Here is a 113418-nt window from a genome sequence, read left to right on the forward strand (position 1 = left end):
CGGGAGTGCCCGTCTCACCACCATTCTCGAGTCCTCAGTCGATGGCCATCGTGTACCGGGCATGGGACCGAGCTCGCCGCAAGGCGCTCACCGAGGATGAGTACAACTCGCCACTCGCCAAGCGTCCCTACGACCTCCGCCACGCAGCAGTCTCGCTTTGGCTGAACGCCGGCGTGCCCGCAACTCAGGTCGCGGAGTGGGCAGGCCACAGCGTGAACGTGCTCCTCCGCGTCTACGCCACGTGCATCTCGGGACAAGACGAGGCGGCGCGTCGACGGATCCAGTCGGCCTTAGTGTCCGGGGAGACTCCGTGAACACCAAGGGCCAGAGACAGGGGCCAGGGCCCGAATTTCCCCACCAGTTCCCCACTGGCACCCGTAGAACACCGTTCAGGGCCGCTGACAGCCGGACACGAGACGGGACGAGAAAGAAGGCCCCAAACCTGCGTTTCCGCTGGTCAGGGGCCCTCTTGTGCACTGGGTGGCAGGTGAAGGATTCGAACCTTCGAAGCTTTCGCGATGGATTTACAGTCCACTCCCATTGGCCGCTCGGGCAACCTGCCGTGGTGCGCGTGGAAGGATAGCAAGGACACCCACGAATGCCGAAACCGGTAGGCGCCCCCACCCGGCGCCTGCCGCGTGACGCCCAGGAAGGACACGCCACCATGGCCGACAGCTCGTTCGACATCGTCAGCAAGATCGACCACCAGGAGGTCGCCAACGCCCTCAACAGCGCCTCGCGTGAGGTGGCGACGCGCTACGACTTCAAGAACGTCGGCGCCTCCATCGAGGCCAGCGGCGAGGACAAGGTGATCATCAAGGCGAACACCGAGGAGCGCGCCAACGCCGTGCTCGACGTCTTCCAGACGTGGCTGGTCAAGCGCAAGGTCTCGCTCAAGCACCTCGACGTCCCGGAGCGCGGCCCCCAGCTCTCCGGCAAGGAGTACCGACTCGAGCTCGGCCTGCAGGAGGGCATCTCCCAGGAGAACGCCAAGAAGGTCGGCAAGATCATCCGCGACGAGGGCCCCAAGTCGGTCAAGTCCCAGATCCAGGGCGACGAGCTGCGCGTCACCAGCAAGTCTCGCGACGACCTCCAGGCCGTGCAGGCACTGCTCAAGAGCAAGGACGACCTGGACTTCGCGATCCAGTTCACCAACTACCGCTGAGCCCGCGGCGACTCACTGCCCGCTGAGCTCGCGGCGGCTCACCCGCCGCCAGGCAGAGGTATGCCGCCGTCCCCGAGCCGGGGACGGCGGCATACCTGTCTGCTGTGGGCGCCTCGGCGCGGGAGCTAGGCGCTGCCGGGCTCGGCCTGCAGGGCCATCGTCGGACCACCGAGGTCGGGGAACCGGATCACCGAGCCGTCGGTGTCGGGCGAGTCGTCCTCCGTCCAGCTGTCGAGGGCGCTGGCCAGACCCAGCGCCAGCCCGGCCATCTCGTGGTCGCCGATGCCGACCCGGGAGGCGACCTCACGAGCGTTCGCGGGACGCTCCGCGGGATTCTTCGCCAGGCAGTCCCTCACGAGTGACGCGAGGTCCTCGGGGACACCATCGGGCAGCGGCGGGGGTGGTTCGTTGACGTGGCTGAGGGCCGTCGCGACGGGGGTTCCCCTGTCGAACGGCCTACTCCCCGAAAGCATCTCGTGCGCGACCACCCCGAGGGCATAGAGGTCGCTGGCCCCGGTCGCGGCCTCGCCCATTGCCTGCTCCGGGCTGAGGTAGTCCGGCGTGCCGAGCATCTCCCCAGCCCGGGTGTGGCCCGCGGCGTCGAGGGCTCGCGCGATGCCGAAGTCCGTCAGCTTCACGAGTCCGTCGGGACGCACGAGGATGTTGGCCGGCTTCACGTCACGGTGGATCACCCGGGCCTCGTGGGCCACGCCCAGGGCGAGGGCAGCCTGTCCGACCAGGGAGCGCACCTCTGCCGGGTCGAGGGGTGCGCGGCGCTTCAGGAGCAGGGACAGCGGCTCACCCTTGACGAGCTCCATGACGAGGAAGGCCAGGCCGTCGTCCTCGCCGTAGTCGAACAGGGTCGCGATGTTGGTGTGCAGCAAAGCCGCCGAGTGCACGGCCTCGTCACGGAACCGGAGGGCGAAGAGCTCCTCGTGACCGGTGTCCGGTCGCATGACCTTCACGGCCACGGTGCGCTGCAGCACCGTGTCGGTGCCGGCCCAGACGTCCGCCATGCCACCGGACGCGATCCGTGCACCGAGCACGTAGCGACCGCCGAGCGTGTCACCCTCTTCGAGTCGGTTCATCCTGGCGTGTCCATTCATACCTCCGCAGACGGAGGTGAACGTCAACTGACATCGCAAAAGCCCTCGCCACCTCTGATGGTAGCCCCGAAACAGCCGCGGTGCGCCCTTGCGCCTCGGGCAATCAACCCTCTGACCTGCACCGACGCCCCTGAATCCCTCATTTGCGCGGGGTCTGTGCGACGGAATCCGTGCGGCCGGCCCACCAACCCCCACGCAGAGGTATGCCGCCGTCCCCGAGCCGGGGACGGCGGCATACCTGCCACGGGTGGTGAACTCAGGGGAGGTGGATCGTGATCTCCCGCTGCTCGCCGCGGCCGAGCGACACCGTGGTGGCGTCGGCCTCGGAGGTGGCCGAGTCGTACCAGACCGTCTCGCCCTGGCCTTCCTCGGTGTACCGGGTCAACGCCAGGGTGAAGTCGCCCGGGGGCAGGGACGTCGAGCTGAACGTGTTCCCGTTGTAGACGTCGAAGTCACCGATGTAGTCGCCCGACGTGGTGCGGATGATGCCCACCCAGTAGTCGGTCGTGGGCTGGCCGTCGGCCGTGACGACACTTCCGGTGATGCGGGCGCCGGGCTGCAGGACGGCGTCGTAGGACGACGTCCTCGTCGCCTTGACCCGCAGCGGGACTGCGTCCTCGCGGCGGTCGGCGTTGCCGGACCACAGGGGCGCGAGCCCACCCCACTGGCTGGGCTCCACGAAGACCGTGTGGTCGCCCGCAGGGACGCCGTAGATCGTGTAGCGGCCGTCAGCACCGGTCTGGGCGTACGTCGGTCCGTTCGGCCCTCCGGCCCGACCGCTGTAGCCGCCGTCGATGCTGACGTAGGCACCCTCGACCGGCTGCCCCTGGTAGTCGGTGATCCGGCCCGAGATGCGCCCGCCCGGCTTGAGCTGGACGTTGCGGACCTTCTTGACCTGGCCCGCGCCGACCGTGATGAGGTCGGCTGTTGCCTGCGAGGTCGCCTTGAAGGCCCACGTGTCGCTGTAGGTGCGTGGCTGGGTGTACACGCTCAGGACCACGGCGAAGTCACCCGCCGGGAGACCCTTGATGGTCCAGCGGCCGTCGGCGCCACTGCACACCGGGACGGAGAACTGGACGTACCTTCCCGCATGGCCGGAGTACGCACCCGGGCAGGCGTCGCGGACCGGAGCGCCGGACTTGGCGTCGACGGCGAGGCCCGTCAGGACAGCGCCCTTCGCGAGCGAGGCGTTGACGGTCGCCGGGGCACCCCTGTCCACGGCAAAGGTCTGCGCGGAGCCGATGGCCTGGGTGTTGCCGCTGTACTCGCCCGCGTACCGCCCCTCGGGGTCGGAGACGGCGGCGATGTACTCGCCCGGCTCCGAGATGTCGATCGAGTACGTGCCATCGGGTCCCGTGCAGCCCTCGCCCGCCTGCATCGTGTTGTCCGGGTCCTGGGTCGGCGTGAGCACCGCGACACACGCGCCCTCCACGGGGCCACCCGTCGCGTCGCTGGTCACTGTGCCCTGGACCGTGGCCGCGGCGAGGAACTGGTCATCGACCCGCACGGAGTCGCCCGCCGCGACGGTGAAGCGCGCCGCGTCGTCGCGGGACGTCTTCCCGAAGGCGTACTGGTTCGCGGGCCACGCGTCGAAGTTGACGACGTACTCGCCGGGCCGCACCAGCGCGCTCCAGGCGCCGTCCTGGTCGGTCGAGGCGAACGCAGCGATGGTTCCGTCGTCGGTGGAGCTCGAGATGCCCACGCTCGCCCCCTCTGCGGGCTGCCCGTCCGCCCGGGTGAGCGTCCCCAGCAGGTGCCCGCCGGTGGCCAGGGCTGCATCCACGGTGGCTGGCGCGGTGATGAGGTCCGCGTCCGCGTAGGACGTGGCGTCGTTAGCCCACTCGCCCACGTGCACGTCGTCATAGGCCTCGAACTCGACCTTGTAGCCGGCGCCGGCGACCAGGCCGCCCACCGCCCAGGTGCCGTCCTCCCCCGCGCACGTGGAGGCGACGTAGCCGTCGGCCTCGTCGGCCAGCGTCACACACGCCTGGAGCGGGGCGCCGGTGTCCTCGGCGGTGATCGTCCCGGACAGGGTCGAGTCGCCGACCTCGCGGGAGTACTCGAGCGGGAAGTCGAGGTGGGTGGGAGCCTCGACGACGGCGGCGTCCTCGAACGTGCTCGCCCCGCCGCTCCACTGTCCCTTGTAGAGCGAGTCGAACGCGTAGGCCTCGACCTTGTAGCCGACCCCCGTCTCCACTCCCTCGGCGGTCCACTGACCGCTGTCGTCGGTGCAGCCCGAGGCGATGAAGGAGTAGCCGAGGTCGTAGACGCTCACGCACCCCTGCAGGTTCTCCCCCGTGGCTGCCGCGGTGATGGTCCCCGTGATGGTCGATGGTTCTGCTTGCGCGGGTGCGGCAAGGACCCCGGTGGCCAGCGCAGCCGCCAGCACGATCCCCCCGACCCGCCCGAGTGCTGCGCGCATGAGCCGCTTGCCTTCCGCCGGTCTGTGACTGCCAATCCGGCGGAACATAGCAGCGACCGAGATCATGGCGACGGGTTCTAGACCAACTCCTTACCTGCCCACCGCCCGGCCGGTCGGGGCCGGCGGCATACCTGCTCGTGGGTCGAGAGCGCACGACACGCTGGGCCGACGACGAGTCGGTCAGCGTGTCGTGCACTCTCGATGGCGCGCGGCCCAGCTCAGCCGAACGTGGCCCGCGAGCGCAACGCCTCGCGGAGCTCGGACTCCGCGTCCACCACGCTGCGCCGCACCCCGACGCTGAGGCCGCCGCTCGCCACCGCCGCAGCACTCAGCTCGGCCGTCGCCTCCTCCACGATCCGCGCGGGGTAGGCCAGCGTCGCGACCCGGGCGATCGCGTCCTCCCCCACCCACGCGGTCATGGCTGGGACCTCGGTGAAGTAGCGCTCCGCATAGGGCCGCACGAGGTCGAGGTCGTCGGCGAGCCAGAACCCCTGCGCCAGCGCGTTGAGCTCGTAGTTGGAGCGAGACCGGTTGGTCGTCAGCTCCTCCCAGGCCCAGGCCTTCGCGTCGGCCCACGGCATCGAGGCGCTGGCGAACAGCGCGTTGAGCCGGCCCTGGAGCGTGTCGTCGTCGGCGTGCCGGGCTTCGACGAAGGCGCGGTCGACCAGGCCACGGGAGGCGAGGTTGCGCACCGCGATCCAGCCGAAGTCCGAGTCCTCCTCCAGGCCCGCAGGTCGGTCCTTGCCCGCGGCCCAGGCACGCAGGAGGGACTCGTCGGCCGAGGACCGCGCCACCGTCCGGGCCGCCACCAGGGCATGGGTGGAGCCCGCCTCGGCCGACCGCAGCAGCTGCCCGGCCGCCTCGGCAACCACCTGCTCGGCCCAGGCGTGCTCCTCGGGCGGCAGGAAGGTCGGGATGAAGCGGGCCGACAGCGCGAGCGACGTCCGGCTCAGCACCGAGTCGTTGTCCTCGGCCGGCCAGGCGTTGCCGAAGGTCCGGACGAGCACCCGTGGGTCGACGGTGCCGAGGCAGACCCCGTCGAGGAGGGCGATCCAGACGACGGCCCGGGCCTGGGTGTCGGGCACCGACGCCAGGGCGGTCGGCACGGCGGCAACCGAAGCCGGGTCGAGGGTCACCGTGGCCCACGTGAGGTCGGAGGCATTCGGCACGACCAGGTCAGCGGCCGGCACCTCGCGCAGCGCCTCGACACTGGTGCGGTCCTGCGTCACCGTCACCGGGACCCGGAACACCTCGGCGCCCTCGGTGAACCCTGCGACGTCCAGCGTGTGCGGCCGGTCCGCCGGAAACCGTGGTGGCACGTCCCTGTCGACGACCCCGGTCACCGGGTCCACCGAGATCACGTCGAGGCCGGCCGTGAGCAGCCAGGCCTCGGTCCAGGCGGTGAGCGACTGACCGGACGCCCGCTCCATGAAGCCCAGGAAGTCGGCGAGCGTCCCGTTGCCGAACGAGTGCTCGCGCAGGTAGGCCGACACCCCGGCGATGAAGGCGTCGTCACCGATGTAGGCGATCAGCTGGCGCAGCGTGGCTGCTCCCTTGGCGTACGAGATCCCGTCGAAGTCCTGCAGTGCCGCCTGGGTGTCCAACGCGGCAGACCCGGCGACGGGGTGCGTCGAGGGGGTGCGCTCCGCGGCATACCCCCAGCCCTTGCGGGCCATCGTCGAGTCGATCCAGGCATCGGTGAACTCCGTGGCGTCCACGCAGGTGCGGTGCGACATGTACTCGGCGAATGACTCGTTGAGCCAGAGGTCGTCCCACCACCGCATGGTGACGAGGTCGCCGAACCACATGTGTGCCATCTCGTGCGTGATGGTGTTGGTGCGGGACAGCACCTCGTCGCGCGCGGCAGCCCCCCTGAAGATCATCGTGTCGCGGAACGTCACGCAGCCCGGGTTCTCCATGGCTCCGGCGTTGAACTCCGGCACGAACACCTGGTGGTACTCCCCGAAGGGATAGCGGATCCCGAACAACGAGTGGTAGTAGTCGAAGCTCGCCCTGGTCACCTCGAGCATCTGCGGCGCCTCTCGCTCCAGGTGCTCCTTGAGCGAGGCCCGCGCATGGACCCCGAGCGGTATGCCGTCGTGCTCGTCGCGCACGGAGGCGTAGGGACCGGCGCAGATCGTCACGAAATACGTTGCCAGTGGTTGGGTTTCGGCCAGCTCCCACCTCCCCGGCCCCACCCGCGTAGCCGCGCCGTTGCCCAGCACGATCCACGTCTCGGGGGCGCTGACCTTGACGACATAGGGCGCCTTCAGGTCGGGCTGGTCGAAGCAGGCAAACACCCGCGGACCTGCGTCGAGGAAGAGGTGGCCGTAGACGTAGTGCTCCCCGTCGGCGGGGTCGACCGCACGGTGCAGCCCCTGACCGTCACGGCTGTAGGCCATCAGCGTCTCTACCTCGAGGACGTTCTCGGCCGCGAGACCCGCGAGCTCGATGCGCCCGTCCCGGAGGCCTTCACCATCGACAGGGGTGCCGTTGAGCGTCAGCGACCGCAGCTCCAAGGGATGGACGTCGAGGAAGGTGGAGCGCCCGGGGGTGTTGCAGGAGAACGAGATCCGAACTCGCGACTCGAAGCTTTCCTCACCGCGGTCGAGGTCTAGATCGACCTCCATCCGCGTCACGTCGATGAGGGCAGAACGCTCTCGGGCATCGGCCCGGGTGAGGGAAGGCATGGGACCGATTCAACCAGCCGCACTGCTTGCCGGTTTGCGCGGCGTCGCCAGGGTCCTACCCAAAAGTAACCTACCAACAGTAACAACAAAGGAGTTGTCTCGATGCGTCCTACCTTGAGCCGGGGACTGGCAGGGGCTGCCGCTCTTGCCACCGCTCTCACCGTCGTCGCCACCGCCACACCAGCGAGCGCGGCCACCTCCAGCATCACCGACCCACTGCGCTACGTAGCTCTCGGGGACAGCTACTCCGCCGGGGCCGGCATCTTGCCCAAGGACCTCTCGGCGTCGCCGCTGTGCATCCGCACGACCAAGAACTATCCCCGCCTCATCGCGTCGGCGACGGGAGCATCCCTCAGGGACGTCACCTGCTCGGCTGCCGAGACCCGGCACTTCTACACCTCGCAGTACCTCGGCGTGCCGGCGCAGCTCAACGCCCTGAGGTCCGACACCGACCTGGTCACCCTCACCATCGGTGGCAACGACAGCCAGGTCTTCCTCGGCGCGATCGTGTCCTGCGGGACCAAGGGCATGTTGACCCTCGGCTTCGGCAGCCCGTGCAAGAACTGGTTCGGCAGCTACTACGACGACCTGATCGAGACCAGGACCTACCCGGCTGTGAAGAAGGCCCTGCGGGACATCCACGCCAAGTCCCCGAACGCCGAGGTCGCGATCCTGGGCTACCCCACGATCCTTCCGCCCACCCGGGGGTGCTTCGCCCAGATGCCGATCGCCTACGGCGACGTTCCCTACGTCTACAACATCCAGGCGCACGTGAACGCGGTGGTCAGGCGAGCCGCCGCCGAGACCGGCACCACCTTCGTCGACATGTCGGCGACCGGCCGCGACGCGTGCCAGCCGATCGGCACGCGGTGGGTCGAGCCGATCCTGTTCGGGACCAACACCGTGCCGGTGCACCCGAACGCCCTCGGCGAGGCGGCGATGGCCAAGCGCGCGATGGTGGCCCTCGGCCTCTGACCCTGCACAGACCAACACCGTTGGTATGCCGCGTGGCCGGCTCGGCCGCGCGGCATACCTCGCTGCGCTCCTGGGAGAACGCCGAAGCCCCCGGCCGAGATGGCCGGGGGCTTCGATCTTGTTCAGAGGGTGGGGCAGGTCAGATGACCGTGACCTTCTCCGCCTGGGGACCCTTCGGGCCCTGCGTGATGTCGAACTCCACGCGCTGCGCCTCGTCGAGCGAGCGGTAGCCGCCGGACTCGATCGCGCTGTAGTGCACGAAGACGTCGGCGCCGCCGCCGTCCTGCTCGATGAAGCCGAAGCCCTTCTCAGCGTTGAACCACTTCACTGTTCCCTGTGCCATGGGATAACTCTTTTCCTAATTGGCCGATGTGGCCGCGGATGCGGACCACCAGCTGCGACATCACCACGACACGGAATACACCGCTTACGGAAAAGGCCCGCGCTTGGCGGGCCCACTCACACGAGGAACTGCAACTGCTGACCATCGTAACGCCTATCGCGCCGACTTTCATTCCCAGCCCTCCGCGAGTCTCGGGAGGAGGTCGTCCAGACCCCGTTCCCGAGCACGCGGAGGGCCCGTCTCAGCGTTGGCGGAAGCCGTAGGCCTGGGCCTCGAGCCGGGCGATCCGCTCGGTCATCGGGGGGTGGGTCGAGAAGAAGCGCGACACGTCCTGGGGGCGGAACGGGTTGGCGATCATCATGTGGCTCGAGTTCTGGATGGCCGGGGTCGGCTGCAGCGGGGCTTTGGCCACCCCGGTCTCGAGCTTGCGCAGGGCGGACGCGAGCGCCAGTGGGTCGCCGGTGAGCTTGGCGCCGTCCTCGTCCGCGTCGTACTCGCGGGTGCGGCTGATCGCCATCTGGATCATCGCCGCGGCGAACGGCGCGAGCAGGGCCATGGCCAGCATGGCGATCGGGTTGGGACGGTCCTCGTCGTTGCCGCCACCCCCGAACATGCCCGCGAACATGAGCATCTGGGCCACAGACGTGATGACACCGGCGACCGCGGCAGCCACCGAGCCGGTGAGGATGTCGCGGTTGTACACGTGCATGAGCTCGTGTCCGAGGACCCCGCGCAGCTCACGCTCGTCGAGCAGCCCGAGGATGCCCTCGGTGCAGCACACGGCGGCGTTCTCGGGGTTGCGGCCGGTGGCGAAGGCGTTGGGCGCCGCGGTGGGGCTGATGTAGAGCTTGGGCATCGGCTTGCCGGCGGCGGTGGAGAGCTCGCGCACGATCCGGTACATCGCGGGCGCCTGGGCCTCACTGACCGGATAGGCGTGCATCGCCTTGATCGCGAGCTTGTCGGAGTTCCAGTAGCCGTAGGCGGTCATGCCGACGCCCAAGAGGGCGAACAGCCAGATGAAGGCGGGGCTGCCGGTGGAGCTGGCGATGACGCCGCCGATGGCCAGGAGGAGGGCGAAGATGCCGCCGAAGAGGGCTGCCGTCTTGAGCCCGTTGAAATGGTTGTGCATGCCTGCCTCAACGCTCCCTTCCGTGCTCGCGTTCCCGATCCAGCGCCGTCCGGCCCGTCCGGCAGCGCGTCATCCTGCCCCTCAGCCTGCCCGTCATCCAGCCGCTCAGCCGAGCAGGCCGAACAGCAGCTGGGGCATCACGCTGGTGGCCACGAGCGCGAGTCCGGCCAGCACCAGGGCGGCGAGCGCGGGACGCGGGATGGTGCGGATGACGGGCCGTGCGGGACCCTCCTCGGGGTCGCGCAGCAGCACGGCGAACCAGCGCAGGTAGACCGCGACGCCGATCACCGCGTTGAGCACGGCGACCACGGCCAGCGCCCACTGCCCCGCCCCGACCACGGGGCGCAGGGCGACCACCTTGGCGATGAGCCCGACCACGCCCGGCGGGAGCCCGGCGAGAGAGAGCAGGGCCAGTCCCAGCGCCCCGCCCAGCAGCGGGTGGGCCCGCAACAAGCCGGTGTATGCCGTGAGCGTGCGTCCGAGGTCCGCGGCGCCACGGAGGCGCGGGGTCGACGTCACGACGTGCACCACGACGAAGGCGACGAGGGTGGCGATGACGTAGGCCAGCAGATAGCCACCTGAGGCGGCCGTTGCCCTGCCGTTGAGGGCCGACAGTGGCAGCACCACCCACCCTGCCTGGGCGACCGTGGACCAGGCCAGCAGCCGCACCGGGTCGTCCTGCACGAGGGCGAGGACGTTGCCGAGCGTCATGGACACCGCTGCGAGGAGGCCGATGCCCACGATGACGGGCGCTCCGGCCCCCACCAGGGCCTGGACGACGACGAGCAGGGCGGCCAGCGCCGCCACCTTGGAGGTGGCCGCGAGGAAGGCCGCGACGGGTTCGGTGGCGCCGGCATAGGCCTGCGGTGTCCAGACGTGGAAGGGCACGAGGCTGAGCTTGAARCCCACCCCTGAGAGCAGCAGGAGGGCCGCGAGGAGCAGCACCACTCGCCGGTCCGGCTCGGACAGCGCATCGGCGGCGGCACCAGGGGCGAACACCGCCTCGCCGGTCGACACCAGCCACAGGGCGGCGCCGAGCACCACCATCGCGAACGACACCAGGGACGTGGTGAGCAGCGCGAGCGCGCCGCGGCCCGCGGGGGCGTCGCCACGAAGGGCGACCAGGGCGATGGGGGGCAAGGTGGCGAGCTCGAGGCAGACCAGCCAGGATCCGAGGTCGTGGGCCGCGGCGACCCCTGCGGCGCCCGCCGTGGCCGCCAGGACGAGGGACACGAGGACAGCCGGACCACCCCGCAGGTCCTCTCGAGGATCGGTGCCCGGCCAGCTCAGCAGCAGCACCACGAGCGCCGCCCCGAGGGCGCCGAGCTGCAGGGCGCTGGCGAGGGGACCGGCTTCGAAGAGGCAGGCACCGTCGGGCGCCGGCAGGCAGAGCGATCGGAGCGGGTCGTCGCCGGAGCGCAGGGCGCCCGGGACGGCCAGGGCGAAGCCGGCGGCGAGGGCGAACACGCCCATCGCGGCGTGCAACCGGACCAGGCGCGGGGCGATGACGTCCAGGACCAGCACGGCCACCGCACCGATGGCGGGGACGAGCACCGGCCCGAGGACCGCCCAGTCGAAGCTCACCAGGCCGGTCGTGGCCAGCACCGCCGCGGGCACCGCCGTGGGCAGAGCGGCCACCGCCGTAGGCGCGATCGCGGCGATCATGGTGCGGCCCCGATGATCGTGGAGACCGCACCGCTGGTCATGGCCAACAGGGGTCCGGGTGCGATGCCGAGCAGCAACACCCCGAGGACGAGGACGGCGATGACGTCCCACTCGCTGTCGCGGCTGTCCTCGATAGGGGGCGTCGTGCGCTCCCCCGCCCAGACGGCGCGGGCCACCCGCAGCGCGTAGGCGGCAGCCAGGACGGTGCCGACGGCGGCGACGACGGCCAGAGTGCGGAACAGCCCTTCGGGACGGTCGGCGGCCGGCGACCACGCGGCATACACACTGAGGAACTCGCCCCAAAAACCTGCCAGGCCAGGCAGGCCGAGGGATGCGGCGAGGCCCACGATGAGGGCGAACCCGAGCCGCGGGGTGACCTCGCGCAAGGCGGCCCGGGCGGTCTCGAGATCGGCGTTGCCCCACCGCTCCTTGAGGCCGCCGACGACGACGAACAGCAGGGCCGAGATGACACCGTGGGCGACGTTGGCGAACAACGCCGCCTGGAGTCCGGTGCGCGTGCCGCTGGACAGGCCGAGGACGACGAAACCCATGTGCGCGACCGAGGAGTAGGCGATCAGCCGTTTGAGGTCGCGCTCGACGAGGCAGGCCAAGCCTCCCCAGATGATGCCGACGGCACCGAGGACGGCCAGCACCGGCGCCACCCTCGCGAATCCGTCGGGGACCGAGGCGAGCGGCAGCCGCACCAGGCCGTAGGTGCCCATCTTCAGCAGCACCGCCGCCAGCAGGACCGACCCGGCCGTGGGAGCCGTGGTGTGTGCCGGTGGGAGCCACGTGTGCACCGGGAAGACCGGCACCTTCACCGCGAGCCCCGCCACGAGCAGCGCCGCGACCAGGGTCTGGGTGCCGACGGGTATGCCGTGGCCGCCACCCTGGGCGATGACGTCGAGGTCGGACGTGCCCGCCTTGGCGACGAGCGCCAGGATCCCGACGAGCATCAGCGTCGAGCCGAACGCGGTGTAGAGGACGAACCGGCCACCGGCGTCGGCGCGGGCGTCAGCATCGTGGGGGTCGCCGAACCTGGTGATCAGCACCCACATCGGCACGAGGACCAGTTCGAAGGCCACGAAGAACAGGACCGCGTCGCGGGCGTAGAACGTCGCCAGGGCTCCGAACTCGACGAGGAGCAGGCAGGCGTGGAAGGCGGCGGTGGTCCCGCCCAGCGGAGGTCGGTCGAGGGTGTGCAGCACCACGCCCACCCCCAGGACAGCGGTGAGCAGCAGCAGCGGCGCGCTGATCCCGTCGACAGCGAGCTGCCAGCGCAGTCCGAGTGAGGGCACCCACGCGCGGTCGACCGTCGGACGCGCGATCACGGCGACGATGACGGCGGCCAGCGTGACCACGCTCGCGGCGCTGGCGAGCAAGTTGGCTGAACGGTGGGAGACGGCGCGGCCACCGGTGAGCAGCCAGACGGCCACCGCCGCCGGGACCACGAGGCTCAACAGGATCACCACGGTCTCGCCTCCACCGCGGTCTCTCCTCCACCACGCCTTCCGGTCACCACAGCGCCACCCCCGCGAGGGCGACGGCGACGACACCGGCCACGACCCAGGCCAGCCCGGACGCCGCGCGTTCGGCCTGGTGGGCCCGCTGGCCACCCGCGCCACCGAACCGGGTCGCGGCTGCCGCACCGCGCACGTAGGCGTCGACGACCTCGCGGTCGAGGAAGACGACGAGGTGCGCAAGGGCGACGACTGGTCGCGCCACGTAGTCGACGTAGAGGCGATCGACCCCGAAACCGTCGTCGAACGACGGGATCCGTGCCCCGACGATCCGCACAGCGGGATCCGCACCGTGGGCCAGTGAACGCACGGCCAGGCCGGCGCCGACGATCAGCAGGATGCTCAGCAGCGCCACCAGCCACCCGATGTGGCCGCCGAGGTCGATCAGAGGGGTGAAGGCGACCAGCCCGCCGGCAACGGTCAGGATGGCCAGGACCGTCACCGCCGCAGTCACGGGGAAGCTGGCGGTGTCGGCCTCGTGACGTTCGATGTCCGCGGCGGCCAGGTCGTCGAGGACGATCCACGCGCGCATGCAGTAGGCAGCGGTGAGGACCACGGTCAGCAGGCCTGCGAGCAGGACGATCCAGGCCCGCGCCTGGCCGTCGGCCGCGCCTGCCTCGGCTGCCGCGAGCACGTGCTCCTTGGAGACGAAGCCGACGAGCGGAGGCACCCCGGCCAGCGCCATCAGCCCGACGAACATCGCCGGCCTGATGAACAGGTGTCCGCGCAGACCACCGCGCATCGTCGCGGCCGCGGTGCCGCCGACGGTCACGCTCAGCCAGCCGATCGCGAGGAAGAGCAGCGCCTTGAAGAACGCGTGCGAGTAGAGGTGAAGCACTCCGGCGCCCGGTCCCTCGTCGACGGGGGCGACCGCCAGCGCCGAGAGCATGAGGGCGACCTGGCTGAGGGTCGAGTAGGCGAGCAGCCGCTTGAGGTCGCTCTGCCCGAACGCCAGCCCCGCGGCATACACCATCGTCACGGCGGTGCTCAGCGCGAGGACCCAGCGTGCACCGTCACTGGCCGCGAGGACGTCGAACAGCTGCGCGAGGACGAACGTGCCGGCGGCAACCATGGTCGCCGCGTGGATCAGGGCGGACGCGGGGGTCGGGCCTTCCATGGCGTCGGGGAGCCAGTCGTGGAACGGGACCATGCCGGACTTGCCGAGGATGCCGATGACGAGCAGCACCATGGCCGCCGTGCGCAGGGTCGCGTTGGGCGCTGCACATGCGGCGGCGTCCGGGCAGTCCGTGGCGGCCCAGGCCTGGAGCACCTGCGGGTATGCCGTGGAGCCGGCCCCTGCGGCGAGGATCACCACCCCGAGCACGAAGCCGACATCTGCGAGGCGGGTGACGAGGAAGGCCTTGAGCGCGGCCCGGCGGGCGGACTCCTTGCGGCTCCAGTGCCCGATGAGCAGGTAGGAGCACCAACCCATCACCTCCCAGCCCACCAGGGTGAGCACGAGGTCGGCGGACTGCACGACGAGGAGCATGCCTGCTGTGAACAGCGAGACCGTGGCGGCGAAGATGCCGTAGCGGTCATCCTCGCGCAGGTACCAGCCGGCGAAGGCCTGCACCGCCCAGCCGACGATCGCGACGACCAGGGCGATGAGGGCAGTCGCGGTAGTCGCCTGCAGCTGCAAGGGAATTCGCAGCTCGCCCGCGTCGAGGGCGGGGATGGTGCGGGCGATGGTAACCCTCGACGAGCCGTGCACGGCGACGACCTGGAGGAGGGCCGCGAGGACCGCGAGCAGGGAGGTGCCGACGGCGACGAAGCGGGCCGGCCGTGGGTCGGTGTGACGGGCCAGCAGGAGCCCGAGGAATGCGGCGACGGCAGGGATGAGGACGACGAACCGGGCGGCAGCGGCGCTCATCGGGGAGCCTCGCTCACCGTGGGGTCGCTGACCGTGGCGTCGCTGAGGGTGGGGTCGCTCAGGTCGACGTCGCCCCGCAGCCGGTAGACCGCGAGGACCACCGCGAGCGCCACGACGACCTCTGCGGCAGCGATCGTGATGACGAACAGCGTGAGCACGTTGCCTGCGGCCCAGCGGTCAGCACCCGCGGCGGCGACCGAGACGAGCAGCACGTTGGCCGCGTTGAGGATGAGCTCGACCCCGATCAGGACGAGCACGGCGTTCCGTCGCGCCAGCACGCCGTAGGCCCCGATGCCGGCGAGCACGGCGCAGAGCAGGTACGGCCCGGCGAGATGGATCATGCCGACTCCCTGGCCGCGAGGTCGGAGCCGAGCGGGTCAGCGGCAGGGTCGGGGCGGGTCATCCGCGACACCGCCATGGCCGCGATGAGGGCGACGAGGAGCAGCAGTGAGAGGACTTCGAAGGGCCAGAGCCAGGTGCCGAAGAGCTGTTCTGCGACCCGGGTGGTCGAGGTTTCGTGCCGTTCCACGGCGGGGCCCGCGATGGGGAGGAGGGCGGCGGCCAGCAGGGCCGTGACGCCGGCACCCAGCGCCGCCGCGAGCACCCGGTGCAGGCGGCTGGTGCTGATCTCGCTGTTGGGCCCGATCGGCGCGCGGGTGAGCATGAGGGCGAACAGCACGAGCACGACGATCGCGCCGACATAGACCAGGAGCTGCACCAGTGCCACCAGCTCCGCCCCCAGGACGAGGTAGCAGCCGGCAAGGGCTCCGAGGCAGACCACCAGCCACAGGGCGGCATGGACGACGTGGCGCGTCGTCACGGCGAGCAAACCGCTGGCCGCCGTGATCAGCCCGACCGCGGCGAAGGCCACGTCCAGAGCCGTCATTCCCCGGTCTCCGGTGCCGTCTCGGGGGCTGGCTCCGGACTTGGCTTCGGGGCCGGCTCCGGGCTTGACTTCGGGGCTGGCTGCGCCTCCTGCCCGGTCGGCGTGACGCGCGCGGGAGCGGGACGCGCCGGCGCCGTGCGCACCAGCCGTCCGGGTCGGGTGGTGGCTCCGATCTCGGCCGGCTCGGCCGAGTGCTCGTCCAGGGCCGAGGGTGGGGGCACGGTGGGCATCCACTGGCCGAGGCGGTCCTTCTCGTGCAGCAGGTCGCGGATGTCCAGCTCGGCGTACTCGAACTCGGGACTCCAGTGCAGCGCGTCGAACGGGCAGACCTCGATGCAGATGCCGCAGTACATGCAGAGGCTGAAGTCGATGGCGAACCGGTCGAGGACGTTCCGCTGGCGCTCGCGCCCACCAGGCGTGGTGGCGGGGATCGTCTCCTTGTGCGAGTCGATGTAGATGCACCAGTCGGGGCACTCGCGGGCGCACAGCATGCAGGAGGTGCAGTTCTCCTCCAGCAGCGCGATGACGCCACGGCTCCGGGGCGGCAGGTGCGGCTGCGCGTCGGGGTACTCGGCGGTATGGGTCGGCCTCGACATGGTGCGGGCGGTGGTGGCCAACCCCTTGAGGATGCCCGGTATGCCGATGCCTCCCGGCTTCTTCTCCTGCTCGCTCATGCGGTGGCCACCACCCAGACACCGGTGAGGGCCAGCTGGGCCAGGGCGAGGGGCACCAGGACCAGCCACGCCAGTCGCTGGAGCTGGTCCTCGCGCAGCCGGGGCCACGCGACCCGGAGCCAGATGACGAGGACCGCGATGCAGAACCCCTTGAGCAGGGTCCACAGCCACCCGAGCTGGTCGCTGAACAGCCCCTGCCAGCCACCGAGGTAGAGCACGGCGAAGAGGAGCGACATGACGACGATCCCGGCGTACTCGCTCAGCAGGAAGAACGCGAACCGCAGCCCGGTGTACTCGGTGTAGGCGCCGAAGACGATCTCGGAGTCGGCCACCGGCATGTCGAACGGCGGTCGCTGGAGCTCCGCGACGGCCGACACGAGGAACACGATGGCTCCCGGCAGCTGGAAGACCAGCCACCAGGGAGACCAGGCCGCAGCGATCCCGGAGAGGGACAACGAGCCGGCCGCCAGGCAGACGCTGGCGACCGCCAGCACCATCGGCAGCTCGTAGGAGAGCAGCTGCGCCGCGGCACGCATCGCACCGAGCAGCGAGTACTTGTTGGCGCTGGCCCAGCCGGCCATGAGCGTGCCGAGGATGCCCACCGCGGTCACCGCCAGGACGAACACGGCCGACGCGGGGAGGTCCGCGGCGACCAAGTCGGGGCTGAGCGGAATCGCTGCCAGCGCAACGAGATAGGGCACCAGCGCCACCGCGGGAGCGAACCGGAAGATCCTCTTGTCGGCAGCCGCAGGGGTGATGTCCTCCTTCTGCACGAACTTGACCCCGTCGGCCACCAGCTGCGCCCACCCGTGGAACCCACCGGCATACATCGGGCCGAGCCGGCCCTGCATGTGCGCCATCACCTTGTGTTCGGTCTGGCCCACCAGGAGGGGCAGCACGAGGAAGGCAGCCAGCACCCCCACCGCCCGCAGGGTCACCTCGACGGCGTCGTTCATCGCGGCCCCCACTCGGGGTCCGGGACACCGGGCGCTGACACCCGGCGTCGCCCGGTCGGCCTGGCGTGCTCGGACTCGCCCGGCTCCTTGGCTCCGGGCCACGGCTTGGAGGCTCGAGCCGCGAGCACGAAGGACTTGCGCAGCGGCGTGCCCTCGAACCCGTCGGGGAGCAGGAGCGGGCGCAGCCCCAGACCGGTGCCGTCGTCGAACCCCTCGAAGTCGAGGCCGAACATCTCGTGCGTCTCGCGCTCGTGCCACGCGACCCCGCGGAACACTCCCGTCAGGCTGTCGAGGCTGGCACCGCTGGGGACGCGGGTGCGGAACAGCTTGCGCCGCAACGCCCTTGGCGTGGACCCGTCCATGAGGTGGCACACCACGTCGAGACCGGGTGCCGCCTCGTCGTCGCTCTGGTCGACCGCGGTGAGCCAGTCGAAGAAGGTGTAGCCAGCGTCGCGGGCCGCTGTGATCGTCGCCACCCAGTCAGGCGGGTCGACCTCGGCGCGCTCGAGGGCGCTCGGATCCACCACACCGGTCGGGTCGCTCACGGCGCGAGGGCCGCTCATGAGACGTCCTTGGTCGGTGGCTGCACCAACGGTCGCTTGACCTCGCCTGCGGACGCGAGGCGGTGCCCGGCATACTTCGCGCGAATTCCCTTGGTGGACAACGTCTCGGCTGCGATCTTCTCCTGCAGCTTGAGGATGCCCTGCAGGAGAGCCTCGGGCCGGGGCGGGCAGCCAGGGACGTAGACGTCGACGGGGATGATGGTGTCGACGCCCTTGGTGACCGAGTAGGAGTCCCAGTAGGGTCCGCCGGAGTTGGAGCAGGCTCCGAACGAGATGACGTACTTGGGTTCGGGCATCTGGTCGTAGAGCCGTCGCACGGCCGGAGCCATCTTGTCGGTCACGGTGCCCGACACGACCATCAGGTCGGCCTGTCGCGGGCCGGGGGCGAACGGGATCACCCCGAGCCGGATGAAGTCGTGCCGGGCCATCGAGGCGGCGATGAACTCGATCGCACAGCACGCGAGGCCGAAGTTGAAGACCCACAGCGAGTAGCGGCGGCCCCAGTTGAGGACCACGCGGATCGGCTGGGGTGCCAGGTCGGTGGCGGGACCGACCCGGGGCATCGGCAGGGGGACGGGCTGCGTCGTCGTCATCAGAGCCACCTCAGCAGACCGCGCCGCGCTGCGTGGACGAGTCCGACCAGCAGGACCCCGATGAACACCGCGATCTCGAGCAGCGACACCGCACCGAGGTTGCTGCGGGCGACGAGGGCCCAGGGGAACAGGTAGACGGCGTCGACGGCGAAGATGACGTAGAGGAACGCGTAGACGAAGTAGCGCACCTGCGTCTGGGCCCAGTCCCGACCCACCGGATCGACTCCGGACTCGTAGGTCGTCAGCTTGGCCCGGGTCGGCGCCTTCGGAGCCAGCAGCGCCCGGGCGCCCATCGCGGCCACGAACAGCAGCAGGCCGACAGCGACCACCGCGGCGATGACGACGTAGGGCGACACGGTTGGCAGCCTAGTGGCCCACCTCCATGAGGGGGTGTTGCGCCGGGTCGTGGGCACCTACCGTGACGACATGGCGCGGGTCCCGCTCTTTCCGCTCGGCACGGTCCTGGTGCCGGGCGCCGCGCTGCCGCTCCAGGTCTTCGAGCCGCGCTACCTCGAGCTGCTCAGCGACCTGGTGAACGTCATGGAGGCTCCCGAGTTCGGCGTCGTGGCGATCCGCCAGGGTCACGAGGTCGGGCCCGACTCGGTGCACGACCTGCACGAGGTGGGCTGCCTGGCCCGGCTGACGAACGCCGCCCCGGTCGGAGACGGTCGCTACCTCGTCCTCAGCACTGGCATCCAGCGCTTCCACCTGGAGGCGCTCGTGCCAGGTGCCGGCACGGCATACCTGATGGGCGAGGTGACCATGCTTGAGGAGAACACCGGCGACGCCGAGGAGGTCGCGGGGCTCGCCGCGCGGCTGCGGCAGGCGCTGCACGAGTACGCCCACACCGTGGGCGCCGACGAGCCCACGTGGCCCTCCGACGCCGCCGAACTCTCGTATGCCGTGGGTGGGGCGGTGGGGCTCGACCTCGGGGAACGGCAGCAGCTCCTCGCCGCCGACGACACCGAGACGCGGCTGCGACTCGGCCTCCAGCTGGTCCGGCGCGAACGGCAGCTGGCCGCGATGCTCGGGGTCGTGCCGCCGTCACCGGAGCACGGGTTCAACCTGAACTAAGCGGTGGCGCGCGGCCGGCCGGTGCGACAGGGTTCGGACCATGACGCGAACCGACACCCCCAACGCCTGGGACGAGCGCTCGACGCTGCTGGCGATGCTCCAGTACACCCGGGACACCGCAGCCGAGAAGTGCCACGGCCTCGCCGACGAGCACGTCGGGAGCGCGCCCCTGCCGACCTCACCGCTGATGACGCTGGGCGGGGTCGTCAACCACATGCGCTGGGTGGAGCACTCGTGGATCGAGAACAGGTTCGTCGGTGGACCGGACCTCGGGCCCTGGACCGACGAGGAGCCGGACCGGGAGTTCAGCCTCGGCGCCACCACCCCCCTCGCGCAGACGTTGGAGGAGTATGCCGCGCAGGCAGTCCGCACCGATGCGATCGTCGCCGGGCTCGACCTCGACGACCTCTCGGCCACACCGTTCAGGAGCGGGGAGCGCCCGACCCTGCGGTGGGTGCTGCTGCACCTCGTCGAGGAGAACGCCCGGCACAACGGACACCTGGACATCCTCCGCGAGCTCGCCGACGGCCGCACCGGAGACTGACCCGCCCCGGGTTCCGGCACCACGGCGGTGGAGGTCGGAGGGTGCGTCAGCGGGCGACGAGGTAGCCGTCGGCGTCGAGGGTGACCGGGATGGGGTCGCTGATCTCGAACCCGTCGAGCCCTTGCGGTTCGAGGTTGTGGAACCCGACGAGCACCCACGACCCGTCGCGCTGCTGCACCAGAGGCGCGGCGAACAGGTCGGGCTCCGCGGCGAACGGACGGGCGGCGTCGATGTCCCACGGGCCGAGCGGTCCGGGACCGGGCACCGACCAGGTGCAGTAGCTGCCGGTCCGCTCGATCCGCTCGGGTGTCATCTCCTGCGGGTGGCAGGTGAAGACGAGCACCCACCGGCCGTCGATCTGCTTGTTCTGCAGCACTTCCAGCTGTCCGAAGCCGGCTCCGGGCGCGCACAGCGGCTCGCCGAGGGCCCAGGTCTCGAGGTCGGTGCTGGTGGCGTGGGCGATGACCCCGTCGTCGTTGCGCGCCGCGTCCCTGGCCCGCGCGGTGACCAGCATGTGCCAGCCGTCGCCTGCGGGGTCGGCGAAGACGAGCGGGTCGCGCCAGGTCTCGCTCGCCCCCTCCAGATCGGGCCCTTCGGTGGGGGCCGGCGTGTTGGCCAGCGTCTTGTACCAGCGACCGTCCACGCGCACGACGGGGTCGGGGCCGCCCCGTTGCCAGTGCTGCAGGTCGTCGGACACGGCCGAGCCGATCCGCTGGTCGTAGACGTGGTGGCCGGTCGTCGACACCGCGGTGTAGAACATCCGCCACCGCTCCCCGTCGTGGAGCACGGAGCCGGTCCAGATGGCGAGGTCGTCGAACCGACCCGCGCCGCTCTGGTCAGGTCCGAAGCACTCCCCGAGGTCGGTCCAGCTCACGAGGTCCGCGGAGGTGGCGTGCCCCACCCGCGCCGAGGTATGCCGCTTGCCCGGGTCCCCCAGCGCGCGCGGCGCCTGGAGGAAGAACAGGTGGTAGAGGTCGCCGTCGTCAGCGATCCAGGAGTCCCAGACCCACAGGTCATCCAGCCTCAGCATGACCAGAGTGTGGCAGGGCGGAGGCGGTGGCACCCGGCGAAACCAGAGGGTGGTCACGGGGTGGACAGCGGCCACTGGACGGCCGGGGAGGATGGCCGCTGCTAGGTCCCGACGACTTCTCCGACCGTCCCACCGGCACGCCAGTAGAGACCGTCGCGGCGCTCGAGGAAGCCCTCCTCGACGAGGTAGCGACGCAGGGCGGCGACGTCGTCGTGCCAGCTGCGCAGGATGTTGTTGACCTGGGTTTCGTCATAGGTCTCACCGATATCGAATTGCTGGGCCAGCTCGTTGAGCACCACCAGCCGTTTGCGGATCTTCGTGGGGATCCTCGAGAGCCTCCCGTCCGCCGTGAGGAACGCTCGCAGAATGGCCTCTCGGTCCTTCAGCGCGTCGTCGAGCACGGGTCGATCCATCCACCGACCGTAACCCTCACAGCCTGAAACCCGCAGTCCTTCGAAACCCTCCCTGGCTTCCCGCGAATGGGGAACGCGCGCACGTCCAGCCGTTGTCAGTGGCTTCCCATAGGATCGAACACATGTTCGAAGATGCCCGCACCGTGGAGGCGACCGACCCGGCCGTCCTCGCGAGCGCGCTCTTCACCCTCACCGACGATGAGATCGAGGGCATGTCTCTGGTGCAGGCCGAGGCGTTGACGGTCGCCACCCAGCGCGTCGTGAGCGCCGCGACGGCGCGACAGCGTTCGGCCATGGAGACGGTCGCCCGACGGTGCGACGAGCAGTCCGAGCGCGACGTGGCCGATGGCGTGGCCGTGGGGATGCGCCCCCACCACCTGTCGGGCCACGCGGTCGCCGCTGGCTCGCTGGCCGCCCTCCTCCATGTCTCACCGCGCACCATGTCGACCCGCATCAGCCACGCCCGTCGCGTCGTCTGCTCCCTGCCCCAGATCCAGGCGCTGGCGTGGTCCGGCGACCTCGAGCCCTACCGCGTGGATGCGGTCGTGTCGGAGTCCCTGGCCGCACCGACCGACCGGTTGCACGAGTTCGAGGCCCGGGTGCTGGAGGGTGGCGCGACCCAGCTCTCCTGCGCCGCTCTCAGGCGTCGAGCGCGTCGCAGCGCCGAACGGTGCAACCGAGAGGAGGCGGCACAAGCAGCCGAGCGGGCCAGGGCTCGGCGTGCCGTCAGCATCCGTCCGGGTGACTGTGCCGGCATGACCCGACTGGTGGTCGACCTGCCGACCCCGACCGCGCTCCGGCTGTGGAGTGCTGTGGACGGGCTCGCCGCGGAGTACGCACGGGCTGAGCCGGGTCTGCGGATGGGCGCCGCTCGCGCCGACGCACTGTCCGACCTCATCGAGGCCAACGCGACGATCAGCACCACGATCGAGCTGGTCGCACCGATTGACTGCGAGCGGCCGGGCTTCGTCGCGCCTCCCGTATCGACGGCGTGCTTGGGCGTCCGCGAGGACGCCCCCGACTCAACCGGAATCCACGCCACAGACGTCCAGTCGCCGATCCCCGACGCTGCTGACCGCGCCGACGACGGTCGCGACCCGGCCGCGCTCGGCTCCGCGGGCACCGACACAGCAGTCGAGCTCACCCAGGTGTCCGGCTGGTACCACGACCTTGGCGGCTGCGAGCAGCTGGACGACGGCGTCCTGCACGACCACGAGGACCGCCTGTGGTTCGTGTCCTCGCACACCGAGGTACCAGTGCTCGGCTCGCTGCTCCCGTCCGACGTGGTCGCCGTGCTGAGCGACCCAGACGTCGTCCTGCGACTGGCCCGCAGCGACTCCGTCACCGGAGCCGTTCGATGGCAGGACCCGACCACCTCCCGACCCGGCGCGGCGACGGCGCGCGCTGTCCGCTCACGGGACGGCACCTGCCGCTTCCCTGGGTGCGCCACCGCGGCCAAGCGGTGCCAGCTCGACCACGTCATCCGTCACCCCGACGGCCCCACCTCCGYCCCCAACCTGCAGTCCCTCTGTGCCACCCATCACGGGTTCAAGCACCATGCCGGGTGGCGGGTAGAGATGGACCCGCTCGGCGTCTGCACGTGGACCGCCCCGGATGGCCGCACCCACACGACGTGGCCGCTTGACCGCCACGGATTCCGCGCGGCCTGACCGCCACACCCCTTTCTACTGGCACCCGGCTCAGGCGCCGACGTGCAGCGCGGCGCAGAGCTCGACGACGACGTCGGCGACGCGGTCGGGCTCGGCGAGGTGCGCCAGGTGGTGACCAACCTCCTGACGGACCACCCACCCCGCGCCGCGCGCGAAGGCCAGCTCGGCGGCATACGTGTCACCGAAGGCAAGGTATGCCGCCGGCCGCACCTCCCAGCCGCGTGGCACCTGGAGGGGCGTCGTGAAGTAGGCGGGCGACAGGCGTGGCGCCTCGCGGATCGCCAGGTCGAGCCAGTCGTCGTCGGGGAAGAGCGCAGCGACGTCGGCGCGGTCCCACCAGAGGGGCCACGGCGGCAGCAGTCCGTCGCGGAGCGGCAGGGAGCCGATGAACTCTGCAAAGGCTGGAGGCGCCAGGCGGGTCTCGGACTCACCCACGGCAGGCAGGGCAGCATCCATGAAGATGGTCGGCACGCCACGATCCAACGCCGCGGCCGGCGCGAAGTACCCGGCATTGCTGTGCGCGACGACCACCGTCGCGCCCTGGTCCGCGACCTGCGAGCGGAAGAACGACAGCACCTCTGACGGGGAGAAGTCGCGGTCCGGGAGCTCGGCGACGGTGGTCGCCATCGCGCGAGCCGTCAGTGCCGCAGCGAGGGGCGCATAGGTCGCCGGACCCAGCAGCGGGCTGGGCAGGACGACAAGGCCGGGCGACACCTTGGGCACGCTAGTCCAGCGAAAGTGCTCGACGCGACGGGTCGGTGTGAGCCCCGGGTGGCGCTGTTGAAACGCCCGCGAAACACTGCCTTGGTCTACTGGGCCAGCACCCGCCAAGGAGGCCGCATGCACCTGTCCCCCGCGGACACCGAGAAGCTCCTGCTTGCGGTGGCCGGGATGGTCGCCCGTGACCGGCTCTCGCGCGGCGTGAAGCTCAACCACCCCGAGGCCGTGGCGCTGCTGTCCACCTGGGTCATCGAGCGCGCTCGCGAAGGCTCGACCGTCGCCGACCTGATGGAGCAGGGTCGCGATGTCCTGCACCGCGACCAGGTCATGGAGGGAGTCGCCGAGATGGTCAGCGATGTGCAGGTCGAGGCGACCTTCCCCGATGGTCGCAAGCTCGTCACCCTCCACCACCCTATCGCCTGAGAGGACGGAACTCCGTTGAGCAGCAACAGTTCTGGACCCGGTGCAATCAGGGTCAAGCCGGGCACCGTGACCATCAATGCCGACCGCACCGACGGCGAGCGGCTCACCCTCGTCATCGTGAACACGGGCGACCGTCCCGTGCAGATCGGCTCGCACCTGCACCTGCCCGACAGCAACACCGCGCTGGACTTCGACCGGGCGGCGGCGCACGGCTTCCGTCTCGACATCCCGAGCGGGACGTCCGTCCGGTTCGAGCCGGGCGTCAGCCGAGAGGTCGCCGCGGTGGCGCTCCGTGGACGACGCCGGGTCCCGGGCCTGCAGGTGCCAGGACAGCGCGTCGGCGAGCGCGGGCCGGACGGTGAGCTCGATGGCTGACCTCGACCGGGATCGCTACGCGGCGATCTACGGCCCCACCACCGGCGACCAGGTGCGTCTCGGCGACACCGACCTGTGGGTCGAGATCGAGGACGACCTCACATTCGGGGGCGAGGAAGCAGTGTTCGGTGGCGGCAAGTCCATCCGGGAGTCGATGGCCCAGGGCACCCGCACGAGCGCCGGCGGGGCGCTGGACACCGTCATCACCAACGCGGTCGTGCTCGACCACTGGGGAGTCATCCGCGCCGACGTCGGCATCCGCCACGGCCGCATCGTCGCGCTCGGCCGCAGTGGCAACCCTGACATCGCGGACGGCGTGCACCCCGACCTGGAGATCGGGCCCGGCACCGACGTGATCTCCGGCGAGGGCCGGATCCTCACGGCCGGCGGGGTCGACCTGCACGTCCACTTCCTGTCGACCAGCCAGGTGCACGAGGCGCTCGCCGCAGGGATCACCACCCTCGGCGGCGGCGGCACGGGACCCTCCGAGGGTTCCAAGGCCACGACCGTCACGCCCGGACCGTGGCACCTCCAGTCAGTCCTTCGAGGGCTCGACCACCTCCCGGTCAACCTGCTACTCATGGGCAAGGGCAACACCGTCAGCGCCGAGGGGCTGCGCGAGCAGGCGCTGGGCGGAGCGGCGGCATACAAGGTGCACGAGGACTGGGGCAGCACCCCGGCCGCCATCGACGCGGCCCTGCGCGCGGCGGACGAGTACGGCCTTCAGGTGGCGCTGCACAGCGACAGCCTCAACGAGGCTGGCTTCGTCGAGTCGACCCTGCGAGCGATCGGTGGGCGGAGCATCCACGCGTTCCACACCGAGGGCGCCGGCGGTGGCCACGCCCCCGACATCATCACCATCGCCGGTCACGCCAACGTGCTGCCCGGCTCGACCAACCCGACGCTCCCCCACACCGTCAACACCGTCGCCGAGCACCTCGACATGTTGATGGTCTGCCACCACCTCAACCCGTCCGTGCCGGAGGACCTCGCCTTCGCAGAGAGCAGGATCCGGGCCAGCACCATTGCGGCAGAAGACATCCTGCACGACCTCGGCGCGCTGTCGATGACGAGCTCGGATGCCCAGGCGATGGGGAGGATCGGCGAGGTCGTCACCCGCACCTGGCAGGTGGCCCACGTCATGAAGGCACGCCTCGGCCCACTGGGCGGCACCATGCCCGCCGACAACGAGCGGGCCCGTCGCTACGTGGCCAAGTACACGATCAACCCGGCCATCGCCCACGGCATCGACCACGAGGTCGGCTCGATCGAAGCGGGCAAGCTCGCCGACCTCGTCCTCTGGGACCCGAAGTTCTTCGGGTGGCGCCCCGACGTCGTCCTCAAGGGAGGAGCGATCGTGTATGCCGCACTCGGCGACCCGAACGCGTCGATCCCCACGCCCCAGCCGGTCCTCATGCGCCCCGCGCTGGTCGGCGAGGGCGGAGCCGGTGCCGACCACTCCCTGGCGTTCGTCGCCCCCGCCGCGCTCCAGGACGGACTGGGCCAGCGGCTCGGCCTGCGACGCACCCTCACCCCGGTGCGTCCCACCCGGGAGGTCACCAAGGCGGACATGATCAACAACGACACGCTCCCGGTCATCGAGGTCGACCCCGAGTCATTCGCGATCCGCATCGACGGTGTCCTCGTCGAACCCGCCCCCGCGACGGAGCTCCCACTCGCCCAACGCTATTCACTCTTCTGAGACTCGACTGTCGATGCTCCCCCACCCCGAGTTCGCCGCGATGCTGCTGGCCGACGGACGCCTCCCTGTCGGCGCTCACACCCAGTCCTCCGGGCTCGAGCCCGCGCTCCTCGGCGGGCTCGAGCCGCGCGACGTCCCCGGACTCATCTCCACCAGGCTGCGCACCGTCGTGCTCGTCGACGCGGCGACGGCCGTCGTCGCGCGCCACCACACCCTGGCCGGCTTGCCCCTCGACGACGTCCAGCTCGCCTGGGCTGCCCGCAACCCCAGCGAGGTGATGCGTGCCGCCTCGGTCGCCGTCGGCCGGGGACAACGCCGCCTGGCGCAGCGGCTCTGGCCCGGCACCGCGACCGCCTCCGCCTTGGCGACGATGCCTGCCCCCGCGCGACCGGTGGCCGTGGGCTCGATGGCTGCCGCCGCGGGCCTGGACGGCGCCCGGACCGCCCGGCTGGTCGCCTATGACGACGTGCAGTCGCTGTGCGCGGCCGCCCTGAAGCTCTGCCCGCTCGACCCCGTCGAGACGACGGAGTGGCTGCTGCACGCCGGGCCCGAGATCGAGGAGGTCGTCGGCGCGGTCGCGCACCTCACCGAGCCGGACGGCATACCCGCGCCGTCGGCGCCGCTCCTGGAGCAGTGGCAGCACGCCCACCCCACCCACCCACGGAGGCTGTTCAGTGCCTGAGACCACCCGGGAGACGACCTCAGAGACCACCCGCGAGACCACGCGTGCCACCACGCGCGCGTTCCGACTCGGCGTCGCCGGGCCGGTCGGCACCGGCAAGTCCTCGCTCATCGCCATGGTCTGCCGCGAGCTCGGCTCAGAGCTCGAGCTGGGCGTCGTCACCAACGACATCTACACCGACGAGGACGCCCGCATGCTGCGGGCCGCCGGCGTCCTCGACCCCGACCGGATCCGCGCCGTCGAGACCGGCGCATGCCCCCACACCGCGATCCGGGACGACGTGACGGCCAACCTCCTCGCCGTGGAGGACCTCGAAGCCGACTTCGCTCCGCTGGACCTCGTCCTGGTCGAGTCCGGCGGGGACAACCTCACGGCGACCTTCTCGCCTGCCCTGGTCGACGCCCAGATCTTCGTGCTCGACGTTGCCGGCGGCGGCGACGTCGTCCGCAAGGGCGGTCCCGGCATCTCGCGGGCCGACCTGCTCGTGGTCAACAAGACCGACCTGGCGCCGCACGTCGGAGTCGACGCCGACCTGATGCAGCGCGAGGGCCGGGACGCCCGCGACGGACGCCCTGTCATCGGCCTGTCCCGCACGGACGCCGCATCGGTGGCCGAGCTGCGCCGGTGGGTGCTGGCCATGCTCGCCTCCCATCGCGGCGGCCGGCATGTCCCCGTCGACCCCGGCCCCATGGCGCCCCACAGCCACCTCGAACAGGTGCACGGCGACGACGCCCACGCCCACCCCCACGACGGCGGTGAGGGTGTCCACGCACACTGAGGTCAACACCGCCAGGGTCGAGCTCTGGCCCGGTCAGGAGCGCAGCCGGCTGGTGCTGGCCGCCGGCCTGCTGACCCCCCGCGTCGTCCGGCACGACGCATCCGGCGCCGAGGTCGCCCTCATCGCCACCACCGCCACCCTCCTCGGCGGCGACGCGCTGCGCCTCTGCGTCGATGTGGGCCCCGGCCTGCGGCTCGACCTGCGCGACGTCGCCGGCACCGTGGCCTACCACGGTCGTGGCCTGGGCTGCGTCATCGACGTTTCCCTGCGAGTCCACGCGGGAGCCACCCTCACCTGGGCCTGCCAACCGCTGGTCGTGGCGGATGGTGCCGAGGTCACGCGCAGCCTGCACGTGGACGTCGCCGAGGGAGGCCGACTCCTGCTGCACGACCAGGTCTCACTGGGACGCAGCGGCCAGGAGGGTGGTCGCCTCGACTGCCACACCACCATGACATATGCCGGCGGGCCGGCCCTCGTGGAGCACCTCGGGGTGCGAGCGGGGCTGGGACCCGGGGCGCTCGGCACCGCGCGGGTGGTCGACTCGGTGACCGCCGTCGGATGGCGACCCGAGACCCCTGCCGGCCACGCGGCATACCGGCTGCACGAACCGGGAGCGGTGAGCAGGCAGCTTGTCACCCAGGCGCACGACTCGACCCTGGCGGCCCTGTGGGCCGACTGGAACCGCCAGCTCTGACGCCCCGGCAGATGCCCGCCGCCAATAACGACATGCCCGGGTGTCCGAAATGCGGGTTGCCCGCATGCGGCGACGGCGGCAGTCATACCATGGAAGAACGTCCGCAGGAGGAGCGCGACGCGCAAGAAACAGCAGATGAACAGGTGGCGGAAACACGTAGTGACGCAGACACAGTCGAGCAGCAAGTCGGTCAAGCGCCTCGATCGGGTCGTGATCCGGTTTGCGGGTGACTCGGGCGACGGCATGCAGCTCACGGGGGACCGCTTCACATCGGAGACCGCCGCGCTGGGCAACGACCTGTCCACCCTCCCCAACTTCCCGGCGGAGATCAGGGCGCCCCAGGGCACCCTTCCCGGCGTCTCCAGCTTCCAGCTGCACTTCGCCGACCACGACGTGCTCACCCCCGGCGACGCCCCTGACGTGCTCGTCGCCATGAACCCCGCGGCGCTCAAGGCCAACCTGCGCGACCTGCCCCGCGGCGCGACGATCATCGCCAACACCGACGAGTTCTCCAAGCGCAACCTCGCCAAGGTGGGTTACGCGGCCAACCCCCTCGAGGACGGCAGCCTCGAGTCCTGGCACGTGCACCCCGTGGCCCTGACGTCGATCACCGTGGAGGCCCTCGCGGCGTTCGAGACCCTGTCCCGCAAGGACAAGGAGCGCGCCAAGAACATGTTCGCGCTCGGGCTGCTGTCGTGGATGTACCACCGCCCGACCACCGGCACCGAGTCGTTCCTGGAGAAGAAGTTCGGCTCCAAGCCCGACATCCTGGCCGCCAACCTCGCTGCCCTGAGGGCCGGTCTGAACTATGGCGAGACCACCGAGGACTTCGTGGTGTCCTACGAGATCGCGCCGGCCAAGATGGCTCCTGGCACCTACCGCAACATCACCGGCAACGCCGCCCTCGCGCTCGGGCTGGTGACCGCCGCTCACCGCGCCGGCATCCCGCTCGTGCTCGGGTCCTACCCCATCACCCCCGCCTCCGACATCCTGCACACCCTGTCGGGGCTCAAGCGCTACGGCGTGACGACCCTGCAGGCCGAGGACGAGATCGCCGGCATCGGAGCCGCCCTCGGCGCCTCGTTCGGCGGCGCCATCGGCGTCACCACGACCTCCGGACCCGGCGTCGCCCTCAAGTCCGAGACCATCGGCCTGGGCGTCTCGCTCGAGCTCCCCCTCGTCATCGTCGACGTGCAGCGCGGCGGCCCCTCGACGGGTCTGCCGACCAAGACCGAGCAGTCCGACCTGCTTCAGGCGATGTTCGGCCGCAACGGCGAGTCGCCGGTGCCGATCATCGCCCCGAAGTCGCCGGCGGACTGCTTCGACGCAGCCGTCGAGGCGGTGCGCATCGCGACGGCCTACCGCACCCCGGTCTTCCTGCTGTCCGACGGCTACCTCGCCAACGGTTCCGAGCCGTGGTCGATCCCCTCGGTGGCCGAGCTCCCCGACCTGACCGTCGAGTTCGCCACGGAGCCCAACGACACCGACGACTCGGGTCAGCCGGTCTTCCACCCGTTCCTGCGCGACGAGGCGACCCTCGCCCGGCCGTGGGCGGTCCCCGGCACTCCCGGTCTCGAGCACCGCATCGGGGGCATCGAGAAGGCCAACATCACCGGCAACATCTCCTACGACCCCGATAACCACGACCTGATGACCCGGCTGCGGGCCGCCAAGGTCGAACGCATCGCCGACACCATCGGCGACCTCGAGGTCGACGACCCGAGCGGCGAGGCACGGGTGCTCGTCCTCGGCTGGGGCTCGACCTACGGCCCGATCGCCGCTGCGGCCCGCAACGTCCGCAACTCCGGCACCGACGTCGCCACCGCCCACCTGCGGCACCTCAACCCGTTCCCGGCCAACACCGGCGAGGTGCTGCGGCGCTATGACAAGGTCCTTGTCCCCGAGATGAACATGGGCCAGCTCGCCCTGCTGCTGCGCGCCAAGTTCCTCGTCGACGTGCACTCCTTCACCCAGGTGCGCGGCCTGCCGTTCACCACTGTCGAGCTCGCCGACGCCATCGTGTCGCTCGCCTCCGGCGACGATCACCCAGCCCCCGACACGGTGGCTGTCAAGGGAGGACACGCATGACCACCGAACTCGGTATGCCGTCCATCGGCGTCCGCAGCGGCACCGCCGGTGTGCCGCGCCTCGCCGACGACGACCCCAAGCAGACGAAGAAGGAGTTCACCTCCGACCAGGAGGTGCGCTGGTGCCCGGGCTGCGGCGACTACGCGATCCTCGCCGCCGTGCAGGGCTTCCTGCCCGAGCTCGGCCTCAAGCGCGAGAACACCGTGTTCGTCTCCGGGATCGGCTGCTCGTCACGCTTCCCCTACTACCTCGACACCTACGGCCTGCACTCGATCCACGGCCGCGCCCCCGCGATCGCCACCGGGCTCGCGACGAGCCGTCCGGACCTGTCGGTGTGGGTCGTGACCGGCGACGGCGACGCCCTGTCGATCGGTGGCAACCACCTCATCCACGCGCTGCGCCGCAACGTCAACCTCACGATCCTGTTGTTCAACAACCAGATCTATGGACTGACCAAGGGGCAGTACTCGCCCACCTCCGAGGTCGGCAAGATCACCAAGTCCACCCCGATGGGTTCGGTCGACCACCCCTTCAACCCGGTGTCACTGGCACTGGGAGCCGAGGCCAGCTTCGTCGCTCGGACGACCGACACGGACCGCAAGCACCTCACCGGGATCCTGCGCGCGGCAGCCGAGCACCGCGGCACCTCCCTCGTCGAGATCTACCAGAACTGCCCGATCTTCAACGACGGCGCCTTCGACCTGATCAAGGACCGCTCCGAGCAGGAGGCCCGCATCGTCCACCTGGTCGACGGCGAGCCCGTGGCCGTCGGACCCGAGGACGACCGGCAGGTGCTGGTCCGCGGCGAGGGCGGCGCGATGGAGTTCGTGCCGCGGGCGGAGTCCTCGGGCCGTGACGTGGTCGTGCACGACGCCGGCGCGGCCGACCCCACCCAGGCCTTCGCGCTCTCGCGGCTCGACTCCCCCCAGATGACGCACGTCCCGATGGGCATCTTCCGCAGCGTCAACCGGCCGACCTACGACGACCTCGTCCGGGCCCAGGTGGACGCCGCGATCGACACCGCGGGCGGCCGCCCCACCGACGCCGACATCGACCAGCTCATCCACGGCCGAGACACCTGGACCGTGGCGTGACGACCCGGCCGGTTCAACCGGCAGTCGAGTGGGCGCGACACGCTGGCGAAGCGGCTGCGGCGCCAGCGTGTCGCGCTCTCTCGACTTCTCCCTGCCCTGCCACCGCCTGAGGTGCCGCGGGACGACGAACAGCGCGGCGCGGCATACGGCCTGCTCGCCTATGCCATCTGGGGGATCTTTCCCCTCTACTTCGCGGCGCTGAAACCCGCCGGCGCCTGGGAGATCCTGTCGCACCGCATCCTGTGGACGCTGCTTCTCTGCGCCCTGGTGCTGGTCGTGCGGCGCGACCTCGGCTGGACCCGGCAGCTGTGGCAGCGACCTCGGCTGGGTCTTGGCGTCACGGCGGCCGCGCTGCTCATCGCCGCGAACTGGGTGATCTACGTGGCGGCGGTGCTGGGCGGCAGGACGACCGAGGCCGCGCTGGGCTACTTCCTCAACCCGATCGTCACAGTGGCGCTGGGCGTCGTCGTCCTGCGCGAACGGCTGCGCCCCCTGCAGTGGGTGGCCGTCGCCATCGGGGCGATCGCCGGCATCTACCTGAGCATCGCCGCGGGCTCGGTTCCGGTCGTCGCCGTCAGCCTCGCGATGTCGTTCGGGCTCTATGGCTTGGTGAAGAAGAAGATCGGCGCGTCCCTGGAGGCCATGCACTCCCTCGCCGCCGAGACGGCGGTGCTCGGCCCGGTCGCCGCGGTGATGCTGGTGGTGCTCACTGCCCGGGGAGACACCACCTTCACGACCGACGGCGGCTGGCACACCACGCTGCTCGTCGCGGCCGGTGTCGCGACGGCCACGCCGCTGCTGCTCTTCGCCGCCGCCGCACGCCGGGTGCCGTTGGTCACGATCGGGCTGCTGCAGTTCATCACGCCGGTGCTCCAGCTCCTCTGCGGGGTGCTGCTCCTCGACGAGCACATGTCCGGCACCCGCTGGATCGGCTTCGGCATCGTCTGGATTGCGTTGGCAGTGCTGAGTTTTGACTCGCTGCGCAACCTCCCGGGCCGCGGCCGCCCGGACGTCGAGGCCGTACTTCCCTGAGCGCCCCCCCCGACGAGGAGTCGACCTCGCGAGCGAGGGGCCGTCAGTCGGTGAAGACGTCGGCAAGGCCACCGGCCCACGCCTGAGCCCGCGCATAGACGGGGACGACGTCGATCGGCACTGCTCGGTCGACGACCTGGCCGCCGCTGACCGCCCCACCCGTCCACACGTCGACCCAGTCACCCTCGGGGAGGTAGGTCGCCCAGGAGTCGTGCCCGGGCGCGGTCACGGGGTTGACCAACAGGTCGGCCCCGAGCATCCACTGGCGCGGGTGCTGCCAGACGTACGAGTCGTCAGGGTGGTCGAAGAACAGCGGGCGCATCAGCGGCCGGTCCCTCGCGACCGTCACTGCGGCCTGCGCCGCGAGGTAGGAGACCAGGCGTTCCCGGAGCTTGGCGAAACGGCGGAAGACCGGCACGACGCGCTCGTCACCGGTCACGTCGGCGACGTGCCAGGGAGTGCGGTCGCGCAGCGGGAGCTGGTGGTGGTTGAACTCGGAGTGGTACTGCATGATCGGCATGAACGTCGACGCGCCCGCTGCCCGCAGGTAGAGCTCGGCATCGGGCACCGGTCCGGAGAAGCCTGCGAGGTCCCAGCCCCAGTAGACGATCCCGCACGATGCGGCCGTGAGTCCTGCGGTGATGGAGTTGCCGAAGGCCTCCCACGTCGAGTCCTCGTCGCCCGCCCAGAACACGCCGTGCGCCTGCGCTCCGGTGAACCCGCTGCGCGAGAACGTCACCGGCGCCTTGCCGTGCTTGCGCAGGAGGTCGCCGAAAGCCTTGGCGTAGTGCACCGGATACAGGTTGTTGCCCTCGTCGCCCCGGCGCCCGTCGGCGTACTCGAGGTCGTGGCCCCAGGCGTGCTCGCCGCCATCGGTCTTGAACCCGTCGATCCCCAGTCCCTCGACGAGGTAGTCCCGCTTCGCGGTCCACCAGTCGCGGGTGCGCTGGGTCGACAGGTCCGGCATCAGCGACTGGGGGAACCACCAGCCCCGGTTGAGGTATGCCGTGCCGTCGGCTTCGCGCACCGCGTGCCCGCCGTCGACCATCGCGGCCCCCTCCGCGAGCACCTGCTCGTGCAGGCCCTCCTCGGAGCGCGCCGTCTTGAGCAGGGGGATCTGCCAGAGCAGCACCTTGACGTCCCGGCTGTGGAGCTCGTCCACCATCGCCTTGGGATCCGACCACGCACCACCCTCCGGGTAGGTGAAATCCGTTGCTGCGAAGGGTGTCCCGTCGGGACGAACGTCGTACGTCGCATCGCGGGGGATCATGATCCCCTCCTCGTCGCTCCACGCCTCGATCACCACGGCACCGACCGGGATGTCGAGCTCGCGATGCGTGTCCATCCGCGCCATGACGAGCTCCTGGGTGTTCCACTCGTTGCCGGAGGCCCAGAGCCGGAAGACCCAGTCGGGGAGCTCCTCGGCTCGACCCACCTCGTCCAGGAAGGCCGACAGCACCTCGGTCGGCGACCCGTCATAGGTGCCCAGGTCGACCTGGGCCACGGGGCCGCCCCCCGCCTCGACCTCGACGCGCAGCTCGTCCTGCGCACTCGCCCCGACGTCGTACCAGGAGCGACGGGTGGTGCGGAGGTGGAAGCCCCATCCCCCGCCATCCGTCCCGACCACGTGCGCGAAGGGCATGGGCAGGTAGGTGCGCCCATGAGCACCCTGCGACTTGTACTGCTCGAAGACGACGGCGTCGAGGCGACGGCCCTGCTGGTCGAGGTGGTCGAACCGCTCGCCGAACCCGACGACGTGGTCGCCTGGGGCCAGCGCCAGGGCGAACCTGGCCCGATGCACGCCGGTGGTGGTGACCAGCCACTCGACCGAGTCGGCGACCAGTCGCGTGCCGCCGCCGGAGAACCTCGCCTCGAACCCGTCGGGAAGCGTGCGGGTCCAGTGGGCCGGCCGCACCTCGAACCAGTCAGTGGCAACGGCTTCGTCACCCACCGCCGTGAAGCGGTAGGTGTAGCCCGCGTCGTCCTCGACGGGCGGGCTCTGCACTGCCCACCCGCCGTCGCCTCCCAGCGACGCGGCCTGGGCTTCGGCCAGGTGTCCCTCGCCGCCCGCAAGCGCCGCGGCCGAGGCTGCGTCAGCGCGGCGTGGGGTCAGCGGCAGGCTCGTGACGTGACCGGTCGCGTCCCGCCACTCACAGGTGACGCTGACGATGCGGGGATCGGCGACGACGCCGAGGAGAACGCTCTGGCCGGTCTCCGGAAGCACGGGGATGCGCTGGTCGAGTGAGGTCGCATAGGGGTGCTCGATCCCGTGGGGTCGGTGCGTGAGCAGCGGATCTGAGGTGGTCACGGGTGGAGCCCTTCGAGGAGGCCGAGCTCGTCGGCGAGGATCAGGTACATGCCGTGCGACCACAGCAGGGGGGTCGCGACCGGGCCCCAGCGGTCGAGCCACTCCTGGCGAGCGTCCGGGTGCCGCAGGTCGTCAGGGACCTGTTCGGGGAGGTCGCCCTCGGCGGTGGCGTGGTCGGCGATCCACCGCAGGTGCCGCCAGGCGCCGGCGAGGTCTCCGGCGCTGGCCTTGTTCCAGCCGAGCAGGGCACTGAGCAGGAGCCACTGCCCGCCGCCGTAGAACACGTCGGCGCGGAACCGGTGGACGCCGCCGTCGACGTCGAGGTCGGTCCCGACTGCCGCGATGGTCGCGACAGCGATCGGGTCGTCGACTGCGACGACCCCGAACGGCACTATGCAGGCCGGCAGCGACCCGTCGACCGCGGCCGAGCCGAGCCACTTCGACAGGTGGCCGTCGACGACGCCCTCGCCCAGGATGAGGGCCCGTGCCTGCGCGGCCGTTTCGCGCGCCGCCACGGCGCGGTCCGGGTCGAGGACGTCCGAGTCGGCGATCGCAACGAGGCCGCCGTGGATGGCTCCCAAGGTCGAGGTGTGTCGGTGCTCGACGTGCTCCTCCCACCAGTCGTAGCAGGGGAGGTCCCAGAACGCAGCGGTGAAGTCGAGGGCGACCTCGATGCCGGGGAGCCACCGACCCAGGTCGCGCCCGTGCCGCTGAGCGTGCGTGACCACCGACCAGAGCCACATGCCGTAGCCGTCGGTCTGGAAGTCCCACCAGGGGTCCGACCCGTCCTTGCCCGCGAAGGTGAACCGCGTGGGCAGCATCCGGTCCAGCGGGACTGCGGCGCCGGAGGCCTTGAGCACGAGCAGGTCGTCCACCTGGCCACGACGGCCGGCGAGCACCCGGCATACCCAGTCGTGGAACGCCTCGGCGGAGGCGACGTCGCCGAAGCGCGAGATTCCTTCGGCCGTAAAGGATCCGTCACGCAACCACGCATAGCCGCGATAGGCGGAGAAGGTCGGCGAAGCCGGATAGGCGCCGCCCCCGTCCTGGTGCGCCGTGATGACGGCGTGGCTGTGGCGTGCCAGGTCCTGCAGGCGAGTGCGCTCACCGGGCGCCGGGGGCGCAGCGGTGTCGTGGAGAAGAGTCATGGGTCTCTCGTGGTCGAGGAGCTGCCGGGACCTCGTAGGGGGCCGAGGCCCCGGCAGCGACGGACGGGCTACTTGAGCAGCGCGTCGACGGCTTTCTGGGCGTCGGCCAGCGCCGCAGACACGTCCTTGCGCCCGGCAGCGGCCGCGGTGAGCTCCTTGTTGACCGCGTCCTGCATCTCCTGCTGCCGCTCGATGACGGGCGGGAGCGCGGTGGCCTCGAGCGAGTCGAAGACCGCCTTGCGGTTGGCCGGCTTGCCTGCATCGAGGTAGCTCGACAGCTTGGCCTGGTCTGCGACCGGCGGCAGCTCCCAGCTGGTCGCGAGACGTGCCGAGACCATGTCGTCGGACGACGTCAGGAAGGTGACCCACTTCTGGGCCGCGGCCTGGTTCTTGCTCTTGGCCGAGACGACTGCCCCGTTGGTGAACATCGCGGAGGCCTTGGTGGTGTTGCCCGGCTCGACGGCGATGTCCCAGGCGAACTTGGCATCGGCCATGCCGGAGAACATCCAGATCCCCGAGTGCCACATCGCCAGCTTGCCGTCCTTGAACAGCTTCGAGTCGAAGTCGGGCGTGCCGGCGCCCTGGGCCTCGGTCGGCATCGTGGTGCCCGACTTGGCGACCAGGAAGGTCGCGGCCTGCTTGCCGGCGTCCGAGTTGAAGGTCGCGGACTTCTTGTCAGCAGAGAGGAACTCGCCACCGGACTGCGCCAGCGCCTTGTAGAACTCGAAGAAGGACACCGGCTGGTAGTCGCCCCAGACACCCTTGGCCTTGTTGGTCAGCTTCTTGGCCGCGGCCTGCTCGTCAGCCCAGGTCCACGACGACGTGGGCTCGGCAACCCCGGCCGCCTTGAAGAGGTCCTTGTTGTAGAACAGGACGACGTTGGAGAACGACTCCGGCAGCCCGTACTGCTTGCCGTCCGCGCTGAACGCGTCGAGCAGGGACTTCTTGTACGCCGCGCCCTTGACGCCCTTGAGCTCCGCGAGCGAGCCGTTGGAGGAGTACGTCACGAAGTTCTCGTAGTTGAGCTCGAAGGCGTCGCCCGCCGTCCCGCCCGCCACGGCGGTCTGAAGCTTGGTGAAGTAGGCGTCGTAGGGGGTGGTCTCGATCTGCACGGTGATGTCGGGGTTGGCCTTCTCGAAGGCTGCCTTGATCGCGTCGAGGTCCTTCTCGTGTCCGCCGTTGGCGGAGAAGTTCATGTAGCGGATGGTGGTCTTCCCACCGGACGCCGCGGCGTCGACCGACTTGGTGGCCGACCCCTGCGCGCAGGCGCCGAGCGCCAGCACCAGACCGGCAGCGATGACAGGCGCGACGCTGCGCCTGGCGATGTTCCTCATGGTGTTTCCTTTCGGGCCTGCCGCGTTCCGGTTGGCGCGCGGTCGGGACTGCTTGGGGGTGCGGGTGACTACTTGATGCCGGTGTGCGCGACGCCGGCGATGATGTGCCGCTGGGCCAGGAGGTAGACCACGGCGATGGGGAGGATGGAGAAGACCGAGCCAGCCATGACGACGTCCCACTGCGTCGTGAACTGGCCCTGCAGGGTCGCCAGCCCGAGCGGCAGGGTCATGAACTCGGGAGAGCGGATGACGACCAGGGGCCACAGGAAGCTGTTCCAGCTGCCCATGAAGGCGAACACGGCGACCGTCGCCAGCGCGGGTCGGATGAGCGGCAGGATGATCGTGACGAAGATGCGCAGGTGTCCGGCACCGTCGATCGTGGCTGCCTCGTCGAGCTCACGCGGCACGGACTCCACTGCCTGCCGCAGTAGGAAGACCCCGAACGCCGAGGCGATCGACGGCGCGAGCAGCGCCATGTAGGTGTCCTGCAGGTTGAGCGACTTCATCTCGATGAACAGCGGCACGACCAGGACCTGCATCGGCACCATCAGCGTGGCGAGGTACAGCGCGAAGACGACGCCCTTGCCGCGGAACTTGAGCCGCGCGAAGCCATAGGCCGCCATCGACCCGGTCACGAGCTGCAGGAGCGTCGACACCACCGCGACCCACAGCGAGTTGGCGACGATGCGCCACATCGGCAGGGCGTCCAGGAGCGTCCGGTATGCCGCCAGCGTCGGGTTCTCGACGAACAGCTTGGGCCCGCCGGCGAGACTTCCCTCCGGCGTGATCGAGGTGACGACGGTCCACAGGAACGGGAAGAGCATGACGACCGCGCCGGCCAGCACCGCGGCATACCGAAGGACGGTCCAGGCCGACAGCGGTCGGCGCGGTCGCGAAGGCGCGGTGACCTGGGTGGCAGGCGGGGCCAACGGCGTCAGCGTGTCAGGCATAGTTCACCCACCGTCGCTGGCCGCGGATCTGGACCACGGTGATGAGCAGGATGACCGCGAACAGGATCCACGAGAGCGCGCTCGCCTCGCCGGCCCGGCCATAGCGGAAGGTGAGGTCGTAGACCTGGCCGACGACGACCTGGCTCGACCCGGACGGGCCCCCGCCCGTCATGACGTAGACCTGGTCGAAGACCTGGAAACCGTTGATCAGCGAGATGACCACGACGAAGAACGTCGACGGGGACAGCAACGGCAGGGTGATCCGCCAGAAGCGCTGCCACGAGTTGGCGCCGTCCGCCCAGGCCGCCTCGAGGACGTCCTGGGGGATCGCCTGCAGCCCGGCCAGCATGATGACCATGACGAAGCCCAGGTCCTTCCACGCCGAGGAGAGGATGACGGCGGGCAGCGCCCAGTTCGGGTCGGTCCACCACCCGGGCTGCGGCGCGCCGACGGCTCCGAGCAGCGTGTTGACCAGGCCGTTGGTGGGGTTGAGCAGCCACTTCCAGACCAGCGCCACGACCACCCAGCTCGTCACGACGGGCAGGAAGTAGGCCGCGCGGAAGAACGACCGTCCCGCGAGCTTCTGGTTGAGCGCGAGGGCGAGCGCCAGTCCGCCGGTGAACACCAGCGGCAGGTAGCCGGCGCAGTAGATCAACGTGTGCAGGAAGACGCTGCGCGTGCCGGGGTCGGTCAGGAGGCCGCGGTAGTTGTCGAGGCCCACCCAGCGCATCGGGGAAATGAGGTTCCACTCGTGCAGGCTGACCCAGATCGACGAGGCCATCGGGGTCGCGGTGAACAGAACGAGGGGGATGGCGCTCGGCGCGAGGAAGAAGACGACCCAGCCCAGGTTGCGCCACCGGGCCCGGCCGGTCACGAGACACCGCCCACGGCAGCCGTCTGCATGCGCTCGCGCACCAGCTCGCCCTGCGCCCCGGCCGTCTCGGCGTCGAATGGTGCTGCGAGGACGAGCGATGCGGCGCCGACCGCCCACTGGTCCTCGGTCCAGGACTCGACGGCACAACGGATTCCGCGACGAGTCGGCATCAGGCAGGCGCGGAAGGAGTCCTCGAAACCGTTCTCCCAGAACTCCCACTCGGTCATGCCCTCGCCCATGAGGAGGACCAGCTCGGGATCGAGGACGTTCACGACGCCGGCGAGCGCGCTGCCGAGCATCCGGCCCGCCTCGCGATAGACGGCAAGGGCATCGGCGTTGCCTCCGCGGGCCTCGCGGACGAGGTCCTTGATGGTGTCGCCGGCGTGGATCACACCGCGCTCCGTGGCAGCGGCGACCAGACCGGACTCGCCGATGTGCGCCTCGAGGCAGCCGGTGTTTCCGCAGCCGCACACCGGGCCGTCGACGGTCACGGGGATGTGGCCGATCTCGCCGGCTCCACCGTGGGCCCCCCGGCTGACCGATCCCTGCTGGACGATGCCGAGCCCGACCCCGAAACCGATCGTCACGACGAGGTAGGACTCGTGTGACCGCCCGATCCCGTAGACGCTCTCCGCCGCCGCGAGCGTGTTCACGTCGTTGTCCACGAGGACGGGCACTCCGAGCGCCTCCCGCAGTCGAGGACCCACCGGCGCCCGGTCCCATCCGAGCGTGGGGGCGTCGACGATGCCCGATGCCTGGGAGTCGACCGCGCCGGGCAACCCGACGCCGACCCCGAGCAGTCGACCCTCGTGCTGCGCCACTGCCTCGCGCAGGATGTCCGCCAAGGCGTCCAGCGCGGCCGGTCGGGCGGCGTCGAAGGGCACCGCCCTGGAGGAACGCACCGTGCCGTCGAGGTCGATGGACACCAGCGCGACGTGGTTCGGGGTGACCTTGGCTCCGATGGCACCGCCGGCACTGCGCACCAGTCCCAGGAGCGTGGCCGGACGACCGCCCTGGCTCGGCACCGACTCGAGCTCGGTCACGAGCTCGCGGGCGAGGAGCTCCTTGATCGTCTGGGTCACGGTCGCCGGGCTGACCCCCAGCACCCGGGCGATGTCGGCACGGGACGAGGGACCACGGGTGCCGAGGAGGCCGAGGACGGCGGCACGCACGAGGTTGCCACGTGCGGCAACTGGTCCGGTCGGAGACATCTGTGGCTCACCCTTTGTTTGATACTAAATTTAGGGTGAACCTAAGTCGCGATCACGCTGCTGTCAACCCCCTCGACGAAATTGCCGCAGGGGTGCAGGGTCAGCGCGGCACGTGGTGGCCGGTGCCGCCGTCGATCAGCTCGCGCAGGATGTCGGCGTGACCGGCATGGCGGACGGTGTCCTCGATCATGTGCACGAGCACCCAGCGCAGGCTCACCGTCCGACCGGTGTAGGCCGTGCCGGTGTGGTCGAGCGACAGCTCGTGGATCGCGGCGTCCGCTGCCGCCCAGGCCCGTCGGTAGAAGGCCACGATCTCGTCGGTGGCCTCGCCCTGAGCGGCCCGCATGTCGGCCTCGGGGTCGTCGGAGATGTCGGTGAGCGGCTCGGCGGGACGCCCGAACGTCTCGCAGAACCAGCCGTACTCGGCGTTGGCGAGGTGCTTGACCAGCCCCACGAGGTTGGTGCCGCTGGGCACCATGGGTCGGCGGATGTCCTGGTCCGACAGGCCCTCCAGCTTCCACACCATCACGTCGCGATGGCTCTGCAGCGCCGCCAGGAGGACGGCCTTCTCGTCGGCGACGAACGGAGAGGTCTCGGCGGATTCTGGCGTCATCACCCGAGGCTAGCGACGGCTGGTGTCACCCGAGCCGGCGACGGCTGCTGTCGCCCGAGCCGAGCCAGGCGAGCGCAGACAAGACCCGACGGTTGGCGAACTGGTCGTCGGGCAGCTGCAGCTTGGCGAAGACGTGCTGGGCGTGCACCTCGACGGTGCGTTCACTGATGTCGAGTCGTCGGGCGATGCCAGCGTTGGTCATCCCCTCGGCAATCAGGCCGAGGACCTCGCGCTCACGATCCGTGAGCCCGCTCGGCCCTTGGTCCGGCCCGCCCGGCAACAGGTCGGCGACGATCGAGGGGTCGACGACGCACTCGCCGGCGGCGATGCGCCTCAGGGCGTCGACCAGGGTGCTCGCCTCGAGCACCCGGTCCTTGAGGAGGTAGCCCACGCCTCCGGACGCACCCTCGAGCAGAGGCAGGACGAACTCCACCTCGACGTGCTGGGACAGGACGAGCACCCCCGTCGAGGGGTACAGCGAACGGATCGTGGCAGCGGCCCGAAGTCCCTCGTCGGTGAACGTCGGGGGCAACCGGATGTCGAGCAGGGCCACGTCCGGCCGGTCCACCGCCACGACGGCCATCAGCCCCTCGAGGTCACCCACCTCGGCCACCACGTCGACGCCCGCACGCTCGAGGGTGCGCACGATCCCCTCGCGTGTCAGCAGCTGGTCCTCGACGACTACGACGCGCACGGCAGCACCACGGTCAGCACCCCGTCAGCATGGCCGACCCGTCCACCGAGCGCCTCCACCATGTCGGGGAGCACCCCGGCGAGGTCCGGGGGACCCCCCGCGACGCGCAGCGTCATCGCGGTGGCACCAACCCGCGCTTCGCCGGCCACCTCCACCGCCCCTGCGAAAGTCACCTCGACCTCCACGGTGACCCCCGCGGGATCCCCCCGTGAGACCGAGTCGGACACCACGGCATACGCGGCACGCTCGACCGGCGCTGGGAGGCGTCCGTGGGGAAGCCCCTCAGGCCTGGTGCCGACCACGAGCGGCACAGCCGACCGGCGGGCCAGGCTGCGAAGCGCGGGGCCCAGCCCGCTGGTGGCCAGCAGCGGGGGGTACAGCCCGTGCGACAGCTCACGCAGGTCCTCCAGCGCCTGCTTGGCCTGACCCAGGCAGCTCTCGAGGACGGGCCGTTCGGGATGCCCGGGCGGCAGGTCCGCGAGCGCGCCGCGCAGATCGAGGCCGAGGGCGAGGAGCTGTTGCTGGACTCCGTCGTGAAGGTCCCGCTCGAGGCGGCGGCGCTCGCGGTCGCCCAGCTCGACCACCAGCGAGCGGGACCTCGACACCCGGCGGACGCGCGCTGCCAGCGCCGCGGACAGCCGCTCGTTGTCCAGGGTGAGCCGAGCGGGCACGTCGAGTGCGTGCTCGAGGTCGGGGAGGGCATCGCGCGAACCCTGTTCGACGGCTGCGGTGACCGCGCCGGCCCAGCGCAACCGCGTCGCTCCCGGGGTCGGCGGGCGCCGGGCCACCCCCGCCGGCGTGACCCAGCCACCCTCGTCGGGCACCCAGTAGGACACCTCGACGTCGTCGTCGCCCCACGCCTCGCGAAGGACGTCCGCAAAGGGGCGCCCTGAGCGAAGGGTGTCCACGAGGCCCCTGAGCCGCCGCTGGGCGATCGCGCCGCGATAGTCCTCCACGGCGACCACCCCGGTGGCTGCCACGAGGGCCATGGCGCCCCCGACTTCGGCGCTCACGAGGGCGGCAACCAGGCCCGCGGCCACGAGGGCGCTTCCCGCCGCCGATCCCCTCTGCCACCTCCTGGCCCACGCTCCGGCCCACCTCCCGGCCCGTCCCCCGGCCCACCTTCCGGCCAGGTCTGGTCTCGCGGCGTGGACCCCCAGGGCAACGACCCCCAGCACCGGACCGACGGCCGACAACCATTCCGCCACGACCGGGTGTGGTGCGAGGACGACTTCGCTGGGACGGCAGTCGACACAGCCCAGCTGCAGGAAGGGGTCGTAGACGAGCGCGCGCACGGGTCCAGCGAGCAGGGCCCCCGACAGGGCGACCCACGCGCCCCGCCGCGGCACGAGCACGGCAGACGCCCCCAACAGCCCCGCCATCGGGCCCAGGGCGATGCCGAGGTCACGCGCCCGCAGGGCCGTCGTGGGGTCGTCGACCGCCGAAAACGCAACGAGGGCAACGCCACCCACGACGAGGACGGCATACCGGCGCCGCTGTCGTCCGACCACGAGGCCGAGAGCGCCGACCACCACGACGGCCACGCCCAGTCCCACGGTCATCGCGAAGTCAGCCATCAGCCACGTCCGGCGAGGGCTGGCCAGGGTCGACCAGCCGAGCGGTTGGACCCGTGGTCGGTGCCGCTACGGGGTGACACGGTGCATCCCTCCGGCGAAGAATGCCTGGTCGAGCGCGACGTCGTAGAACCTCTCGGCCAGCCACGTGAACGACACGACGTCTCCGTCACGGTGGTAGGTGCCGGCCATCAAGCCGTAGCACTCGGTGTTGCCGTCGACCCCGAAGTGCAGGGTGACCTTCTCACCCGCGGTGACGAACACGGCGGTGCAGTCGGCGCCATGGGGCTGGTCGACGGCCACCTGACCGTTGCGGACCACGAAGGTCCACACCCCGGCGTTGCTGACGGCTTCGGCGTCCGAAACTCCCGCCGCCCGGAGGACCGCGATGTCGGCGTCGACCCGCCAGGTGCCGTCGAGCAGGGTCTGAGGCCCTTGCGGCGCAAGGGAGTAGACGTCGGTGCCGGCAGTATGGAGGTTGTCGCAGGTGGCCCCCACCGGTGCGGGTTCCGATCCTCGGAGGGCCACGATCCGGTCCACCAGCTTCGCGACCGTGGCGTCCCGACGGGCCGCGGCGACGACGGGCGCGAGCGCGGCACCGAAAGCCTCGAGCTCGGCCGGCGTGAGCTGTACGGACGCCGCCGAGGGTGTGTTGCACCAGCGCTGCAGGCCACGCGCCTCGGTGTCCCGTCGCGCCACCCCAGCACGTATGCCGTCGCGCACGACCGCGCCGAGCCGTCGCCGTTGCTCGGCGGAGAGGGCGGCGTGCGCGCTACGACGCATGACCACGACGTCGAACTTGGTGTAGAGCGTGAGGTTCGAGGTGAGCACGGCGGGGAGGGTCACTGCTCCCACCTGTTGCAGCGACGTCTCGATCCCCGTCACCGCGCGCTTCTCCACCTTCCGGGTCCGGACCTCACCCACGCTGTGGTCGGTCCTGGCGCCCAGGGTCGTGACCATGGCCTCGACCCCGGGGCCGACGCGGGTGTTCACGACCTCCCCGCGGTAGTCGGGCGGAGTGCGGAACGCCTTGGCGCCGTGCGTGAACGGATGCCGCGCGCCACCCGGCACCAGCGCGAGCCCGACGAGCCCGATGCGGTCAAGGTCGGCCATCAGGGCCGCGGCGACCGGATCCGCGGCGACGCGAGCCGCGTGTTCCGGGGCCTCGACGAGCAGCGGGAGCTGGAGCGGTGTCAGTGACGCAACCCCGGCCCCGACGAGACGGTCGGCCCGGATCACGCTGAGGTCCGCCCGCCCCGCCCGGAGGGCGGCCAGCGTGCCGCCTTCCTCGTCCTCTGACTGGGCGGCCGAGGGAAGCTGCGTCCCCGCGCCCAGCACCAGCGACGAGCCGGCGGAGGCCCGGACCAGCTCCTCGAGCACGTCGGCGCCGATCCCGCCGGGTCCGTTGCCGTACATGGTCCGCAGCAGGACCGGGTCGGCATCGCGCCCGCTGCGGGCGGGCGGACCCGCGCACGCCGACAGCACCAGGGCAACGCACAGACCTAGCAGTGCGACGACTCCCGACTGGGCGCGGCGCGTTGCGCGCGCCGGCCCGTCACGGTCCGATCGCCGGTCATGCGACGTCGGACCCGATCCGTTCGACGTGACGGGCAGCCGCAGCTCGAGCTCCGAGCCGCCGCTCGCTCCAGACCGCGCGGTGAGGGTTCCCCCCAGGGCAGTCGCGCGCTCCACCAGGCCGCCCAGCCCGTGACCGCCCACGTCGACTCCACCCGGCCCGTCGTCGCGGACCAGCAACCAGAGCTGGTCACCGCTGAGCCGGGCGCTGATGACGACCGCGGCACCCGGAGCGTGCTTGGTCGCATTGGCCAGTCCCTCGGCGCACGTGAACCAGGCAGCCCGGGCCACCGAGGCCCGCGGCCGCCAGCCATGCGGCAGGTCGCAGGCCAGCCGCGCACCGGTGCCGCTGCGCGCGACGAGTCCGGTCAGCGCATCCTCCAGGCTTTCCGCGCCCACCGGGTCGACACCGCGGGCGACCCGCAGCAGCTCGTCGCGCGCGCCGGCCGCACGCGCAGACAGCCCTGACGGCGCATCGGGCAGCTCGGGTACGGATCGCCCACACCCCTCCAGGGCGGCAACCACCTGGTCCATCCGCGCGACCGGTCCCCGAGCCAGGCTGGCCACGAATCGCTCCCGCTCCGCCTCCGCCGCCCGCACCAACCGCTCCCTCGAGGCGGCGAGCTCGGTGGCCCGGTCCCTGAGCTCGGCCTGCAGCAGGGCGCCACGTCGGGCCAGCCGGAGCACCTCCCGGACCGAGTCGGCGACACCGGGGTCACCGCCGAGTCCGGGGGCGAGGACGGCCACCAGCCGGCCGTCAGGGTCCACCACCTCCTCACCGTCGGCGGGCGGAGTCGTCGGCGAACCACCGGAGTCCACGGAGGCGCCGGCCAACGGAAAGGCCACCTGCACCTGGTCCCACCCCAACGTCCTGGCCAGGGCGTCCTCCAGGCCGTGTGGCGCCTCCCCTTCCTGACCTGGTCGCCACTCCCGCGGCTCCGGACCGGCGGCCACCACGAGCGCTCCGAGCCCCAGCGCTCCCTCGAGCAGGGTGCTTGCCGTTGCCGCTGCGGCACCCCCCACCCCAGCGGTCACCAGACCCGCCAAAGCCAGGGCGCCGGCGACCCCCATGGCGATGACGGCGGCGCCCCGGAGGGCGTCCTGCCCGGGACGACGCACGAGTGCGCCGTGACGAAGGTCTGTGCCGTGAGGGGCTGTGCGCTGACGAAGGGCGAGCAGGACGAAGGCCACCCCCGCCGCGCCGGTGGCCGTGTGCGCCCACCGGCCGTAGCCGAGGGCCGCCACGCAGGCCGGCAGCAGCACCAGTCCCGGCGCCCAGCGCACCCAACGAGAGGGCACGTGCGTGGCGGCAGTCGAGAGCCTCGCGGCGGTCGACAGTCCGAGGAGGGCAGCCGCGACCACGAGGCCTCCGGGCAGGAGGCCGAGGCGCAGGACCGGTCCCTCGAGGGGAGTCGGGAGCAGACCCGCGAGCCCGACGACGACCCACAAAACACCGGCTGCCAGCAGAAGCCAGGCCACCCGCAGCCGACCACGCCAGGCAGCACCGGCCCCGGCGGCGAGGAGGGCCCACCCGGCGAAACGATCGCCGAACAACGGCTGCGGCGCTTGGGCGACTCCCGGCGCCAGCCATCCCGCCAGGGCGACCACGCCGGCCACACCGCTCGCGACGAGCGGTGCGGTCAGCCCAGCAAGGCCGTGATCGCGTCGCATGCCAGGTCCTGCTTGGCGATGAAGCCCGCCACTGGCGCTGCGACGACCCGGGGATCGGAGGCCGCATCGGCGTCGCTCGAGATGATGATCAGGATTCGGCGGGGGTTGGCCTCGGCCAAGGCGCCCGCGAGCCTCAGACCAGCCTCGGAGTCGGGCAGGTTGAGGTCGAGCAGAACCACCTCGGGGTCCAGCTCCCGGGCCTGTTCCAAGGCCTCTGCGCTGCTGGCGGCGGCCCCCACGACCGTGAACCCCTCACGACTCAGCCACGCACTCGCCGACGCCCGGAACTGGGCGTGGTCGTCGACCAGGAGGACGCGGTGGCCCGTCATGGGCCAACGCTACGCGCGCGGAGACACCCTCACCTCGGGGTTTCCCCTTAGTCGCCTTTGCCCCTTTGCGATCCCGCGGTATGCCGGGTGCTCACCTCCCCAGGACGTGGTCCAGGTGTGCGTTGGCGAACAGGCGCTGCGGGTCCAGGCGGTCTCGCACCGCGAGGAAGTCACCGAACCGCGGATAGAGCTCCGCCAGCCGGTCGGCGTCGAGGGTGTGCAGCTTGCCCCAGTGGGGGCGACCGGCATGCTCGGCCACGATCGCCTCGAATACGGCGAAGGCACCGTAGTCGTCCATCCGGTGGTACTGGTGGATCGCGAGGTAGGCGTTCTCCCGCTCGTAAGCGGTCGACAACCAGATGTCGTCGGCGCCGATGAACCGGATCTCCAACGGAAAGGTCAGTGGCGCCCTGTGCTTCTCGAGCCAGTTGCGCACGGCCACAACGACATCCGCGACGGCGGCCCGGGGCACGGCATACTCGCTCTCCCTGAAGCGCACCGTACGCTCGGCGACGAAGACGCGCCACGAGTCGTCGGTGTACTCACGTGCGCCGAGCAGTCGCGCGCTCACCGCGTTGAGCCGCGGGACGATCCCCGGCCAGCGCCTCGCGCCGCGGTTGGTGAGCTCGAAGAGGCGGTTGGAGAGCAAGTCGTCGTCCAGGACCGCGCGCCACCGCGGCAGGGGGCTGCCAGGGTGGTCGTCGTCGATGCGGTCGTTGTGCTTGACGAGGACCCGGTCGGTCAACGGGAACCAGTGCATGTCGACGTGGTCGTGGCGCTCGACGTCCTCCTCGATGCGTTCCAGGACCTCGAACAGGTGGGCGCCGAACTCCTTGGCGTGCAAGCGAAAGGCCGGCACGCACTGGAGCTCCACCTCGGTGATCACCCCCAGGGCCCCCAGGCCCACCCGCGCAGCCTGGAACACCTCTGGCTCGACCTCGATCGAGCACTCCAGCAACGAACCGTCGGCCAGCGCCAGCACCAGCCCCGAGACCGCCGCGGCGATGCCCTGCAGTCGCAGGCCGGTGCCGTGCGTACCCGTCGAGATCGCCCCCGCGATCGACTGCCGGTCGATGTCGCCGAGGTTGGGGAGCGCCAGCCCGAGCGCCTGCAGCGCCGGGTTCAGGACGTGCAGAGGAGTCCCTGCGAGCACCCGGACCCGGCGGCGATCCCGGTCCACGTGGGTGATCCCGCTCAGCAGGTCGAGGCGCAGCTGGAGGCCGTCCGTGGCCGCAACGGCCGTGAACGAGTGCCCCGCCCCCACCGCCCTCACCGGTATGCCGCGTGCCTGCGCCCGCAGGATCGCCGCCGACACCTCGTCCGGACGTCGAGGGGTGGCAACCTCCGCCGGGTTGCTCGTCTGGTTGCCGGCCCAGTTGGTCCAGGCCGTCATCCGAAGTTCTTTCCCTCACCGCGGTAGGTCGGGACCGTCTCGACCAGCTGGTCCCCCCTCACCAGGTGGAGGGCGTCGAACCGCTCACACATCTCCCCTGCCTTGGCATACCGGAACCACACCCGGTCGCCCAGCTTGAGGCCACGAACTCCGTTGCCCTGCAAGGGGGTCTGCACCTCACCAACGCCCTCTGACCTGACCAGCTTGACGCCCCGACGGCCGAACGGCGAGGGCACCCGCGCCCACCCCGGCGGCCCCGACGCCACGTAGCCGCCGCCGAACGCCGTGACGAACCCCGCGCCGGGGTGTCGCACGACGGGGAGGGCGAAGGCCGCCGCGGGTCGCGGGGTGAAGTCGTCGTAGCCGTCGAACAAGGTCGGGCCGTACAACCCTGACCCGGCCGCGAGCTCGGTCACCGCAGGGTCCTGGCCCGTGATGTGCAGCGACCCGGTGCCGCCACCGTTGACGAACTCGAGGTCCGCCACTTCGCGCACGGCAGCGACGACCTCGCCGCGGCGTTGGAGGAGGGACTCGGCCGAGCGCTTCTTCACGAGCCGCACGACAGGCGAGGAGTCGGGCAGCCCCGCGATCTGGGCGTCGTAGAACATCAGCCCGACCACCGAAAGGCCAGCAGTCGCAGCGGCTCGCGCCACGGCAACGGCGTCAGAGGGCTCCCGCAAGGGCGACCGCCGGACACCGAGGTGCACGCGCCCGACCCGGAGCGAGGCGTCGACGTCGAGGGCCACCCGCAGCCCGTGCGGCCGGTCGAGCCCGGCGAGGAAGTCCACGTGCTCGAGCGAGTCCGCGGTCACGGTGACCTGCGCAGCCTCCCGCTCGTCGGATGCCACCGCCGCGAGGGCCGCGCGGTCGACGCTGGGATAGGCCACGAAGACGTCCTCGAAGCCTGCGGCGACCAGCCAGCGGGCTTCCGGCACGGCATACGCCATCACACCGGCGAAGCCGGGCTGCGCCAGCGCCCGGGACAAGAGGCTTCGACAACGCACCGACTTGGACGCCACGCGGATCGGCGTGCCCGCAGCACGCCGCACGAGGTCGGACGCGTTGGCGTCGAAGGCGTCGAGGTCGACGACGGCGAACGGAGGTTGCACGGCCGCGGTCGCCGCGTCCCACAGGAGGGTCACACACGCGACCCTATCGACGGCGTACCTCCTGTTCACCGGAAGTCACCGGACCTTCACCTGCGCGCCCCCGACAGTCGGCCGCGTGTTCCTAGGTTTGCCGGTGACCGCGCCTCCCGCGCGAGCCCGCGCCCCGTGCGCGACCCGAGACCCGGAGGAACCCTCAATGTCAGCAGTTTCGCCCGAGCGCACCACCCTCCCCCTCCTGACTGTCCACCAGGGCGGCCGCAGCGCGATGACCTGCCACTTCAAGTGCGACGACGCGTGCAGCAAGCCCGTCCCGAACGAGACCCGCAACGGCTACTTCGGCGACCTCGTCGCGGCCGGAGCCTCCCGGCGAGCGGTCCTCAAGGGCAGTGGCGTGATCGCAGCGGTCGTCGGCCTCGGCACCCTGGCCGGAGTGCAGTCCGCCGCCGCCGCGCCCGCGTCGACTCCCGCGGCGCCGTCCACCGCCGGCGGCACCAAGTCCCCCTTCGGTTTCACGGCCATCGCGCCCCAGCCGGCGGGCACCGACAAGGTCGTCATCCCCGACGGCTTCGAGTGGTCGACCATCATCGCGTGGGGCGACCCGATCCTGGCCGATGCTCCCGACTTCGACTTCGAGGACCAGAGCGCGGCCGCGCAGGAGGGGCAGTTCGGCTACAACAACGACTACACGACGTTGGTTCGCGGCCGCGACGAGAACCACGCGACCCTGGTGTGCAACAACGAGTACACCAACGACGAGCTCATGTTCCGGGGCTACACCGGGTCTGCCTCCCTCACCCCCGAACAGATCCGCATCACCATGGCCGCGCACGGGATGTCGGTCGTCGAGCTGCGCCGCACGAACGCCACCGCACCGTGGAGCCACGTGAAGGGCGCCGCGGCGAACCGTCGCGTCACCGCCACCACGCCGTTCCACTTCGACGGCCCTGCTGCCGGCCACCGGCTCCTCCGGACCAGCAAGGACGTCTCCGGCACCAGGGTGCTCGGCACGTTCGGCAACTGCTCGGGAGGCCTCACCCCGTGGGGAACCGTCCTGTCCGGCGAGGAGAACTTCAACGGCTACTTCTCCGCGGCAGCTGCCCCGGCCGACCAGGCAGACGCCTACAAGCGCTACGGCCTCACGGGTTCCAAGGGGCGCGGCTGGGAGCGGGTGGACAGCCGTTTCGATGCGACCCAGGAACCCAATGAGGTCAACAGGTTTGGCTGGATCGTCGAGCTCGACCCGTCGGATCCGTCCTCCACCCCGGTCAAGCACACCGCGCTCGGCCGGCTCAAGCACGAGGGAGCCAACGTCACCGTTGCTCCCGACGGCCGCGTGGTCGCCTACCTGGGCGACGACGAGCGGTTCGACTACCTCTACAAGTTCGTCTCGCACGGCCGGTTCCGCCCCGGCAGCTCCCCCAAGGCACGGGCGCACAACCTGACGCTGCTGTCCTCGGGCGACCTCTACGTCGCGAAGTTCACCGGGGACGGTTTCGAGGACGGCATCAGCGACGGCTCCGGCCAGTGGCTGCCCCTGGTCGTCGACAACCAGAGCCAGGTCGCCGGGTTCACCGCCGAGGAGGTGCTCATCTGGACGCGGCTCGCCGCAGACAAGGTGGGCCCCACGAAGATGGACCGGCCCGAGGACGTCGAGCCCAACCTGGTCAACGGCCGCACCTACGTCGTGTGCACCAACAACACCAGCCGCCAGCCGAGCCAGATCGACGAGGCCAACCCGCGCGCCAACAACAAGCACGGCCACATCATCGAGATCACGCCGGCCCTGGGCGACGACACGACGACCACCTTCACCTGGAAGATCGTGCTCATCGCCGGTGACCCGAACGACCCGACGACCTACTTCAACGGCTACGACCGGTCCGAGGTCTCGCCCATCTCCTGCCCCGACAACATCGCCTTCGACCACGACGGCAACATGTGGATCGCCACGGACGGCAACGCCCTCGGCGCCTGCGACGGCATGTACCTCTTCCCGCTGTCGGGCCCGCACCAGGGTCACCTGCAGCAGTTCCTGTCGGTGCCGGCCTACTCCGAGTGCTGCGGACCACTGGTCACCTGGGACCAGCAGACGGTGCTGGCCGCCATCCAGCACCCGGGTGAGACGACCGGCGCCTCACCCGCCGTGCCGCGCAGCCAGTTCCCCTACCTCGGCGGGGGCCAGCCCCGCCCGGCAGTCATCCAGATCCACCGCGCCTGACCACCTCGGCAAGGAGGTATGCCGCGGACTCAGGTCCGCGGCATACCTCAGCCGACGCGGGAGACGACGCTCGTCGCCAGGGCCCGCAGCGCCGCCTTGGCCTCGCTGTCGGGCAACGGGTCGAGGACGTCCTGGGCGGCTCTGGCCACGGCGGCGGTGTGTTCGCGGGCCTGCTCCATGGCCGGGTGCACGCGCAACAGCCCGAGCGCCTCGTCGAGCAGCGCCTGGTCGCGCAGCTCGGTCCGCACCAGCTCGCGGAGCCGGTCGTCCGCGGGGTCTGTCGAGGCGAGGGCATAGAGCACCGGAAGGGTCCGCTTGCCTTCGCGCAGGTCCGTGCCGGGGGTCTTGCCCAGGTCCTCGGCCTCCGACGAAACGTCGATGAGGTCGTCGGCGAGCTGGAAGGCCATGCCGAGCCGTTCGCCGTACTCGCGCATGATCTCGACGGTCTGCTCGTCACACCCCGAGAACATCGCGCCGTAGCGTGCGGCCGTCGCGATCAGGACGCCGGTCTTGTCGGCCAGCACCCCGAGGTAGTAGTCGACGGGGTCCTGCCCGCTGGGGCTGGGGCGGTCGTCCCGGATCTGTCCGGCGCACAGGCGCACGAAGGTCTCGGCCTGGATCTTCACCGCGACGGCGCCGAGGTCGGCGATGATCGACGACGCGGTGCCGAAGAGCATGTCGCCGACGAGGATCGCGGTGGAGTTGCCGTACTTCGCATTGGCGCTGGGGGCGCCGCGACGGACCTCGGCCTCGTCCATGACGTCGTCGTGGCACAGCGAAGCGACGTGGGTCAGCTCTACCCCGGCCGCCGCGGCGACGACGTCCGCGTTGATGCCGGTCCCCAGCTCGGAGGCCAGCAGGGTCAGCAGCGGACGGAACCGCTTGCCCCCGGCCTCGATGAGGTGGGTGTTCGCCTCGGCGATGAAGTCGTCGTCGTGGTCGACCTCGCGGCGCAACAGCGCGTCGACCTCGTCGAGACCGACCTGCAGGCGCGCTGAAAGCCGTTCCGACGTGCCGGGCAGGACGATGACGGGAGGAGTCGAGCTCGCCCGGCGAGGTTGTGTCATTTCACCAAGAACTGCGACGACCGCTCGGCGAGGTCGAGGGCCTGCGACGGGAGCACCCCGAGGGCGAGCGTCACGAGCGTGCCGATCGTGATCGCGATCGTGGTGAACGGGGAGGCCGTCTCGGCGACCACTGCCTCACCTGCCGGCGGGTCGGTGAAGTACATGAGCACGATCAGGCGGACGTAGACGAACGCCGTGATCACGCTGCACAGGACACCGATGATGACCAGGGCCACCCCCGAACGCCCGCCGAAGCTGATCGCCGGCGAGAAGGCGGCATACTTCGCGGCGAAGCCGGAGGTCAGGGGGATCCCCGCGAACGCCAGCAGCAGGAAGGCGAAGACCCCGGCGACCACGGGGTGGTTGCGACCCAGACCCGCCCACTGCGAGAGGTGGGAGGCCTCGGAGCCGCCCTGGCGCACGAGGGACACCACGGCGAAACCGGCGATCGTCATGAAGCCGTAGGCGACGAGGTAGAACATCGTGCCCGAGACGCCGGTGCGGTCGAAGGACAGCACGGCGACGAGGATGAAGCCCGCGTGCGCGATGGAGGAGTAGGCGAGCAGCCGCTTGACGTCGGTCTGGGTGACCGACAGGACCGCACCCACGACCATCGTCAGGGCGGCGACGGCGATGACCCCACCACGCCAGTCCCAGCGGTTGGCCTCGATGCCCACGTAGACGACGCGCAGGATCGCGCCGAAGGCGGCGACCTTGGTGCACGCCGCCATGAAGCCGGTCACCGGGGTGGGGGCACCCTGGTAGACGTCGGGGGTCCACGAGTGGAACGGCACCGCGCCGACCTTGAACAGCAGGCCGATCAGGACGAGGAGCACCCCGGGCAGCAGCAGGCCCTCGAGCGCTCCGTTGGCCGCGCTGACCGCCGTCGCGATGTCGGCGAGGTAGAGCGATCCGGCGTAGCCGTAGAGCAGTGCCGCACCGAAGAGGAAGAACGCGGAGCTGAAGGCGCCGAGCAGGAAGTACTTGAGCGAGGCCTCCTGCGACAGGAGCCGGCGACGACGGGCCAACCCGCACAGCAGGTAGAGCGGGAGGGACAGGACCTCGAGCGCCACGAACATCGTCAGGAGGTCGCCCGCGGCAGGGAACAGCAGCATGCCGACGACCGAGAACAGGGTCAGCGGAAAGACCTCGCTGGTCGCCAGCCCGGCGCGCAGTGCTGCTGCCTCGTGGGGCGACCCGGGGACGGCCGCACCCATGGGGGTGAACGCATCCGCACCCTGGCCGCCGAACTTCTCGGCCATCGTGAGGATGCCGAGGGCAGCCATCGCCAGGATCGCGCCCTGGAGGAACAGCGCGGGGCCGTCGATGATGACCGCCTGGGCCAGCGTGCCCCCGCGGTGGCTCGCCTGGGTCGACACCGCCACGAGGACGACGAAGGCCGCGACGAGCGTCACGAGGGCCAGGCTGACCTGGATCGCGTGCCGCAGCCGACGCGGGGCGAAGGCCTCGACGAGCACGCCGATCATGGCTCCCGCGACCACGATGAGCATCGGGGCGATGGCGCCGTAGTCGACGTCGGCAGCCTTGAAGGCGGACGTGAGCATCGGCGGGGACAGGACCGTCATGGCGGGCATTACTTCGTGCTCCCGTCAGCAGCGGAGGTGGGGTTCGGGTCGGTCACGCCGACGTGCTTCAACGTGGCGGTCACCGCCGGGTTGAGCATGTCGAGGGCGGGCTTGGGGTAGAACCCGAGCACCAGGAACGCCGCGATGAGTGGGGCCACGACGAGCTTCTCCCGCACCGTGATGTCGCGGACCGGCGCATCGAGCTCCGGCCTGGGACCGGTCATCATCCGCTTGTACATGAGCAGGATGTAGAGCGCCGCCAGCACGATGCCTGCCGTCGCGATGACCGCGGGCACCGGGTAACGCTGGAACGTCCCGACGAGCACCATGATCTCGGAGATGAACGAGCTCAGTCCGGGCAGGGCCAGGCCCGACAGGCCGGCCACCAGGAAGACACCGGCCAGTCCGGGCGTGATCCGTTGCCAGCCACCGAAGTCGGGGATCCGCTTGCTGCCCCGACGGGCGACCAGCATGGCTCCGATGAGGAACAGGGCCGCCGTCGAGAAGCCGTGGTTGAGCATGTAGAGCGTGGAACCCGCCCCGCCCGTCTTCGTCAGGGCGAAGATGCCCAGGACGATGAAGCCGAAGTGGCTGATCGAGGTGTAGGCGATCAGTCGCATGATGTCGGTCTGGCCGATCGCCAGCAGCGCACCGTAGAGGATCGAGATGACCGCCAGCGTCAGCACCACCGGGGTCGCCCACTTGGACGCCTCAGGGAACAGCTGGAGGCAGAACCGGATCATCCCGTAGGTGCCGACCTTGTCGAGCACGCCGACGAGCAGCACTGCTGTCGCGGGGCGCGCCTCGGTGGCGGCGTCGGGCAGCCAGGTGTGAACGGGCCACATCGGAGCCTTGACGGCGAACGCGATGAAGAACGCCACGAACATCAGCCGCTCCGGCGTCGCACCCAGCGACAGGCCGGTGAGCTTGGACACGAGGAAGCCGTCGGACCCACCCGGCCCGTAGTGGTAGAGCGCGATGACGCCCACCAGCATGACCAGCCCACCCGCGAGTGAGAAGAGCAGGAACTTGACCGCGGCATACTGCCTGCGCGATCCCCCGAAGGAGCCGATCAGGAAGTACACCGGGATGAGCATCGCCTCGAAGAAGACGTAGAAGAGGAAGACGTCGGTGGCGGCGAAGACGCCGACCATGAACGTGGCCAGCACCAGCATCAGCGCGAAGTAGTTCTTCTCGCGTTTGCCGCCCTCGGGCACGTCGTCCCAGGCGGCCAGGATGCAGACGGGGGTCAGCACCAGGGCCATCAGGATCATGACGAGCGCGATGCCGTCGACGCCCAGCGCGTAGGACACCCCGAACTGCGGGATCCACTCGTGCTGCTCGGTGAGCTGGAACTGCGCGCCCGAACCGTTGTCGAACTGGAGCGCGGCGGCGATGCCGAACACCAGCGTGACCAGCGAGAAGCCCAGGGCGACGTGCTTGGCCCGGTCGGTCAGCCCGGCCGGGAGCCCGGCCACGACGGCAGCACCGATGAGCGGGATCAGCCCGATCACGGTCAGCCAGGGGAAGTTCGTCATCACTGGATCACCCACATGGCACCGAGGATCACGACGACGCCGGCGAGCATCGTCAGGGCGTACGAGCGTGCAAAGCCGTTCTGGAGGCGACGCAGGCGGCTGGACGTGCCACCGACGAGGGCGGCCAGACCACCGACCGCGCCGTCGACGCCGCGGTTGTCGGCGAAGACCAGCGCCCGGGTCAGGTGGACACCGGGTCGCATGAAGACTCCTTCGTTGACGTCGTCCTGGTAGAGGTCACGGCGCGCGGCACGGGTGACGAGCGAGCCCGCGGGCTGGGCGTGCGGCACCTCGTCGCGCCAGTAGCGCATCCACGCGAGGGCGATGCCGCCGGCGACCAGCAGCAGGGTCAGCGTCATGAGCAGCCACACCGGCAGGACCGGCTCCTCCCCCTCGTGTGCCCCCACCACCGGCTCGAGCCAGGAGGTGAACGTCCCGCCGATCGACAGGACGAGGCCGAGCAGGGCCGAGCCCACCGCGAGCACGATCATCGGGACGGTCATGGTGAGGGGCGACTCGTGGGGGTGCACGTCGTCGGTCCAGCGCTTCTTGCCGTGGAAGGTCATGAAGAACAGGCGGGACATGTAGAAGGCCGTGATGCCGGCACCGATGAGAGCGGCACCGCCGAACACCCACGGCCGCCAGCCCTCGCCGATGAAGGCCGCCTCGATGATCTTGTCCTTGGACCAGAAGCCCGAGAACGGCGGCACGCCGAGGATCGCGAGCCAGCCGAGCCCGAAGGTCAGCCAGGTGATCTTCATGGCGCCGGACAACCCACCGAAGCGGCGCATGTCGACCTGGTCGTTCATGCCGTGCATGACCGAGCCTGCGCCGAGGAACATGCCGGCCTTGAAGAAGCCGTGGGTCAGCAGGTGGAAGATCGCGAAGGCGTAGCCGACCGGGCCGAGGCCGGCGGCGAGCATCATGTAGCCGATCTGCGACATGGTCGAAGCAGCCAGTGCCTTCTTGATGTCGTCCTTGGCGCAGCCGACGATGGCTCCGAAGATCAGCGTCACGGCACCCACGGCGACGACCGCCAGCTGGGCGTTGGGCGCGTTGTCGAAGATGAAGCTGCTGCGCACCACGAGGTAGACGCCGGCGGTGACCATGGTCGCCGCGTGGATCAGCGCGGACACCGGGGTCGGGCCGGCCATCGCGTCGCCGAGCCAGCTCTGCAGCGGGAACTGAGCCGACTTGCCGCAGGCACCGAGCAGCAGCAGCAGGCCGATCGCCGTGAGCACACCCTCGCCCGCACCGCCCTTGGCGGCCTCCTGGACGCCCGCGAAGGTGACCGTGCCGAAGGCCGCGAACATGACCATGATCCCGACGGACAGGCCGAAGTCACCGACGCGGTTGACGACGAACGCCTTGTTGGCGGCGGTGGCGTAGGTGGGGTTGTGGTTCCAGAACCCGATGAGCAGGTAGGACGCCAGACCCACGCCTTCCCAGCCGACGTAGAGCAGCAGGTAGGAGTCGGCCAGCACCAGCAGCAGCATCGCGGCCACGAACAGGTTGAGGTAGGCGAAGAACCGGCGCTTGTCGGGGTCGTGATCCATGTAGCCGAGCGAGTACACGTGGATCAGCGACCCGACGAAGGTCACCAGCAGCACGAAGGTCACCGACAGCTGGTCGACGAGCATCCCTGCGTCGAGGTTGAACGACCCCGCCGGCACCCAGTTGAACAGGTGCAGGTGCGCGGCACGCTCCTCGGCGCCGCGACCGAGCATCGAGATCCAGACGACGAGGCCGACGACGAAGGCCGCCCACGACATCGCGACGGCGAACAGCGGCCCCCACTTGTCGGTGGCGCGGCCACCGAACAGCAGCACGGCAGCACCGAGCAGCGGGAGGGCTACCAAGAGCCAGGCGTATGCCGTGACGCCGGTGGCCGCTGTTGCGGCCCCATCAGCGGCGGCGAGGTGGGCGAGGGAGGTCACCTGGTGGCTCCTTCTACAGCTTCAGCAGGTTGGCGTCGTCGACCGAGGCCGACCGGCGGGCACGGAAGATGGCCATGATGATGGCCAGGCCCACGACGACCTCGGCAGCGGCGACCACCATGACGAACAGGGCGATCACCTGGCCGTCGAGGTTGCCGCGCATCCGGGAGAACGTCACGAACATCAGGTTGGTCGAGTTGAGCATCAGCTCGACACCCATGAACACGATGATGGCGTTGCGCCGCATGAGGACTGCCGCACCACCGATCGCGAACAGTAGGGTCGCGAGGTAGATGTAGTTGACGAGGTTCATCGCTGCGAGCCCTCCTCGATCTCGTGCTCCGTGTCGTGTTCGAACTCGATGTGGCGTGCAGGCGCGACGTTCTGCTCACGGGCGGTGAGCACCCGCGACACGGACAGCTCGCTCGGCGACCCGTCGGGCAGCAGCGCCGGGGTGTCGACCGCGTTGCTGCGGGCGTAGACACCCGGAGCAGGAAGGCCTGCGACGTTGCGGTTCTCGAGGACGCGGCGCTCGGACCACGCGCGCTGGCTGGGCTTGGTGCCGATGCGCTCGCGGTGGGCCAGCACCATGGCGCCCAGGGCGGCCGTTATGAGCAGGGCCGACGTGATCTCGAACGTCCAGACGTACTTGCCGAAGATCAGGTCCGCGACGCCCGAGACGTTGCCCGTGCTGTCGTTGATGCCCGACAAGCCCTTCATCGGTCCGAACTCGGCCCGGCCGATGGCGGTGAAGAGCAGGCCGGCCAGTCCGAACGCGAGCAGGAGGCTCGCCCACTTCTGGCCCTTGAGGGTCTCGACGAGGGAGTCCGAGGAGTCGACGCCGACGAGCATCAGCACGAAGAGGAACAGCATCATGACCGCGCCGGTGTAGACGAAGATCTGGATGATGCCGAGGAACTCAGCCTCCTCCGCGATGTAGAAGATGCCGAGGTTGATCATCACCAGAGCCATGCCGAGCGCGGCGTGGACGGCCTTCTTGGCAAAGATCAGGCCGAGTGCGCCGAGCACGCTGATCGGCGCGAGGACCCAGAACATGATCTGCTCACCGAGGCTGGTCATGCGGACTCACCACCCTCGGCGGCGTGTGCTGCCGCCCACTCCTCCTGGTCGGGCGTGGCGCGGGCCACCTTGCCCAGGTAGTAGTCGCGCTCCTCGAGGCCCTCGACCATCGGGTGCGGAGCCGGGAGCATGCCCTCGGAGAGCGGCGCGAGCAGCTGCTCCTTGGTGAAGATGAGGTCGGCACGGTTGTTGTCGGCCAGCTCGTAGAAGTTGGTCATCGTCAGCGCCCGGGTCGGGCAGGCCTCGATGCACAGCCCGCAGAAGATGCAGCGCAGGTAGTTGATCTGGTAGACGCGGCCGTAACGCTCACCGGGGGAGAACCGGCCGGAGCCGCCTTCGGAGTCGTCGTTCGAGGCGCCTTCGACGAGGATCGCGTCAGCCGGGCAGGCCCAGGCGCACAGCTCGCACCCGACGCACTTCTCGAGCCCGTCGGCGTGCCGGTTGAGCTGGTGACGTCCGTGGAACCGCGGCTGGGTCGGCCGCTTCTCCTCGGGGTACTCCTCGGTCTCCAGCTTGCGGAACATCGTGGCGAACGTGACGCCGAACCCGCCGACGGGAGCGAAGAGGTCCGCGAGGAACCCGGGCTTCTTCTGGTCGTCAGCCACGAGTGGCCTCCTCCTTGTCGGTGGCGCGCTCGCCGATCGCGAGCGACGGCTCCTTGAGCCGCTGCCCGGGCAGCGGGGGCACCGGGTAGCCGCCGGCGAAGGGGTCGATCTCCTCCGGCGGGGGCATGTTGCGGATGGCGTCCTGTTCGATCTTGCGGTTGTCACGCAGCCAGGCGATGACCAGGACCGCCCCGGCGAGGATGACGACGAAGGCGATGCTGAGGACGGGGAACTCCCGGCCGCGGAAGGTGACGCTCGGCCCGTGGATGAAGCCGAGCTGGCTGGCCTTCATGAACGAAGCGACCACCACCCAGGTGAGCGTGACGGGGATGAGGAACTTCCAGCCGAACCGCATGAACTGGTCGTAGCGGACACGGGGCAGCGAGCCGCGCAGCCAGACGAAGAAGAACATGAAGAGCCAGAGCTTGATGACGAACCAGAGCAGGCCCCACCAGCCGTGGTTGAACATGCCGTCGTTGATGGCCGCGATGCCGGGAGGGGCCATCCAGCCACCGAGGAACATCGTCGTGGCCAGGGCCGAGACGGTGAACATGTTGACGTACTCACCGAGGAAGAACATGGCGAACTTCAGCGACGAGTACTCGGTGTGGAAGCCACCGGTCAGCTCGCCCTCGCCCTCGGCGAGGTCGAACGGCAGACGGTTGGTCTCGCCGACCATGGTGACGACGTAGACCAGGAAGCTGGGCACCAGCGGCAGGATGTACCAGAGGCTCTTCTGCGCGCCGACGATCTGCGAGGTCGACATCGACCCGCTGTAGAGGAACACCGCGACGAGGGACAGGCCCATGGCGATCTCGTAGGAGATGACCTGGGCGGTGGAGCGCAGCCCACCGAGCAGCGGGTAGGTCGAGCCCGAGGACCAGCCGGCCAGCACGATGCCGTAGACCCCGACACCGGCCACCGCGAGCACCAGCAGCACGGCAACGGGGATGTCGGTCAGCTGCAACGGAGTCCGGTGACCGAACATCGAGACGGTCGGCCCCATGGGGATGATCGCGAACGACACGAAGGCCATCGCACCCGCGATGGCGGGGGCCAGCGCGAAGACGACCTTGTCGGCGTTCTTGGGCGTGAGGTCCTCCTTGAGGGCCAGCTTCACGCCGTCGGCGAGGGTCTGCAGCAGGCCGAACGGCCCGGTGCGGTTGGGGCCCGGACGCTGCTGCATCCGGCCGATCACGCGGCGCTCGAACCAGATGACGACGAGGGTGTTGACCAGCAGGAAGACGAAGACGAGCAGCGCCTTCACCAGGTGCAGCCACCACGGGGTGTCGCTGAAGTCCGCGCTCGGGTTGTCGGCGAAGGGCGCCGAGGCCCCGAGCCCGACCGCGAGGTGCGGTATGCCGGCGACGGCGTCCGCGGCATACGTCAGGGTGCTCACTGGGCGCCTCCCTTCGTGAGGGTCACGACGTCACCGGCGACCGCCCCCAGGGCGGCACGGACGGTGGAGCCGTCGGAGTTGGTCGGCAGCCAGACGACGTGGTCGACCATGCCTGCGGTGACCGCGACCGGCGCCGACACCGAGCCGGCGGCGGTGGACACGGTGACCGTGTCGCCGTCGACGAGGTCGAAGGACTCGGCGGTCGCGGCGGACACGCGGGCGAACGCCTTGGCAGCCGTGCCTGCGAGGAACGGCTCGCCGTCCTGCAGCGAACCACGGTCGAGCAGGTGGTGCCAGGTCGCCAGCACGAGCTCGCCCGCCCCTGCACTCGGCAGGTCGCCGACCTGCACCGACGGGGCAGCGGCGCGCTCGCCCGTCGCCGGGCCGAGTGCCGTCATCTCGCGGCGGATCTCCCCGAGCGTGCGGGTGCCCAGGAAGGCACCCATCTCGGAGGCGAGCATGTCCAGGACGCGGAAGTCGGACTGGGCGGCGCTGTCCAGCGCAGCCTCGAAGGCCCGCGGACGTCCCTCCCAGTCGACGAACGTCCCGCCCTTCTCCGCGTGCGGAGCGACCGGGAGCACGACGTCGGCCACGGCGGTCACCGACGAGGGCCGGAAGTCGAGCGAGACCACGAAGGTCTTGGCGAGGGCTTCCTCGGTGTGCGGGCTGGCCAGGTCGGCTGCATCCACGCCACCGACGACCAAGGCGTTGACCGAGCCGGTCGTGGCGGCTCGGAGGATGCCGGCACCGTCGCGGCCGGGCACGTCCGGGAGGCCGACGACGTCCCACAGTTCGGCGACCCGCTCACGAGCGGCTGCGTCGGCGACCAGGCGGCCGCCGGGCAGCATGGTCGGCAACGCGCCGGCCTCGAGCGCGCCGCGCTCACCGGCCCGACGCGGCACCCAGGCCAGGCGGACGTTGTCCGACGTGGCCAGCGCGGCTGCCGCTGACAGTGCGCCGGGGACGGTGGCGAGGCGCTCGCCCACGATCACGATGGCGCCCGGCTGCTCGAGGGCCTGGGCCGCGCGTGCGGCTGCCCCGTCACCGGTGACCCCGTCGGCCAGGGCACGCAGCACCTCGGCCTCGGTGCCCGGTGCGGCCGGGATGAGGGTGCCGTTCAGCTTGGTGAGGCCGCGCGTCTCGAAGGGCGCCACGGCATACACGGCCGTCTTGGTGCGGCGCACTGCCTTGCGCAGCCGCAGGAAGACGATCGGGCTCTCCTCCTCGGGCTCGAAGCCGACCAGGACGACGGTCTTGGCGGCCTCGAGGTCGGCGTAGGTGACCGCGTCGCCATCCGGACCGGTGGCGACCACCGTGGACGCGAGGAAGTCGGCCTCCTCCGCCGAGTGCGGGCGGGCGCGGAAGTCGATGTCGTTGGTCGCGAGCACGGCCCGGGCGAACTTGCCGTAGGCGTAGGCGTCCTCGACGGACACGCGTCCACCGGTCAGCACCCCGACACCCTTGGAGGCGCGCAGTCCTGCGGCAGCGGCGGCCAGCGCCTCGGGCCACGAGGCGACCTGGAGCTCGCCGTCCTGGTCACGCACCATCGGGTAGTCGAACCGATCGCCGGTGCTGGCGTACTGGAAGGCCCAGCGACCCTTGTCGCAGTTCCACTCCTCGTTGACAGCCACGTCGTTGATGGCCATCCGCCGCAGCACCGCGCCGCGGCGGTGGTCGGTGCGGATCGAGCAGCCGGACGCGCAGTGCTCACAGACGCTCTTGGTCGACATCAGGTCGAACGGGCGGCTGCGGAAGCGGTAGGCAGCACCGGTCAGCGCGCCCACGGGGCAGATCTGGACGGTGTTGCCCGAGAAGTAGGACTCGAACGGCTGCTCCTGGTAGATGCCGACCTGCTGGAGGGCACCGCGTTCGACCAGGGCGATGAACGGGTCACCCGCGATCTGGTCGGAGAAGCGGGTGCAGCGGGCGCACAGGACACAGCGTTCGCGGTCGAGCAGCACCTGCGAGGAGATGTTGATCGGCTTGGGATAGGTGCGCTTGACGTCCTCGAAACGGGACTTCGCGCGACCGTTGCTCATGGCCTGGTTCTGCAGGGGACACTCGCCACCCTTGTCGCAGACCGGGCAGTCGAGCGGGTGGTTGATGAGCAGCAGCTCCATCACGCCCTGCTGCGCCTTGTCGGCGACCGGGGAGGTCATCTGGGTCTTGACCTCCATGCCCTCGGTGGCCGTGATGGTGCAGGAGGCCTGCGGCTTGGGCATCGGTCGCAGGGTGCCGTCCGGGCCGGGGGTGGCGATGTCGACGAGGCACTGGCGGCAGGCGCCGACCGGCTCGAGGAGCGGGTGGTCGCAGAACCGCGGGATCTCGACGCCGACCTCCTCGGCGGCCCGGATCACCAGCGTGTTCTTGGGGACCGACACCGAGACACCGTCGATGGTGAGGGTCACCAGGTCGGCGGCCGGGGGTGCCGAGGCGTTGCCCCCGGTGCTGACGGCGTTGCCGCCGGCGCTGGGGCTCGTGGTCACGCTCATGCGGACACCGCATCCTTTGCGAACAGGGTGGAGTCTCGTGGGTCGAACGGGCAGCCGCCGTGCGTCAGGTGGGCGAGGTACTCCTCGCGGAAGTACTGGATGCTGCTGGTGATCGGGCTGGTCGCGCCGTCACCCAGGGCGCAGAAGCTGCGGCCGAGGATGTTGTCACAGATGTCGAGCAGCTTCTCGAGGTCCTCCTCGGACCCCTGTCCGTGCTCGAGCCGGCCGAGGATCTGCTTGAGCCACCAGGTGCCCTCACGGCACGGGGTGCACTTGCCACAGGACTCGTGCTTGTAGAAGTCGGTCCAGCGGTCGACCGCCCGGACCACGCAGGTCGTCTCGTCGAAGATCTGCAGGGCCCTGGTGCCGAGCATCGAGCCGGCGGCGGCCACTGACTCGAAGTCGAGCGGGGTGTCGAGGTGCTCGTCGGTGAACAACGGCGTGGACGAACCACCCGGCGTCCAGAACTTGAGCTTCTTGTTGGGGTCGCGCATGCCACCGGCCAGGTCGAGCAGCTCGCGCAGCGTGATGCCGAGCGGTGCTTCGTACTGGCCGGGACGCTTGACGTGGCCGGAGAGGCTGAAGATGCCGAAGCCCTGCGACTTCTCCGTGCCCATGCCCGAGAACCAGTCCGCGCCATGGAGCAGGATCGGCGGCACCGAGGCGATCGACTCGACGTTGTTGACCACGGTCGGGCGGGCGTAGAGACCCGCCACGGCCGGGAACGGCGGCTTGAGGCGCGGTTGGCCGCGACGCCCCTCGAGGCTGTCGAGCAGCGCAGTCTCCTCGCCACAGATGTAGGCACCGGCACCGGCGTGCACGGTCACGTCGAGGTCGAACCCCGAACCCTGGATGTTCTTGCCGAGGTAGCCCGCGGCATACGCCTCCTCCACCGCGCGCAGCAGGCGGCGGTAGACGTGCACGACCTCGCCGCGCAGGTAGATGAAGGCGTGGTTGCAGCCGATCGCGAACGACGTGATCGCCACACCCTCGATGAGGAACTGCGGCGCCGCCATCATCAGCGGGATGTCCTTGCAGGTGCCCGGCTCGGACTCGTCGGCGTTGACCACGAGGTAGCGGGGGCCGCCGTCCGGCGGGGGCAGGAAGCCCCACTTCATGCCGGTCGGGAAGCCTGCGCCACCACGGCCGCGCAGCCCGGAGTCCTTGGTCATCTGGACGAGGTCGGCGGGCTTCATGCCCAGCGCCTTCTTCAGCGCCTGGTAGCCCTCGTTGCGCTCGTAGGTCTCCAGCGTCCACGACTGGGGGTCGTCCCAGAACTTCGTGAGGATCGGGGTCAGCGTGGTGCTCATGCCTCGTCCTTTCCATCTGCCTTGGTGGTCTCGTCGAAGAGGGTGGCCGGCTTGTCGTCGACCACCTCGTCGGGCTCGTTGGCCGTCGAGTCGGTGGAGGTATGCCGTCCCGGCGCCACCTCGTCGGACGTCGCCTCGGGGGCGTGCTCCTCCTTGGGCGTCTCGCCGGCCTCGCCGGCGTCGCCGTCCGGCGCGGTCCAGCCGCGCTCGTTGGCGATCCTCAGGCCCTCCAGCGATGCGGGGCCGGCGCCCACGCCCTCATCCGCGAGGCCGTCGTGGAAACCGGCGAGGACGCGCGAGACCTGCTTGAAGGAACACACCTTGTCGGGGCCGCGGCTGGGCTTGACGTCCTTGCCGGAGCGCAGGTCGTCCACCAGCTGCTTGGTCGACTCGGGAGTCTGGTTGTCGAAGAACTCCCAGTTGGCCATCACCACCGGGGCGAAGTCGCAGGCCGCGTTGCACTCGACCCGCTCGAGGGTGACCTTGCCGTCCGGCGTCGTCTCGTCATGACCGATGCCGAGGTGCTCGGAGACCTCGTCCCAGATCTGGTCGCCGCCCATGATCGCGCAGAGGGTGTTGGTGCAGATGCCGACGGTGTACTCGCCGTTGGGGTGCCGCTTGTACTGCGTGTAGAACGTCGCGACACCCGAGACCTCGGCGGTGCTCAGGTCGAGGACCTCGGCGCAGAAGTCGATGCCCCGACCCGTGACGTAGCCGTCGACCGACTGCACGAGGTGCAGCAGCGGCAGCAGCGCCGAACGCTTCTGCGGGTACTTCGCGACGACCAGCGCAGCGTCCTCGTGGAGACCGGCCAGCACGTCGGCGGCATACGGCTCCTTGGACTCTGGAGCGACGGTCAGGTGCCCTGCCGCCGTCTGGATCCCGTAGTGCTCCATCAGCGGTCCACGCCTCCCATGACGGGGTCGATCGAGGCGACGGCGACGATGACGTCGGCGATCTGGCTGCCTTCGCACATCACGGCCGTGGCCTGAAGGTTGTTGAACGACGGGTCGCGGAAGTGCGCACGGTAGGGGCGCGTGCCGCCGTCGGACACCACGTGGCAGCCGAGCTCGCCCTTGGGGCTCTCCACCGCGGCATACGCCTGGCCCGGGGGGACCCGGAAGCCCTCGGTCACCAGCTTGAAGTGGTGGATGAGGGACTCCATCGAGGTGCCCATGATCTCGCGGATGTGGTCGAGGCTGTTGCCCATGCCGTCGCCGCCGATGGCCAGCTGTGCGGGCCAGGCGATCTTCTTGTCCTCGACCATGACCGGGCCGGCCTCGGACTGGAGCCGGTCGATGCACTGCTCGGCGATCTTGAGGGACTCGTACATCTCGTCGATGCGGATCCGCAGCCGGGCGTAGGCGTCGGACTCCGTGCGCGTGATGACCTCGAAGTCGTAGGTCTCGTAGCCGCAGTAGGGGTCCAGCTTGCGCAGGTCGTGGGGCAGACCGGTCGAGCGCAGCATCGGGCCGGTGATGCCCAGCGCCATGCAGCCCGAGAGGTCGAGGTAGCCGACGTCGACGGTGCGGCCCTTGAGGATGGGGTTCTCGTTGAGCAGGAGCTCGAGCTCGCCAAGTCCCTTGCGCACCAACGGAATCGTGTCGCGCACCTTGTCGATGGCGCCAGGCGGCAGGTCCTGGGCGACACCGCCGGGACGGATGAACGCGTTGTTCATGCGCAGGCCGGTGACCATCTCGAAGATCGACAGGATCCGCTCGCGCTCGCGGAACCCGACCGTCATGACGGTGGTGGCACCCATCTCCATGCCACCGGTCGCCAGGGCGACGAGGTGGGAGGTGATCCGGTTGAGCTCCATCATGAGGACCCGGATGACGCTGGCGCGCTCGGGGATCTGGTCGGTGATGCCGAGCAGCTTCTCGACCCCGAGGCAGAACACGGCCTCGTTGAAGAACGGCGTGAGGTAGTCCATGCGGGTGCAGAACGTCACGCCCTGGGTCCAGGTGCGGAACTCCATGTTCTTCTCGATGCCGGTGTGCAGGTAGCCGATCCCCGCGCGGGTCTCGGTCACCGTCTCGCCGTCGAGCTCGAGGATGAGGCGGAGCACGCCGTGCGTCGACGGGTGCTGCGGCCCCATGTTGACGACGATCCGCTCCTCGTGGAGGGCAGCGGCCTCGTCGACCAGCTGGTCCCAGTCGCCACCGGTGGCGTTGAAGACGTGCGCACCCGCTGAGGCCGCCGCGTCGGCGCCCGAGGTCGCGTAGATGTCCTTGTCCTTGAGTGAGTTGGCAGTCATCAGCTGTAAGACCTCCGCTGGTCCGGCGGGGGGACGGTGGCGCCCTTGTACTCGACGGGGATACCGCCGAGGGGGTAGTCCTTCCGCTGCGGGTGGCCCGGCCAGTCGTCGGGCATGAGGATGCGGGTGAGTGACGGGTGACCGTCGAACTCGATGCCGAACATGTCCCAGGTCTCGCGCTCGTGCCAGTCGTTCGCCGGGTAGATCTCGACGATCGACGGGATGTGCGGGTCGTCGTCGGGTGCGGTGACCTCGACGCGGACCCGGCGACCGCCGTGGGTGATGGACAGGAAGTGGTAGACGGCGTGCAGCTCGCGGCCGGACTCGCTCGGGTAGTGCACGCCGGAGACGCCCGTGCACATCTCGAAGCGCAGCGACGGGTCGTCGCGCAGGGAGCGGGCGACGGCCGGCAGGTGCTCGCGTCGGATGAAGAGGGTCATCTCGCCGCGGTCGACGACGACCCGCTCGACGGCCTCGGCATAGGAGGCGGTGCCGCCGTTCAGGCCACGCTCGAGCTGGTCGGCGATGGTGTCGAAGTAGCTGCCGTAGGGACGGACCGCCGCACCGGGAAACCGGATCGGGCTGACCATGCCGCCGTAGCCGGTGGTGTCACCGGTGTCGGTCGCGCCGAACATGCCGCGGCGCTCGCCGACGACGACGGGATCGGGAGTGGTACCGGGGGCCGCAGGCAGGCGCTCGTCGTCCGCGCGGTCGACGACCTCGCCGGGCTGGACGCCGATCGTGGCCGCAGCCGCTTCGGGGGCCGGCTGGTCGGGAGCGTCCTTCTTCTCTTCGCTCATGCGACACCGCCCTGCGTCACGTCGGTCCCGTGCAGGTGGCCGTGCGCGTGGGTGTGGCCGCTGCCGGCGCCCTGGGCGAGCAGGCCGGTCATCTGGTGGGTCGGCGTCGCGGACAGCGCAGCCGCCTCAGCAGCACGCGCCGCGGCCACGCGGTTGACGCCGAGCTTGGAGCCCTGGATCTGCTCGTGCAGCGTGATGATCGCGTTGAGCAGCATCTCGGGGCGGGGAGGACAGCCGGGCAGGTAGACGTCGACGGGGATGATGTGGTCGACGCCCTGCACGATCGCGTAGTTGTTGAACATGCCGCCGGAGCTCGCGCAGACGCCCATCGAGATGACCCACTTGGGCTCGGGCATCTGGTCGTAGACCTGGCGGACCACGGGTGCCATCTTCTGGCTCACGCGACCGGCGACGATCATCAGGTCGGCCTGGCGCGGCGTCGCGGAGAACCGCTCCATCCCGAACCGGGCGATGTCGTAGTCGGGCGTGCCGACGGCCATCATCTCGATGGCGCAGCAGGCGAGGCCGAACGTGGCCGGCCAGACCGAGCTCTTGCGCATGTAGCCGGCGACCTGCTCGACAGTGGTCAGCAGGAAGCCGGCGGGCAGCTTCTCTTCGATTCCCATTGGTTGGTCCTAGTCCCTCGTCAGTCCCACTCGAGGCCGCCGCGGCGCCACACGTACGCGTAGGCCACGAACACGGTCAGGATGAACAGCACCATCTCCACGAGCGCGAACAGGCCGAGCTGGTTGAAGGCCACCGCGAACGGGTAGAGGAACACCGACTCGATGTCGAAGATGATGAAGAGCATTGCGGTCAGGTAGTACTTGATCGGCACGCGTCCACCGCCGACGGCGTGGGGGGTCGGCTCGATGCCGCACTCGTAGGCGTCCAGCTTGGCGCGGTTGTAGCGCTTGGGGCCCGAGACGGCCGCGGCGCCGACCGAGAAGACGGCGAAGCCGCCACCGATGGCCAACAGGAAAAGCAACGGGACGTAGGGGTTGCTCATCGCCGTGCCACTCCCTTTCTGTGGTTGCTACTGCCGTGGGTGCTGCCGTCGTCGTCCCTGCCGACTGTGGCACCGGTCACATCCTTGCGGTGCGGCCCAATCCTAGGGGCGCCGCCAGAGAATGCACGCCGGGTCATGCGTCCGGCGCCATCTTGGACAGGGCGGTGATCAGGCGGTCGCTCGCGTCGCCGCCGTGCGGCTCGGCGAGGTTGGCCATCACCTTCAGGAGGAACTTCATCAAGGTGGTGCGGGGCAGCCCGTACTTGGTGGCCAGACGCATGATCTCGGGGTTGCCGATCATCTTCGCGAAGTAGCGGCCGAGCGTGTAGTAGCCGCCCAGCGCGTCAGCCATGACCTTGGGGTAGGACTGGAGGACGCGCTCGCGCTGGGCGTCGGTGCCGCGCGCGAACGCCTGCGCGATCACCTCGGCGGCCAGGCGCCCGGACTCCATCGCGTAGGCGATGCCCTCGCCGTTGAACGGGTTGACCATGCCGCCCGCGTCACCGACGAGCAGCAGCCCGTTGTCGTAGTGCGGCTGCCGGTTGAAGCCCATGGGCAGCGCCGCGCCACGGATCGGGCCGACCATCGTCTCGTCGTTGTAGGTCCAGTCCTCGGGCATTGTCGCGACCCAGCGACGCATGACGTGTTTGTAGTCGGTCTTGCCGAAGGCGCTGGAGGTGTTGAGGATCCCGAGGCCGACGTTGGAGGTCCCGTCGCCGACGCCGAAGATCCAGCCGTACCCGGGCAGCAGCACCTTCTTGCCGTTGTCGTCGGTGGACCACAGCTCGAGCCAGGACTCGAGGTAGTCGTCGTCGTGGCGGGGGCTCGTGTAGTAGGTGCGTACGGCCACGCCCATCGGACGGTCCTCGCGCTTCTCGCGGCCCATCGACAGGGACAACCTCGAGGAGTTGCCATCGGCAGCGACGACCAGCGGCGCGGCATACCGGAGCTCGGGGCCGGTCGACCGGCCCTTCTCGTCGACCGCCTTGGCGGTCACGCCCACGATCGCGCCCTTGGAGTCGAGAATGGGACCGGTCACGTTCGTGGACTCGCGCAGCCGCGCGCCGTGCTTCACCGCGTGCTTGGCGAGGATGTCGTCGAAGTCCTGCCGCGTGCGGACCAGGCCGTAGGGCGGGAAGCTCGCGAGGTCGGGCCAGGGCAGGGACAGCCGCATGCCGCCGCCGATGATCCGCAGGCCGTGGTTCTTGATCCAGCCGTCGTCCTCGGGCGTGGGGATGCCGAGGGTGATGAGCTCCTTGACCGCGCGGGGGGTGAGCCCGTCGCCACACACCTTCTCGCGGGGGAAGCTCGTCTTCTCGAGGACGAGGACGTCGAGCCCCGCCATGGCGAGGTATGCCGCGGTGGCCGACCCCGCAGGACCGGCACCGACGACGATGACGTCGGCCGTCTCCGTGGGAGCCCCGCTCGCAGAGATGCCTCCGGCGGCCTCGCTGATGGTGTCTGTCACGCCTGCCTCACCCGCTTGTGAACGTCTTCACGAACTTCAACTGCGGAGTCTATTCCCGACCCGCCGTCCGGTCACCAGTAAGGCGACCCTTACCCCTCGCCCGTCACGCCGGCTTCGTCGCTCGGTGCAGCGCGACGATGCCGCCCGTCAGGTTGCGCCAGCCGACCTCGCTCCAACCGGCCGCGGCGATGCGCTCCCCCAGCTCGCGCTGCGCGGGCCAGGCCTGGATCGACTCGGCCAGGTAGACGTAGGACTCGGGGTTGCTGCTGACCTTGCGCGCGATGGGGGGCAGCGACCGCATGAGGTACTCGCTGTATACCTTGCGGAACGCGCCGTTGACCGGCTGGCTGAACTCGCAGACCACGAGCCTGCCACCGGGCCTGGTCACCCGCAGGAACTCCGCCAGCGCCCCCTCGACCCCTGAGACGTTGCGCAGGCCGAACGACATCGTCACCGCGTCGAAGCTGTTGCCCGCGAAGGGAAGCCGCATCGCGTCGGCCGCCGTGAAGCCCAGGTCCGGACGCCGCCGGTTGCCCACCCTCAGCATGCCGAGGGAGAAGTCGGCCGGCACGACGTTGACACCGTGGTCGGCGAACGGCTCGCTGCTCGTGCCCGTGCCCGCGGCGATGTCCAGCACGGTCTCGCCGGGCTGGGCGGCCACCGCCTTGAGGACTGCCCGTCGCCACAGCCGGTCCTGGCCCAGGGAGAGGACGTCGTTGGTGAGGTCGTACTTGCCGGCCACGTCGTCGAACATCGCGGCGACGTCGCGGGGATCCTTGTCGAGGCTGGCGCGGGTCATGGTCGCCATCCTCCCATCCGGCCCGGCGCCCTCTCCCCGCGGCTGCTGTCGCCCATCGCGCGCGGGCTCACGCCCACCTCCCGCCGGGTGGAGGTGGGTGCGCCGTAGGCTTTCCCCGACATGACCAGCCTTCCCACGCCCCAGCCTGCGAGCCGACCCCACGGCTCGCCCGTGGTCGCCCGAACCGTGGCACTGCACGACCCCGGCATGCTGCTCTCCCTCCTGCCCGACCGCGTCGACCCGACCGAGCTGTTCAGCTGGGTGCGCCGCGGTGAGGGTCTGGTCGGGTGGGGTCGCGCGCTGGAGTTCACCGCTGTCGGTCCCGACCGGTTCGAGCGGGCCGAGGCGTGGTGGCGCGACGTCGTCGACGGCGCGGTCGTGCGCAACGACGTCGCCCTGCCCGGCACGGGACCGGTCGCCTTCGGGTCCATCTCGTATGCCGCGGGCTCACCGTCCGGCGCCACCCTCGTCGTCCCCGAGGTCGTCGTCGGTGCGCGGGACGGTCGATGGTGGGTGACCACCATCGGGACCGGCGACGAGCTGCCCACGCCCGTCATACCCCAGCAGTCACAGCCTCGTGAGCCGTCCGGGGTGGCGTTCGCGGACGGTGCGCTGCCTCCGGCGCAGTGGGCCGGCGCCGTGGAGCGCGCGGTCGAGCGCATCACCGGCGGCAGCCTCGACAAGGTGGTCCTGGCGCGTGACCTCAGGGTCAGCGCCGAGGCGCCGATCGACCCGCGCTGGCTGCTGACCCGGCTGGCCGAGCGCTACGACACGACCTGGGTCTTTGCCGTCGACGGGCTCGTGGGCGCGACGCCCGAGATGCTCGTTCGCCTCGAGAAGGGCCTGGTCACGTCGCGGGTCCTCGCCGGGACCATCCGCCGCACCGGTGACGACGAGCACGACCTCGCCCTGGCGGCGTCGCTGGCGCGCTCGAGCAAGGACCTCGAGGAGCACGAGTACGCCGTCCGGTCCGTCGCCGACGCCCTGCGCCCGCACTGCTCGTCGATGAACGTGCCCGAGGCGCCGTTCGTCCTCCACCTGTCGAACGTCATGCACCTGGCGACCGATGTCGCCGGTGTGCTCGCCGACCACGCAACGTCGCTGACCCTCGCCGCGTCGCTGCACCCGAGCGCCGCCGTCTGCGGCACGCCCTCGGCCGCTGCCGACGCGCTCATCAGCGAGCTCGAGGAGATGGACCGCGGACGCTATGCCGGTCCGGTCGGCTGGATGGACGCCACCGGCGACGGGGAATGGGGTATCGCCCTGCGGTGCGGTGCCTTCGAGCGCGAGGACGCCTCGGCCATGCGGCTGTTCGCCGGCTGCGGGATCGTCGCCGGTTCGGACCCGGAGTCCGAGGTCGCCGAGTCCGACGCCAAGCTCGTCCCGATGCGCGACGCCCTCACCGCCGAGTGACCATGTCCGACGACCTCGTGCCGCGACCTGCCGATGCCGTCGTCTTCGACCTGGGCAACGTCCTGATCTCCTGGGACCCGGTGCGTGCCGTCGAGGTAGCGGTCGGTGCCGAGAGGGCTCGCGCCTTCGTGGCGGACCATGACTTCGACTTCGCCGCCTGGAACCACGCCAACGACGCCGGGCGCGGGCTCGACGAGGCGGAGCAGGTCGCGCTGGCGTCACACCCGCACTACGCCGAGGAGATCGTCGCCTACCGCGCGCACTTCGGCGCCTCGCTCGTCGGCGAGATCGCAGGCAGCGTGCAGATCCTGCGCGAGCTGCACGCGGCCGAGGTGCCCCTGTTCGCGCTGACGAACTGGTCCGCCGACCTGTTCCCGGTGGCCCTGGACCGGTTCGACTTCCTCGAGCTGTTCGAGGACATCGTCGTGTCGGGCGAGGAGGGCGTGGCCAAGCCCGACCCCGAGATCTTCGAGGTCCTGGAGGAACGCGTCAGCCACCGCGTCGGCCTCGACGACTGCATCTTCATCGACGACAGCCTCGCCAACGTCGTCGCCGCGGCCGAGACCGGGATGGACGCGGTGCACTTCACGGGTCCCGACCACCTCCGCGAGGACCTCATCGCCCGCGGTATGCCGCTGCGCCGCCACCCCTGAGCGCCACGTGCCGCACGTGGCCCTGACCGTACCTGCGCCCCGTATCCTCACCGGATCTGACCACGATGATTCGTGATCCGACCACGGTGACTCGTGGCAGAAGTGGCACAGATCGCCCCTGATCCCCCTCGGCGGAGTCGATCCGCGCCACTCCTGTCGCGATTGGCCTTGGGCGGTCGGCTGAAGGAGCTGCGGTAGGCCCGAACCGCGCCGAGAGCTCAGGTCGCGATGGCGGCGGCGGCGCGCTCGCGCAGCCGGGCATGGAGGTCGCGGTGGCCGTCGCGGTCGACCCTCACCTCGAGGACGGTGAGACCAGACGGCCGTGCTCCGAGGGCCGTGACGAGCTCGTCACGGGTCGAGACCTGCTGGTGCCTGACGTGGTGCGCTGCGCACAGTGCGGCCAGGTCGGTGCCCGTCGGAGTGCCGAAGAGTCGCTCGAACTCGGCGGCCCGCGCCGGCTCGCCCGGCTCGAGGAGGGTGAAGATGCCGCCCCCGTCGTCGTTCGTGACGACCACGGTGAGGTCCGGTCGACGCTCCAGTGGTCCGACGAGCAACCCGTTGGCGTCGTGGAGGAACGTCAGGTCACCCATCAGGGCGTAGGTCGGCGTCCCGTCGGCCAGGGCCAGGCCGCTCGCGGTGGACACGCAGCCGTCGATGCCCGCGAGCCCGCGACTGGCCACCACACGCAGCGATCCGGACCGGGGGGCCGCGAGGTCGACGTCGCGAGCGGTGTTCGACGAGCCGAGGAAGAGGGTGGCGCCAGCCGGTAGACCCTCCATGACTGCGTTGGCCACGGCCGCGCCACTGGGCCAGGGCGACTTCTCGCCGGCCAGGGCGCTGGCCACACGCTTGCCCGCTGAGCGCCACGCGTCGCTCCACGCCTCGTCGCCGGCTTCGCCGTCGAGGTCGTCTAGGTCGTCAGTGGGAGCGACGAGCGCGACCGTCGCGACGGGCGCCTCGAACACCGAGACCGGGTGGACGACCTGGACATCGGGACGCGACATGATCCAGGCGTGGGCACCCACGGCCTCCACCCGGACGCCGGGTCGGCGCAGGAGAGCCGCGACCGGCCGCGACAGGGTCAGCCGTCCGACCGCGATCACGCGGTCCGGGGCGTGCTCGTCGAGCCATCGCGGGTCGGACAGGACCAGCGGGCCGTGCGGCAGCGCGTCGCCCCGCGGGTGGGTGCCGAACGGTTCGGCGAGGACCGGCCAGCCCCTGGCCGTCGCCCAACGGACGGCGCGGTCGAACTGGTCGGGCTCAGGGAGGTCGCCCACCACGACCAGGGTCCGTGCAGGCTGGCGCGCGACGTCGTACGCCGCGTCCGGCCCGGGCACCCCGGAGGACGGCGTGGCGGACGGCGTGGCGGTCGGCGTGGAGGTCGAGGGCGCAGTCGCCGTCGGAGTCGCTGTCGGCGTCGCCGCCATGAAGTCGTCGGCAGCTTCGGGCAGCACGCCATCCAGGGACTCCGGCCAAGGTCCCTCGTCGCCGGTCGGGACCAGCGGTTCGCGCAGCTGGACGTTGACGTGGACCGGTCCCGGCTCGCCGACGTCGGTGGCGCCGGTGGCATGCCGAACGGCGTCGGCAGCGATCCGCCGCCAGCGCGCGACCTCGCCTGGGGCGCGCCGCGGGGCGGCGGCGTCCACGGACCAGCGGACGGCCCCGGCGAAGATGCCCGGCTGCACGGTGGTCTGGTTGGCACCAGTGCCGCGCAGCTCGACCGGCCGGTCGGCCGAGAGAACGACAAGCGGGACGACCCCGTGGTGCGCCTCGAGGACGGCGGGGTGGAGGTTCGCGACCGCCGTGCCCGAGGTGGTCACGACGACCGCCGGCACCCGGGTGAGCTTGGCCAGTCCCAACGCCACGAAGCCTGCCGACCGCTCGTCGACGCGCACGTGCAGCTCGATCAGGCCGGCGCGCTCGGCCTCGCGCAAGGCATAGGCCAAGGGAGCCGAGCGGGAGCCCGGGCAGAGCACGGCGTGGCGGACCCCTTGTCGGACCAGCTCGTCCACCAGGACCGTCGCGAGCGCGGTGGACGGGTTCACGGGTCGGATTGTGCCACCCGCTGTCCGGCCGGACCGCGCCTCATGGCACGACCCGCTCGATCGCGTAGTCGCGGACGACCGGATCGCCATGCGCGTCACCGGCGAAGAAGCGTGCGCTGCCGGCCCGCCAGGTGGACACCGACGGATCGGTGGAGTCGTCGACGAGCGCTGCGGTGGCGGCATACAACCGGGCGTCGTGGGCCTCGCTCGCCCGGTCCAGCTCAGCCCGGTCCAGCTCAGCCCTGTCCAGCTGCGTCCGGTCGCGCTCTGCCGGCGCCGGGTCCGCCCGACCCGAGTCAGTGGCGCCCAGGTCGCGCGACACGGTGACCCACGTCGAGCGATCGGGGTTGGGCGCACCGTCAAGGCGAGGCACGGCGTCCTGCGAGTGTTCGAGGGAGAGGACGGCGATGTCGGCCGGCACGGGCATCCGTCCCACGGGTGCACCCATCGTCACGACGTGGGTCACCGGGTGGGCCTCGGTGAACCGTGGCGACGAGGCGAGCCCGGCCGCGGCGATCCCGCCGAGGCTGTGCCCGACGAGCATGACCGGTCCATCGCTCCGCTCGCGACCGCCCGTCCCGGTGGCCGTCGCCGCCGATGCGGCCTGCGCCTGCTCCAGTGCCCGGTGGACACCGTCGGCGAGAACCGTCGCGTCCTGGGCCATCGAACGGACGTCGGTCGTGACGTCGAACGGGTTGGCGCCGGCCGTGGGATCCCACACCTGGGTGCCACTGATCTCGACGATCCAGGCAGAGCCTTGGGGCTGCGGGACCTCGATCACCCGAACGTGCCCGGCGTAGTCCTCGCCGTCGCCCACGTTGCGTTGGTCCACCGCCAGGTCCCGGAGGGTGCGAGGGACGCGGGCTCCGGGGCGCGGCCGGGCTTCTGCGGTGACCCGCGCGCGACCACCGTCGGACAGCAACCCCCACAGGGCAGCTGAGTCCGCGAGCAGGCGCAGAGCCACCTCGTAGTCCAGGTCCGCCTCGTGGTCCTGCTCGGAACCGACACGCTCGGAACCGTCAGGCTCGGAACGGCCACCCGCGGGGCCGTCTGCCCCGGAGGCGAGCCCGTCAGCGCGCGGGCCCGCGGGCACGAAGGGGGCGGTCAGCGGGTTGGACCGAAGTCCCACCACGAGCCCCTCCGCTCCCCCGGCCAGATCCGCGATGGCCGGCTCGTCGAACACGGCCCGGTCCAGCAGACCCGCCACGTCGACGCCGAGCGCGTCGAGGGCAAGCACCCCGACGAGGAGCTGAGGGGCCAGCTCGCCCACGACCAGCATCACGGTGTCCTGGGCGAGCTCGACAGCCCTGGCCGCCTCCGCCTCTGCCCGACGGTAGGACGCGGAAGCAGCCATCACGGCGGAGGAGAGCGAGACCATCGACGCGACGTCGCCCAGGAGGCCGCGCGGCCCGACCGCCTCCGCGAGCGCCGCGTCGGCCCGCACCCCCGTGCTGGGGCTGAGCAGGGACCCTGCGACCAGGTCGGGATCTGCCGCTGCAGCGACGGCTCGACAGGCCACGAGAGCCACGTCCCCCGCCACGTCGGCGAGGGCAGCGGCAGCGGCGTCCAGCGAGTCCAACCCGACGGAGGTCCCCGCGGAACCACCGCGGACGTGGAGGAGGTCGCGGCTCATGCGCGGCCCGCGGCCCGCGTAGCAGCCTCACCGGCGGCGCGGGCAAAGTCGGCCCCGAGCGCTGCGACGCGGAGCACCTCCGCCCGGGCGGCTTCGACACCGTCGGCATGGGCCTGAACCCGTCCGGCCGCCTCGTCCAGATGCTGCGCCGAGCGTTGTAGCGCGTGCGTACGCTCGCCAACGCGCTCGCGGAACAGCGTCGCCGCCCTCGACCGCCAGGCGAGGTCGCGCGTGCGCCCCACCCTCACGGCGAGGTGACGAAGCCGGTCCGCGTCGGCGTGCAGCCGCGTCGCCATGGCCCTGATCTCGTGCGGGTTTCCGATCATGCGACCACGGTGCCGCGCGGACGAATCGTGCGCAGCGCGCTCTTCGAACCCTGTGGGCCGGTCGCCTTCGAGGTCGAGGCATGTGGACAAATCAGTCCGCAGCGGCCCCATCACTGAGCGGAGCCGGCCCCACCGCCTCCGCCACAGCCTCGCGCGGAGCCGGCCCCACAGCCTCGCGCTCAGGCTCGTCCCCAGGTTCGTCCCCAGGCTCGAGCAGCCCACCGAGGTCGGCGAGGAACAACGCCTGGGTGAGCGCGGTCCGCCGCAGCTCCTCGGGGTCGACGCTCTCGCCGGGCGAGTGGATCCGGGACTCCGGCTCCTCCACCCCGAGCAGCATGATCTCGGCGTCGGGAACGAGCTCGGCCAGGGCGGTCGCGAGCGGGATCGATCCACCTTGCCCGGTGGTGACCGCGTCGCGGCCGAACGCCGTCCGCATCGCCCGCCGCATGGCCGTGTATGCCGGTCCGTCGGTCCGCGCGCGGAACCCGTGCCCCAGCGAGACCGGCTTGATCTCCACCTGTGCCCCGAAGGGTGTGTGTGCCCGCAGGTGCGCGATGAGCAGCTGCTGGGCGGCAGCCGCATCGGTGTCGGCGGGCACCCGGAGGTTGACCACGGCCCGCGCCTCGCCCTGGGCTGCGGCCGTCACCTGCGAGATGGGAGGGCAGTCGATGGCCAGCACGGTGGCTGCCGGTCGCGCCCACAGGAGGTCGGCCACGGAGCCCGTGCCCGTCAACGGCTCGACACCGTCGAGGAGTCCTGCGTCGCCGCGAAACCTGTTGGTGTCAAAGGGCGCCCCGTCCCACAGTCCGTCGTGGTCGAGCCCGTCGATCGTCGTCTCGCCGCTCGCGTCGCGCAGGCTGGCCAGAGAGGTGAGCAGGGCCTGGAGGGCGTCTGGCGCGGCGCCGCCGAACATGCCGGAGTGCGCCGCGTGCCGCATCGTGCGCACCGTCATCAGGACGCTGCCGGTGCCGCGCAACGAGGTCGTGAGGGTCGGGAGGCCGGCCTCGACGTTGCCGGTGTCTGCGAGCAGCAGGGCATCGCACTGCACGAGCTCGGGGTGGGCCCGGGCGAGCCCCTCCATCCCCCCACTCGACTGCTCCTCGGACCCCTCGCAGACGACGGCCACCTCGACCGGCCACTCGCCGAGCACCTCGCGAAGGGCCCGCAGGGCCAGCACGCTGGCCATGAGATTGCCCTTGCAGTCGGCTGATCCCCTTCCATACCAACGCCCATCGAGCTCGGTGAGCTCCCACGGCGGGGTCTGCCAGGCGGCCGGGTCACCGACCGGAACGACGTCGTAGTGCGAGTACAGCAGCACTCGCGGAGAACCGGCGGGCCCGGCCGAGCGCCCGACCACGGCCAGCGACCCGTCCGGTGTCTCGTGCGCGCGTATGCCGTCCACGCCGGCTTCGGCGAAGAGGTCAGCGACCAGCGCGGCTGCGGCCCGGCACTCGCTCTCGGGCTCGATCGCCGGGTTCGCCACGGAACGCAACGCAACCAGGCGCGCGAGGTCCTCGCGGACCCGCGGCATACCTGCGTCGACGGCGGCCGCGAGCCTCGCGGCGAGGGAGGCGCCCACCGGAGCGCCAGCCGGAGACGCTTCGCTCACGGCACCAGGTCGTCGAGGTAGAGCGGGAGCATCTCCCACCAGGTCGGCCAGTCGTGGTCGTAGCGGTCGCCCCAGTCGTCGACTCGATTGGGAACTCCCTTGCGGCCCAACGCATCCCCGGCCGCCCAGGACTCTCCGACGTCCTCCCAGCGCCCACTACCCGAGGCGAGGACGACGTAGCGACGGCGCAGCATCTCCAGCGCCGGGCCCTCGAGCCCGGGGAGGAACTGCAGCGGCGACGCGAAGTACCAGTCCTGGGTGGTGTCGCCGCCGATGAACTTCTCCACCCGGAAGGTGCCGCTCATGCAGACGGCCGCGGCGAACAGGTGGGGGTAGCGGCAGATCATGGCGTAGGAGTTGAACGCGCCGATGGAGGCGCCGGCCACGACCACGGCCTGGGGGGAGCTGTCGGCGTGGATGGCGGGCACGACCTCCTCGGCGACGGCCTGGTGGTACTGGTTGAACAGCCACATCCGGTGCTCTGGCGACCCCTCGTTGCGCTGCAGCGCCTGACCGGCCGCACTGTCGCACGAGTAGACCTTGATCCGGCCGGCCTCGATCAGCGGGGCGAGCGTCCCGACCAGGTGGTGACGCTCCACCTCCTCGGCGTCTCCGCCGGCGGTCGGGAACAGCAGCACGGGCACGCCGTAGTGGCCCCAGCGGACCAGGGTGATGTCGCGCCCCATCCGCTCCGAATGCCAGCGTTCGGTGACCTTCATGCCGTCCTCCAGGGGGTGGGGAGTGAGGTGGAGTGCATCTACTCGTACACGAACTTCTGGGGTCCGGGGAACAGCCAGGACAGCCCGTCGCGCAGCCGATCCCGCCAGTCCTCCCAGTTGTGGCCGTCCCGCGCCTCGACGTACTTGACGGTCATGCCCGCGCCACGGAACACCGGCACCATGGACCGGTTGGGCGTGATGAGCGGCTCGTAGATGCCGCAGCTCATGAACAGCCGCTCGACGGGTGCGGTGGGCTTGGCCCGGTAGCGGTTGACGAACTTCACGACGGGGTCGAACGCCGGCCCGCCGCCGTGGTCGGTGCCGATGTCGGTGAACACCAGTGACGCGGACTGCAGGAACAGTGACCCGAACACGCCCGGATAGCGCACCGCGGTGGACAGCGACGCGATGCCGCCGAAGCTCGATCCCATCAGGGCTCGAGCGTGCGGGTCGTCGATGAGCGGGAGCCGTTCGGCCAGCATCGGGAGGAGCTCGCGGGCGATGAAGCGCGCATGCGGCGCGTGGTTGGGGTACTCCCGCAGCCGGTCCCGGGGTGGCACGAAGGCAACGATCAGCGGTGCGACGTCGAGCCGGTGGATGAGGTTGTCCAGCACGGTCTTCATCGCGGCGTAGTCGAGGTAGTCGGTGCCGTCGTGGACGACGAGCAGCGGGTAGCGAAGAGCAGGGTTGTACCGAGCCGGCAGGTAGAGCTTGACGTGCTGCTCGCGGCGCAGCGCCTTCGACTGCAACGTGTCCTCGATGATCTCGCCCGGTCTGGCCTCGGGGTCGTGGTGCACCCAGTCCGGCACCTCGTAGCCCGTGGCCGCACACACCGAGCTCGATCCCATCGGGGAGTGAGCCAGCCGCTGGTTCAGCGGGTCGTTGAACGTCGCGTAGTGCTCGCCGTTCCGGGTCTCGAGCTGGTACTCCACCCGCGAGCCGCTGGGCAGGACCGTCGTGACCGCCCAGAGGTCGGTGTCGGGCAGCCGCTTCATGACCAACGGGTCGGGCAGCCCCACGACCCGGTGCCGGACCCTCACCTCGTCGGCCTCGCCGCGGAAGAGGAAGGTCGCCCGCTCGTTCTCGATGATCGGCGCCCCGTGCCGGGCGATGAACCGGTCGATCACAGCGCCGTCCACCGGCAGGCGCTCGCGCAGCCTGTTGACCGCCAGCCGTCCCTCGCTCACGAGCCGGCCCCCCTGCCGTCCATGACCTGCGTGCCGGTCGCCGGCGAACCATTCGCGCCGCCCAGCTCGTGGACCGCTCCGTCGATGCCCAGGATCCGCGCACCCAGGGGCAGCCCACCGGACTCCGTGAGCTCGAGGGCTGTCCCGTCGTCGAGCAGCACACAGTGCTGGTCGGTGAACCGCCGAGCCATGACGGCGCACCGGTCCCGGTCGTCGAGGCGCAGCCGGCGGCGGGCGTGCGGCAGTGCGACGATCCCCCGCACCCGACCCAGGCCGCGGTCGAAGACCTCGGCCTCGGTGTTGCCCTCGGGACCGTGGTCGTGGAAGAGCACGACCCGCTCGGTCAACGCCATCGCGCCGGCCGACCACGCGATCACCGGCACCTCGTCGGGCAGGCGGATCGCGAAGAGCCGCAAGGTCCGCAGCAGGGTGCCGACGTGTCCGCCGGTGAGCACGACCGCGGCCGACTGGCGGAGCAGATCGGCGAGCTCGCCGCGGTGCCAGCCGATCACCCCGCTGGCGTCGATGGGCGCCGCCTCGTCGAGCTCGGTGTACAGCGCCTTGAGCTGTGCGGCGTACCACTGGTCGACGTGGCGCACCACCTCGATCGAGTCGTCGAGCGCCGCGTAGGCCGTGGCCTCGCCGCGGACGCGGCCCTCGCCTTCGCCCGTGCGTCGCTGCACGGCATACACCCCGTCCATGGCGTTCTGGAGGCGTAGGCGGTAGAGCGAGAGGAGGGCGTCGTGGCGGTCGCGGAAGGCCAGCGCCGCGGAGCCGAACGCCTCGTCCTTGGTGATGACGTCGAGGCTGCGGTGGTAGAGACGCAGGTGGCGGGTGTCGCCCCCGAGGACGGTGTCGATCTCGTCGGCGTCGTCCTCGCGCTCCTCCCAGCCCGCGTTGATCGTCGCCACGGGTCCCTCGACACCGAGGGAACGTAGGGCGGTGCCGGCCGTGGTCATGAACCGTTGCGGCCCGAGGAGGACGGTGCGCATCAGGGGAGGGCGGTCAGCCTGCGTGGACGTGGACGGTCTGGCCCACGTCGTCGAGCATGCTGCGGAGGGTGTCGTAGTCGGGGTGGCGCATGCGCACATAGGCGTTGGCCATGTAGCCGGCCTCGACGGGCTGGGTGTGGTGACCCTGCGGAGGGAAGTGGCCGTCGATGATCCACTGGCCGTGTCGGGACTGGATCTCGTCGATGCCGGTGTAGCCGGTGATGTGGCCGTCGGCCTCGGGACGCAGCGCGATGATCCCGGCGGAGTAAGGACGCCTCATGGGCTGCTCCGGGACGCCGTGGGTGATGATGTGGGCCCACTCGCGGTAGACGTCGACGTCGTTGCTCGCGGAGTAGAGGTCCCAGCACCCCACGCCGGGCGGGCGGCACCCGATCTCGGAGAACTTGAGCCCCTTCGGGCCGTGGAACCACTCCATGTGGGTGGCGCTCGTCCCGATGCCGAGGGCCTCGATGACACGGGCGCCCATCGCCGCGACCTCTGCGTAGAAGGGTGAGTCGGACATCCGGTTCGTCGTGGCGAACTGGGGCGAGATCCAGCGGCTGCGCATCGCCTCCAGGACGTTCGGGTAGTAGTGCGTGGTCCAGTCGTGGACCACCCGGCCGTCCTTGGCGATGGTGTCGTAGAAGCCCTCGTGGCCCTCGACGAACTCCTCGATCGCGATGGACGCGGCACCGTGCGACCCGAACTCGGTCAGCGCGTGCGCCAGCTCGGTGTCGTTGTCGACCCGCATCGTGTCCTTGGCGCCGGCTCCGTCGCGCGGCTTGAGGATGAGCGGGTAGCCGACGCGCTCGGCGAAGGCCCAGGCCTCGTGGGCGTGGTCGACGGCCGCCGAGGCAGCCGTCGGCACCCCTGCCTCGCGCAGCGCCTGCTTCATCGACGGCTTGTCGCGGCAGAGCCACGTGGTGCGGACTGAGGTGCCCGGGACGCCGGTGGCCTCGCGGACCTGCGCGGCGACCATGGTGTGCGCCTCGACGGTCGCTTCGAGGCCGTCGACCCACACCTTGGACTGGATGAACCGCACCGCCTCGACCATCGCCTTCAGGTCGGTGACGGATCCGACCTTGTAGTAGCCGCTCATCGCGCTGCGGAGCTCGTCGTCGTGGGTGTACTCGTCGGACTCCCCGATGCCGATGACATTGGCCCCCACGGAGGCCAGGGCGAGGGCGAAGCGGCGCTGGTTGGCGGGGAACCCCGGCTCGACGAAGACGATGTTCACGGACCCGACCCTATGCCCGCCCCGGGCCCGAGTGCTCGTCGTGGTGCAACGAGGTGGGCGTACGCTGCCTCGACCCGCTCGCGCCACCAGTGCTCCCGCTCGGCCGTCGCCGCCCACCGGGTCAGCAGGGCCTCGTCCGGCGCGACCCGGCCCACTGGCAGGGAACCTCCGCGGGGCACCAAGGGGTCTGCGCACACGTCCCCTTCCAGCAGCGCAACGGTGCTCAGACCGCACGCGAAGGGCAGGTCGGGCAGCGCGGCCGCCAGCGCGACCCCCGCGGCCATCCCGACCGACGTGTCGAGCGCCGAGGACACGACGGCCGGGAGTCCACAGTCCGCGACCACCTCCAGGGCGCGCTGGACGCCCCCCAGCGGGGCCACCTTGACGACCACGAGGTCGGCGGCCTCCTCGCGCGCCACCCGCGCAGGGTCCTCCGCCTTGCGGATCGACTCATCGGCGGCGACGAGGACGTCGATCCCGTTGCGTGCCAGCGCCAGCCGCAGCTCTCGCAGCTCACTCACCTCCGCGCACGGCTGCTCTGCATACTCCAGCCCGTACGCCGCGAGCCGGCGCAGCGCGTCCGTCGCCTCGGCCACGGACCACCCGCCGTTGGCGTCCACCCGGATCCGGCCGCCAGGTCCCATCGCGTCGCGAACCGCGGCCACGCGGCATACGTCGTCCTCGATGCTCTGGCCGTGCTCGGCGACCTTGACCTTCGCCGTCGTCGCGCCGTCGAACCGGGCGAGGACGCCCACGACCTGGTCGGCGGCCACGGCGGGCACGGTCGCGTTGACGGGGATGCTGTCGCGCCTCGGTGACGGCCACTGGCCCCAGCCCGCCTCGACGGCGGCCGACAGCCACCTGGACGACTCGTCCGCGGCGTACTCCAGGAAGGGCGAGAACTCGCCCCAGCCCGCCGGGCCGTGCAGCAGTGCGGACTCCCGCACCGTGACACCACGGAAGCGCACCCGCATCGGGATCGAGACCACGCGCATCCCCGCGAGCAGCTCTTCGAGCGGCGGCAGCGGCATCGGAGGCGGCGAGGGCACCCGGGGCACGGTCATGTGCCCATTGCAGCAGACGCGCCCGGACCGCCGGCGGCGGGCCGGGCGCGACCCCTGCGGTCAGTGGTCGTGCGGGGTGAGCTGGTTGCGGATCTCGCCCCCGGGGTACTTCGTGCTGTGGACGTTGGCGTAGGTCGAGTCGGCCCGGATCGCCGCAAGCAGCTCGGCGAACTCTCCCGCCACGATGCCCTGCCCGCTCGGGCCGATCACGTCAGCGGCCCGCAACGTCCCGCTCACTTCGCCCGGGTTGGTCGTAGGGCATGCGGGCGTGACGATTCCGGGAGGAGCGCCCACGTTGCTGCAGAGGAAGACGCTGACCCCGCCCGTCTGGGACGGGGAACCGAAGTGGATGTGCGACTGCGTGACGGTGCCCTCGAGGTTGGCGTACCGCACCCGGTAGTCGATGGTGCCAGCGTCGGGGTTGATCCGCAGCCGGATCGACCCCGACCCGCTGGTCGACAGGGCGAGCGGTGTCTCGTGGTAGCCGCTGAGCCGCTCGGTGACCGTGAACGACTTGTGGCTGCCGTCGCCTGCAGAGGCGACCGCGCCAGCTCCGAGGATGCCGACGGCACCGAGCCCCACGGCCGACGCGATGACGCCCCACTGCTTGAGTGTGTTCATGCAGACCTCCTGAAAAAGGGGGCGAGACGGGAATCCGCCCGCCCTTCTGCTACGAATCCCCATCCACAAACGTTCATCGACGGTGCCCAGAAGCCGTCCGACGAGAGGGCACCCGTGCCGACCCTGTCCGATTTCTCCGCAACCACCCTGTCCGGCGAGGACCAGCCGCTGTCGACCTATGCCGGCCAGGTGGCCCTGGTCGTGAACACGGCGAGCGAGTGCGGCTACACGCCGCAGTTCGCCGGTCTCGAGGAGCTGTACGCGGCGTACTCCGAGCAGGGCCTGGTCGTGCTCGGGTTCCCGTGCAACCAGTTCGGCGGCCAGGAGCCCGGTCACGAGGACCAGATCGGCGAGTTCTGCCAGCGCAACTACGGAGTGACCTTCCCGATGTTCGCCAAGGTCCAGGTGAACGGCGCCGAGGCGCACCCGCTGTACGACTGGCTGAAGTCGGAGAAGCGTGGCCTGATGGGCGCCAAGATCAAGTGGAACTTCACCAAGTTCCTCGTCGGCCGTGACGGCGCCGTTCTCAAGCGCTACGGCTCGAGCACCAAGCCCGAGGCCATCGCCAAGGACATCGAGGACGCCCTCGCCGCCTGAGCCCCCGTGGCCAGGGCCCGCTCAGCCTTCGCGTGGACGAACCGCCTCGAGGTCAGCCAGGGCACGCTGCACCATCAGGAAGTTCCTGAACCTGCCGACCAACAGGTCGGCACTCCCCAGTCGCCACACGTCCGGTGCACGGTGCGGGTGGCCAAGCCGCACGTCCACACCGTCCGGGCCGGACACCGCGTGGGCGAACCTGCGTGCCCTGTCGTGGGGAGACGACCTCAGCCCCATGTGCGTCCACAGTGCGGTCGACGTGAGGGCGCGGCCGGGGCCGAGCAGGTCGTTGGCCATGGCCACCGCGTGGATCACGGCACCTGCCGCGATGTCGTCGCGGTCGTACCCGCGCAGCAAGGCTGGCTCAGCGGCCACCGCACGGGCCAGGAGACGTCGACAGGCGGTGCGGCCCTCGACGCCGATCAACGACTTCGCCACGGCGTCGGTGCGCGCGGCGATCGCGGCCACTCGATCTCGCAGGTCCGCCGGTACCAGACCCAGGTCGAGCGGCTCGTCGGGTAGGGGCTCCCTGGTCAGGGCATCCAGCTCCTCCGCACCGCCGACCAGGGAACGCAGCCAGGTCCTCGCCAGCTCGTGTCGCGGTTGGATCGGCACGTGGATCACCGCGGGCGGTGGCGCAGGTCGAGTCGCGCCACGTCCGAGCTCGAGGGCGGCGCACTCGTAGCCACTTCCCTCGACGGGTCGGCGAACGGTGCCACGACCTTGTCGTCCATCATGACGACCATCGTCAGCTGACCGAGATCACGCCCGCATCCCCGACCGAAGCCGTCGTCGTCGTCGTCGAAGCTGTCATCAGCCAACAGGTCCTCGTACCGGCGCTCGTCCCTGCCCACTCGGCCGAACGGCAGCACTGCTGCCTCGTCTCCCCACTGACCTGCGCCGTCCCACTGATCTGCACCGTCCCACTGGCCTGCGCCCTCCCACTGGTTTACGCCCTCCCACTGGTTGGCGCCCTCAACCTGACCCATCTCCTGCCCCCCTCTGCCGGTGCGGCCCAACCCGGGCCACCGCTCTGGGATCACCCTGACAGCCCCTGGTGACACTGCAGACGACTTGTCCACAGGGTCGCCCGGGCAGGCCTTCATCGCCTTTGCATCATGATGCATGACGTGATGCACTGATGCAGTGCGTACCACCATCACGATCGACGAAGCCTTGTTGAGGGAGGCAAAGGTCATGGCGGCCCGGACCGACCGCACCGTCAGCAGCGTCCTCGAGGAGGCCCTGCGCGAGATGCTCGCGCGGCATACCGAGGCGGAGGAACGACGCCGGCGGGACTTCACCCTGCCCAGTTATCACGGCGGCGGCTTCCTCGTCGACATCCTCGACAAGGAAGCCCTGGCCGACGCGTTGGGCGACAACGACCGACTGTGATCATCTTCGACGTCAACGTCTTCGTGACCGCGATGGACCTCGACGCCGCAAGCCACTCGGTGGCGAACCAGGCCCTGGTCCGAGCGCTGACGGGTAGCGAGCCCGTCGGCGTGATCGACGACACCCTGACGGCGACAATGCGCATCTGCACCAACCGGCGCATCAAGACCCAGCCTGCGTCGACCGAGAAGGCACTGGCCTTCTGCGAGCGCATCCGATCCGCGCCCATGGCCGAGCGCGTGGAGTCGGGCGCTGCCGCCTGGCAACGCTTCGTTGGGCTGGTCACCGCCTTGGAGCTGCGCGGCAACGACGTTCCTGATGCGTGGCTGGCGGCCCAGGCGATCGAGCTCGGCGCGCACTTCGTCACCTTCGACAAGGGCTTTGAACGATTCTCCGGCCTGCACGTCACGATCCTCGGCAAGCCGTCACAAGGGTGAGGTATGCCGCGTGGCGACCACGCGGCATACCTCGTCGTGTGCGCGGCTAGGCTCGCGCAGGTGAGCGAGCAGCCTGTGGTGAGCCAGACCTTCGACCCGGACGCGTGGGACGTGGTGGAGGGGTTCGAGTTCACCGACATCACCTACCACCGGGCGCGTGGAGTGGGGGCCGTCCGGATCGCGTTCGACCGGCCCGAGGTGCTGAACGCGTTCCGGCCGCACACCGTCGACGAGCTCTACCAGGCTCTCGACCACGCGCGTCGCACGCCCGATGTCGGCGTCGTGCTCCTCACCGGCAACGGCCCAGGGCCCGAGGGGACGGGCAGCGAGGGCCAGTGGGGGTTCTGCTCCGGCGGCGACCAGCGGATCCGGGGTCGCTCGGGCTACCAGTACGCGCAGGGCGACACGGCCGAGACGGTCGACGAGCGCAGGGTCAAGGCGGAGGGCGGACGGCTGCACATCCTCGAGGTGCAGCGGCTGATCCGCACGATGCCCAAGGTCGTCATCGCGCTGGTCAACGGCTGGGCGGCGGGCGGCGGGCACTCGCTGCACGTCGTCTGCGACCTGACCATGGCCAGCCGCGAGCACGCGCGCTTCAAGCAGACCGACGCGGACGTGGGCTCGTTCGACGGCGGCTACGGCTCGGCCTACCTCGCCAAGATGGTCGGCCAGAAGTTCGCCCGCGAGATCTTCTTCCTCGGCCGCACCTACACCGCGGACGACATGCACCGGATGGGCGCGGTCAACCTCGTCTCCGACCACGCGTTGCTCGAGGCCGACGCCCTGCAGGTGGCGCGCGAGATCATGGGCAAGAGCCCGCAGGCGCAGCGAATGCTCAAGTTCGCGTTCAACCTGCTCGACGACGGGTTGATGGGACAGCAGGTCTTCGCCGGGGAGGCGACCCGGCTCGCCTACATGACCGACGAGGCAGTCGAGGGGCGCGACCAGTTCCTGGAGAAGCGGGACGCGGACTGGTCACCCTTCCCCTGGTACTTCTGAGCTGAGCGGGCCGACCCGCTCGCACGTGTTGCCGGCTCGTGGTCACCGGACCCCCCGAAACCCGCTTCCGTGACCACCGGCGCGCAACAAGTCGGGGAGCCATGGCACGTGTTGCCGGCTGGTGGTCACCGGACCCCCCGGAACCCCTTCCCGTGACCACCAGCGCGCAACAAGTCGGGGAGCCATGGCACGTGTTGCCGGCTCGTAGTCACCGGACCCCCGGAACCGCTCTCCGTGACCACCAGCGCGCAACAAGTCGGGGAGCCGTCAGCCGGAGCCGCCGAGGTCGACCTCGAACGCCTCATACACGAGGTCCGCCCCGCGCTGGCGGTGCCGCACCAGCTGCCCCATCAGCGTGGTGACCTCCTCGCGGAAGGCCGGCAGGTCGGCGATCGTGCCACCGTGCTCGAGGACTGCGAGGTAACCCGCGATCGCCTCGGCATAGCTCGCGTGCTCACCGGTCAACCGGTCGACCGCCCTCATCAGGCGGGGCGCCCCGCGTCGCACCCCGTCGTAGATCCCACCGGGCCGTTCGGTCAGGTCGACGTGGTCCCGGAAGTCGTGGGACAGCTCGGCGAGCGCCGCCCGGACCCGTTCGCGCCACGCACCTCCCCGGGCGATGGGCGAGGCCAGCGCCTCGTCGACGGCGACGACCGAGTCGCGCAGCTCCCCGCGGTGAGCCCGCACCCGATCGATGTATGCCGCGAAGTCGGCGTCCATGGCACCTCCCGTGGTCCATCGTCCCGCCGCGCGTCGGGCGCGTCCACCCGGCGGCTAACCTGACCGGGTGACGTCGCTGCGACCGCTGGCCATCCCCGCCGGCCGAGCCGCTGCGTCAGTCCTGCCGACGCTTCGCCGGGCCCTGGACGGCAAGTTCGCCGTCCTCCCCCATGCCGTGGACGGCCCCCCGCCACCGGTCCCCGAGGGCGCCGTCCCCGACGAAGGGACCGCACTCGTCGTCGGGACGTCGGGATCCACCGGCGCTCCCAAGCTCGCAATGCTCCCGGCAACCGCCCTCGCCGCGAGCGTCGCCGCAACGCACGAACGACTCGGCGGGCCCGGTGCCTGGCTGCTCGCGATGCCGGCCCACCACATCGCGGGAGTGCAGGTGCTGCTGCGATGCCTCGCAGCGGGCACCGAGCCCGGGTTCGTGGACCTGTCCGAGGGTTTCACCGCCCACGCGTTCACGCAGGCGTCCGCGACGTTCGGTGGGAGCCGCCGCTACACCTCCCTCGTGCCCACCCAGCTGGTCCGACTGCTCGAGGACGAGCGGGCCACCGCTGGGCTCGCGGGGTTCGACGCCGTGCTGGTCGGCGGCGCCGCCTGCCCACCGGCACTGCTGAGTCGGGCTCGCGAGGCACGGATCCCCGTCGTCACGACCTACGGCATGAGCGAGACCGCCGGCGGCTGTGTCTACGACGGAGTCCCGCTCTCGGGCACGGAGGTCCGCGTCGACGACGACGGTCGGCTCCACCTCGGGGGCGCCACCCTGGCGACCGGCTACCTCGGCCGTCCGGACCTCACTGCGGCAGCCTTCAGCACCGACTCCGCTGGGCGCAGGTGGTTCCGCACCGACGACCTGGGGCATTTCGGAGACAAGGGCCTGCCCGCGGGTGCCGCGGTCGGTGCGGATGCCGACGCCCGGTGGCACGTCGACGGACGCGTCGACGACGTCATCACCACCGGCGGGCTCAAGGTCGCGCCCCGCCTCGTCGAGGACGCGCTGACTGCCCTGCCCACCATCGCGGAGGCCCTCGTCGTGGGCACCCCCGACGACCACTGGGGTCAGGTCGTCAGCGCCGCCGTCGTCCTTGCGGCCACCGATGCCCCCGAGGCCCCCGACGCCCCCCATGCCCCCCACGCCCCCCATGCCCCCGACGCCCTCGGTGGCTCCCCCGCACCCACGGTGGAGGAGCTGCGAGAGCTGCTCCGCGGCATACTCCCGGCGCAGGCCCTGCCCCGACGACTCCTGGTGTTGACGGCGATACCCCTGCGGGGGCCGGGCAAACCGGACCGGTCGGCGGTCGCCGCACGCTTCGCCGACCACGCGTGACACCATGGGGAGATGATCCGGCTGCTGCCCTGGCTGCTGACGATCGCGGTGACCGTCTACGCCGTCGTCGACTGCATCCAGACCGACGATGCGCAGGTCAGGGGCCTGCCCAAGCTCTTGTGGCTGCTGCTGATCCTGCTCTTCCCGGTCGTGGGGTCGATCGCCTGGTTCATCGCCGGACGACCGCAGCGTGGCACCACGGGTGGTGGGCCGAGTGGGCGTGGGCCATCTCACCGGCCGCCGCCCCCGCGTGGCCCCGACGACGACCCGGACTTCCTCCGTAGGCTCTGAGCAGCACCCCGCCGCACGGCTCTCCCCGCCCCACCGCCCTGCCCGCACGACCTGAGTGAGAACACCACCCGAATGGCCACCCTGAACCAGTGGATCGCCGGCGCCCGCCCGCGCACCCTCCCTGCCGCCATCGCCCCCGTCGTCGCGGGTACTGCCGCAGCCATCCCGCTCGACAAGGCCAGCTTCGGTCTGGCACTGCTCGCCGTCCTCGTCTCCCTGGGCCTCCAGGTGGGGGTCAACTACGCGAACGACTACTCGGACGGCATCCGCGGCACCGACGGCGAGCGGGTCGGTCCGGTCAGGCTGGTCGGACAGCACCTCGCGGATCCGAGCAACGTCAAGCTGATGGCCTTCTCGTTCTTCGGCGCTGCCGCCCTGGTGGGACTGGCCCTGGTGGCCATCACCGAGACCTGGATCATGATCCCGCTGGGAGCCCTGGCCGTGGTCGCCGCCTGGAAGTACACCGGTGGCGACAACCCCTACGGCTACCGCGGCCTCGGCGAGCTGTACGTCTTCCTCTTCTTCGGCCTGATGGCGACCCTCGGCACGCTCTACACGCAGGCCCACCGGCTCACCTGGACGGGCCTGGCGTGCGCCGTCGGGGTGGGCGCGATCGCCACGGCCATCCTGGTCGCCAACAACCTGCGCGACATCCCCACCGACCGCGAGAGCGGCAAGCTGACGCTGGCGGTCCGGCTGGGTGACCGCGGCACCCGCGCCCTCTATGTCGGGCTGCTCGTCGTCGCCGCGGTGGCGCTGGTGGCGGTCGCCCGCGACTACCCGTGGGCCCTGCTGGGCCTGCTCGCCTTCGGCATCGTCGGCAAGCCGCTCAAGTCCCTGCTGTCCGGCGCCACGGGACGTGACCTCGTGCCGGTCCTCGCCGCGACCGGTCTCTTCGAGATCGGGTATGCCGCGCTGCTGACTGTCGGGATCGCCCTCAGCCACGGTGCGGCTGGCTGACCGACCCAGGTCGGCGGCCCCCAGCAGCGGAAGGGACTAGCGGTACTCGGCCGGTCCGCGCTCGTCCTCGGCGTCCTCGGCCTCCTCGTCGGCCCCGTGAACGGCAGGCTTGCCCGCCTGCTTGGCCTCGACGCGACGCTGCAGGCGGTCGGCGATCGCCGCCGTGCCCTCCTCGCGGAACCGGGCGAGCACGAAGAACGACAGCACCATCGAGATCAGGGCGCTGAGGACGAGCAGCATCCACTGCTGGTCCTGGTCGCGCAGCCCGAGCAGCCACAGCAGCGACAGCACGCCGAAGAAGAGGAGCAGGCGAAGGACGGAGTAGCGGAGCATGACCTGGTCAGTCCTTAGAGCCCTGAGTAGGAGTGCTGGCCGACGAAGAAGACGTTCACGACGGCGAAGTTGACGATGATGCAGGCATATCCGGCCAGGGCGATGTAGGACGCCGTCTGGCGGGAGATCCCGCTGGTGGCCCGCGAGTGGAGGTAGGCCGCGTAGACGACGAAGATCACGAAGGTCCAGACCTCCTTGGGATCCCAGTTCCAGTAGGACGCCCAGGCCTGACGGGCCCAGATGGCGCCGGCGATGAGGGTGAAGGTCCACAGCGGGAAGGCCACGATGTGCAGGCTGTAGGCCGTGCGCTCGATGGACCCGGTCTCCGGGAACCGGTCCAGGACGCTGCGCCGGCCCGACCGCTCGAACGCGTCCTTGAGCAGGTAGACGGCGGTGAGCGCCGCCCCGATGGTGAAGACCGCGGTGGCGAGCGTGGCGACCGTGACGTGGATGACCAGCCAGTAGCTGCGCAGTGACGGCATGAGCTCGGCGGCCTCGGTGTACCAGACCGCCACCGCCATCCCCAGGATCAGCAGCACCGGCCCGGTGATGAACAGCCCCAGCCAGCGCAGGTCGCGTCGCGTGGACCAGATCGAGTAGGCGAGCACGGTGAACATCGAACCCATCACGGCGAACTCGAACATGTTGCCCAGCGGCCAGCGGTGCACGGCGAGGCCGCGCAGGAGCACCGAGAGGACGAGCAGGAAGCCGCCCAGCCAGGTGGTCGTGGAGGCGATGCCCGCTGCGGTGAGCGCCCGGCGGGACAGCTCCGCCTCGGTATGCCGCGTGGGCGCGGCGGGGGCGCCGGCACCACCGCTGGTGCCGGCACCGGCCGTCACCAGCTCACTGTCGCGGTCGGCCACGAGGGCTGAGACGCCCTCGCGGCCACGGTCTCGGGCGGGGAGCAGCGCTGCGAGGTAGATGGCGTGGCACACCATGGCGATCGTGAAGACAGCCATCGCCGAGTAGAGGCTCAGGTTGGCGTAACCGGCCAGGTTTTCGTTCGTCATGTGCTGGTGCCCAATCGTCGTTCGATGGCGGCAAGGAACTCCTCGACCACGTCCTGGAGCCCGTCGTCGTCGCCCTTGGCGAGGCCGCCGACGGCTACCACGGTACGACCCGGCACGGTGGCGGGGGAAACCCGCACGAACACGCGTCGGCGCCGGACCACCAGGGAGGCGATCAGGCCGGCCAGGGCGAGCAGGGCGGCAGCCAGGGTGACGAACTTGCCGGGGTCGTGACGGATCGACAGCCCGGCGAACCGCTCGACCCCGTCGAAGCTGATGCTGCCACGCCCGCCGGGGAGCTGGTAGGTCTGCCCCGGCTCCAGCCAGAGCCGCAGCGGGTCACCCTTGTCGTTCTCGAGCTGGGTGAGCTCGGCGATGTCGAGGACGTAGACCGACTGGGGACGTCCGCCGGGCAGCAGGTCACCCTCGTAGGCGGTCAGGGCCAGGGCCGGCTTCTTCGCATCGGGGAAGACCGAGATCGGGCCGCTCTCCTTGTCGATGACGGCCGTGGGCAGGAACAGCCCGGAGAAGCCGAGCTGGTTGGGCTGGGCCCCGGTCACCTTGATGACCCCGACGGACGTGTAGTTGTTGTCCCTCGCCAGGAACGGCGTCGCGCCGTGGTAGATGCTGGTGCCCTTCGCGTCGCGGACCGTCACGACGGGGGCGTAGCCGTTGCCCAGGAGGAAGACCCCGGCGCCGTCCATCTCCAGCGGGTGGTTGACCTTGATCGTCGACTTCTTCGCGGACGCACCGGGAGTCGCCTTGGTCGTGACGTGCGCGGTGAAGTCGCGCGGCTGGCCGAACTGACCGCGACCGGTGACGGTCTCCTCGAAGGTCGCGTCCAGCTTGTCGACCGTGAGCTGGAACGGCGACAGGCTGGCCGGGTCGACCAGGGGACCGGGGCTGAAGGTGTCGTAGCTCCCGAGCGTGTTGGCGAACGACTCCCCGACCGGGACGATCACGTCGCCCTTCCAGCCGAACAGGTGCCCGATCGCGACGCCGATGATGACGAAGATCAGCGCCAGGTGGAAGACGAGGTTGCCCGTCTCCTTCAAGTAGCCCTTCTCGGCGCTGACCGACTCCCCGTCATGGTTGACGGTGCGGAACCGCTTGCCGCGCAACACCTCCCGTGCCGCGTCGATGACCACCTCGGGCGTGCCCGCAACCTCGACCGTGCCGCCGGCTGGCAGCCGGGCGGGCCGGGCCGGCGCCTTGGGCGGCGAGGACGTCATGGCCTTCCAGTGCACCTTGCTGCGGGGCAGGACGCACCCGACGAGCGAGATGAACAGCAGCAGGTAGATCGCGGCGAACCACGGTGACGCGTAGACCTCGAAGAAGCCGAGCTTGTCGAGCCAGGGCCCCGCGTCGGGGTGGTCGGCGATGTACTGCGCCGTGCGCGCGGCGTCGATGCTGCGTTGCGGCCAGATGGAGCCGGGGAGGGCCGCGATCGCGAGCAGGAGCAGCAGGAACAGCGCCGTGCGCATGCTCGTGATCTGCCGCCACATCCAGCGCAGCCAGCCGACCAGGCCCAGCTGTGGCTGGGTGATGGGGTCGGTCACCTCAGATCACCGTCCGGAACCCGGCGACCAGCGTGGACTGCACGTGGCGGGTGATCGACTCCCAGAGTCCGGTCACGAGCAGGATCCCGACGACGAACAACAGGGCACCACCAAAGAGCTGTATGCCGCGCTGGCGCGTGCGCAGGGAGGCGGACACCCGCCCGAAGCGTTCGTACCCGGCGGCGATGAGAAGGAAGGGAAGGCCCAGCCCCAGCGAGTAGACCAGCGCCAGGACGACGCCCCGGGTCACGGCCGACTGGTTGTCGGTGGCAGCGGCGAGCACCTGCACGGCACCCAGGGTGGGACCGGTGCAGGGCGCCCACCCCAGGCCGAAGACGGCCCCGAGCAGGGGCGCTCCCGCGAGCCCGGAGGCGGGACGGCGGTGCAGCTTGAGCTCGCGCTGGGAGCCCGCACCGATGAACACCAGGGCCATGAGGATGACGAGCACGCCACCGACCCGCTCCAGCACCTCACGGTGCCGGATCAGGGTGGCGCCGATCCCGGCGATGACCACGGTGGTCGCCATGAACACCACCGTGAACCCGAGGACGAACAGCAGGGCACCGAGCACCATCCGGTGCCGCTTGCGCTCCGCCAGCGACTCGTCGGACAGGCCGGTGACGTAGCCGAGGAACCCCGGCACGAGGGGCAGCACGCAGGGAGAGGCGAACGACACCAGGCCGGCCAGGAGGGCGACCGCCATCGCCACCGGCAGGGCGCCGGAGGTCACTGCGTTCGCCGCGTCGGCAGTCATCAGTCGTCCGTCATCAGTCAGGGGGTTCTACTGCTCGGCCAGGACGTCGTCGACCAGCCCGGTGAGGGTCGACGCCTTCACCTCACCGCTGACGCGAGCGGCGATGCGTCCGGTGCGGTCGAGCACGAGGGTGGTGGGCGGTGCCGTGACCTTGCCCTGCAGCGCGAGGATCGTCAGGCCCGCCGGGTCGTCGAGCGACGGGAAGGGAATGCCCCACCGTTTCGCCGTCGACCGACCCGAGTCGGCGTTGTCGCGGTAGTTGATGCCCATGAAGGCAACCGGCTTGTCGGCGGCGGCGATCTGCTCGGCTGCCTTCCTCAGCTCGGGGGCCTCGCTCTGGCAGGGCGGGCACCAGGAGGCCCAGACGTTGAGCACCGCGACCTTGCCCACGACTTCCTGGGACGACCACTGCTGGTTGTCGAGGGTCGTGCCGGTGAGGGCGACCGGCTTCTGGCGCTTGGCGGCAGGGATCGTCTCGAACGCACCGTCCTGGGAGACGTAGCCCTGCTGGTTGCCCGACTTCGCTTGCGCCGCAATGGAGTTCGGGTCATCCGTGCATGCGGACAGCGACACGACGAGCAGGGGCACCGCGAGCAGCACAGCCGCACGCGGCATGGCGGGACGTGTCATCCGGTGCCGCCGTGGGACTGGGCGAGCAGCGACGCGGCGGGCTCGGAGTAGGTGATCGACTCGAGGTTGTCGCCGACGTAGGTGAGGGTGGTGAGCGAGGCGAGGCGGCACTCGCGCTTGCGTGGGTCGTGCCACAACCGCTTGCCCATCACCGCGTTGCGGGCGGTCCAGATCGGCAGCTGGTGCGACACGATGACGGCCTCGTGGCCGCGCGCGGCGGCCCTGGCGTCGGCGATGGCGGCGGACATGCGCTCGGCGATCTCGGCGTAGGGCTCACCCCACGACGGACGCAGCGGGTTGACCAGCTTGGACCAGTGGGCGGGGCGGAGGAAGTCCAGCGGCTTCATCTCGCCGACGCGCTCACCCTCGAACGCGTTGCCGCCCTCGATCACGCGGTCGTCCGTGGTGACCGGTATGCCGTGCGCCTCGGCGACCGGGGCGGCGGTCTCCTGCGCGCGCAGCAGGGAGGAGGCCACGACGTGGGTGACGTCGTGGTCGGCGAGGTGGTCGGCCACCGTGCGCGCCATCTCGTGACCGAGGTCGGACAGGTGGTAGCCGTCGAGCCGTCCGTAGAGGACGCCATCGGGGTTGTGCACCTCCCCGTGGCGCATCAGGTGCACCACGGTGTGGTCGGTTGCGCTGGTCACGAGTCGATTGTCGCAAACGCCTCGGCGGCGGCCGACGCCGCTGCCGRGATCGCCGCCAGCACCCGGTCGACGGCCCGGTCGTCGTGGGCCCCGCTGACGAACCAGGACTCGAAGGCGCTCGGCGGCAGGTAGACCCCCTGGCTCAGCATCGAGTGGAAGAACGCCGCGAACGCCGGAACGTGCTGGGCCCGCGCCTCGTCGTAGTTGCTGACCTGGCCGTCGCGGAAGAAGACGCTGAACATGCTGCCGGCCCGCTGGATGACGTGCGGGACACCTGCGGCACCGAGGTGTTCGTGGAGCCCCGTCGTGAGCGCGTCAGCCACCTCGCCGAGGCGGGCGTAGAGGGCCGGGGTGCACTGCTGGAGGGTGGCCAGCCCGGCGGCGGTCGCGACCGGGTTACCGGAGAGGGTGCCCGCCTGGTAGACCGGCCCGACGGGTGCGAGCAGCCCCATCACGTCGGCCCGTCCGCCGAAGGCGGCGGCAGGGAAGCCGCCCCCCATGACCTTTCCGAAGGTGAACAGGTCGGGTGCGCCCGCGGCATACCCCTGCTCTCCTGCCTCGAGGCCGAACCACCCGGCCTCGCTGCACCGGAAGCCCGTCATCACCTCGTCGGAGATGAGCAGCGCACCGTGGGCGGCGGTGATGCGACGCAGCCCCTCCGTGAAGCCGGGCGCGGGCGGGACGACGCCCATGTTGCCGGGGGACGCCTCGGTGATCAGGGCGGCGATCTCGGCGCCACGCTCGGCGAAGGCGGCTTCGACGGCGTCCAGGTCGTTGAACGGCAGCACGATCGTCTCGGCGGCCATCTCCTTGGGCACCCCGGCCGAGTCGGGCAGCGCGAAGGTCGCGACGCCCGAGCCGGCCTGAGCCAGGAGGGAGTCGACGTGTCCGTGGTAGCAGCCGGCGAACTTCACGACGAGTGAGCGCCCTGTGTAGCCGCGCGCGAGCCGGATGGCGCTCATCGTCGCCTCGGTGCCACTCGACACCAGGCGCACTTGCTCGACCGGAGCCACCCGCCGGACGATCTCCTCGCCGAGGGCGACCTCGTTCTCCGACGGGGTGCCGAAGGAAAAGCCCTTGGCCGCCGCCTCGGTGACCGCCCGCTGGACCTCCGGGTGGCCGTGGCCGAGGATCATCGGCCCCCACGAGCAGACCAGGTCGACGTACTCACGGCCGTCGGCGTCGGTGAGGTAGGGGCCCTGGCCGGACACCATGAACCTCGGCGTCCCGCCCACGGCCCGGAACGCGCGGACCGGCGAGTTCACGCCTCCGGGCGTCACCGCCAGAGCCCGCTCGAGGAGCGCCTGCGAGGCCGGTGCGTCGAAGGGGTATGCCGTCATGGTGCCAGTCTCCCAGCCGTACCTGAGCGCTTGCGCCCCTGGGGGTCAGGCGCTGCCCACCCGGCGGGCCTCCGCCTGGGTGTGGACCTCGTGCGCCACGGCTTCGCGGGCCACCGCGGGGTGGTCACCCTCGTCGCCGCCCGGCGCCAGGGCCGTCCGAATCGCGTCCATCGCCTCGCCCAGGGCCTTGAACAGCGGCGCCGGGACAGGGTCGATGACCGAGCGCCTGACGCTGGCGACGTGCACCCGGGCCATGTCCTGGACGGCCTGCCACCCGGGGTCCGTGAGCACCAGCTCCACCCCCCGCCTGTCGTCGAGGCAGGACTCGCGCACCACCCAGCCACGCTTCTCGAGGCGCGAGGCCGTGTGGGTCAGGCGGCTGCGCGACTGCACGACCAGGTCGGCCAGGCTCGACATGCGCAGTCGCCGGCCGGGGCTCTCGGAGAGCATCGAGATGATCTCGTACTCCGTCAGCTGGACGCCGTGCGACTGGAGGTCGTGGTCGAGGGCCTCCTCGATCAGGCGGCTCCCCCGCAGGTAGGCACGCCAAGCCCGCTGTTCGTCGTCGCTGAGCCACTGCGGCTCACCGGTGGGAGTGCTCATGAGCGTGAGTATGGCATCCCAAGCGATAGTTGAAATATAAATGAGGTCTGCTATGTTCGAAGAGATGAAGCGTTCGGGAACTGCCCGGTCGCACCCCCCACCACAGGAGACCCCCATGGCAAGCATCAACGACCTCCCCGCCGGCACCTGGACCGTCGACGCCTCGCACAGCGAGATCGGCTTCGTCGCCCGTCACCTCATGGTCACGAAGGTCCGCGGCCAGTTCAAGGAGTTCGAGGGCACCGTCAAGGTCGGCGACGACATCACCGACTCGCAGGTGACCGCCGTGGCCCAGATCGCCTCCGTCGACACCGGCTCCGCCGACCGCGACACCCACCTCAAGTCCGGCGACTTCTTCGACGCCGAGGCCAACCCCACCATGAGCTTCACCTCGACCGAGGTCACCCCCGACTCGCTCACCGGCGACCTGACCATCAAGGGCGTCACCAAGCCGGTCACCTTCGACCTGGAGTTCACCGGTCTGGCCACCGACCCGTGGGGCAACGAGAAGGCCGGCTTCGAGGCCAGCGCCGACATCAACCGCAAGGACTGGGACCTCGGCTGGAACGTCGCCCTCGAGGGTGGCGGCGTGCTCGTCTCCGAGAAGGTCAAGCTCAACCTGGACATCCAGCTCACCAAGGCTGCCTGACCCAGCGCTTCACACACAGACTGACGACGGGCCGGTTCGGGGGAACCGGCCCGTTCGTCATGTCTGCCCCTCCCCGACTTGGTGCCGCCAGATCGTCACCTCTCCGACTTGTTGCCGGCAGATCGTCACGAGGGGCCCAGAACCAGCGCTCCGTGACCACCAGAGCGCAACAAGTCCAGGCGCTCGCCGACTTGTTGCCGGCAGATCGTCACGAAGGGCCCCAAATCGGCCCTCCGTGACCACCAGCGCGCAACAAGTGAGGTGTGCCGCCGTGCCGGCTCAGGGGCGCAGGAGGCGGGCGGCGTCGACCGCGAAGTAGGTGAGGATGACCTGGGCCCCGGCGCGCCGGATGGTCAGCAGCGACTCCATCATCGCCGGGTCGCGGTCGATCCAGCCGTTGGCCGCGGCCGCCTCGATCATCGAGTACTCCCCCGAGATCTGGTAGGCCGCCACCGGCACGGTCGACACCGCCGCGGCGGCCGCCACGATGTCGAGGTGCGGCCCGGCCGGCTTCACCATGACGATGTCGGCGCCCTCGACGATGTCGAGCTCGAGCTCGCGCAGGGCCTCGGTCGCGTTGGCCGGGTCCTGCTGGTAGGTCGCCCGGTCACCCTCGAGCGAGGACTGCACGGCCTCGCGGAACGGGCCGTACAGAGCCGAGGTGTACTTCACGGCATACGCCAGGAGAACGGTGTCGGTGTAGCCCTCGGCATCGAGCGCCGCACGGACGTGGGCGACCTGGCCGTCCATCATCCCCGAGAGCCCGAGCACGTGGGCGCCGGCGCGGGCCTGCGCGAGGCCCATCGCGGCATACCGCTCGAGCGTGGCGTCGTTGTCGACCCGTCCGTCCTCGGACAGGACCCCGCAGTGGCCGTGGTCGGTGAACTCGTCGAGGCACAGGTCGGCCATCACGACGATCCGGTCACCCACGGCGTCGGCGACCGCTCGGAGCGCCACGTTGAGGATGCCGTCCGGGTCGTCGGCGCCGGAGCCGACCGCGTCCTTGGACGTCGGCACGCCGAAGAGCATGAGCCCGCCCAGCCCCGCGTCCGCGGCCTCGCGGGCGGCGATGACCAGCGAGTCCACCGTGTGCTGGACCACGCCGGGCATCGCCGAGATCGGCTGCGGCTCGTCGATGCCCTCGCGGACGAAGACGGGCAACACCAGCTCGGCCGGGTCCAGCCTCGTCTCGGCGACGAGCCGGCGCATGGCCACCGACTGCCGCAGCCGACGGGGCCGGATCACCGGCCCCACCGGCTGCGAGTGGTCAGTCATGCGGGACGGCTACTTCGCCCGGCGGCGTGACGCCGACTTCTTGGCGCTGGGACGCACCACGGGCTCGCCCGCCTCCGCGGCAGCGGTTGCCAGCCCCAAGCCGTAGTCGGCCAGCGCGTCGACGAGCGAGTCGGACGACGCCTCGGGCGCGAGGACGTCGACCCGCAGGCCGTGCTCCTCGGCCGTCTTGGCCGTGGCCGGACCGATGCACGCGATGACCGTTGACGGGTGCGGCTTGCCGGCGATGCCGACCAGGTTGCGCACCGTCGAGGACGACGTGAACACCGCTGCGTCGAACTGCCCACCCTTGATGGCCTCACGGATGTGGGCGGCCGGCGGAGCTGCGCGCACCGTGCGGTATGCCGTGACGTCGTCCACCTCCCAGCCCATCTCCTGGAGGCCGGCGACGAGGGTGTCGGTGGCGATGTCGGCGCGCGGCAGGAAGACCCGGTTGATGGGGTCGAGCACCTCGTCGAACGGCGGCCACTCCTCGAGCAGCCCGTTGGCGGACATCTCGCCGGACGGCACGAGGTCGGGCACGATGCCCCACTCGCGCAGCGCGGCGGCGGTCACACCACCGACCGCAGCGATCTTGAGCCCGGCGAAGGCCCGCGCGTCGAGCCCGAACTCCTCGAACTTCTCCCGCACGGCCTTCACGGCGTTGACCGAGGTGAACCCGATCCACTCGTAGCGACCGGTGACCAGGCCCTTGACCGCACGCTCCATCTGCTGGGGCGTGCGCGGCGGCTCGACCGAGATCGTGGGAACGACCTCGGCGGTCGCACCGAAGGACTCGAGCCGGGCGATGGTCGAGCCGGACTGCTCCTTGGTGCGGGGCACCAGGACGTTCCAGCCGAACAGCGGCTTGGTCTCGAACCAGGACAGGTTCTCGCGGAGAGCCACGGTCGTGCCGACCACCGCGAGGGCGGGGAACTCCAGGGTCTTCATGACCTTGGCGACCTCACCCAGGGTGGTGACGCGGGTGGCCTGGCGGATCGTCGTGCCGCGCTCGGTGAGGGCCACCGGGCTGTCGGCCGACCGACCCGCCCCCAGCAGCTTGCCCAGCGCGACACCGAGGTCCTCGGGCTGGCCGAGCAGGACCACGGTGACCGAGTCGGCCACCGAGGCAGACCAGTCGACGTGCCGGTCGTTGGCGGAGATCACGTGCACGGCCGGCGAGCTGCTCGACGTCAGCGGGATGCCCGCGTAGGCCGGGACGGCCGAGACCGCGCTGACCCCGGGCACGATGTCGAAGCCGATGCCGGCCTTCTGGCAGGCGAGGGCTTCCTCCGCGAGGCCGTTGAAGGTGCCCGGGTCGCCGTCCATGAGCCGGACGACCAAGCCGCCGGTGGCGGACTTGGCGGCCTTGACGACGAGCTTGGCCCTCATGGCGTGGGTCAGTGGCTGCCCGTGCTCGCCGTGGCCGGCGTCGATGATCTCGACGTCCGCACGGCAGTAGCGGGCAACGACGTCCTCACGAGCCACCTGGTCGATGACGACCACGTCGGCTGCGGCGAGGAACTCCAGGGACCGCACGGTCATGAGTCCGGAGTCGCCGGGGCCGGCGCCGACGAAGGCGACGCGTCCCGGGACCCGGCTCTGACGAGGGGTCTGGTGGGTGGTGGGCTGGGTCGAGCGCGTGGGGCTCACAGTGCACGCTCCGTGCTGTCGTGTTCTGGGTGGCGGTCGGGGGCGGCGAGCGGAGCTGGTCCGTTCGCCTCGGCTGGGTCTGGTGTCAGGCCGTCGGTGGCGGCGCTCGAGGGACCCGTGCCGGGCGGCACCGGTCGGGCAGGGGGGCGGTCCTCGGGTCCCTGCAACAGGTCGGCGCCGTCCTCGAGCAGCACGGCGGCGAGCCGGCGGCCGAGGGCCTCGCCGTCGTCGACGCCGCCCACGAGGGACCGGCGCAGGTCGAACGACCCGTCGACGGCACCGACGAAGGCACGCAGGGACAGCTCGAGCCCGTCCTCACCCTCGACGATCTCGGCCAGCGCTCCGACCGGTGCCGAGCAGCCGGCCTCGAGGGCCGCGAGGACAGCACGCTCGGCCGTCACGCACGCGCGGGTGTCGGGGTCGTCGAGGACCTCCAGCGCGGCGCGGGTGATGTCGTCGTCGGCCCGGCACTCCACGGCGAGTGCACCCTGGCCGGGGGCGGGCAGCATCTGGAGGGGGTCGATCGCCTCGGCGACCTCATCGAGCCGCCCGAGCCTGGCCAGACCCGCGCGAGCCAGCACGACGGCGTCGAGGGCGCCGTCCCTGACCAGCCCGATGCGGGTGTCGACGTTGCCGCGGATGTCCTTGAACGACAGCCCGAGCCCGAGGGCCGCGAGCTGGGCCACGCGCCGCGGCGAGCCGGTGCCGACGACCGCGCCCTCGCCGAGCTCACCGAGGGTGCGACCGCCCGAGGAGACCAGCACGTCGCGCGGGTCCTCACGGACCGGGAGGGCTGCCACGACCAGACCGGGCTCGGGCGTGGTCGGCAGGTCCTTGAGCGAGTGCACAGCGAGGTCGACCTCACCCGCGAGCAGGGCGCGGCGAAGGGCGGCCGCGAACACCCCGGTCCCGCCGATCGAGGCGAGCGAGGCGGTCGACGTGTCTCCCTCGGTGACGATCTCCACGAGCTCGACCGCATGACCCCGGGCGCGCAGCAGGTCGGCCACCCCGGTGGACTGGGTCGTGGCCAGGGGGCTGCGTCGGGTGCCCAGACGCAAGGCGAGGGGTGCGGCGGCAGGTGCGCTCACGGCATACCTCCACGCTCTGGCGGGGGCACGGACGCGGTGACGGCTTCGCCGGGACGCAGGTCGAACAGCTCACGCAGGGCCTGCGCGTAGTCGGCGCCCTCACCGCCCACGGCGCGTTCCTTCATGCGGACGGTCGGGGTGTGCAGCAGCTTCTCGACGATGCGGTGGACGGCGAGCTGGACCTCTGCCCGGGCGACGTCGTCGAGGTCGGGGAGCCGCTGGTCGAGCCGGTTGAGCTCGCCCGCGACGACGTCGGCGGCGTGGGACCGCAGCGCCGCGACGGTCGGTGCGACGGTCTCCGCCGCCCGCGAGGTGAGGTATGCCGCGACCTCACCGATGACGAGGTCCGCCACCTCGCGCACCTGGGGCGGGGTCTGGCCTCCGGAGAGCTCCTCCCCCAGCGCACCCAGCCCGGCGAGGGTGACCCCACTCAGGGAGGCGACCTCGGGGGCGACGTCGTGGGGAAGGGCGAGGTCGATGTAGGCCTGCGGGCGCCCGGCGCGGGCCACCTGGGCATCGCCGGCGGTGGCGAGGTCGACGACCACGCCGGTCGACCCGGTGCAGGAGATGACGACGTCGGCGCCGGCCAGGGCAGCCGCGAGGTCGTCGAGGGGGCGAGCGGTGCCGCCGGTGCGCTCGGCGAGCCGAAGTGCCTTGGCCAGCGTCCGGTTGACGATCGTGAGGCCAGCGGCGCCGCGGCGCGAGACGGTCGTGGCGGCCAGCGAGCTCATGCCTCCGGCGCCCACGACGAGGACCTTGAGCCCGGCCAGGGACCCGAGCTCGCGTTCCGCGCGGGCCAGGCCGGCCTCGACCAGGGAGACGCTCACGGCGTCGATCCCGGTCTCGGTGTGGGCGCGCTTGCCGACGCGCAGGGCCTGCTGGAAGAGGGTGTTGAGGGCGGGGCCGGCGTGGCCGTACTTCTGCGACTCGCGCAGGGCGGTGCGCATCTGGCCGAGGATCTGGGCCTCACCGACGGCCATCGAGTCCAGGCCACAGGCGACCGTGAACGCGTGCGCGATCGCGCGGTCCTCGTAGTGCACGTAGAGGTGCTCGCGCAGCTCGTCGCGACCCACGCCGGTGACCTCGGTGAGTGCGTCCGAGATGTCGGTGACCGCGCCGTGGAAGGTCATCGACTCGGCATAGACCTCGGTGCGGTTGCACGTGGACACGACGATCGCCTCGGAGAGGTTCTCGCGGCCGGTGAGGCCGGCGGAGAGCGCGCGGCGGCGGTCGGCGTCGAGCGACATGGCCTCGAGGAGGGGCAGCGGCGCGGTGTGGTGGGACAGGCCCAGGATGACCAGGCTCATCGGCCGACCGCCTGGGCCACGTGGTCGAGCGAGCCGGCGGAGACCTGGTCGAGCGCGCCCTCGGCGGCCAGCGCCCTGCGCTGCTCGTGGAAGGCCAGGATCTGCAGCTCGGTCGACAGGTCGACCTTGCGGACGTCGACGTCGTCGGGCACGACGAGCACGCACGGGGCGAAGTTGAGGATCGAGCGCACCCCGACCGCCACGAGCTGGTCGGCCACGTCCTGCGCCGACGCGGCCGGCGTCGCGATCACGCCGATGGCCAAGCCCTGGTCGGCCACCAGCGACGCGAGGGCGCCCATCGGCTGCACGGTGATCCCGGCGATCTCCTGCCCCAGCAGGGCGGAGTCCTGGTCGAGCAGGGCGACGACGCGGAACCCGCGCGTGGCGAAGCCACTGTAGGCCGCGAGCGCGTGGCCCAGGTTTCCCATCCCGATGATGGCGACCGGCCAGTCCTGGGTGAGGCCGAGCTCGCGGGAGATCTGGTAGGCGAGGTGGTCGACCTCGTAGCCGACCCCGCGCACGCCGTAGGACCCGAGGTGGGACAGGTCCTTGCGGAGCTTGGCACTGCGGACGCCCGCGGCGGAGGCCAGCTCCTCGGAGGACACCGACGTGATCCCGCGCTCCGCGAAGCCGGTCAGGGCTCGGAGGTACTCGGGTAGCCGTGCGACCGTGGCGTCGGGAATACCCCGACGGGCGCTCGGGTCGGCAGACACAGTCTCTTCCGGCTCCTTCTCATCACGGGCAGTCCGCGCCTGGCTGGAGCGGATGGGAGCCCGGCCAGATTACGCTTTTGTGAACGGATGCACAAAGTCACAAGCGTCCGTCCCAGGACCCGCGTGATCCACGTCACTTCGTGCTCGTGAGCGCGCTCCTCAGCCGGGTCTCGTCGACCCGCCAGTAGTCGTGCTGGCCCCCGTCCACGAACGTGACGGGGATCTGCTCCCAGTACTGCTCCCTGAGTGCCGGGTCGTCCTCGATCGACAGCTCCACCCAACCCACCCCGAGGTCGGCGGCCACGCGCTCGATGACGGCCCGCGCCTCATCGCACAGGTGGCACCCCGGTTTGCTGACCAGGGTGATGCGCACCTCGGCGGGCGTGGGGGTTGCGGACACACCCCGAGCGTATGCCGCGTGGGCGCCACGGCCGCTGCCCGCCGCCGCTCGCGGTAGCGGGCGCCTCACCCGCCCCACGGGGCTCGCTGGACACCGCGGCATACCGAGATGTGTCGCAGGTCTCCTGACAATCTGGCAGATATCGGGGAAACTGTCCGATCAAGGAGGCCCCGATCCGGATTCGTGCACCACGCAGCGCCGCGAGACGACTCGCGGTCCCTCGTGCTGCCCACTGGGCCGGAGACCAGGGTCCGCTCTGGGCAACGAGCCGCCCGGCCTTCGGTTACGCCACGGTGGGCGACCACGGCATCGGAGCGGCCACGGCGGACTTCCTCGGCACCCTGCGAGTGCTGCTGAGCCTCGCCGGCGAGGCCGGCACGGCCGGCACCCTGTCGGGAGGTGGCCACGAAGGTTCAGGCGGCGGTTCGGCTGCGCGCGCCGGCTTCGGGCCGGGTGAGGCGCCCCAGGACTTCGAACGCATCTCCGCGCTGGTCGAGCTGGCCCAGCGTGGCGACGCCGAGGCGTTCGGGATGCTCTACGAACGCTACGTCGACGTCGTCTACCGCTATGTCTACGTGCGGGTGGGAGGCAAGCAGCTGGCCGAGGACATCACCTCGGAGACCTTCCTGCGTGCACTGCGCCGGATGGACTCCTTCTCCTGGCAGGGCCGCGACATCGCGGCCTGGTTCATCACCATCGCGCGGAACCTGATCACCGACAACGCCAAGTCGGCTCGCTTCCGCATGGAGGTCACCACCGCCGACATGCTCGACGCCGACCGTCGCGTGGACGCCCCCGACCAGGAGGTGCTGGACCGGCTGCGCGACCAGCGCCTGCTCGCCGCCGTCAAGGGTCTCAAGCCCGAGCAGGCCGAGTGCGTGGTGCTCCGGTTCCTGCAGGGACTGACCCTCGCGGAGACCGCCAAGGTCCTCGGCAAGTCCGAGGGCGCAGTGAAGCAGCTCCAGCTGCGCGCCGTGCGCGCCCTGCACCGGGAGCTCGCTGATGTCGACATCTGAGACCCGCAGGTTTCGCTACGTGGCGACGCGTAACTTCCGGCATCGCACCTCGTTCTCAGCACGACACACGTTCGGTGACAACACGCTCACCGACCACATGACCGGGGACATCATGACCGGGGACACCGCAGGGCTGGGGAGGGAGAAGCCGACATGCCAGTACTGAACCGTTCGGCAGACCGTTTCCAGCGCGCCCTCGAAGGCGAGCGGATCACCGATGCGCACCTCGTCGAGCTCGTCGAGACCAGCCGCCACCTCGTGGACCTCGTCCCGACCATCCCGGCTCCGGACACCGTCTTCGTCACGACCCTGCGCGAGCGGCTGATGGCCGAGGCCGCACGGATGCCCGCGCCCAGCCCGGTCGCCGCCAAGGCCGCGGCCTCCCGTCGTGCCGCCTCCCGCAACACCCCCGTCGTGGTCCTGGTGGGTCGTGGCCTCCCCCGCCTGGTCGCCGGCGCCGCCGCCTCGGCGCTGCTCGTCGGCGGCATCGTGGGCGCGGTCTCCCGCAGCGCGGTGCCCGGTGACGCGCTGTACCCCGTGAAGAGCTGGCTGGACGGCGTGGCCGTCCGGCTCGCCGACAACGACTTCGACCGCGGCCGGACCTACCTGTCCCAGGCCCAGGGACACATCTCCGATGCCCGTCAGCTGGCCGAGGCCGACCGCGAGGACCCCACGGACGTCGACGTCGCGCTCGAGGGGGCCATCGACACCGTGCGCAAGGGGCGGCAGGCGCTCGACACCTCGTATGCCGCGACCGGCAACCCCCAGTCCCTGCTCGCCATGCGCGACTTCACCGAGCGGGCCCTCCCCCAGATCGACGCCCTGAAGGCCGAGGTGCCCGCCCCATCGCTGCTGACGCTCGGGCGGCTCGAGGCCCTGCTGCGCGACACGCAGGAGAGCACCTCGCGACGGATCGCTGCCTGCGGCAGCTCCTGCAGCGCGGATCTCGCGTCGACGGTCGGCCCGGGTTCGCTGCCCGGCGCCACGACCACCTCGGGTCCCTCCGCGTCACCGACCAGCGGCGCGTCCGGTGGCATCACCGTGCCCAGCACCGCCGTGACGGCACCGGCGGGCGGCGTGCTGCCCGGCGGCTCGAGCGGCTCCGGAGCGGTCGTCGGAGGCGGTGGCGGCAGCGCCAGCCTGTCGACGGGCGGCGCGAGCGTGCGCCTGCCGACCGTCAGCGCTTCGGTGCCGGGAGTGCCCTCCGCCAGCGCCACCGTGCCGCTGCCCTCGGCGTCACTCGGCACCGGAGGCGGCAGTGTCGCGGTCCCGAGCAGCACCCTCGGCCCGGTCACGCTGCCCGGCGTGACTGTCACCCTGCCCTGAGTCACGCTTCCCTGAGTCACGCTGCCCTCAGTCACGCTGCCCTGATCCAGCCCCGTGGGCCAGGCCCCGTCAGAAGAAGACGGAACGGCGCTGCATGAGCAGGGAGTAGAGCGTCTGCTGGATGGTCTCGCGCACCTGGTCGGTGAGGTCGAAGACGAGCATGGGGTCGTCGGCGGCGTTCGGCCCCAGGTCTGCGGTCTCCACGGGTGCGCCGAACTCGATGATCCACTTGCTGGGCAACGGGATCAGCCCGAGCGGGCCGAGCAAGGGCCAGGTGGGCGTGATCGGCGCGTAGGGCGCCCCCAGCAGCCGCGCAACGGTCTTCATGTTGCCGATGATCGGGTAGATCTCCTCGGCGCCGACGATCGAGCACGGGATGATGGGCGCGCCCGTCTTGAGCGCAGCGGAGACGAAGCCGCCCCGCCCGAACCGCTGGAGCTTGTAGCGCTCGCTGAACGGCTTGCCGACTCCCTTGAAGCCCTCGGGCCAGACCCCGCACAGCTCGCCGCTCGACAGCAGCCGCTCGGCGTCGGGGTTCGCGGCCAGCGTCGAGCCCGACTTGCGCGCGACCTGGCCGACGACGGGGGTCTGGAAGACCAGGTCGGCACCCAGCATCCGCAGGTGACGGTGCGCAGGGTGCTCGTCGTGGACGGCCACCTGGGTCATCAGCGAGTCCATGGCGATCGTGCCGGAGTGGTTGGCGACGACCAGGCCGCCGCCAACGGTCGGGATGTTCTCGATCCCGCGGACCTCGACGCGGAACCACGACCGGTAGAGCGGCCGCAGGATCGGCAGGTAGAAGTGCCTGGTGAAGTCCTCGTCGAAGCCGAACTCGTCGACGGTGTAGTCGCCCGTCACCCGACGCCGCACGAACGACAGCAACGAGGCGATGTGGCGCTCGACGTCGTCCGACGAGATCCCCGCCGCCTCCGAGGCAACCCGGACCGCAGCGATGCCCGCAGTCAGCAGCTCCTCGACTCCCGGCGCGATGCTGCGAGAGGTCGCCGGTTCCGGCACGTCAACCGGCACGACGGTCTCGTCCGTCACCGCCTTGAGGGTGCGCACCTTGGCTTCAGGGGTATGCCGCTCTCCTGACGTGGCCGCACCCGTCACCTCCCGAGGTGGCCGGGCGGGCTTGGCGGCCTTGCTGGGCTGGGTCGTGCGGGCGCCGGAACGGGACACCGCCTTGCGGCTTGGCACCGCCTTGGCCACCGGGCTCGGGCGGTGTTTGCCACTGGCCGTCGAGGGGGTGGTCGCCGAGGCGGCCGATGCCGACGCAGATGCGCGTGCGGGAGCGGGAGCTGTCGTGGGAGCGGCAGCTGCGGGGGCAGCCGGGGGGGTCGACGCGAGCAGGGGCGTGCTGCGGCGCTTGGCGCGTTCCCCGGATGCCCTGGCGGCGCCCGCTGCGAGGGCGCCCTTGCGCGCGGTGGGTTTCGCCGGCTTCTTGGGCGTCGAGGCCATCAGTCGTTCCTCCCTGCAGCCCACACGTGGCTGATCGCGCCGGCGGCACTCTCCGCGGCGCCGGTGACGGCCGACCCGAACATCCCGGCCCCCGGGATCGCCGAGCCGACCCCCTGCGCATAGTCGGCGAAGGCAGCCCGCGTGGTGTAGTCCGGCTCGTACCCCAGAACCTCACGCATCCGTCGGGTGTCCAACCCGCGACCGAAGGCGAGGAACTGGATCTGGTCGCTGCTGAAGTCGGCGAGCCCGGACCGCTTCACGAGGTTTCCGAAGATGCCCGCAGCGGGCATCGGCACGGGGATGATCGGTCGGCCGGCCATGCCCGCCGCCTGGCTCACGGTGATGACCCCGTCCCCGGCGATGTTGGTGATGCCCGTGCTCGGGCCGGTGGTGGCGAGCAGCAGCGAGCCGATCGCGTCGCTCTCGTGCACGAACTGCAGGCGGGCGTCGTAGCCGAAGGGCACCGGCACGACGGGCAGGGCGAAGTAGTCGGTCAGGGACGTGCGGATGCCCCGACCGATGATGTTGGCGAAGCGCAGCATGGAGATCTCGACGTCGGGACGGCGGCGCGAGAAGCCGCGGACGTAGCCCTCGACCTCGACCGAGTCCTTGCCGAATCCCGCTCTGGGCAACGACTTCGGGCCCATGTCCTCGGTGAACATCGCAGGGTCGCGCGGGCTGGAACCGTAGATGGCCGCGGACGACTTCACGACGAGACGCTTGATGCTGGACGCCTTCTGGCACGCAGCAAGGAGCTGCATCGTGCCGATGACGTTGATCTCCTTCATCGACGTGCGGCCACCGGCGCCGGTCGGCGTCGCGATGACGTTCATGTGCACGACGGTGTCGACCTCGGACTGCGCGATGATCTTGCCGATCATCGGGTTCCGGATGTCAGCGCGGACGAAGTCGGCCCGGCCGATGTCCCCTGGCGGGGGGATGACGTCGACGCCGATGACGCGCTTGACGGTGGGGTCCTGGGTCAGGGCCCTGGCGAACTGCCCGCCGAGGTAGCGGGAGACACCCGTCACGAGGACGACCTCAGCCACGATCCCTCCCGCGGGGTCCGATGGTCGCGAGGCTCGCGACCCGTGCCAACCCTACCGAGAGCCGTGCCCCGGCCGACGGGAGTGCGCCTTCCGTGGACGCGTGCCTCGTCACACTTTCGGACTGCCGCACTCCTACCCCCGCTCAAGACAAAAGGCCCCCGCTCAGCGGGGGCCCTCGATCACTTCTTGTTGCGGCGCTGGTGGCGCGTCTTGCGAAGGAGCTTGCGGTGCTTCTTCTTCGCCATGCGCTTGCGGCGCTTCTTGATGACAGAGCCCATGGTGTCCTCTTGATCGTGGTCGGTGTTGCCGGACGGGGCAACGAACCAACGCACCACGCCGAACTGTGGACGTCACTCTAGCGGCCCGCGACCCTGCAACCCAAACCCACGTCCAGGCAAGGCCCCCGAGGCGCACGTGGCGGGGATCCGCCACCACGAGGGCGTCAGCCCGACATGACCAGCCAGTAACCACTCGTGGGGAGCCCTCGTTGTCAGGCCACCCGGGCCAACGAGGGCCCGCAGAGCGCAGGAGACGTCGACCATGTCCCGCAGGCACCCCTCTGTCAGACCACTGGGAATCGGGGTGTGCCTGCTGACCGCGGCGGCCACCGCCCTCCCCCTGTCCACCGCGTCCGCCGCCCTTCCCGGTGCACCGGTCCTCCCCGCGCTCGGCGACACCGTCGACGCGCTCGGCAGGACCCTGGACACCCGGGCGGTGAAGGACGCCGTCGTGCCCACGACGTCGGCCCGCAACGCCGCGTCCGCCCTGCTCGCCAAGGCCGGCAGCGGCACTCGTGCCACCTGGGACGAGCGGTTCGGCACGCTTCGCTCGGTGCGCACCGACGGTTACCTCACGTCGGCGACCACCGGCACCGCCGTGGACGTCGCCCGTGGCTGGCTGCGCACCAACGCCGCGGCCTTCGGGCTCACGACCGCCCAGGTCGACTCGCTCGCCGTGGTGCGCGACCACGCCCTGCCCACCACCGGCACGCACGTCGTGGACTTCGTCCAGACCGCCGACGGCGTCGCTGCTGCGCGCGGAGGGCGGCTCAACGTCGCCGTCACCAAGGACGGCAGAGTCCTCTCGTATGCCGGCGACCCCACCCCGGGTGCGAACCTCACCGGCGGCTGGGCGCTCGGCGAGGCAGCCGCGCTGCTGAAGGTTGCCGGTGGCCTCGCACCGGACGTGTCCTACGCCCCCAAGGCGAGCGGCACCCAGGCCGGCTACACCACCTACGCGGCCGGACCCTTCGGCGGACCGTCGTACGTCAAGAAGGTGACCTTCGGGACCAAGGCCGGCCCTGTCGCGGCATACAAGGTGTATTTCATCAAGAGCCCGCAGGAGGCCTGGGAGGTCGTCGTCGACGGCACCACCGGGCGCACCCTCTACCGGACCTCCGTTGTCGACTTCGAGGGTGACCCGCAGGGAACGGTCTACGACAACTACCCGGGCGCGGCCAAGGGCGGCCAGCCACGGCAGCAGTCGTTCGGGCCGACGACGCAGTCGCCGAAGGGCTGGGTCGACCCGACCGGGCTGCTCGGCACCGGCGTCACGACCTACGGCAACAACGCCGACACCTATGCCAACTGGTCCAACTTCATCGGGCCGGTGGACAACGCCCCGCGCCCGGTCGCCCCGACCGGGAACTTCAGCTACACCTACACGAACCAGTGGGCGGCCACCAAGGGGCAGACGGTCCCCCCGTCCTACGCCGAGGACCTGAACCCCGCTGCGACCAACTTGTTCTTCCAGCACAACAGGATCCACGACGAGTACTACGACCTCGGGTTCACCGAGACCGCCGGAAACTTCCAGCTCGACAACGGGAGCAACGGCGGCAACGGCGGTGACCCGGTCCGAGGGCTGGTCCAGGCCGGTGCCGCGTCCGGTGGCAACCCGACCTACACGGGCCGCGACAACGCCTACATGCTCACCCTCGACGACGGCATCCCCCCGTGGAGCGGCATGTTCCTGTGGGAGCCCATCGACGACGCCTTCGAGGGGCCGTACCGCGACGGCTCGTTCGACATGAGCGTGATCCAGCACGAGTACACCCACGGCCTCTCGACCCGTTACGTCGCGGGCGGCAGCGCGCTCGGCTCGCAGCAGGCGGGGTCGATGGGTGAGGGCTGGTCGGACTGGTACGCCCTCAACCACGGCTTCAAGACCGGGCTGCTCACCCAGCCGATCGTCGGCGACTACGTCACCGGCAACCCCACGCGGGGCATCCGCAACTGGAACTACGACCAGAACCCGACCACGTTCGGGGACATCGGCTACGACCTGACCGGTCCGGAGGTGCACGCCGACGGCGAGATCTGGACGGCGACCCTGTGGGACCTGCGCAAGGCCCTGGTGGCTCGCTACGGCGCCACCCAGGGAGCCGAGGTCGCCGCCCGCCTGGTCACCGACGGCATGCCGCTGACCGCACCGGACCCGAGCTTCCTCGACGCCCGTGACGGCATTCTCTCCGCCGACCTCGACCGCTACCACGGTGACAACACCGACCTCATCTGGTCGGTCTTCGCCAAGCGCGGTGCGGGCGCCGGTGCCCACTCGAACACCGGTGACGACACCGACCCCACCCCCGCCTTCGACCACCCCTCAGCGGCCAAGAACGGCACGGTCGCGCTGACCCTGGTCAACGCGACCACGGGTCAGCCGATCAACAACGCCAAGGTGATCCTCGGCCGGTTCGAGGCCCGGGTCACCCCGCTCGTCCGCACCGGCTCGGCGGGCGGCGCCAGTGTCAAGGCGCTGGCCGGCACCTACCCGCTGACCATCCAGGCACCGGGGTTCGGCGTCCAGACCATCGACGCCTTCGCGGTGACCGCCGGACGCAACACGGCCAGGACGATCAAGCTGGCCCCCAACCTGGCCTCCACGGCCGCAGGTGCGCAGATCGTCAACGTCTCCAGTGAGGACGACGGAGCCCCCGCCAAGTTCGCCTTCGACGACACCGCCGCGTCGGTGTGGTCCACGAAGCCCGGCGCCACGGCATACAACGCCGGTCCGGACCAGCGGGTGACGGTGAAGCTCGCGGCTCCGGCCACGGTCAGCAGCCTGCGCGTCAGCGCGTTCAAGGCCACCAACGCCTCACGTTTCGTCGCCCTGAAGGACTTCACGGTCCAGACGTCGACGGACGGGGTCAGCTGG

General features: G+C 70.7%; 107 protein-coding genes and 1 tRNA gene (2 of these 108 cut by a window edge). 29 read left to right on the top strand and 79 right to left on the bottom strand.

Annotated elements, in window-relative coordinates:
- Positions 1 to 314: the 3' end of a tyrosine-type recombinase/integrase gene (locus tag AC1DXJ_RS04130; protein WP_477636389.1), read on the top strand. 1102 nt of this gene lie to the left of the window's left edge; the window shows 314 of its 1416 coding nt (coding positions 1103-1416); its start codon lies off the left edge, out of view; its stop codon occupies positions 312 to 314.
- Between the two features lie 167 nt (positions 315 to 481).
- Here the strand turns inward: AC1DXJ_RS04130 and AC1DXJ_RS04135 are convergent.
- A tRNA-Tyr gene (locus AC1DXJ_RS04135) sits at positions 482 to 562 on the bottom strand.
- Positions 563 to 664: 102 nt separating this feature from the next.
- Between AC1DXJ_RS04135 and AC1DXJ_RS04140 the strand changes: the two genes are divergently transcribed.
- Positions 665 to 1165 carry a YajQ family cyclic di-GMP-binding protein gene (locus AC1DXJ_RS04140; protein ID WP_477613910.1) on the top strand — a complete coding sequence of 167 codons (501 nt, stop codon included), beginning with the start codon at positions 665 to 667 and terminating at the stop codon, positions 1163 to 1165.
- Between the two features lie 125 nt (positions 1166 to 1290).
- Here the strand turns inward: AC1DXJ_RS04140 and AC1DXJ_RS04145 are convergent, their stop codons facing one another.
- The 3 genes from AC1DXJ_RS04145 to pepN form a co-directional block, all read right to left on the bottom strand.
- Positions 1291 to 2253 carry a serine/threonine-protein kinase gene (locus AC1DXJ_RS04145; protein ID WP_477613663.1) on the bottom strand — a complete coding sequence of 321 codons (963 nt, stop codon included), beginning with the start codon at positions 2251 to 2253 and terminating at the stop codon, positions 1291 to 1293.
- Between the two features lie 274 nt (positions 2254 to 2527).
- A complete protein-coding gene (locus AC1DXJ_RS04150) occupies positions 2528 to 4693 on the bottom strand; it encodes an MSCRAMM family protein (protein WP_477636390.1) in 2166 nt (721 codons plus the stop codon).
- A 218-nt stretch (positions 4694 to 4911) separates the two neighbouring features.
- Complete coding sequence (gene pepN / locus AC1DXJ_RS04155) at positions 4912 to 7383, bottom strand: aminopeptidase N (protein WP_477613665.1); 2472 nt, start codon at positions 7381 to 7383, stop codon at positions 4912 to 4914.
- A 102-nt stretch (positions 7384 to 7485) separates the two neighbouring features.
- Here pepN and AC1DXJ_RS04160 point away from each other — a divergent pair, with 102 nt between their 5' ends.
- Positions 7486 to 8358 carry an SGNH/GDSL hydrolase family protein gene (locus AC1DXJ_RS04160; protein ID WP_477613666.1) on the top strand — a complete coding sequence of 291 codons (873 nt, stop codon included), beginning with the start codon at positions 7486 to 7488 and terminating at the stop codon, positions 8356 to 8358.
- Between the two features lie 139 nt (positions 8359 to 8497).
- On the opposite strand, the gene AC1DXJ_RS04165 is transcribed toward AC1DXJ_RS04160, so the two are convergent.
- The 12 genes from AC1DXJ_RS04165 to AC1DXJ_RS04220 all read right to left on the bottom strand — a co-directional run bounded on the left by AC1DXJ_RS04165 (position 8498) and on the right by AC1DXJ_RS04220 (position 18913).
- Complete coding sequence (locus AC1DXJ_RS04165) at positions 8498 to 8701, bottom strand: cold-shock protein (protein ID WP_056924211.1); 204 nt, start codon at positions 8699 to 8701, stop codon at positions 8498 to 8500.
- A gap of 241 nt (positions 8702 to 8942) precedes the next feature.
- A complete protein-coding gene (gene htpX / locus AC1DXJ_RS04170) occupies positions 8943 to 9830 on the bottom strand; it encodes a zinc metalloprotease HtpX (protein ID WP_477613667.1) in 888 nt (295 codons plus the stop codon).
- Positions 9831 to 9935: 105 nt separating this feature from the next.
- Positions 9936 to 11495: a proton-conducting transporter transmembrane domain-containing protein gene (locus tag AC1DXJ_RS04175; protein ID WP_477613668.1), complete on the bottom strand. Its 1560-nt coding sequence runs from the start codon at positions 11493 to 11495 to the stop codon at positions 9936 to 9938.
- Positions 11492 to 12967 carry a complex I subunit 4 family protein gene (locus AC1DXJ_RS04180; RefSeq protein ID WP_477636391.1) on the bottom strand — a complete coding sequence of 492 codons (1476 nt, stop codon included), beginning with the start codon at positions 12965 to 12967 and terminating at the stop codon, positions 11492 to 11494. The genes AC1DXJ_RS04175 and AC1DXJ_RS04180 overlap by 4 nt, the downstream gene beginning before the upstream one ends.
- Before the next feature lie 43 nt (positions 12968 to 13010).
- Positions 13011 to 14885 carry an NADH-quinone oxidoreductase subunit 5 family protein gene (locus AC1DXJ_RS04185; RefSeq protein ID WP_477613670.1) on the bottom strand — a complete coding sequence of 625 codons (1875 nt, stop codon included), beginning with the start codon at positions 14883 to 14885 and terminating at the stop codon, positions 13011 to 13013.
- On the bottom strand, positions 14882 to 15226 hold the full coding sequence (gene nuoK, locus AC1DXJ_RS04190) for an NADH-quinone oxidoreductase subunit NuoK (RefSeq protein WP_477613671.1): 345 nt from the start codon (positions 15224 to 15226) through the stop codon (positions 14882 to 14884). The genes AC1DXJ_RS04185 and nuoK (AC1DXJ_RS04190) overlap by 4 nt, the downstream gene beginning before the upstream one ends.
- On the bottom strand, positions 15223 to 15771 hold the full coding sequence (locus AC1DXJ_RS04195) for an NADH-quinone oxidoreductase subunit J family protein (RefSeq protein ID WP_477613672.1): 549 nt from the start codon (positions 15769 to 15771) through the stop codon (positions 15223 to 15225). Before AC1DXJ_RS04195 ends, nuoK (AC1DXJ_RS04190) begins: the two co-directional genes overlap by 4 nt.
- Entirely contained in the window at positions 15768 to 16445 is a 678-nt protein-coding gene (locus AC1DXJ_RS04200; RefSeq protein ID WP_477613673.1) for a NuoI/complex I 23 kDa subunit family protein, read from the bottom strand. Before AC1DXJ_RS04200 ends, AC1DXJ_RS04195 begins: the two co-directional genes overlap by 4 nt.
- Positions 16442 to 17401 (bottom strand): NADH-quinone oxidoreductase subunit NuoH, encoded by a 960-nt coding sequence (gene nuoH, locus AC1DXJ_RS04205; protein ID WP_477613674.1) that lies wholly within the window; start codon positions 17399 to 17401, stop codon positions 16442 to 16444. Before nuoH (AC1DXJ_RS04205) ends, AC1DXJ_RS04200 begins: the two co-directional genes overlap by 4 nt.
- Positions 17398 to 17964: an NADH-quinone oxidoreductase subunit C gene (locus tag AC1DXJ_RS04210; protein ID WP_477613675.1), complete on the bottom strand. Its 567-nt coding sequence runs from the start codon at positions 17962 to 17964 to the stop codon at positions 17398 to 17400. Before AC1DXJ_RS04210 ends, nuoH (AC1DXJ_RS04205) begins: the two co-directional genes overlap by 4 nt.
- On the bottom strand, positions 17961 to 18557 hold the full coding sequence (locus AC1DXJ_RS04215) for an NADH-quinone oxidoreductase subunit B (RefSeq protein ID WP_477613676.1): 597 nt from the start codon (positions 18555 to 18557) through the stop codon (positions 17961 to 17963). The genes AC1DXJ_RS04210 and AC1DXJ_RS04215 overlap by 4 nt, the downstream gene beginning before the upstream one ends.
- Complete coding sequence (locus tag AC1DXJ_RS04220; protein ID WP_477613677.1) at positions 18557 to 18913, bottom strand: NADH-quinone oxidoreductase subunit A; 357 nt, start codon at positions 18911 to 18913, stop codon at positions 18557 to 18559. Before AC1DXJ_RS04220 ends, AC1DXJ_RS04215 begins: the two co-directional genes overlap by 1 nt.
- 70 nt (positions 18914 to 18983) lie before the next feature.
- Here AC1DXJ_RS04220 and AC1DXJ_RS04225 point away from each other — a divergent pair, with 70 nt between their 5' ends.
- Both AC1DXJ_RS04225 and AC1DXJ_RS04230 read left to right on the top strand, forming a co-directional pair.
- Entirely contained in the window at positions 18984 to 19631 is a 648-nt protein-coding gene (locus tag AC1DXJ_RS04225; protein ID WP_477613678.1) for an LON peptidase substrate-binding domain-containing protein, read from the top strand.
- Between the two features lie 40 nt (positions 19632 to 19671).
- Entirely contained in the window at positions 19672 to 20175 is a 504-nt protein-coding gene (locus AC1DXJ_RS04230; RefSeq protein ID WP_477613679.1) for a DinB family protein, read from the top strand.
- A gap of 46 nt (positions 20176 to 20221) precedes the next feature.
- On the opposite strand, the gene AC1DXJ_RS04235 is transcribed toward AC1DXJ_RS04230, so the two are convergent.
- Together AC1DXJ_RS04235 and AC1DXJ_RS04240 are read right to left on the bottom strand one after the other, a co-directional pair.
- Positions 20222 to 21205, bottom strand: a complete 984-nt coding sequence (locus AC1DXJ_RS04235) for a glycosyl hydrolase (protein WP_477636392.1) — start codon at positions 21203 to 21205, stop codon at positions 20222 to 20224.
- Positions 21206 to 21306: 101 nt separating this feature from the next.
- Entirely contained in the window at positions 21307 to 21618 is a 312-nt protein-coding gene (locus AC1DXJ_RS04240) for a DUF2087 domain-containing protein (RefSeq protein WP_477613681.1), read from the bottom strand.
- A 122-nt stretch (positions 21619 to 21740) separates the two neighbouring features.
- On the opposite strand from AC1DXJ_RS04240, the gene AC1DXJ_RS04245 reads away from it, so the two are divergent.
- The gene (locus AC1DXJ_RS04245) at positions 21741 to 23288 is read left to right on the top strand and encodes an HNH endonuclease signature motif containing protein (protein ID WP_477636393.1); all 1548 of its coding nucleotides are present in this window, start codon (positions 21741 to 21743) and stop codon (positions 23286 to 23288) included.
- A 30-nt stretch (positions 23289 to 23318) separates the two neighbouring features.
- Here AC1DXJ_RS04245 and AC1DXJ_RS04250 read toward each other — a convergent pair whose 3' ends face one another.
- On the bottom strand, positions 23319 to 24002 hold the full coding sequence (locus AC1DXJ_RS04250; protein ID WP_477613683.1) for an alpha/beta hydrolase: 684 nt from the start codon (positions 24000 to 24002) through the stop codon (positions 23319 to 23321).
- A 126-nt stretch (positions 24003 to 24128) separates the two neighbouring features.
- Between AC1DXJ_RS04250 and AC1DXJ_RS04255 the strand changes: the two genes are divergently transcribed.
- The 9 genes from AC1DXJ_RS04255 to rarD all read left to right on the top strand — a co-directional run bounded on the left by AC1DXJ_RS04255 (position 24129) and on the right by rarD (position 32876).
- Complete coding sequence (locus AC1DXJ_RS04255) at positions 24129 to 24431, top strand: urease subunit gamma (RefSeq protein ID WP_477613684.1); 303 nt, start codon at positions 24129 to 24131, stop codon at positions 24429 to 24431.
- Positions 24432 to 24497: 66 nt separating this feature from the next.
- Complete coding sequence (gene ureB / locus AC1DXJ_RS04260) at positions 24498 to 24806, top strand: urease subunit beta (protein ID WP_477613685.1); 309 nt, start codon at positions 24498 to 24500, stop codon at positions 24804 to 24806.
- Entirely contained in the window at positions 24799 to 26508 is a 1710-nt protein-coding gene (locus AC1DXJ_RS04265; protein ID WP_477613686.1) for an urease subunit alpha, read from the top strand. The genes ureB and AC1DXJ_RS04265 overlap by 8 nt, the downstream gene beginning before the upstream one ends.
- A gap of 13 nt (positions 26509 to 26521) precedes the next feature.
- Positions 26522 to 27190, top strand: coding sequence for an urease accessory protein UreF (locus AC1DXJ_RS04270; RefSeq protein ID WP_477613687.1), 669 nt, complete (start codon positions 26522 to 26524; stop codon positions 27188 to 27190).
- Complete coding sequence (ureG, locus tag AC1DXJ_RS04275; RefSeq protein ID WP_477613688.1) at positions 27183 to 27968, top strand: urease accessory protein UreG; 786 nt, start codon at positions 27183 to 27185, stop codon at positions 27966 to 27968. Before AC1DXJ_RS04270 ends, ureG begins: the two co-directional genes overlap by 8 nt.
- Positions 27952 to 28662, top strand: a complete 711-nt coding sequence (locus AC1DXJ_RS04280; RefSeq protein ID WP_477613689.1) for an urease accessory protein UreD — start codon at positions 27952 to 27954, stop codon at positions 28660 to 28662. Before ureG ends, AC1DXJ_RS04280 begins: the two co-directional genes overlap by 17 nt.
- Positions 28663 to 28821: 159 nt before the next feature.
- Entirely contained in the window at positions 28822 to 30750 is a 1929-nt protein-coding gene (locus tag AC1DXJ_RS04285) for a 2-oxoacid:acceptor oxidoreductase subunit alpha (RefSeq protein WP_477613690.1), read from the top strand.
- The gene (locus AC1DXJ_RS04290; RefSeq protein WP_477613691.1) at positions 30747 to 31844 is read left to right on the top strand and encodes a 2-oxoacid:ferredoxin oxidoreductase subunit beta; all 1098 of its coding nucleotides are present in this window, start codon (positions 30747 to 30749) and stop codon (positions 31842 to 31844) included. Before AC1DXJ_RS04285 ends, AC1DXJ_RS04290 begins: the two co-directional genes overlap by 4 nt.
- A gap of 111 nt (positions 31845 to 31955) precedes the next feature.
- Entirely contained in the window at positions 31956 to 32876 is a 921-nt protein-coding gene (rarD, locus tag AC1DXJ_RS04295; protein WP_477613692.1) for an EamA family transporter RarD, read from the top strand.
- Between the two features lie 43 nt (positions 32877 to 32919).
- Here rarD and AC1DXJ_RS04300 read toward each other — a convergent pair whose 3' ends face one another.
- The 13 genes from AC1DXJ_RS04300 to AC1DXJ_RS04360 form a co-directional block, all read right to left on the bottom strand.
- Positions 32920 to 35184: a glycoside hydrolase family 31 protein gene (locus tag AC1DXJ_RS04300; RefSeq protein WP_477636394.1), complete on the bottom strand. Its 2265-nt coding sequence runs from the start codon at positions 35182 to 35184 to the stop codon at positions 32920 to 32922.
- On the bottom strand, positions 35181 to 36332 hold the full coding sequence (locus tag AC1DXJ_RS04305) for a glycoside hydrolase family 15 protein (protein WP_477613694.1): 1152 nt from the start codon (positions 36330 to 36332) through the stop codon (positions 35181 to 35183). The genes AC1DXJ_RS04300 and AC1DXJ_RS04305 overlap by 4 nt, the downstream gene beginning before the upstream one ends.
- Before the next feature lie 68 nt (positions 36333 to 36400).
- The gene (locus tag AC1DXJ_RS04310) at positions 36401 to 37666 is read right to left on the bottom strand and encodes an ABC transporter substrate-binding protein (protein WP_477613695.1); all 1266 of its coding nucleotides are present in this window, start codon (positions 37664 to 37666) and stop codon (positions 36401 to 36403) included.
- 68 nt (positions 37667 to 37734) lie between these two features.
- Entirely contained in the window at positions 37735 to 38616 is an 882-nt protein-coding gene (locus AC1DXJ_RS04315) for a carbohydrate ABC transporter permease (protein WP_477613696.1), read from the bottom strand.
- Positions 38609 to 39490, bottom strand: coding sequence for a carbohydrate ABC transporter permease (locus AC1DXJ_RS04320; RefSeq protein ID WP_477613697.1), 882 nt, complete (start codon positions 39488 to 39490; stop codon positions 38609 to 38611). The genes AC1DXJ_RS04315 and AC1DXJ_RS04320 overlap by 8 nt, the downstream gene beginning before the upstream one ends.
- Complete coding sequence (locus AC1DXJ_RS04325; protein ID WP_477613698.1) at positions 39487 to 40701, bottom strand: ROK family protein; 1215 nt, start codon at positions 40699 to 40701, stop codon at positions 39487 to 39489. The genes AC1DXJ_RS04320 and AC1DXJ_RS04325 overlap by 4 nt, the downstream gene beginning before the upstream one ends.
- A gap of 100 nt (positions 40702 to 40801) precedes the next feature.
- A complete protein-coding gene (locus AC1DXJ_RS04330; protein WP_477613699.1) occupies positions 40802 to 41314 on the bottom strand; it encodes a DinB family protein in 513 nt (170 codons plus the stop codon).
- Between the two features lie 25 nt (positions 41315 to 41339).
- Positions 41340 to 42008: a response regulator transcription factor gene (locus AC1DXJ_RS04335; protein ID WP_477613700.1), complete on the bottom strand. Its 669-nt coding sequence runs from the start codon at positions 42006 to 42008 to the stop codon at positions 41340 to 41342.
- On the bottom strand, positions 41996 to 43585 hold the full coding sequence (locus tag AC1DXJ_RS04340) for a histidine kinase (protein WP_477613701.1): 1590 nt from the start codon (positions 43583 to 43585) through the stop codon (positions 41996 to 41998). Before AC1DXJ_RS04340 ends, AC1DXJ_RS04335 begins: the two co-directional genes overlap by 13 nt.
- Before the next feature lie 66 nt (positions 43586 to 43651).
- The gene (locus AC1DXJ_RS04345) at positions 43652 to 46828 is read right to left on the bottom strand and encodes a hypothetical protein (RefSeq protein ID WP_477613702.1); all 3177 of its coding nucleotides are present in this window, start codon (positions 46826 to 46828) and stop codon (positions 43652 to 43654) included.
- Entirely contained in the window at positions 46798 to 47157 is a 360-nt protein-coding gene (locus AC1DXJ_RS04350) for a response regulator (protein ID WP_477613703.1), read from the bottom strand. The genes AC1DXJ_RS04345 and AC1DXJ_RS04350 overlap by 31 nt, the downstream gene beginning before the upstream one ends.
- A gap of 91 nt (positions 47158 to 47248) precedes the next feature.
- Positions 47249 to 48550, bottom strand: coding sequence for a D-arabinono-1,4-lactone oxidase (locus AC1DXJ_RS04355; protein WP_477613704.1), 1302 nt, complete (start codon positions 48548 to 48550; stop codon positions 47249 to 47251).
- Positions 48547 to 49692: an amino acid deaminase/aldolase gene (locus AC1DXJ_RS04360; protein WP_477613705.1), complete on the bottom strand. Its 1146-nt coding sequence runs from the start codon at positions 49690 to 49692 to the stop codon at positions 48547 to 48549. Before AC1DXJ_RS04360 ends, AC1DXJ_RS04355 begins: the two co-directional genes overlap by 4 nt.
- Positions 49693 to 49855: 163 nt before the next feature.
- Here AC1DXJ_RS04360 and AC1DXJ_RS04365 point away from each other — a divergent pair, with 163 nt between their 5' ends.
- On the top strand, positions 49856 to 51877 hold the full coding sequence (locus tag AC1DXJ_RS04365; protein ID WP_477613706.1) for a PhoX family protein: 2022 nt from the start codon (positions 49856 to 49858) through the stop codon (positions 51875 to 51877).
- A 47-nt stretch (positions 51878 to 51924) separates the two neighbouring features.
- On the opposite strand, the gene AC1DXJ_RS04370 is transcribed toward AC1DXJ_RS04365, so the two are convergent.
- The 17 genes from AC1DXJ_RS04370 to AC1DXJ_RS04450 all read right to left on the bottom strand — a co-directional run bounded on the left by AC1DXJ_RS04370 (position 51925) and on the right by AC1DXJ_RS04450 (position 71224).
- Positions 51925 to 52944 (bottom strand): polyprenyl synthetase family protein, encoded by a 1020-nt coding sequence (locus AC1DXJ_RS04370; RefSeq protein WP_477613707.1) that lies wholly within the window; start codon positions 52942 to 52944, stop codon positions 51925 to 51927.
- Positions 52941 to 54539 (bottom strand): NADH-quinone oxidoreductase subunit NuoN, encoded by a 1599-nt coding sequence (gene nuoN / locus AC1DXJ_RS04375; protein ID WP_477613708.1) that lies wholly within the window; start codon positions 54537 to 54539, stop codon positions 52941 to 52943. The genes AC1DXJ_RS04370 and nuoN overlap by 4 nt, the downstream gene beginning before the upstream one ends.
- A complete protein-coding gene (locus AC1DXJ_RS04380) occupies positions 54539 to 56068 on the bottom strand; it encodes an NADH-quinone oxidoreductase subunit M (RefSeq protein ID WP_477613709.1) in 1530 nt (509 codons plus the stop codon). The genes nuoN and AC1DXJ_RS04380 overlap by 1 nt, the downstream gene beginning before the upstream one ends.
- Positions 56068 to 58005 carry an NADH-quinone oxidoreductase subunit L gene (gene nuoL / locus AC1DXJ_RS04385; protein ID WP_477613710.1) on the bottom strand — a complete coding sequence of 646 codons (1938 nt, stop codon included), beginning with the start codon at positions 58003 to 58005 and terminating at the stop codon, positions 56068 to 56070. The genes AC1DXJ_RS04380 and nuoL overlap by 1 nt, the downstream gene beginning before the upstream one ends.
- Positions 58006 to 58018: 13 nt before the next feature.
- Complete coding sequence (gene nuoK / locus AC1DXJ_RS04390) at positions 58019 to 58318, bottom strand: NADH-quinone oxidoreductase subunit NuoK (protein WP_140741957.1); 300 nt, start codon at positions 58316 to 58318, stop codon at positions 58019 to 58021.
- Complete coding sequence (locus tag AC1DXJ_RS04395) at positions 58315 to 59085, bottom strand: NADH-quinone oxidoreductase subunit J (RefSeq protein WP_477613711.1); 771 nt, start codon at positions 59083 to 59085, stop codon at positions 58315 to 58317. The genes nuoK (AC1DXJ_RS04390) and AC1DXJ_RS04395 overlap by 4 nt, the downstream gene beginning before the upstream one ends.
- Positions 59082 to 59690 carry an NADH-quinone oxidoreductase subunit NuoI gene (nuoI, locus tag AC1DXJ_RS04400; protein WP_477613712.1) on the bottom strand — a complete coding sequence of 203 codons (609 nt, stop codon included), beginning with the start codon at positions 59688 to 59690 and terminating at the stop codon, positions 59082 to 59084. The genes AC1DXJ_RS04395 and nuoI overlap by 4 nt, the downstream gene beginning before the upstream one ends.
- Positions 59683 to 61050, bottom strand: coding sequence for an NADH-quinone oxidoreductase subunit NuoH (nuoH, locus tag AC1DXJ_RS04405; RefSeq protein ID WP_477613911.1), 1368 nt, complete (start codon positions 61048 to 61050; stop codon positions 59683 to 59685). The genes nuoI and nuoH (AC1DXJ_RS04405) overlap by 8 nt, the downstream gene beginning before the upstream one ends.
- 35 nt (positions 61051 to 61085) lie before the next feature.
- Complete coding sequence (locus tag AC1DXJ_RS04410) at positions 61086 to 63581, bottom strand: NADH-quinone oxidoreductase subunit G (RefSeq protein WP_477613713.1); 2496 nt, start codon at positions 63579 to 63581, stop codon at positions 61086 to 61088.
- Positions 63578 to 64891 (bottom strand): NADH-quinone oxidoreductase subunit NuoF, encoded by a 1314-nt coding sequence (gene nuoF, locus AC1DXJ_RS04415; RefSeq protein ID WP_477613714.1) that lies wholly within the window; start codon positions 64889 to 64891, stop codon positions 63578 to 63580. The genes AC1DXJ_RS04410 and nuoF overlap by 4 nt, the downstream gene beginning before the upstream one ends.
- Complete coding sequence (gene nuoE, locus AC1DXJ_RS04420; protein ID WP_477613715.1) at positions 64888 to 65787, bottom strand: NADH-quinone oxidoreductase subunit NuoE; 900 nt, start codon at positions 65785 to 65787, stop codon at positions 64888 to 64890. The genes nuoF and nuoE overlap by 4 nt, the downstream gene beginning before the upstream one ends.
- Entirely contained in the window at positions 65787 to 67148 is a 1362-nt protein-coding gene (locus AC1DXJ_RS04425) for an NADH-quinone oxidoreductase subunit D (RefSeq protein WP_477613716.1), read from the bottom strand. Before AC1DXJ_RS04425 ends, nuoE begins: the two co-directional genes overlap by 1 nt.
- On the bottom strand, positions 67148 to 67948 hold the full coding sequence (locus AC1DXJ_RS04430; RefSeq protein WP_477613717.1) for an NADH-quinone oxidoreductase subunit C: 801 nt from the start codon (positions 67946 to 67948) through the stop codon (positions 67148 to 67150). Before AC1DXJ_RS04430 ends, AC1DXJ_RS04425 begins: the two co-directional genes overlap by 1 nt.
- On the bottom strand, positions 67945 to 68574 hold the full coding sequence (locus tag AC1DXJ_RS04435; RefSeq protein ID WP_477613718.1) for a NuoB/complex I 20 kDa subunit family protein: 630 nt from the start codon (positions 68572 to 68574) through the stop codon (positions 67945 to 67947). The genes AC1DXJ_RS04430 and AC1DXJ_RS04435 overlap by 4 nt, the downstream gene beginning before the upstream one ends.
- Positions 68575 to 68594: 20 nt before the next feature.
- Positions 68595 to 68957, bottom strand: a complete 363-nt coding sequence (locus AC1DXJ_RS04440; protein WP_477613719.1) for an NADH-quinone oxidoreductase subunit A — start codon at positions 68955 to 68957, stop codon at positions 68595 to 68597.
- Positions 68958 to 69090: 133 nt separating this feature from the next.
- Positions 69091 to 70425 (bottom strand): geranylgeranyl reductase family protein, encoded by a 1335-nt coding sequence (locus tag AC1DXJ_RS04445; protein ID WP_477636395.1) that lies wholly within the window; start codon positions 70423 to 70425, stop codon positions 69091 to 69093.
- Between the two features lie 103 nt (positions 70426 to 70528).
- A complete protein-coding gene (locus AC1DXJ_RS04450; protein ID WP_477613721.1) occupies positions 70529 to 71224 on the bottom strand; it encodes a demethylmenaquinone methyltransferase in 696 nt (231 codons plus the stop codon).
- A gap of 120 nt (positions 71225 to 71344) precedes the next feature.
- On the opposite strand from AC1DXJ_RS04450, the gene AC1DXJ_RS04455 reads away from it, so the two are divergent.
- Complete coding sequence (locus AC1DXJ_RS04455) at positions 71345 to 72637, top strand: isochorismate synthase (protein ID WP_477613722.1); 1293 nt, start codon at positions 71345 to 71347, stop codon at positions 72635 to 72637.
- Between the two features lie 2 nt (positions 72638 to 72639).
- Positions 72640 to 73290 carry an HAD family hydrolase gene (locus AC1DXJ_RS04460; RefSeq protein WP_477613723.1) on the top strand — a complete coding sequence of 217 codons (651 nt, stop codon included), beginning with the start codon at positions 72640 to 72642 and terminating at the stop codon, positions 73288 to 73290.
- A 218-nt stretch (positions 73291 to 73508) separates the two neighbouring features.
- Here the strand turns inward: AC1DXJ_RS04460 and menD are convergent, their stop codons facing one another.
- The 10 genes from menD to AC1DXJ_RS04510 form a co-directional block, all read right to left on the bottom strand.
- Positions 73509 to 75335, bottom strand: a complete 1827-nt coding sequence (gene menD / locus AC1DXJ_RS04465) for a 2-succinyl-5-enolpyruvyl-6-hydroxy-3-cyclohexene-1-carboxylic-acid synthase (protein WP_477613724.1) — start codon at positions 75333 to 75335, stop codon at positions 73509 to 73511.
- 40 nt (positions 75336 to 75375) lie between these two features.
- The gene (locus tag AC1DXJ_RS04470) at positions 75376 to 76968 is read right to left on the bottom strand and encodes a PGAP1-like alpha/beta domain-containing protein (protein WP_477613725.1); all 1593 of its coding nucleotides are present in this window, start codon (positions 76966 to 76968) and stop codon (positions 75376 to 75378) included.
- The gene (locus tag AC1DXJ_RS04475; RefSeq protein ID WP_477613726.1) at positions 76965 to 77294 is read right to left on the bottom strand and encodes a hypothetical protein; all 330 of its coding nucleotides are present in this window, start codon (positions 77292 to 77294) and stop codon (positions 76965 to 76967) included. Before AC1DXJ_RS04475 ends, AC1DXJ_RS04470 begins: the two co-directional genes overlap by 4 nt.
- A gap of 91 nt (positions 77295 to 77385) precedes the next feature.
- A complete protein-coding gene (locus AC1DXJ_RS04480) occupies positions 77386 to 78903 on the bottom strand; it encodes a M20/M25/M40 family metallo-hydrolase (RefSeq protein WP_477613727.1) in 1518 nt (505 codons plus the stop codon).
- Complete coding sequence (locus tag AC1DXJ_RS04485; RefSeq protein ID WP_477613728.1) at positions 78900 to 79622, bottom strand: esterase family protein; 723 nt, start codon at positions 79620 to 79622, stop codon at positions 78900 to 78902. Before AC1DXJ_RS04485 ends, AC1DXJ_RS04480 begins: the two co-directional genes overlap by 4 nt.
- 38 nt (positions 79623 to 79660) lie before the next feature.
- Complete coding sequence (locus tag AC1DXJ_RS04490; RefSeq protein ID WP_477613729.1) at positions 79661 to 80809, bottom strand: alpha/beta hydrolase; 1149 nt, start codon at positions 80807 to 80809, stop codon at positions 79661 to 79663.
- A complete protein-coding gene (locus AC1DXJ_RS04495; RefSeq protein WP_477613730.1) occupies positions 80806 to 81801 on the bottom strand; it encodes a type 1 glutamine amidotransferase family protein in 996 nt (331 codons plus the stop codon). The genes AC1DXJ_RS04490 and AC1DXJ_RS04495 overlap by 4 nt, the downstream gene beginning before the upstream one ends.
- 13 nt (positions 81802 to 81814) lie before the next feature.
- Entirely contained in the window at positions 81815 to 83038 is a 1224-nt protein-coding gene (locus AC1DXJ_RS04500) for an ATP-grasp domain-containing protein (protein WP_477613731.1), read from the bottom strand.
- Positions 83035 to 84102, bottom strand: a complete 1068-nt coding sequence (locus AC1DXJ_RS04505) for an o-succinylbenzoate synthase (protein ID WP_477613732.1) — start codon at positions 84100 to 84102, stop codon at positions 83035 to 83037. The genes AC1DXJ_RS04500 and AC1DXJ_RS04505 overlap by 4 nt, the downstream gene beginning before the upstream one ends.
- A 60-nt stretch (positions 84103 to 84162) precedes the next feature.
- Entirely contained in the window at positions 84163 to 84723 is a 561-nt protein-coding gene (locus AC1DXJ_RS04510) for a CHRD domain-containing protein (protein ID WP_477613733.1), read from the bottom strand.
- A 114-nt stretch (positions 84724 to 84837) separates the two neighbouring features.
- Here AC1DXJ_RS04510 and AC1DXJ_RS04515 point away from each other — a divergent pair, with 114 nt between their 5' ends.
- On the top strand, positions 84838 to 85320 hold the full coding sequence (locus AC1DXJ_RS04515) for a glutathione peroxidase (protein ID WP_477613734.1): 483 nt from the start codon (positions 84838 to 84840) through the stop codon (positions 85318 to 85320).
- Positions 85321 to 85341: 21 nt separating this feature from the next.
- Here the strand turns inward: AC1DXJ_RS04515 and AC1DXJ_RS04520 are convergent, their stop codons facing one another.
- Complete coding sequence (locus tag AC1DXJ_RS04520; protein ID WP_477613735.1) at positions 85342 to 85935, bottom strand: hypothetical protein; 594 nt, start codon at positions 85933 to 85935, stop codon at positions 85342 to 85344.
- Between the two features lie 5 nt (positions 85936 to 85940).
- Entirely contained in the window at positions 85941 to 86309 is a 369-nt protein-coding gene (locus AC1DXJ_RS04525; RefSeq protein ID WP_477613736.1) for a hypothetical protein, read from the bottom strand.
- A 157-nt stretch (positions 86310 to 86466) separates the two neighbouring features.
- Between AC1DXJ_RS04525 and AC1DXJ_RS04530 the strand changes: the two genes are divergently transcribed.
- Genes AC1DXJ_RS04530 through AC1DXJ_RS04540 form a run of 3 tightly spaced genes read left to right on the top strand, consistent with a single transcriptional unit; the run spans position 86467 to position 88151 of the window.
- A complete protein-coding gene (locus AC1DXJ_RS04530; RefSeq protein ID WP_477613737.1) occupies positions 86467 to 86715 on the top strand; it encodes a type II toxin-antitoxin system VapB family antitoxin in 249 nt (82 codons plus the stop codon).
- Positions 86712 to 87152: a TA system VapC family ribonuclease toxin gene (locus AC1DXJ_RS04535; RefSeq protein WP_477636396.1), complete on the top strand. Its 441-nt coding sequence runs from the start codon at positions 86712 to 86714 to the stop codon at positions 87150 to 87152. Before AC1DXJ_RS04530 ends, AC1DXJ_RS04535 begins: the two co-directional genes overlap by 4 nt.
- A 3-nt stretch (positions 87153 to 87155) precedes the next feature.
- Entirely contained in the window at positions 87156 to 88151 is a 996-nt protein-coding gene (locus tag AC1DXJ_RS04540; RefSeq protein WP_477613739.1) for a 1,4-dihydroxy-2-naphthoyl-CoA synthase, read from the top strand.
- Positions 88152 to 88418: 267 nt separating this feature from the next.
- Here AC1DXJ_RS04540 and AC1DXJ_RS04545 read toward each other — a convergent pair whose 3' ends face one another.
- Positions 88419 to 88871 (bottom strand): hypothetical protein, encoded by a 453-nt coding sequence (locus AC1DXJ_RS04545; protein ID WP_477613740.1) that lies wholly within the window; start codon positions 88869 to 88871, stop codon positions 88419 to 88421.
- A gap of 67 nt (positions 88872 to 88938) precedes the next feature.
- Between AC1DXJ_RS04545 and menE the strand changes: the two genes are divergently transcribed.
- The 3 genes from menE (at position 88939) to AC1DXJ_RS04560 (ending at position 91455) form a co-directional block, all read left to right on the top strand.
- Positions 88939 to 90204, top strand: a complete 1266-nt coding sequence (menE, locus tag AC1DXJ_RS04550) for an o-succinylbenzoate--CoA ligase (RefSeq protein WP_477636397.1) — start codon at positions 88939 to 88941, stop codon at positions 90202 to 90204.
- Between the two features lie 12 nt (positions 90205 to 90216).
- Positions 90217 to 90495 carry a PLDc N-terminal domain-containing protein gene (locus AC1DXJ_RS04555; RefSeq protein WP_477613742.1) on the top strand — a complete coding sequence of 93 codons (279 nt, stop codon included), beginning with the start codon at positions 90217 to 90219 and terminating at the stop codon, positions 90493 to 90495.
- Positions 90496 to 90567: 72 nt separating this feature from the next.
- The gene (locus tag AC1DXJ_RS04560; protein WP_477636398.1) at positions 90568 to 91455 is read left to right on the top strand and encodes a 1,4-dihydroxy-2-naphthoate polyprenyltransferase; all 888 of its coding nucleotides are present in this window, start codon (positions 90568 to 90570) and stop codon (positions 91453 to 91455) included.
- A gap of 36 nt (positions 91456 to 91491) precedes the next feature.
- Here the strand turns inward: AC1DXJ_RS04560 and AC1DXJ_RS04565 are convergent, their stop codons facing one another.
- The 8 genes from AC1DXJ_RS04565 to AC1DXJ_RS04600 are packed head-to-tail and all read right to left on the bottom strand — an operon-like array spanning position 91492 to position 98328.
- The gene (locus AC1DXJ_RS04565; protein WP_477613744.1) at positions 91492 to 91788 is read right to left on the bottom strand and encodes a DUF4229 domain-containing protein; all 297 of its coding nucleotides are present in this window, start codon (positions 91786 to 91788) and stop codon (positions 91492 to 91494) included.
- A 14-nt stretch (positions 91789 to 91802) separates the two neighbouring features.
- Positions 91803 to 92798, bottom strand: coding sequence for a c-type cytochrome biogenesis protein CcsB (gene ccsB, locus AC1DXJ_RS04570; RefSeq protein ID WP_477613745.1), 996 nt, complete (start codon positions 92796 to 92798; stop codon positions 91803 to 91805).
- Complete coding sequence (gene resB, locus AC1DXJ_RS04575) at positions 92795 to 94354, bottom strand: cytochrome c biogenesis protein ResB (RefSeq protein WP_477636399.1); 1560 nt, start codon at positions 94352 to 94354, stop codon at positions 92795 to 92797. The genes ccsB and resB overlap by 4 nt, the downstream gene beginning before the upstream one ends.
- A 1-nt stretch (position 94355) precedes the next feature.
- Positions 94356 to 95108, bottom strand: a complete 753-nt coding sequence (locus AC1DXJ_RS04580) for a cytochrome c biogenesis CcdA family protein (protein ID WP_477636400.1) — start codon at positions 95106 to 95108, stop codon at positions 94356 to 94358.
- 27 nt (positions 95109 to 95135) lie between these two features.
- The gene (locus AC1DXJ_RS04585; protein WP_477636401.1) at positions 95136 to 95738 is read right to left on the bottom strand and encodes a TlpA family protein disulfide reductase; all 603 of its coding nucleotides are present in this window, start codon (positions 95736 to 95738) and stop codon (positions 95136 to 95138) included.
- On the bottom strand, positions 95735 to 96349 hold the full coding sequence (locus tag AC1DXJ_RS04590) for a histidine phosphatase family protein (RefSeq protein ID WP_477613912.1): 615 nt from the start codon (positions 96347 to 96349) through the stop codon (positions 95735 to 95737). Before AC1DXJ_RS04590 ends, AC1DXJ_RS04585 begins: the two co-directional genes overlap by 4 nt.
- 32 nt (positions 96350 to 96381) lie before the next feature.
- Positions 96382 to 97725 (bottom strand): glutamate-1-semialdehyde 2,1-aminomutase, encoded by a 1344-nt coding sequence (hemL, locus tag AC1DXJ_RS04595; protein ID WP_477636402.1) that lies wholly within the window; start codon positions 97723 to 97725, stop codon positions 96382 to 96384.
- A gap of 45 nt (positions 97726 to 97770) precedes the next feature.
- Positions 97771 to 98328, bottom strand: coding sequence for a MarR family winged helix-turn-helix transcriptional regulator (locus AC1DXJ_RS04600; protein ID WP_477633252.1), 558 nt, complete (start codon positions 98326 to 98328; stop codon positions 97771 to 97773).
- A gap of 115 nt (positions 98329 to 98443) precedes the next feature.
- Here AC1DXJ_RS04600 and AC1DXJ_RS04605 point away from each other — a divergent pair, with 115 nt between their 5' ends.
- Positions 98444 to 98977, top strand: coding sequence for a YceI family protein (locus tag AC1DXJ_RS04605; RefSeq protein WP_477613751.1), 534 nt, complete (start codon positions 98444 to 98446; stop codon positions 98975 to 98977).
- A 279-nt stretch (positions 98978 to 99256) separates the two neighbouring features.
- Here AC1DXJ_RS04605 and hemB read toward each other — a convergent pair whose 3' ends face one another.
- From hemB to AC1DXJ_RS04635, 6 genes are all read right to left on the bottom strand, one after another.
- Positions 99257 to 100252 carry a porphobilinogen synthase gene (hemB, locus tag AC1DXJ_RS04610; RefSeq protein ID WP_477636403.1) on the bottom strand — a complete coding sequence of 332 codons (996 nt, stop codon included), beginning with the start codon at positions 100250 to 100252 and terminating at the stop codon, positions 99257 to 99259.
- Between the two features lie 9 nt (positions 100253 to 100261).
- A complete protein-coding gene (locus AC1DXJ_RS04615) occupies positions 100262 to 101902 on the bottom strand; it encodes a bifunctional uroporphyrinogen-III C-methyltransferase/uroporphyrinogen-III synthase (RefSeq protein ID WP_477613753.1) in 1641 nt (546 codons plus the stop codon).
- Complete coding sequence (gene hemC, locus AC1DXJ_RS04620) at positions 101899 to 102990, bottom strand: hydroxymethylbilane synthase (protein WP_477636404.1); 1092 nt, start codon at positions 102988 to 102990, stop codon at positions 101899 to 101901. Before hemC ends, AC1DXJ_RS04615 begins: the two co-directional genes overlap by 4 nt.
- Positions 102987 to 104297 carry a glutamyl-tRNA reductase gene (locus AC1DXJ_RS04625; protein WP_477636405.1) on the bottom strand — a complete coding sequence of 437 codons (1311 nt, stop codon included), beginning with the start codon at positions 104295 to 104297 and terminating at the stop codon, positions 102987 to 102989. The genes hemC and AC1DXJ_RS04625 overlap by 4 nt, the downstream gene beginning before the upstream one ends.
- Positions 104294 to 105010 carry a redox-sensing transcriptional repressor Rex gene (locus tag AC1DXJ_RS04630; protein WP_477633255.1) on the bottom strand — a complete coding sequence of 239 codons (717 nt, stop codon included), beginning with the start codon at positions 105008 to 105010 and terminating at the stop codon, positions 104294 to 104296. Before AC1DXJ_RS04630 ends, AC1DXJ_RS04625 begins: the two co-directional genes overlap by 4 nt.
- Before the next feature lie 133 nt (positions 105011 to 105143).
- Complete coding sequence (locus AC1DXJ_RS04635) at positions 105144 to 105410, bottom strand: glutaredoxin family protein (protein WP_477636406.1); 267 nt, start codon at positions 105408 to 105410, stop codon at positions 105144 to 105146.
- A gap of 293 nt (positions 105411 to 105703) precedes the next feature.
- Between AC1DXJ_RS04635 and AC1DXJ_RS04640 the strand changes: the two genes are divergently transcribed.
- Together AC1DXJ_RS04640 and AC1DXJ_RS04645 are read left to right on the top strand one after the other, a co-directional pair.
- Positions 105704 to 106426 (top strand): sigma-70 family RNA polymerase sigma factor, encoded by a 723-nt coding sequence (locus AC1DXJ_RS04640; RefSeq protein ID WP_477636407.1) that lies wholly within the window; start codon positions 105704 to 105706, stop codon positions 106424 to 106426.
- Between the two features lie 153 nt (positions 106427 to 106579).
- Positions 106580 to 107752: a DUF5667 domain-containing protein gene (locus tag AC1DXJ_RS04645; RefSeq protein ID WP_477636408.1), complete on the top strand. Its 1173-nt coding sequence runs from the start codon at positions 106580 to 106582 to the stop codon at positions 107750 to 107752.
- A 69-nt stretch (positions 107753 to 107821) separates the two neighbouring features.
- Here the strand turns inward: AC1DXJ_RS04645 and AC1DXJ_RS04650 are convergent, their stop codons facing one another.
- From AC1DXJ_RS04650 to AC1DXJ_RS04660, 3 genes are all read right to left on the bottom strand, one after another.
- A complete protein-coding gene (locus AC1DXJ_RS04650) occupies positions 107822 to 109213 on the bottom strand; it encodes a lysophospholipid acyltransferase family protein (protein ID WP_477636409.1) in 1392 nt (463 codons plus the stop codon).
- The gene (locus AC1DXJ_RS04655; protein WP_477636410.1) at positions 109213 to 110262 is read right to left on the bottom strand and encodes an NAD-dependent epimerase/dehydratase family protein; all 1050 of its coding nucleotides are present in this window, start codon (positions 110260 to 110262) and stop codon (positions 109213 to 109215) included. The genes AC1DXJ_RS04650 and AC1DXJ_RS04655 overlap by 1 nt, the downstream gene beginning before the upstream one ends.
- A 179-nt stretch (positions 110263 to 110441) precedes the next feature.
- Entirely contained in the window at positions 110442 to 110540 is a 99-nt protein-coding gene (locus tag AC1DXJ_RS04660) for a 30S ribosomal protein bS22 (protein ID WP_003792170.1), read from the bottom strand.
- Positions 110541 to 110802: 262 nt separating this feature from the next.
- On the opposite strand from AC1DXJ_RS04660, the gene AC1DXJ_RS04665 reads away from it, so the two are divergent.
- On the top strand, positions 110803 to 113418 hold the 5' portion of the coding sequence (locus AC1DXJ_RS04665) for a M36 family metallopeptidase (RefSeq protein ID WP_477636411.1). It continues 621 nt past the right edge of the window; the window shows 2616 of its 3237 coding nt (coding positions 1-2616); its start codon is at positions 110803 to 110805; its stop codon lies beyond the right edge, outside the window.

This window comes from Pedococcus sp. P2_D9 (genome assembly GCF_056404275.1).

Coding starts and splice junctions, on each gene's coding strand:
- AC1DXJ_RS04150 (WP_477636390.1), bottom strand. CDS start 4,693: ATGCGCGCAGCACTCGGGCGGGTCGGGGGGATCGTGCTGGCGGCTGCG.
- AC1DXJ_RS04350 (WP_477613703.1), bottom strand. CDS start 47,157: ATGACGGGCCACCGCGTCCTCCTGGTCGACGACCACGCCCAGTTCCGG.
- AC1DXJ_RS04270 (WP_477613687.1), top strand. CDS start 26,522: ATGCTCCCCCACCCCGAGTTCGCCGCGATGCTGCTGGCCGACGGACGC.
- AC1DXJ_RS04470 (WP_477613725.1), bottom strand. CDS start 76,968: ATGAGCCGCGACCTCCTCCACGTCCGCGGTGGTTCCGCGGGGACCTCC.
- AC1DXJ_RS04455 (WP_477613722.1), top strand. CDS start 71,345: ATGACCAGCCTTCCCACGCCCCAGCCTGCGAGCCGACCCCACGGCTCG.
- nuoF (WP_477613714.1), bottom strand. CDS start 64,891: ATGAGCACCACGCTGACCCCGATCCTCACGAAGTTCTGGGACGACCCC.
- AC1DXJ_RS04160 (WP_477613666.1), top strand. CDS start 7,486: ATGCGTCCTACCTTGAGCCGGGGACTGGCAGGGGCTGCCGCTCTTGCC.
- AC1DXJ_RS04435 (WP_477613718.1), bottom strand. CDS start 68,574: ATGGGAATCGAAGAGAAGCTGCCCGCCGGCTTCCTGCTGACCACTGTC.
- AC1DXJ_RS04325 (WP_477613698.1), bottom strand. CDS start 40,701: ATGTCTCCGACCGGACCAGTTGCCGCACGTGGCAACCTCGTGCGTGCC.
- nuoN (WP_477613708.1), bottom strand. CDS start 54,539: ATGCCCGCCATGACGGTCCTGTCCCCGCCGATGCTCACGTCCGCCTTC.
- AC1DXJ_RS04340 (WP_477613701.1), bottom strand. CDS start 43,585: ATGGCTGACTTCGCGATGACCGTGGGACTGGGCGTGGCCGTCGTGGTG.
- AC1DXJ_RS04565 (WP_477613744.1), bottom strand. CDS start 91,788: ATGCTCCGCTACTCCGTCCTTCGCCTGCTCCTCTTCTTCGGCGTGCTG.
- AC1DXJ_RS04525 (WP_477613736.1), bottom strand. CDS start 86,309: ATGGGTCAGGTTGAGGGCGCCAACCAGTGGGAGGGCGTAAACCAGTGG.
- AC1DXJ_RS04345 (WP_477613702.1), bottom strand. CDS start 46,828: ATGCGACGCGATCACGGCCTTGCTGGGCTGACCGCACCGCTCGTCGCG.
- AC1DXJ_RS04590 (WP_477613912.1), bottom strand. CDS start 96,349: ATGCGCCACGGGGAGGTGCACAACCCCGATGGCGTCCTCTACGGACGG.
- AC1DXJ_RS04215 (WP_477613676.1), bottom strand. CDS start 18,557: ATGACGACGACGCAGCCCGTCCCCCTGCCGATGCCCCGGGTCGGTCCC.
- AC1DXJ_RS04485 (WP_477613728.1), bottom strand. CDS start 79,622: ATGAAGGTCACCGAACGCTGGCATTCGGAGCGGATGGGGCGCGACATC.
- AC1DXJ_RS04540 (WP_477613739.1), top strand. CDS start 87,156: ATGCCGCGTGGCGACCACGCGGCATACCTCGTCGTGTGCGCGGCTAGG.
- AC1DXJ_RS04315 (WP_477613696.1), bottom strand. CDS start 38,616: ATGCCTGACACGCTGACGCCGTTGGCCCCGCCTGCCACCCAGGTCACC.
- AC1DXJ_RS04650 (WP_477636409.1), bottom strand. CDS start 109,213: ATGGCCTCGACGCCCAAGAAGCCGGCGAAACCCACCGCGCGCAAGGGC.
- AC1DXJ_RS04145 (WP_477613663.1), bottom strand. CDS start 2,253: ATGAACCGACTCGAAGAGGGTGACACGCTCGGCGGTCGCTACGTGCTC.
- AC1DXJ_RS04290 (WP_477613691.1), top strand. CDS start 30,747: ATGACCACCGAACTCGGTATGCCGTCCATCGGCGTCCGCAGCGGCACC.
- AC1DXJ_RS04660 (WP_003792170.1), bottom strand. CDS start 110,540: ATGGGCTCTGTCATCAAGAAGCGCCGCAAGCGCATGGCGAAGAAGAAG.
- AC1DXJ_RS04210 (WP_477613675.1), bottom strand. CDS start 17,964: ATGAGCGGCCCTCGCGCCGTGAGCGACCCGACCGGTGTGGTGGATCCG.
- AC1DXJ_RS04165 (WP_056924211.1), bottom strand. CDS start 8,701: ATGGCACAGGGAACAGTGAAGTGGTTCAACGCTGAGAAGGGCTTCGGC.
- nuoK (WP_477613671.1), bottom strand. CDS start 15,226: ATGATCCATCTCGCCGGGCCGTACCTGCTCTGCGCCGTGCTCGCCGGC.
- AC1DXJ_RS04510 (WP_477613733.1), bottom strand. CDS start 84,723: ATGAACACACTCAAGCAGTGGGGCGTCATCGCGTCGGCCGTGGGGCTC.
- AC1DXJ_RS04545 (WP_477613740.1), bottom strand. CDS start 88,871: ATGGACGCCGACTTCGCGGCATACATCGATCGGGTGCGGGCTCACCGC.
- nuoH (WP_477613674.1), bottom strand. CDS start 17,401: ATGAACGACGCCGTCGAGGTGACCCTGCGGGCGGTGGGGGTGCTGGCT.
- AC1DXJ_RS04475 (WP_477613726.1), bottom strand. CDS start 77,294: ATGATCGGAAACCCGCACGAGATCAGGGCCATGGCGACGCGGCTGCAC.
- AC1DXJ_RS04430 (WP_477613717.1), bottom strand. CDS start 67,948: ATGAGCGAAGAGAAGAAGGACGCTCCCGACCAGCCGGCCCCCGAAGCG.
- AC1DXJ_RS04505 (WP_477613732.1), bottom strand. CDS start 84,102: ATGACCGTGCCCCGGGTGCCCTCGCCGCCTCCGATGCCGCTGCCGCCG.
- AC1DXJ_RS04580 (WP_477636400.1), bottom strand. CDS start 95,108: ATGACTGCCGACGCGGCGAACGCAGTGACCTCCGGCGCCCTGCCGGTG.
- AC1DXJ_RS04235 (WP_477636392.1), bottom strand. CDS start 21,205: ATGCTGAGGCTGGATGACCTGTGGGTCTGGGACTCCTGGATCGCTGAC.
- AC1DXJ_RS04440 (WP_477613719.1), bottom strand. CDS start 68,957: ATGAGCAACCCCTACGTCCCGTTGCTTTTCCTGTTGGCCATCGGTGGC.
- AC1DXJ_RS04585 (WP_477636401.1), bottom strand. CDS start 95,738: ATGACACGTCCCGCCATGCCGCGTGCGGCTGTGCTGCTCGCGGTGCCC.
- AC1DXJ_RS04395 (WP_477613711.1), bottom strand. CDS start 59,085: ATGACCAGCCTCGGTGAGCAGATCATGTTCTGGGTCCTCGCGCCGATC.
- AC1DXJ_RS04330 (WP_477613699.1), bottom strand. CDS start 41,314: ATGACGCCAGAATCCGCCGAGACCTCTCCGTTCGTCGCCGACGAGAAG.
- AC1DXJ_RS04355 (WP_477613704.1), bottom strand. CDS start 48,550: ATGACGGCCTGGACCAACTGGGCCGGCAACCAGACGAGCAACCCGGCG.
- AC1DXJ_RS04195 (WP_477613672.1), bottom strand. CDS start 15,771: ATGACGGCTCTGGACGTGGCCTTCGCCGCGGTCGGGCTGATCACGGCG.
- AC1DXJ_RS04555 (WP_477613742.1), top strand. CDS start 90,217: ATGATCCGGCTGCTGCCCTGGCTGCTGACGATCGCGGTGACCGTCTAC.
- hemB (WP_477636403.1), bottom strand. CDS start 100,252: ATGACTGACCACTCGCAGCCGGTGGGGCCGGTGATCCGGCCCCGTCGG.
- AC1DXJ_RS04645 (WP_477636408.1), top strand. CDS start 106,580: ATGCCAGTACTGAACCGTTCGGCAGACCGTTTCCAGCGCGCCCTCGAA.
- AC1DXJ_RS04140 (WP_477613910.1), top strand. CDS start 665: ATGGCCGACAGCTCGTTCGACATCGTCAGCAAGATCGACCACCAGGAG.
- nuoE (WP_477613715.1), bottom strand. CDS start 65,787: ATGGAGCACTACGGGATCCAGACGGCGGCAGGGCACCTGACCGTCGCT.
- AC1DXJ_RS04380 (WP_477613709.1), bottom strand. CDS start 56,068: ATGACGAACTTCCCCTGGCTGACCGTGATCGGGCTGATCCCGCTCATC.
- ccsB (WP_477613745.1), bottom strand. CDS start 92,798: ATGACGAACGAAAACCTGGCCGGTTACGCCAACCTGAGCCTCTACTCG.
- AC1DXJ_RS04365 (WP_477613706.1), top strand. CDS start 49,856: ATGTCAGCAGTTTCGCCCGAGCGCACCACCCTCCCCCTCCTGACTGTC.
- pepN (WP_477613665.1), bottom strand. CDS start 7,383: ATGCCTTCCCTCACCCGGGCCGATGCCCGAGAGCGTTCTGCCCTCATC.
- AC1DXJ_RS04495 (WP_477613730.1), bottom strand. CDS start 81,801: ATGCGCACCGTCCTCCTCGGGCCGCAACGGTTCATGACCACGGCCGGC.
- AC1DXJ_RS04370 (WP_477613707.1), bottom strand. CDS start 52,944: ATGACACAACCTCGCCGGGCGAGCTCGACTCCTCCCGTCATCGTCCTG.
- nuoK (WP_140741957.1), bottom strand. CDS start 58,318: ATGAACCTCGTCAACTACATCTACCTCGCGACCCTACTGTTCGCGATC.
- AC1DXJ_RS04265 (WP_477613686.1), top strand. CDS start 24,799: ATGGCTGACCTCGACCGGGATCGCTACGCGGCGATCTACGGCCCCACC.
- AC1DXJ_RS04410 (WP_477613713.1), bottom strand. CDS start 63,581: ATGAGCGTGACCACGAGCCCCAGCGCCGGCGGCAACGCCGTCAGCACC.
- AC1DXJ_RS04255 (WP_477613684.1), top strand. CDS start 24,129: ATGCACCTGTCCCCCGCGGACACCGAGAAGCTCCTGCTTGCGGTGGCC.
- AC1DXJ_RS04225 (WP_477613678.1), top strand. CDS start 18,984: ATGGCGCGGGTCCCGCTCTTTCCGCTCGGCACGGTCCTGGTGCCGGGC.
- AC1DXJ_RS04230 (WP_477613679.1), top strand. CDS start 19,672: ATGACGCGAACCGACACCCCCAACGCCTGGGACGAGCGCTCGACGCTG.
- AC1DXJ_RS04450 (WP_477613721.1), bottom strand. CDS start 71,224: ATGACCCGCGCCAGCCTCGACAAGGATCCCCGCGACGTCGCCGCGATG.
- AC1DXJ_RS04200 (WP_477613673.1), bottom strand. CDS start 16,445: ATGAGCGAGCAGGAGAAGAAGCCGGGAGGCATCGGCATACCGGGCATC.
- AC1DXJ_RS04310 (WP_477613695.1), bottom strand. CDS start 37,666: ATGAGGAACATCGCCAGGCGCAGCGTCGCGCCTGTCATCGCTGCCGGT.
- AC1DXJ_RS04185 (WP_477613670.1), bottom strand. CDS start 14,885: ATGAGCGCCGCTGCCGCCCGGTTCGTCGTCCTCATCCCTGCCGTCGCC.
- AC1DXJ_RS04605 (WP_477613751.1), top strand. CDS start 98,444: ATGGCAAGCATCAACGACCTCCCCGCCGGCACCTGGACCGTCGACGCC.
- AC1DXJ_RS04600 (WP_477633252.1), bottom strand. CDS start 98,328: ATGAGCACTCCCACCGGTGAGCCGCAGTGGCTCAGCGACGACGAACAG.
- AC1DXJ_RS04625 (WP_477636405.1), bottom strand. CDS start 104,297: ATGAGCCTGGTCATCCTGGGCCTGTCCCACCACACCGCGCCGCTGCCC.
- AC1DXJ_RS04460 (WP_477613723.1), top strand. CDS start 72,640: ATGTCCGACGACCTCGTGCCGCGACCTGCCGATGCCGTCGTCTTCGAC.
- AC1DXJ_RS04305 (WP_477613694.1), bottom strand. CDS start 36,332: ATGACTCTTCTCCACGACACCGCTGCGCCCCCGGCGCCCGGTGAGCGC.
- AC1DXJ_RS04560 (WP_477636398.1), top strand. CDS start 90,568: ATGGCCACCCTGAACCAGTGGATCGCCGGCGCCCGCCCGCGCACCCTC.
- AC1DXJ_RS04425 (WP_477613716.1), bottom strand. CDS start 67,148: ATGACTGCCAACTCACTCAAGGACAAGGACATCTACGCGACCTCGGGC.
- htpX (WP_477613667.1), bottom strand. CDS start 9,830: ATGCACAACCATTTCAACGGGCTCAAGACGGCAGCCCTCTTCGGCGGC.
- AC1DXJ_RS04240 (WP_477613681.1), bottom strand. CDS start 21,618: ATGGATCGACCCGTGCTCGACGACGCGCTGAAGGACCGAGAGGCCATT.